This is a genomic window from Acidithiobacillus sp. HP-2, from assembly GCF_015100155.1.
Classification (GTDB): Bacteria; Pseudomonadota; Gammaproteobacteria; order Acidithiobacillales; family Acidithiobacillaceae; genus Acidithiobacillus.
In genome coordinates, this window is the sequence record NZ_JACKZA010000003.1 from 56,919 (window position 1) to 166,911 (window position 109,993).

The 109,993-nt window shown below is 53.9% G+C and carries 129 protein-coding genes and 4 tRNA genes (2 of these 133 only partly in view); 94 read left to right on the plus strand and 39 right to left on the minus strand.

What is annotated here, in order from left to right; translation table 11 throughout:
* Positions 1–170, plus strand: partial view of a protein tyrosine phosphatase gene (locus H7F11_RS02875; RefSeq protein ID WP_193649773.1) — the end only. The gene continues 511 nt to the left of window position 1, outside the view; the window shows 170 of its 681 coding nt (coding positions 512–681); its start codon lies off the left edge, out of view; its stop codon occupies positions 168–170.
* On the plus strand, positions 167–1,423 hold the full coding sequence (gene waaA, locus H7F11_RS02880; protein WP_193649774.1) for a lipid IV(A) 3-deoxy-D-manno-octulosonic acid transferase: 1,257 nt from the start codon (positions 167–169) through the stop codon (positions 1,421–1,423). The genes H7F11_RS02875 and waaA overlap by 4 nt, the downstream gene beginning before the upstream one ends.
* On the opposite strand, the gene H7F11_RS02885 is transcribed toward waaA, so the two are convergent.
* The 5 genes from H7F11_RS02885 to H7F11_RS02905 all read right to left on the minus strand — a co-directional run bounded on the left by H7F11_RS02885 (position 1,420) and on the right by H7F11_RS02905 (position 7,121).
* Entirely contained in the window at positions 1,420–2,622 is a 1,203-nt protein-coding gene (locus H7F11_RS02885) for a MalY/PatB family protein (RefSeq protein WP_193649775.1), read from the minus strand. The two genes, waaA and H7F11_RS02885, sit on opposite strands and share 4 nt — an antisense overlap.
* Positions 2,619–4,727 (minus strand): 5-histidylcysteine sulfoxide synthase, encoded by a 2,109-nt coding sequence (ovoA, locus tag H7F11_RS02890; RefSeq protein WP_193649776.1) that lies wholly within the window; start codon positions 4,725–4,727, stop codon positions 2,619–2,621. The genes H7F11_RS02885 and ovoA overlap by 4 nt, the downstream gene beginning before the upstream one ends.
* Before the next feature lie 93 nt (positions 4,728–4,820).
* Positions 4,821–5,924, minus strand: coding sequence for an AbrB family transcriptional regulator (locus H7F11_RS02895; protein ID WP_193649777.1), 1,104 nt, complete (start codon positions 5,922–5,924; stop codon positions 4,821–4,823).
* The gene (gene trmL / locus H7F11_RS02900) at positions 5,921–6,397 is read right to left on the minus strand and encodes a tRNA (uridine(34)/cytosine(34)/5-carboxymethylaminomethyluridine(34)-2'-O)-methyltransferase TrmL (protein WP_193649778.1); all 477 of its coding nucleotides are present in this window, start codon (positions 6,395–6,397) and stop codon (positions 5,921–5,923) included. The genes H7F11_RS02895 and trmL overlap by 4 nt, the downstream gene beginning before the upstream one ends.
* The gene (locus tag H7F11_RS02905) at positions 6,390–7,121 is read right to left on the minus strand and encodes a ComF family protein (protein WP_319803334.1); all 732 of its coding nucleotides are present in this window, start codon (positions 7,119–7,121) and stop codon (positions 6,390–6,392) included. The genes trmL and H7F11_RS02905 overlap by 8 nt, the downstream gene beginning before the upstream one ends.
* Positions 7,122–7,223: 102 nt before the next feature.
* On the opposite strand from H7F11_RS02905, the gene bioF reads away from it, so the two are divergent.
* The 11 genes from bioF to H7F11_RS02960 all read left to right on the plus strand — a co-directional run bounded on the left by bioF (position 7,224) and on the right by H7F11_RS02960 (position 16,159).
* Positions 7,224–8,393 (plus strand): 8-amino-7-oxononanoate synthase, encoded by a 1,170-nt coding sequence (gene bioF / locus H7F11_RS02910; RefSeq protein ID WP_193649779.1) that lies wholly within the window; start codon positions 7,224–7,226, stop codon positions 8,391–8,393.
* Positions 8,390–9,151, plus strand: a complete 762-nt coding sequence (locus tag H7F11_RS02915) for an alpha/beta fold hydrolase (RefSeq protein ID WP_075322105.1) — start codon at positions 8,390–8,392, stop codon at positions 9,149–9,151. The genes bioF and H7F11_RS02915 overlap by 4 nt, the downstream gene beginning before the upstream one ends.
* Positions 9,148–10,032, plus strand: coding sequence for a malonyl-ACP O-methyltransferase BioC (gene bioC / locus H7F11_RS02920; RefSeq protein WP_193649780.1), 885 nt, complete (start codon positions 9,148–9,150; stop codon positions 10,030–10,032). Before H7F11_RS02915 ends, bioC begins: the two co-directional genes overlap by 4 nt.
* Positions 10,029–10,733 carry a dethiobiotin synthase gene (bioD, locus tag H7F11_RS02925; RefSeq protein ID WP_193649781.1) on the plus strand — a complete coding sequence of 235 codons (705 nt, stop codon included), beginning with the start codon at positions 10,029–10,031 and terminating at the stop codon, positions 10,731–10,733. Before bioC ends, bioD begins: the two co-directional genes overlap by 4 nt.
* Positions 10,734–10,849: 116 nt before the next feature.
* A complete protein-coding gene (gene htpX / locus H7F11_RS02930; protein ID WP_193649782.1) occupies positions 10,850–11,746 on the plus strand; it encodes a protease HtpX in 897 nt (298 codons plus the stop codon).
* Positions 11,747–11,799: 53 nt separating this feature from the next.
* On the plus strand, positions 11,800–12,525 hold the full coding sequence (aat, locus tag H7F11_RS02935) for a leucyl/phenylalanyl-tRNA--protein transferase (protein ID WP_193649783.1): 726 nt from the start codon (positions 11,800–11,802) through the stop codon (positions 12,523–12,525).
* Between the two features lie 8 nt (positions 12,526–12,533).
* Entirely contained in the window at positions 12,534–13,223 is a 690-nt protein-coding gene (locus H7F11_RS02940; RefSeq protein WP_264674702.1) for an arginyltransferase, read from the plus strand.
* A 21-nt stretch (positions 13,224–13,244) separates the two neighbouring features.
* Positions 13,245–14,024 (plus strand): ABC transporter permease, encoded by a 780-nt coding sequence (locus tag H7F11_RS02945; RefSeq protein ID WP_193649785.1) that lies wholly within the window; start codon positions 13,245–13,247, stop codon positions 14,022–14,024.
* 5 nt (positions 14,025–14,029) lie between these two features.
* Positions 14,030–14,635 carry a ribonuclease T gene (gene rnt / locus H7F11_RS02950; protein WP_193649786.1) on the plus strand — a complete coding sequence of 202 codons (606 nt, stop codon included), beginning with the start codon at positions 14,030–14,032 and terminating at the stop codon, positions 14,633–14,635.
* A gap of 75 nt (positions 14,636–14,710) precedes the next feature.
* Positions 14,711–15,727 carry a CDP-6-deoxy-delta-3,4-glucoseen reductase gene (locus tag H7F11_RS02955; RefSeq protein ID WP_193649787.1) on the plus strand — a complete coding sequence of 339 codons (1,017 nt, stop codon included), beginning with the start codon at positions 14,711–14,713 and terminating at the stop codon, positions 15,725–15,727.
* Positions 15,728–15,790: 63 nt separating this feature from the next.
* Positions 15,791–16,159, plus strand: a complete 369-nt coding sequence (locus H7F11_RS02960) for a hypothetical protein (RefSeq protein ID WP_193649788.1) — start codon at positions 15,791–15,793, stop codon at positions 16,157–16,159.
* 56 nt (positions 16,160–16,215) lie between these two features.
* Here H7F11_RS02960 and H7F11_RS02965 read toward each other — a convergent pair whose 3' ends face one another.
* Positions 16,216–16,512 (minus strand): zinc ribbon domain-containing protein, encoded by a 297-nt coding sequence (locus H7F11_RS02965; RefSeq protein ID WP_227485208.1) that lies wholly within the window; start codon positions 16,510–16,512, stop codon positions 16,216–16,218.
* Positions 16,513–16,519: 7 nt separating this feature from the next.
* Positions 16,520–17,458: a hypothetical protein gene (locus H7F11_RS02970; RefSeq protein WP_193649790.1), complete on the minus strand. Its 939-nt coding sequence runs from the start codon at positions 17,456–17,458 to the stop codon at positions 16,520–16,522.
* A gap of 177 nt (positions 17,459–17,635) precedes the next feature.
* On the opposite strand from H7F11_RS02970, the gene H7F11_RS02975 reads away from it, so the two are divergent.
* Genes H7F11_RS02975 through H7F11_RS02985 form a run of 3 tightly spaced genes read left to right on the plus strand, consistent with a single transcriptional unit; the run spans position 17,636 to position 19,867 of the window.
* A complete protein-coding gene (locus H7F11_RS02975) occupies positions 17,636–18,262 on the plus strand; it encodes a TetR/AcrR family transcriptional regulator (protein WP_193649791.1) in 627 nt (208 codons plus the stop codon).
* A gap of 28 nt (positions 18,263–18,290) precedes the next feature.
* Positions 18,291–19,151 carry an acetylglutamate kinase gene (gene argB / locus H7F11_RS02980; RefSeq protein ID WP_227485209.1) on the plus strand — a complete coding sequence of 287 codons (861 nt, stop codon included), beginning with the start codon at positions 18,291–18,293 and terminating at the stop codon, positions 19,149–19,151.
* Entirely contained in the window at positions 19,148–19,867 is a 720-nt protein-coding gene (locus tag H7F11_RS02985) for a pyrimidine 5'-nucleotidase (protein ID WP_193649792.1), read from the plus strand. The genes argB and H7F11_RS02985 overlap by 4 nt, the downstream gene beginning before the upstream one ends.
* A 198-nt stretch (positions 19,868–20,065) precedes the next feature.
* On the opposite strand, the gene H7F11_RS02990 is transcribed toward H7F11_RS02985, so the two are convergent.
* Positions 20,066–21,079, minus strand: coding sequence for an HlyD family secretion protein (locus tag H7F11_RS02990; protein WP_193649793.1), 1,014 nt, complete (start codon positions 21,077–21,079; stop codon positions 20,066–20,068).
* Positions 21,080–21,322: 243 nt separating this feature from the next.
* Between H7F11_RS02990 and H7F11_RS02995 the strand changes: the two genes are divergently transcribed.
* Positions 21,323–21,886: an acyloxyacyl hydrolase gene (locus H7F11_RS02995; RefSeq protein ID WP_193649794.1), complete on the plus strand. Its 564-nt coding sequence runs from the start codon at positions 21,323–21,325 to the stop codon at positions 21,884–21,886.
* 59 nt (positions 21,887–21,945) lie between these two features.
* Here the strand turns inward: H7F11_RS02995 and bioB are convergent, their stop codons facing one another.
* From bioB to H7F11_RS03015, 4 genes are read right to left on the minus strand one after another with little or no spacing between them, the layout of a single operon-like run.
* Positions 21,946–22,890 carry a biotin synthase BioB gene (bioB, locus tag H7F11_RS03000; protein WP_193649795.1) on the minus strand — a complete coding sequence of 315 codons (945 nt, stop codon included), beginning with the start codon at positions 22,888–22,890 and terminating at the stop codon, positions 21,946–21,948.
* 37 nt (positions 22,891–22,927) lie between these two features.
* Entirely contained in the window at positions 22,928–23,209 is a 282-nt protein-coding gene (locus tag H7F11_RS03005; RefSeq protein ID WP_193649796.1) for a YggT family protein, read from the minus strand.
* A complete protein-coding gene (proC, locus tag H7F11_RS03010) occupies positions 23,206–24,033 on the minus strand; it encodes a pyrroline-5-carboxylate reductase (protein WP_193649797.1) in 828 nt (275 codons plus the stop codon). The genes H7F11_RS03005 and proC overlap by 4 nt, the downstream gene beginning before the upstream one ends.
* Positions 24,030–24,701: a YggS family pyridoxal phosphate-dependent enzyme gene (locus H7F11_RS03015; protein ID WP_193649798.1), complete on the minus strand. Its 672-nt coding sequence runs from the start codon at positions 24,699–24,701 to the stop codon at positions 24,030–24,032. The genes proC and H7F11_RS03015 overlap by 4 nt, the downstream gene beginning before the upstream one ends.
* Before the next feature lie 106 nt (positions 24,702–24,807).
* On the opposite strand from H7F11_RS03015, the gene H7F11_RS03020 reads away from it, so the two are divergent.
* From H7F11_RS03020 to H7F11_RS03030, 3 genes are read left to right on the plus strand one after another with little or no spacing between them, the layout of a single operon-like run.
* Positions 24,808–25,857, plus strand: a complete 1,050-nt coding sequence (locus H7F11_RS03020; protein ID WP_193649799.1) for a type IV pilus twitching motility protein PilT — start codon at positions 24,808–24,810, stop codon at positions 25,855–25,857.
* Positions 25,858–25,867: 10 nt separating this feature from the next.
* Entirely contained in the window at positions 25,868–26,992 is a 1,125-nt protein-coding gene (locus tag H7F11_RS03025) for a PilT/PilU family type 4a pilus ATPase (RefSeq protein WP_193649800.1), read from the plus strand.
* An 11-nt stretch (positions 26,993–27,003) separates the two neighbouring features.
* Positions 27,004–28,194: a glycosyltransferase gene (locus tag H7F11_RS03030; RefSeq protein WP_227485210.1), complete on the plus strand. Its 1,191-nt coding sequence runs from the start codon at positions 27,004–27,006 to the stop codon at positions 28,192–28,194.
* A 25-nt stretch (positions 28,195–28,219) separates the two neighbouring features.
* Here H7F11_RS03030 and H7F11_RS03035 read toward each other — a convergent pair whose 3' ends face one another.
* The gene (locus H7F11_RS03035) at positions 28,220–29,347 is read right to left on the minus strand and encodes an NAD(P)/FAD-dependent oxidoreductase (protein WP_193649802.1); all 1,128 of its coding nucleotides are present in this window, start codon (positions 29,345–29,347) and stop codon (positions 28,220–28,222) included.
* Positions 29,348–29,677: 330 nt separating this feature from the next.
* On the minus strand, positions 29,678–30,370 hold the full coding sequence (gene trmB, locus H7F11_RS03040; protein WP_193649803.1) for a tRNA (guanosine(46)-N7)-methyltransferase TrmB: 693 nt from the start codon (positions 30,368–30,370) through the stop codon (positions 29,678–29,680).
* Positions 30,371–30,411: 41 nt separating this feature from the next.
* Between trmB and purE the strand changes: the two genes are divergently transcribed.
* Positions 30,412–30,909 (plus strand): 5-(carboxyamino)imidazole ribonucleotide mutase, encoded by a 498-nt coding sequence (purE, locus tag H7F11_RS03045; protein WP_193649804.1) that lies wholly within the window; start codon positions 30,412–30,414, stop codon positions 30,907–30,909.
* Positions 30,906–32,039, plus strand: coding sequence for a 5-(carboxyamino)imidazole ribonucleotide synthase (locus tag H7F11_RS03050; protein WP_193649805.1), 1,134 nt, complete (start codon positions 30,906–30,908; stop codon positions 32,037–32,039). Before purE ends, H7F11_RS03050 begins: the two co-directional genes overlap by 4 nt.
* Before the next feature lie 22 nt (positions 32,040–32,061).
* On the opposite strand, the gene H7F11_RS03055 is transcribed toward H7F11_RS03050, so the two are convergent.
* The 3 genes from H7F11_RS03055 to smpB form a co-directional block, all read right to left on the minus strand.
* On the minus strand, positions 32,062–32,571 hold the full coding sequence (locus H7F11_RS03055; RefSeq protein WP_193649806.1) for a disulfide bond formation protein B: 510 nt from the start codon (positions 32,569–32,571) through the stop codon (positions 32,062–32,064).
* Positions 32,568–33,188: a thioredoxin fold domain-containing protein gene (locus tag H7F11_RS03060; RefSeq protein WP_193649807.1), complete on the minus strand. Its 621-nt coding sequence runs from the start codon at positions 33,186–33,188 to the stop codon at positions 32,568–32,570. Before H7F11_RS03060 ends, H7F11_RS03055 begins: the two co-directional genes overlap by 4 nt.
* Positions 33,189–33,251: 63 nt before the next feature.
* Positions 33,252–33,713, minus strand: coding sequence for an SsrA-binding protein SmpB (gene smpB, locus H7F11_RS03065; protein WP_193649808.1), 462 nt, complete (start codon positions 33,711–33,713; stop codon positions 33,252–33,254).
* A gap of 117 nt (positions 33,714–33,830) precedes the next feature.
* Here smpB and H7F11_RS03070 point away from each other — a divergent pair, with 117 nt between their 5' ends.
* Positions 33,831–35,012, plus strand: coding sequence for a phospholipase D-like domain-containing protein (locus H7F11_RS03070; protein WP_193649809.1), 1,182 nt, complete (start codon positions 33,831–33,833; stop codon positions 35,010–35,012).
* An 8-nt stretch (positions 35,013–35,020) separates the two neighbouring features.
* Positions 35,021–35,491, plus strand: a complete 471-nt coding sequence (locus H7F11_RS03075; protein WP_193649810.1) for a type II toxin-antitoxin system RatA family toxin — start codon at positions 35,021–35,023, stop codon at positions 35,489–35,491.
* Positions 35,492–35,503: 12 nt separating this feature from the next.
* Here the strand turns inward: H7F11_RS03075 and H7F11_RS03080 are convergent, their stop codons facing one another.
* Complete coding sequence (locus H7F11_RS03080; protein WP_193649811.1) at positions 35,504–35,851, minus strand: outer membrane protein assembly factor BamE; 348 nt, start codon at positions 35,849–35,851, stop codon at positions 35,504–35,506.
* A gap of 66 nt (positions 35,852–35,917) precedes the next feature.
* Here H7F11_RS03080 and fur point away from each other — a divergent pair, with 66 nt between their 5' ends.
* Positions 35,918–36,379: a ferric iron uptake transcriptional regulator gene (gene fur / locus H7F11_RS03085; protein ID WP_227485211.1), complete on the plus strand. Its 462-nt coding sequence runs from the start codon at positions 35,918–35,920 to the stop codon at positions 36,377–36,379.
* A 20-nt stretch (positions 36,380–36,399) separates the two neighbouring features.
* Here the strand turns inward: fur and proB are convergent, their stop codons facing one another.
* The 6 genes from proB to H7F11_RS03115 all read right to left on the minus strand — a co-directional run bounded on the left by proB (position 36,400) and on the right by H7F11_RS03115 (position 41,317).
* Positions 36,400–37,521, minus strand: coding sequence for a glutamate 5-kinase (gene proB, locus H7F11_RS03090; RefSeq protein WP_193649812.1), 1,122 nt, complete (start codon positions 37,519–37,521; stop codon positions 36,400–36,402).
* Positions 37,518–38,633: an Obg family GTPase CgtA gene (gene cgtA / locus H7F11_RS03095; RefSeq protein WP_193649813.1), complete on the minus strand. Its 1,116-nt coding sequence runs from the start codon at positions 38,631–38,633 to the stop codon at positions 37,518–37,520. Before cgtA ends, proB begins: the two co-directional genes overlap by 4 nt.
* Positions 38,634–38,687: 54 nt before the next feature.
* On the minus strand, positions 38,688–38,948 hold the full coding sequence (gene rpmA / locus H7F11_RS03100; protein ID WP_193649814.1) for a 50S ribosomal protein L27: 261 nt from the start codon (positions 38,946–38,948) through the stop codon (positions 38,688–38,690).
* An 11-nt stretch (positions 38,949–38,959) separates the two neighbouring features.
* A complete protein-coding gene (gene rplU / locus H7F11_RS03105; protein ID WP_010641361.1) occupies positions 38,960–39,271 on the minus strand; it encodes a 50S ribosomal protein L21 in 312 nt (103 codons plus the stop codon).
* Between the two features lie 142 nt (positions 39,272–39,413).
* A complete protein-coding gene (locus tag H7F11_RS03110; RefSeq protein WP_193649815.1) occupies positions 39,414–39,857 on the minus strand; it encodes a YaiI/YqxD family protein in 444 nt (147 codons plus the stop codon).
* Positions 39,858–40,060: 203 nt separating this feature from the next.
* Positions 40,061–41,317, minus strand: a complete 1,257-nt coding sequence (locus H7F11_RS03115) for a DDE-type integrase/transposase/recombinase (RefSeq protein WP_193649816.1) — start codon at positions 41,315–41,317, stop codon at positions 40,061–40,063.
* A gap of 260 nt (positions 41,318–41,577) precedes the next feature.
* On the opposite strand from H7F11_RS03115, the gene H7F11_RS03120 reads away from it, so the two are divergent.
* Positions 41,578–44,709, plus strand: coding sequence for an L-glutamate gamma-semialdehyde dehydrogenase (locus H7F11_RS03120; RefSeq protein ID WP_227485212.1), 3,132 nt, complete (start codon positions 41,578–41,580; stop codon positions 44,707–44,709).
* A 3-nt stretch (positions 44,710–44,712) separates the two neighbouring features.
* Here the strand turns inward: H7F11_RS03120 and H7F11_RS03125 are convergent, their stop codons facing one another.
* The 6 genes from H7F11_RS03125 to metX all read right to left on the minus strand — a co-directional run bounded on the left by H7F11_RS03125 (position 44,713) and on the right by metX (position 52,147).
* A complete protein-coding gene (locus H7F11_RS03125) occupies positions 44,713–46,263 on the minus strand; it encodes a SulP family inorganic anion transporter (RefSeq protein WP_193649817.1) in 1,551 nt (516 codons plus the stop codon).
* Positions 46,264–46,437: 174 nt separating this feature from the next.
* A complete protein-coding gene (metE, locus tag H7F11_RS03130; RefSeq protein WP_193649818.1) occupies positions 46,438–48,792 on the minus strand; it encodes a 5-methyltetrahydropteroyltriglutamate--homocysteine S-methyltransferase in 2,355 nt (784 codons plus the stop codon).
* A gap of 95 nt (positions 48,793–48,887) precedes the next feature.
* On the minus strand, positions 48,888–49,673 hold the full coding sequence (gene ubiE, locus H7F11_RS03135; protein WP_193649819.1) for a bifunctional demethylmenaquinone methyltransferase/2-methoxy-6-polyprenyl-1,4-benzoquinol methylase UbiE: 786 nt from the start codon (positions 49,671–49,673) through the stop codon (positions 48,888–48,890).
* Between the two features lie 42 nt (positions 49,674–49,715).
* A complete protein-coding gene (locus H7F11_RS03140) occupies positions 49,716–50,372 on the minus strand; it encodes a glutathione S-transferase family protein (protein ID WP_193649820.1) in 657 nt (218 codons plus the stop codon).
* Between the two features lie 21 nt (positions 50,373–50,393).
* A complete protein-coding gene (gene metW / locus H7F11_RS03145) occupies positions 50,394–50,999 on the minus strand; it encodes a methionine biosynthesis protein MetW (protein ID WP_193649821.1) in 606 nt (201 codons plus the stop codon).
* Positions 50,996–52,147, minus strand: coding sequence for a homoserine O-succinyltransferase MetX (gene metX, locus H7F11_RS03150; protein WP_193649822.1), 1,152 nt, complete (start codon positions 52,145–52,147; stop codon positions 50,996–50,998). The genes metW and metX overlap by 4 nt, the downstream gene beginning before the upstream one ends.
* Before the next feature lie 373 nt (positions 52,148–52,520).
* Between metX and H7F11_RS03155 the strand changes: the two genes are divergently transcribed.
* The 9 genes from H7F11_RS03155 to H7F11_RS03195 all read left to right on the plus strand — a co-directional run bounded on the left by H7F11_RS03155 (position 52,521) and on the right by H7F11_RS03195 (position 59,654).
* Complete coding sequence (locus H7F11_RS03155) at positions 52,521–53,312, plus strand: hypothetical protein (protein WP_413773185.1); 792 nt, start codon at positions 52,521–52,523, stop codon at positions 53,310–53,312.
* 105 nt (positions 53,313–53,417) lie between these two features.
* The gene (gene glyA / locus H7F11_RS03160) at positions 53,418–54,662 is read left to right on the plus strand and encodes a serine hydroxymethyltransferase (protein WP_193649824.1); all 1,245 of its coding nucleotides are present in this window, start codon (positions 53,418–53,420) and stop codon (positions 54,660–54,662) included.
* 5 nt (positions 54,663–54,667) lie between these two features.
* The gene (gene nrdR / locus H7F11_RS03165) at positions 54,668–55,171 is read left to right on the plus strand and encodes a transcriptional regulator NrdR (protein WP_193649886.1); all 504 of its coding nucleotides are present in this window, start codon (positions 54,668–54,670) and stop codon (positions 55,169–55,171) included.
* Positions 55,161–56,261, plus strand: coding sequence for a bifunctional diaminohydroxyphosphoribosylaminopyrimidine deaminase/5-amino-6-(5-phosphoribosylamino)uracil reductase RibD (gene ribD, locus H7F11_RS03170; RefSeq protein ID WP_193649825.1), 1,101 nt, complete (start codon positions 55,161–55,163; stop codon positions 56,259–56,261). The genes nrdR and ribD overlap by 11 nt, the downstream gene beginning before the upstream one ends.
* 3 nt (positions 56,262–56,264) lie before the next feature.
* Entirely contained in the window at positions 56,265–56,921 is a 657-nt protein-coding gene (locus tag H7F11_RS03175) for a riboflavin synthase (protein ID WP_193649826.1), read from the plus strand.
* The gene (gene ribB, locus H7F11_RS03180; RefSeq protein ID WP_193649827.1) at positions 56,918–58,039 is read left to right on the plus strand and encodes a 3,4-dihydroxy-2-butanone-4-phosphate synthase; all 1,122 of its coding nucleotides are present in this window, start codon (positions 56,918–56,920) and stop codon (positions 58,037–58,039) included. Before H7F11_RS03175 ends, ribB begins: the two co-directional genes overlap by 4 nt.
* Positions 58,040–58,045: 6 nt before the next feature.
* On the plus strand, positions 58,046–58,513 hold the full coding sequence (gene ribE / locus H7F11_RS03185) for a 6,7-dimethyl-8-ribityllumazine synthase (RefSeq protein WP_215885306.1): 468 nt from the start codon (positions 58,046–58,048) through the stop codon (positions 58,511–58,513).
* A gap of 6 nt (positions 58,514–58,519) precedes the next feature.
* The gene (gene nusB, locus H7F11_RS03190) at positions 58,520–58,966 is read left to right on the plus strand and encodes a transcription antitermination factor NusB (RefSeq protein ID WP_193649829.1); all 447 of its coding nucleotides are present in this window, start codon (positions 58,520–58,522) and stop codon (positions 58,964–58,966) included.
* Between the two features lie 112 nt (positions 58,967–59,078).
* Complete coding sequence (locus H7F11_RS03195) at positions 59,079–59,654, plus strand: tetratricopeptide repeat protein (RefSeq protein WP_193649830.1); 576 nt, start codon at positions 59,079–59,081, stop codon at positions 59,652–59,654.
* 22 nt (positions 59,655–59,676) lie between these two features.
* Here H7F11_RS03195 and H7F11_RS03200 read toward each other — a convergent pair whose 3' ends face one another.
* From H7F11_RS03200 to H7F11_RS03210, 3 genes are all read right to left on the minus strand, one after another.
* Complete coding sequence (locus H7F11_RS03200) at positions 59,677–60,021, minus strand: lipopolysaccharide assembly LapA domain-containing protein (RefSeq protein WP_193649831.1); 345 nt, start codon at positions 60,019–60,021, stop codon at positions 59,677–59,679.
* A gap of 36 nt (positions 60,022–60,057) precedes the next feature.
* Entirely contained in the window at positions 60,058–61,740 is a 1,683-nt protein-coding gene (ubiB, locus tag H7F11_RS03205) for a ubiquinone biosynthesis regulatory protein kinase UbiB (protein WP_193649832.1), read from the minus strand.
* 101 nt (positions 61,741–61,841) lie between these two features.
* Positions 61,842–62,486, minus strand: a complete 645-nt coding sequence (locus H7F11_RS03210) for an OmpA family protein (RefSeq protein WP_193649833.1) — start codon at positions 62,484–62,486, stop codon at positions 61,842–61,844.
* 254 nt (positions 62,487–62,740) lie between these two features.
* Here H7F11_RS03210 and H7F11_RS03215 point away from each other — a divergent pair.
* The 48 genes from H7F11_RS03215 (at position 62,741) to H7F11_RS03450 (ending at position 94,840) form a co-directional block, all read left to right on the plus strand.
* Positions 62,741–62,825, plus strand: a tRNA-Tyr gene (locus H7F11_RS03215).
* Positions 62,826–62,885: 60 nt separating this feature from the next.
* A tRNA-Gly gene (locus tag H7F11_RS03220) sits at positions 62,886–62,959 on the plus strand.
* 7 nt (positions 62,960–62,966) lie between these two features.
* Positions 62,967–63,042: transfer RNA gene (locus H7F11_RS03225), tRNA-Thr, on the plus strand.
* Positions 63,043–63,083: 41 nt separating this feature from the next.
* Complete coding sequence (gene tuf, locus H7F11_RS03230; RefSeq protein WP_193649834.1) at positions 63,084–64,274, plus strand: elongation factor Tu; 1,191 nt, start codon at positions 63,084–63,086, stop codon at positions 64,272–64,274.
* A 51-nt stretch (positions 64,275–64,325) separates the two neighbouring features.
* A tRNA-Trp gene (locus H7F11_RS03235) sits at positions 64,326–64,401 on the plus strand.
* Between the two features lie 20 nt (positions 64,402–64,421).
* Positions 64,422–64,772 (plus strand): preprotein translocase subunit SecE, encoded by a 351-nt coding sequence (secE, locus tag H7F11_RS03240; RefSeq protein ID WP_010641408.1) that lies wholly within the window; start codon positions 64,422–64,424, stop codon positions 64,770–64,772.
* Positions 64,773–65,306, plus strand: coding sequence for a transcription termination/antitermination protein NusG (nusG, locus tag H7F11_RS03245; RefSeq protein ID WP_142089395.1), 534 nt, complete (start codon positions 64,773–64,775; stop codon positions 65,304–65,306).
* Between the two features lie 53 nt (positions 65,307–65,359).
* On the plus strand, positions 65,360–65,788 hold the full coding sequence (gene rplK, locus H7F11_RS03250; RefSeq protein WP_010641411.1) for a 50S ribosomal protein L11: 429 nt from the start codon (positions 65,360–65,362) through the stop codon (positions 65,786–65,788).
* A 3-nt stretch (positions 65,789–65,791) separates the two neighbouring features.
* Positions 65,792–66,484 (plus strand): 50S ribosomal protein L1, encoded by a 693-nt coding sequence (gene rplA / locus H7F11_RS03255; RefSeq protein WP_193649835.1) that lies wholly within the window; start codon positions 65,792–65,794, stop codon positions 66,482–66,484.
* 142 nt (positions 66,485–66,626) lie between these two features.
* Entirely contained in the window at positions 66,627–67,148 is a 522-nt protein-coding gene (gene rplJ / locus H7F11_RS03260) for a 50S ribosomal protein L10 (protein ID WP_193649836.1), read from the plus strand.
* Between the two features lie 29 nt (positions 67,149–67,177).
* The gene (rplL, locus tag H7F11_RS03265) at positions 67,178–67,564 is read left to right on the plus strand and encodes a 50S ribosomal protein L7/L12 (RefSeq protein ID WP_024895005.1); all 387 of its coding nucleotides are present in this window, start codon (positions 67,178–67,180) and stop codon (positions 67,562–67,564) included.
* A 126-nt stretch (positions 67,565–67,690) separates the two neighbouring features.
* A complete protein-coding gene (rpoB, locus tag H7F11_RS03270; RefSeq protein WP_193649837.1) occupies positions 67,691–71,779 on the plus strand; it encodes a DNA-directed RNA polymerase subunit beta in 4,089 nt (1,362 codons plus the stop codon).
* A gap of 33 nt (positions 71,780–71,812) precedes the next feature.
* Positions 71,813–75,970, plus strand: coding sequence for a DNA-directed RNA polymerase subunit beta' (gene rpoC, locus H7F11_RS03275; RefSeq protein WP_193649887.1), 4,158 nt, complete (start codon positions 71,813–71,815; stop codon positions 75,968–75,970).
* 109 nt (positions 75,971–76,079) lie between these two features.
* Positions 76,080–76,451, plus strand: coding sequence for a 30S ribosomal protein S12 (rpsL, locus tag H7F11_RS03280; RefSeq protein WP_010641426.1), 372 nt, complete (start codon positions 76,080–76,082; stop codon positions 76,449–76,451).
* 26 nt (positions 76,452–76,477) lie between these two features.
* The gene (gene rpsG, locus H7F11_RS03285) at positions 76,478–76,948 is read left to right on the plus strand and encodes a 30S ribosomal protein S7 (protein ID WP_010641428.1); all 471 of its coding nucleotides are present in this window, start codon (positions 76,478–76,480) and stop codon (positions 76,946–76,948) included.
* 32 nt (positions 76,949–76,980) lie between these two features.
* Positions 76,981–79,080 carry an elongation factor G gene (fusA, locus tag H7F11_RS03290; RefSeq protein WP_193649838.1) on the plus strand — a complete coding sequence of 700 codons (2,100 nt, stop codon included), beginning with the start codon at positions 76,981–76,983 and terminating at the stop codon, positions 79,078–79,080.
* 20 nt (positions 79,081–79,100) lie between these two features.
* Complete coding sequence (gene tuf, locus H7F11_RS03295; protein WP_193649834.1) at positions 79,101–80,291, plus strand: elongation factor Tu; 1,191 nt, start codon at positions 79,101–79,103, stop codon at positions 80,289–80,291.
* Entirely contained in the window at positions 80,291–80,599 is a 309-nt protein-coding gene (gene rpsJ / locus H7F11_RS03300) for a 30S ribosomal protein S10 (protein ID WP_012536086.1), read from the plus strand. The genes tuf (H7F11_RS03295) and rpsJ overlap by 1 nt, the downstream gene beginning before the upstream one ends.
* 19 nt (positions 80,600–80,618) lie before the next feature.
* Entirely contained in the window at positions 80,619–81,251 is a 633-nt protein-coding gene (gene rplC / locus H7F11_RS03305; RefSeq protein WP_193649839.1) for a 50S ribosomal protein L3, read from the plus strand.
* An 11-nt stretch (positions 81,252–81,262) separates the two neighbouring features.
* On the plus strand, positions 81,263–81,880 hold the full coding sequence (gene rplD / locus H7F11_RS03310; RefSeq protein WP_193649840.1) for a 50S ribosomal protein L4: 618 nt from the start codon (positions 81,263–81,265) through the stop codon (positions 81,878–81,880).
* Positions 81,877–82,170 (plus strand): 50S ribosomal protein L23, encoded by a 294-nt coding sequence (gene rplW, locus H7F11_RS03315; RefSeq protein ID WP_031573667.1) that lies wholly within the window; start codon positions 81,877–81,879, stop codon positions 82,168–82,170. The genes rplD and rplW overlap by 4 nt, the downstream gene beginning before the upstream one ends.
* Positions 82,171–82,185: 15 nt before the next feature.
* A complete protein-coding gene (rplB, locus tag H7F11_RS03320; RefSeq protein WP_193649841.1) occupies positions 82,186–83,010 on the plus strand; it encodes a 50S ribosomal protein L2 in 825 nt (274 codons plus the stop codon).
* Between the two features lie 18 nt (positions 83,011–83,028).
* The gene (gene rpsS / locus H7F11_RS03325; RefSeq protein ID WP_010639699.1) at positions 83,029–83,304 is read left to right on the plus strand and encodes a 30S ribosomal protein S19; all 276 of its coding nucleotides are present in this window, start codon (positions 83,029–83,031) and stop codon (positions 83,302–83,304) included.
* 11 nt (positions 83,305–83,315) lie between these two features.
* Entirely contained in the window at positions 83,316–83,648 is a 333-nt protein-coding gene (gene rplV, locus H7F11_RS03330; protein ID WP_010639697.1) for a 50S ribosomal protein L22, read from the plus strand.
* Between the two features lie 11 nt (positions 83,649–83,659).
* Positions 83,660–84,322 carry a 30S ribosomal protein S3 gene (gene rpsC / locus H7F11_RS03335; protein ID WP_193649842.1) on the plus strand — a complete coding sequence of 221 codons (663 nt, stop codon included), beginning with the start codon at positions 83,660–83,662 and terminating at the stop codon, positions 84,320–84,322.
* 12 nt (positions 84,323–84,334) lie between these two features.
* Entirely contained in the window at positions 84,335–84,751 is a 417-nt protein-coding gene (rplP, locus tag H7F11_RS03340; RefSeq protein WP_010639694.1) for a 50S ribosomal protein L16, read from the plus strand.
* Positions 84,748–84,942 (plus strand): 50S ribosomal protein L29, encoded by a 195-nt coding sequence (rpmC, locus tag H7F11_RS03345; RefSeq protein WP_031573675.1) that lies wholly within the window; start codon positions 84,748–84,750, stop codon positions 84,940–84,942. Before rplP ends, rpmC begins: the two co-directional genes overlap by 4 nt.
* On the plus strand, positions 84,942–85,217 hold the full coding sequence (gene rpsQ, locus H7F11_RS03350; protein ID WP_193649843.1) for a 30S ribosomal protein S17: 276 nt from the start codon (positions 84,942–84,944) through the stop codon (positions 85,215–85,217). Before rpmC ends, rpsQ begins: the two co-directional genes overlap by 1 nt.
* Positions 85,214–85,582, plus strand: a complete 369-nt coding sequence (gene rplN / locus H7F11_RS03355; protein ID WP_010639690.1) for a 50S ribosomal protein L14 — start codon at positions 85,214–85,216, stop codon at positions 85,580–85,582. Before rpsQ ends, rplN begins: the two co-directional genes overlap by 4 nt.
* Before the next feature lie 9 nt (positions 85,583–85,591).
* A complete protein-coding gene (gene rplX, locus H7F11_RS03360; protein ID WP_193649844.1) occupies positions 85,592–85,912 on the plus strand; it encodes a 50S ribosomal protein L24 in 321 nt (106 codons plus the stop codon).
* A gap of 14 nt (positions 85,913–85,926) precedes the next feature.
* A complete protein-coding gene (rplE, locus tag H7F11_RS03365) occupies positions 85,927–86,469 on the plus strand; it encodes a 50S ribosomal protein L5 (RefSeq protein WP_010639686.1) in 543 nt (180 codons plus the stop codon).
* Between the two features lie 14 nt (positions 86,470–86,483).
* Positions 86,484–86,669 carry a type Z 30S ribosomal protein S14 gene (locus H7F11_RS03370; RefSeq protein ID WP_010639684.1) on the plus strand — a complete coding sequence of 62 codons (186 nt, stop codon included), beginning with the start codon at positions 86,484–86,486 and terminating at the stop codon, positions 86,667–86,669.
* A gap of 9 nt (positions 86,670–86,678) precedes the next feature.
* Entirely contained in the window at positions 86,679–87,074 is a 396-nt protein-coding gene (gene rpsH, locus H7F11_RS03375) for a 30S ribosomal protein S8 (RefSeq protein ID WP_010639682.1), read from the plus strand.
* Between the two features lie 12 nt (positions 87,075–87,086).
* Positions 87,087–87,611, plus strand: coding sequence for a 50S ribosomal protein L6 (gene rplF, locus H7F11_RS03380; RefSeq protein WP_193649845.1), 525 nt, complete (start codon positions 87,087–87,089; stop codon positions 87,609–87,611).
* Positions 87,612–87,629: 18 nt separating this feature from the next.
* Positions 87,630–87,983, plus strand: a complete 354-nt coding sequence (rplR, locus tag H7F11_RS03385) for a 50S ribosomal protein L18 (RefSeq protein WP_193649846.1) — start codon at positions 87,630–87,632, stop codon at positions 87,981–87,983.
* Between the two features lie 14 nt (positions 87,984–87,997).
* Positions 87,998–88,528, plus strand: a complete 531-nt coding sequence (rpsE, locus tag H7F11_RS03390; protein WP_193649847.1) for a 30S ribosomal protein S5 — start codon at positions 87,998–88,000, stop codon at positions 88,526–88,528.
* Positions 88,521–88,706: a 50S ribosomal protein L30 gene (gene rpmD / locus H7F11_RS03395; protein ID WP_193649888.1), complete on the plus strand. Its 186-nt coding sequence runs from the start codon at positions 88,521–88,523 to the stop codon at positions 88,704–88,706. The genes rpsE and rpmD overlap by 8 nt, the downstream gene beginning before the upstream one ends.
* Positions 88,703–89,140: a 50S ribosomal protein L15 gene (rplO, locus tag H7F11_RS03400; RefSeq protein ID WP_193649848.1), complete on the plus strand. Its 438-nt coding sequence runs from the start codon at positions 88,703–88,705 to the stop codon at positions 89,138–89,140. Before rpmD ends, rplO begins: the two co-directional genes overlap by 4 nt.
* On the plus strand, positions 89,140–90,471 hold the full coding sequence (gene secY, locus H7F11_RS03405) for a preprotein translocase subunit SecY (protein ID WP_193649849.1): 1,332 nt from the start codon (positions 89,140–89,142) through the stop codon (positions 90,469–90,471). Before rplO ends, secY begins: the two co-directional genes overlap by 1 nt.
* Positions 90,468–91,130, plus strand: a complete 663-nt coding sequence (locus tag H7F11_RS03410; RefSeq protein WP_193657999.1) for an adenylate kinase — start codon at positions 90,468–90,470, stop codon at positions 91,128–91,130. Before secY ends, H7F11_RS03410 begins: the two co-directional genes overlap by 4 nt.
* A complete protein-coding gene (gene infA, locus H7F11_RS03415) occupies positions 91,131–91,349 on the plus strand; it encodes a translation initiation factor IF-1 (protein WP_010639668.1) in 219 nt (72 codons plus the stop codon).
* Between the two features lie 9 nt (positions 91,350–91,358).
* Complete coding sequence (gene rpmJ, locus H7F11_RS03420; protein ID WP_009568281.1) at positions 91,359–91,472, plus strand: 50S ribosomal protein L36; 114 nt, start codon at positions 91,359–91,361, stop codon at positions 91,470–91,472.
* A gap of 59 nt (positions 91,473–91,531) precedes the next feature.
* Positions 91,532–91,888 (plus strand): 30S ribosomal protein S13, encoded by a 357-nt coding sequence (gene rpsM / locus H7F11_RS03425; RefSeq protein ID WP_010639657.1) that lies wholly within the window; start codon positions 91,532–91,534, stop codon positions 91,886–91,888.
* Positions 91,889–91,905: 17 nt separating this feature from the next.
* A complete protein-coding gene (gene rpsK / locus H7F11_RS03430; protein WP_010639656.1) occupies positions 91,906–92,301 on the plus strand; it encodes a 30S ribosomal protein S11 in 396 nt (131 codons plus the stop codon).
* Between the two features lie 20 nt (positions 92,302–92,321).
* Positions 92,322–92,948 (plus strand): 30S ribosomal protein S4, encoded by a 627-nt coding sequence (gene rpsD, locus H7F11_RS03435; protein WP_193649851.1) that lies wholly within the window; start codon positions 92,322–92,324, stop codon positions 92,946–92,948.
* 22 nt (positions 92,949–92,970) lie between these two features.
* Positions 92,971–93,987 (plus strand): DNA-directed RNA polymerase subunit alpha, encoded by a 1,017-nt coding sequence (locus H7F11_RS03440; RefSeq protein ID WP_193649852.1) that lies wholly within the window; start codon positions 92,971–92,973, stop codon positions 93,985–93,987.
* 29 nt (positions 93,988–94,016) lie between these two features.
* Positions 94,017–94,388 (plus strand): 50S ribosomal protein L17, encoded by a 372-nt coding sequence (gene rplQ / locus H7F11_RS03445; protein ID WP_193649853.1) that lies wholly within the window; start codon positions 94,017–94,019, stop codon positions 94,386–94,388.
* A 170-nt stretch (positions 94,389–94,558) separates the two neighbouring features.
* Positions 94,559–94,840 (plus strand): high-potential iron-sulfur protein, encoded by a 282-nt coding sequence (locus H7F11_RS03450; protein ID WP_193649854.1) that lies wholly within the window; start codon positions 94,559–94,561, stop codon positions 94,838–94,840.
* A gap of 9 nt (positions 94,841–94,849) precedes the next feature.
* On the opposite strand, the gene dut is transcribed toward H7F11_RS03450, so the two are convergent.
* Positions 94,850–95,302 carry a dUTP diphosphatase gene (gene dut / locus H7F11_RS03455; protein ID WP_193649855.1) on the minus strand — a complete coding sequence of 151 codons (453 nt, stop codon included), beginning with the start codon at positions 95,300–95,302 and terminating at the stop codon, positions 94,850–94,852.
* A complete protein-coding gene (coaBC, locus tag H7F11_RS03460; RefSeq protein WP_193649856.1) occupies positions 95,295–96,545 on the minus strand; it encodes a bifunctional phosphopantothenoylcysteine decarboxylase/phosphopantothenate--cysteine ligase CoaBC in 1,251 nt (416 codons plus the stop codon). The genes dut and coaBC overlap by 8 nt, the downstream gene beginning before the upstream one ends.
* Before the next feature lie 32 nt (positions 96,546–96,577).
* Between coaBC and radC the strand changes: the two genes are divergently transcribed.
* The 7 genes from radC to H7F11_RS03495 all read left to right on the plus strand — a co-directional run bounded on the left by radC (position 96,578) and on the right by H7F11_RS03495 (position 100,339).
* A complete protein-coding gene (radC, locus tag H7F11_RS03465) occupies positions 96,578–97,252 on the plus strand; it encodes a RadC family protein (protein ID WP_193649857.1) in 675 nt (224 codons plus the stop codon).
* Positions 97,249–97,617: a diacylglycerol kinase gene (locus tag H7F11_RS03470; RefSeq protein ID WP_193649858.1), complete on the plus strand. Its 369-nt coding sequence runs from the start codon at positions 97,249–97,251 to the stop codon at positions 97,615–97,617. Before radC ends, H7F11_RS03470 begins: the two co-directional genes overlap by 4 nt.
* A gap of 122 nt (positions 97,618–97,739) precedes the next feature.
* Complete coding sequence (locus H7F11_RS03475) at positions 97,740–98,093, plus strand: hypothetical protein (RefSeq protein ID WP_010641456.1); 354 nt, start codon at positions 97,740–97,742, stop codon at positions 98,091–98,093.
* A 26-nt stretch (positions 98,094–98,119) separates the two neighbouring features.
* A complete protein-coding gene (locus H7F11_RS03480) occupies positions 98,120–98,482 on the plus strand; it encodes a YtxH domain-containing protein (RefSeq protein ID WP_024894021.1) in 363 nt (120 codons plus the stop codon).
* 107 nt (positions 98,483–98,589) lie between these two features.
* The gene (locus tag H7F11_RS03485) at positions 98,590–98,967 is read left to right on the plus strand and encodes a DsrE/DsrF/DrsH-like family protein (RefSeq protein WP_010641460.1); all 378 of its coding nucleotides are present in this window, start codon (positions 98,590–98,592) and stop codon (positions 98,965–98,967) included.
* Between the two features lie 7 nt (positions 98,968–98,974).
* A complete protein-coding gene (locus H7F11_RS03490; RefSeq protein WP_193649859.1) occupies positions 98,975–99,523 on the plus strand; it encodes a hypoxanthine-guanine phosphoribosyltransferase in 549 nt (182 codons plus the stop codon).
* Positions 99,524–100,339: an S-methyl-5'-thioinosine phosphorylase gene (locus H7F11_RS03495; RefSeq protein WP_075322151.1), complete on the plus strand. Its 816-nt coding sequence runs from the start codon at positions 99,524–99,526 to the stop codon at positions 100,337–100,339.
* Positions 100,340–100,389: 50 nt separating this feature from the next.
* Here the strand turns inward: H7F11_RS03495 and gorA are convergent, their stop codons facing one another.
* The 4 genes from gorA to mfd all read right to left on the minus strand — a co-directional run bounded on the left by gorA (position 100,390) and on the right by mfd (position 107,439).
* A complete protein-coding gene (gene gorA / locus H7F11_RS03500) occupies positions 100,390–101,739 on the minus strand; it encodes a glutathione-disulfide reductase (RefSeq protein WP_193649860.1) in 1,350 nt (449 codons plus the stop codon).
* A 61-nt stretch (positions 101,740–101,800) separates the two neighbouring features.
* Entirely contained in the window at positions 101,801–102,541 is a 741-nt protein-coding gene (locus H7F11_RS03505) for a glutathione peroxidase (RefSeq protein WP_193649861.1), read from the minus strand.
* Between the two features lie 333 nt (positions 102,542–102,874).
* Entirely contained in the window at positions 102,875–103,993 is a 1,119-nt protein-coding gene (serB, locus tag H7F11_RS03510; protein ID WP_193649862.1) for a phosphoserine phosphatase SerB, read from the minus strand.
* Positions 103,990–107,439, minus strand: a complete 3,450-nt coding sequence (gene mfd, locus H7F11_RS03515; RefSeq protein ID WP_193649863.1) for a transcription-repair coupling factor — start codon at positions 107,437–107,439, stop codon at positions 103,990–103,992. The genes serB and mfd overlap by 4 nt, the downstream gene beginning before the upstream one ends.
* A 139-nt stretch (positions 107,440–107,578) precedes the next feature.
* Here mfd and ispD point away from each other — a divergent pair, with 139 nt between their 5' ends.
* The 4 genes from ispD to H7F11_RS03535 all read left to right on the plus strand — a co-directional run.
* The gene (ispD, locus tag H7F11_RS03520; RefSeq protein WP_193649864.1) at positions 107,579–108,292 is read left to right on the plus strand and encodes a 2-C-methyl-D-erythritol 4-phosphate cytidylyltransferase; all 714 of its coding nucleotides are present in this window, start codon (positions 107,579–107,581) and stop codon (positions 108,290–108,292) included.
* Positions 108,292–108,771: a 2-C-methyl-D-erythritol 2,4-cyclodiphosphate synthase gene (gene ispF, locus H7F11_RS03525; protein WP_010641482.1), complete on the plus strand. Its 480-nt coding sequence runs from the start codon at positions 108,292–108,294 to the stop codon at positions 108,769–108,771. The genes ispD and ispF overlap by 1 nt, the downstream gene beginning before the upstream one ends.
* Positions 108,764–109,852: a tRNA pseudouridine(13) synthase TruD gene (gene truD, locus H7F11_RS03530; protein WP_193649865.1), complete on the plus strand. Its 1,089-nt coding sequence runs from the start codon at positions 108,764–108,766 to the stop codon at positions 109,850–109,852. The genes ispF and truD overlap by 8 nt, the downstream gene beginning before the upstream one ends.
* Positions 109,853–109,921: 69 nt before the next feature.
* A protein-coding gene (locus H7F11_RS03535) for a heavy metal-responsive transcriptional regulator (RefSeq protein ID WP_193649866.1) crosses the window boundary here: on the plus strand, positions 109,922–109,993 show its start. 408 nt of this gene lie beyond the right edge of the window; 72 of the gene's 480 nt are visible here — the first part of the coding sequence; the start codon lies at positions 109,922–109,924; its stop codon lies off the right edge, out of view.

Genomic DNA, 109,993 nt, shown 5'->3' on the forward strand with positions numbered 1-109,993 from the left:
GGATTCTTGACTGGTTTTTCGCGAGTTATCGACAGGCTCTTGGCAATGAACCGGGACTGACCCTGCGCCATTGGGTAGAGCGCGATTATGACCGTGATGCGCTATTGAAGAGTTTCCGCCCCTGGTATCGTCTAGATTGGCTGACCGATCGTCTGTTGCGTCGCGAATGATGAATCGCCGTATTTACGCGGGATTACTCGGTCTTTTCAGTCCGTTCCTGTTGATTTTCACCTTGTGGCGCGGCTGGCGTCGCCCGCCTTACCGGGAAAGATGGCGGGAACGCTTTGGCTGGGGAGAAATGCATCAGGATCGTCCCCTATGGATTCATGCAGTCAGTGTCGGAGAAGCGATTGCCGCCATCCCGCTGGTGCATGCCCTGCAAAAGCGCTATCCCGACATTCCCATTCTGCTGACCAGCACAACCCCAACGGGTGCTGCCATCATCGCTCAGCGTCTGGGTTCGGCAGTGCGCCAACACTATATGCCCTATGACACTTCGGTAGCTGTAAGACGGTTTTTGAAGCGTCAGCAGCCGCGCCTTTGTCTGATTATGGAAACGGAAATCTGGCCGAATTTATGCTATTGGACGGCCCGGTTTTCCATCCCGCTATTATTGATCAATGCGCGCTTGTCGCCGCGTTCGCTGCGGGGATATGGACGTTTTTCGGGTTTGTTTCGCCCGGCGCTGGCCGCCATGACGGCGGTGGCGGCACAAAGTCCCGAGGATGCCGAGGCTTTCAAGAGTCTGGGCGCTTCCCGGGTCCTGGTCATCGAAAATATTAAGTACGATCTTCCTGAACCTGTGGATGCCCTGGAAAAGGGACGCATCTGGCGGCAACATCTGGCCACCCGGCAGGTTTGGGTGTTTGCCTCCACCCATGCCGGTGAGGAAAAAATAGCAATAGCGGTACTCGAACATTTACGCGTGCATTGGCCCCACCTTTTGCTGGTGCTGATTCCCCGGCATCCCAGCCGATGCGATGCCATAGAGGCGGAGCTGCAAGCGGCCGGGATAGGGTTTGCGCTGCGCTCCCGGGATGTTGAAGTTGAAAGTAAAAACGTCTTGCTGGTCGATACCTTGGGAGAAGTGATGGATTTTTATGCAGCAGCGGATCTGGTGACGGTCGGCGGCAGCTTTGTCCCTGTGGGTGGACATAATCCGTTAGAGGCGGCGGTATTGTCCTGCCCCATTATTTTTGGTCCACACATGGAAAATTTTCGGAGTATTGCGCGGGATATGCTGACTGCTGAAGCTGCCGTTCAGGCTGATGATGCTGAAGCCCTGGAGGCCCGGTTGGAGCACTGGCTGCGCCAACCCGAGGATGCCCAGGAACAGGGAAAAAGAGCTTTGGCCCTTGTACAAAAGCAGCGCGGTTCTCTGGAAAAGGTCATGCAGCTTCTGGAAGAACTGGATTTGTCCTAGAGCTGGCAGCGGACCGGAAGGCTTTGCGGCGACTTTGGCCCGCGCCACAGAGCGCTCCGCAAACGCAATAATCCTTCCTCCAGGACACTGCGGGGTGCTGCAAAATTCAGACGTACAAAACCCTCTCCGCCCGGCCCGAAACTGGGTCCAAGATTGAGCCCGAGTCCGGCCTTGAGCAGGCTTTTCTGAATGTGATCGTCGTCGCCATAAGCCCCCACATCGAGCCAGGCCAGATAACCGAATTCCGGAATGCGGTAACCGACTTCCGCTAGTTCCCGGCGCAGGAATTCCTGAATGAATTGTGCATTGGCCAACAGGTATTCCCGCAACGCCGTCTGCCATTCTGCACCCTGCTGCCAGGCACTGGTCATGGCCGTCAGGGCGCAGGCATTGGTCTGATGAATCTGGCTGCGATACAGCTCATCCCGAAAAGTCTGGCGTAATTCGCTGTCCGGAATAATGGCAATTCCGCCGCCAATGCCGGCAATGTTGAAACTCTTGCCCGCCGAACTCAGTAATACAGATCGGGCTGCAAGCTTTGCAAAAGGAGTGTGTTGCGCATAACTGAGGTCGGCGTGAATTTCATCGCTGACTACCACGCAGTCGGCCGCCTTACAAAGCCGGGCCAGACGCTGAAGTTCTTCTTCCGTCCAGACTCGTCCCACCGGGTTGTGCGGCGAACAGAACAACAGCAGGCGGGATCGGCTTAAGGCCTTTTCCAGGGCCTGCCAGTCGATACGGTAAGTAAGATCCGTTTCCCTTTGTAAGGGCACGAGGAGCAGCTCCCGATTATTTTTCCGCACGGCGTTCATAAAGGGAGGATAGATGGGCGGCATAACCATGACGGTGTCGCCTGGTTGAGTAAATGCCCGCACGGCTGCAAATAAGGCCGGTACCACTCCGCTGATGCTTCCTGTCGCGCCGGGTTCCGGGCGCCAGCCATGACGCGCAGCCATCCATTCGTCAGCCGCACGTAACATGGCCGGCCCGTCACTGGGGTACCCAAAAATCGGGTGCTCCAGACGTTTTCGCAAGTCCTGGATGATAGGGTCGGGAACTGCAAAATCCATATCGGCAACCCACATGGGCAAAACATCGCCGCCGAAGCGATGCGCTGCTTCATCCCATTTTATGGAACCGGTGCCCATGCGCGGAATAACGGCATCAAATGGCGAGACTGAATTTCCATGATTTTTCATAGGCGTTCCCAGAGGGTGGCTTGCGCGATACTGTGCTGATATTTGCGCGCGGTTTCGCGGATGACAAAGGGAATATCCAGCGGGCTTTCTTCCCGAAGCCGGAAATAGGGCGACAGGATTTCCTTGAGTGCTTCCAGGGTGCTGAGATTTTCACCATCTTTTTTGTAGCCACCGAGCCACTCGCTGCGTGCGGTATATTCTTCCAGCCAGGTGTAAGGTGAGGTGATGAGCAGGATGCCGCCCGGTACAATGCGCTCACGCATATCCTCCAGAAATTTGCGGGGATGATGCAGGCGATCAATGAGATTGGCCGCGACCACCAGATCATAGTCCCGATACAATGGTTTGAGATTGCAGGCGTCGGCCTGAAAAAAATGGACATGATCAGCACTTTCCCGCAAACCCAGGGTTGCCAGGTCGATGCTTTGATAACTCCGCAAATCGCCTTCTTCGACCCGTGTGTAGGAAAAATGTCCGCGCTCACGAAGTTGTACACCGACACTGATAAAGCGCGCCGAGAAATCCAGTCCGGTCACATCCGGGCAGTGTTTTGCCAGTTCAAAGCTGCTCCGCCCCACCGCGCAGCCAATATCCAAGGCCCGGCGCAAAGGTTTACCCGCCATGGCTCGAAGCGCCAGTTCAGCGACCGCAGCCGCAAAGTTAGGGACTTCATAATAGCTGCGTCCATAGTGAAATTCCGCATACTGGGAGACCAGTGCGTCGCTTTCATAAATGGGTACTTCAGGAACGGTGTTGGTTGAGGTGACATAACGGAATCCGGCATGCTGAAAAAAATGCCGACGAAAGGCATAGCGTGCTTCCTGCTGCATTTCGTTACCAAGGCTGATAAATGATCCCCCTTTCATCAGATTATGCTGCTGATCAAAAGTCGGCACCGTAAAATCGTCGTACACCGGATGGACTTCAAAGCCCGGAAAAGGATAAATCGGTGTACTGGTCCACTCCCAGACGTTGCCTATCAAATCGTAAAAATCACCCTGAGGAAATGCGTCCACCGGACAGGGGGAGCAGCCGACACTCAAGCCAATATTGGCGGGGACTGCATCTTCCCAGCCATCGCTGTCACTCAATGCACTGAGATTGCGCAGATGGCGCCATTCGTCCTCACTGGGAAGACGCAGGTTTTCACCGGGTTGGGTCGATTTCCAGCGACAAAAAGCGGCTGCCTCCAGGGCATTCACCTCAACTGGCCAGTTCCAGGGCATGGCTCGCTCTTCGGCAATCAGACGCAAGCGCCATCCTTCAGCATCGGGCACCCAAAATGGCGGATGTTCAGCGCGACTGAAGCGCCGCCAGCCATCACCCTCTTCATCCCACCAGTCGGGATTGTGGTAACCACCGTCTTCGACAAAGGCAAGAAACTCCTGGTTACTGACCAGAAATCTGGCGGCGGCAAAAGGGTGCAGTTCATGTTGATGGTTCCCATACTCGTTGTCCCAGCCATATTGGCAGTCATCTTTTGCCTTGCCCAGCGCAACGAGACCCCCGGGCACGGGCAGCAGAGCATTTTCCGGGGCCTTGCCAGCCTGATCCCAGGGTGCAAAGGCGGCTACCGGGCGGACCCGGGAAAGTGGCAACTGGCGCATCAGGACCGAGCTGGTTTCCAGATGGATGTTTTCGTGTTCGATGCCCATCAGGATGACCCACCAGGGTGAATCCCAGGTAATGGGGAGGGTCAGGGGTAACTCCGAAATGAGCCTGTCCACCATATTCCGTACCTCCTGGCGATAAAGGCGGACGGTTTCAGGGGTAGGCCAGTCATAATGGGTTTCGTCCAGATCATCCCAGGACATTTCATCAACGCCGACGGCAAATACGGATTCCAGATGCGGGTCGAGACGGGCTTCAATCAGTCCCGCAAATTGCAATTTGTTCACATAAAAAGTAGCGGTATGCCCGAAGTAAAATATCAGGGGATGCCGCAGAGGAATGGCTTTTTCCACCCAGGCAGCAGAGTCCTGCAAGTGATCAAACAAGGATTCATACAAGGAGAAGGTTTCATGGAAAACCCTGCGAATTTCTTCCCGTTTTTGTTCAGCATTCTCACCGTCCAGACGAAGTGGAGTAATGCGTGTACGCGCCATGATTGCTCCTTTGTAAGTCATTTCTGTTTGTCATCCCTAGTCTAACACAAGATACCGTCCGGTCGGATGCTTGGGAAGGGCCTGCAAGCAGGCTCAGGTGTCGCGCGCAGGGTCGAGCAATTTGCGCGCCAGCGGCGGCATGATCAGCAGCATCATCAACAAGCGAATGAGGTGAGCACCGAGGACAAAAAGGACATTACCGTGAGCTGCCATGCTGACGGCAACCGCTGCATACAGGGCACCGGGTGCGGTCGCCAGATAACCATCCAGATCACTGACGCCGACCAGATGCGCCAGGAGAACACCGAGCAGGGCGCAGCACAGGTTCAGAACGAGAATAATGAGCAAAGCACGGGGAATCAGGCGTAAGTGCAGACGAAGGCGGCTTATGGACAATTGCAGCCCGGCCTGCCAGCCAATCAGCAAATAGGCAGCTTCCAGAAGCGGACCAGGAAGCGCCCGGGTTGGATGGACGTGAAACAAGGTCAGCAGGAGGGTGATCAGTAAAGGCCCCAACAAATAGGGCGCGGTGATGTGGATTTTTCGCGCCAACCAGATTCCAAAAGGGGCCCCCGGCAGCAGCAACAGGAGGCTTCCTGCCCAGGATGCGGGTAAATGCGCGTCCGCCAAAGTCGCCGTATTTGCGTTGTGATTGTGAAATACAAAGAGAACCACCAGAGGCAGACTGATCATGACCAGAATGACGCGCAGGTATTGCATGATCGCCACCAGCCCTACATCGGCCTCGAATTCCTGGGCAATGGCGGTAATCCCGGCTGCCCCTCCTGCAGTCATGGACAGCAGACCGGTACTGGCTTTGATCTGCGTCCAGCGGCTGAAGAGCAAACCAGAAGCCAGGCTCAAAATCAGGGTGCCAGCCGTTACCAGCAATATGGGTAGCAGATGGGCGGAAATGGCCTCCAGCGCAGCAGTCGTAAACATCAAACCAATAGCCATGCCCAGTATGGCTTGTCCGGCTCGGGAAAAATGACGGGGATAAGCCAGGTTCCCGAGACTGTTGACGGCGATTCCAGTAACAACACCGGCAAACAGGGCTGCGGCGGGAATCTGCCAGAAGCGGAATAAAACGCTCAGCAGGACACTGCCCACAAGCAGTAATATCCAACGTCCCGTTATGCCGGAAACAGCGCCCGTAAGTTGTGCCAGAAACGTGTGCTCCCCGGGTTTGGTTTTCAAACGCCGCCCTTGAATCCCAATTGCCGCCATGCTTCAAATACCCCAACAGCACAGGCATTGGAAAGATTCAGGCTACGCTGTCCCGGACGCATGGGTAAACGCAATACTTGACTGGTGGGAAGACTCTCCAGAATTGGTGTGGGCAGACCACGCGTTTCCGGTCCGAACAGCAGGGCATCGCCTTCCTGAAAAGCTACTTGCTGATACAGGTTTTTTCCTTTGGTACTGAATGCAAAAATACGTGCTCCATGCAGCGCGTTCAGGCAATGTTGCCAATCCGGATGCCGCAGCACCTCTGCAAATTCATGATAATCCAGTCCCGCACGGCGCAGGCGACGATCATCCCAGGCAAAGCCCAAGGGCTCTACCAGATGCAGGCGCGCGCCGGTGTTGGCGCAGAGCCGGATAACATTGCCGGTATTGGGCGGGATTTCCGGCTCATAAAGGATGACGTGCAAAAAAACGTCAGGCATGGGCAGGGACCGTTTCGCGCAGGGCGCGGGCCAGAACCCAGACATCAATACGCTGCACACCCACACTTTTCAATAACTCGGCAATTTGCCCCGCTGTTGTTCCCGTCGTCATCACATCATCGATAATGGCCACATGGTCGGGCAATTTGCCCCGCAGGGTGAAGGCAGAATCCAGATTATCGCGTCGGGCGGCCGCACTCAGTCCGGTCTGGTGACGGGTATTCCGACAGCGTCGTAACACGCCAACCTTTACCGGAATACGCCAGCGTTTTCCCCAATAGCGGGCCAGCAGCAGCGCCTGATTGTAGCCGCGCTCGCGCAGTCGTTTGGGGTGCAGGGGCACGGGTAGCAAGCATGCGGGATGAGAAGGTGGCTGCGCTCCCCAACTGTCTGCCCAGGTCGTCGCCAAGGCCCGAGTCCAGTCCAGACGCTGGTGGAATTTCCAGGCGAGAATGGCAGCATTCAGTGGTTCGGCATACACAAAAGGCGTGTAGACATGATCGTACTGGGGCGCTTCTACAGAACATACTGGGCAGTCACCGTTGGCCTGGAGCGGCAATGCACAATAACTGCAACGGTTTTCTGGCAGGCGAGGCCAATCCTGGGCACAGGCCTCGCAGAGGGCGGCACCGACCACGCCACAGGCGCGACAATGTTCCGGGAAAAGCCACTGAGTGAGTTTTCGTCTGCTTTGGTAAAGCTGTTGCAGCGAGAAGCGAGGCAAGGGAATCCGTACACCTTTTGCGAAAGTGGGAGGCTGTAGTTTATGGATTCTGGCGCTTCGGGCTGACATTGACAAGGTAGATACCCGTCCTTATAAGAAGCTATGTCTGATACAGCAGAAAATACCTGGAGTACGCAGCTTGCGGATATTCGTCGGCAGGGACTATGGCGAGAGTTGCAGTCTCTGCAACCGGACCCGGACGCCGATCGTCCGCAATTTGTGGATGCGGAAGGTCGCTTACTCCTTTCTTTTGCCAGTAACGACTATCTGGGTCTGAGCAGGGAGCCCGCGTTACGACAGGCAGCCATTGCCGAAATGGAACGCAGTGGGGTGGGCGCCGGCGCAGCCCCCCTGCTGGGCGGTGAGCGTCCGGCCCATCAGGCTCTGGCGGCAGATTTGGCAGGCTGGTTGGGTGTGGAAGCCGTGCTGCTTTTCGGGAGTGGTTATCTGGCCAATCTGGGAATTATTTCCGCCCTGGTCGGCCGTCAGGACCGGGTTTACGCCGATCGTCTCAATCATGCCTCTCTGGTGGATGGTGTGCGTCTGTCCGGGGCGCGTCTGCAGCGTTACCGGCACGGCGATATGGCGCATTTGCAGCAGCTGCTGGAGCGCGGTACTTCGGGGCAGGCGTGGATCATCACCGATGGTGTATTCAGTATGGACGGTGATCTCGCCCCCCTGCCTGAAATCGTAACCCTTGCCCGCCGCTATCGGGCCAGAATCATTCTCGATGAAGCCCACGCCTTGGGCGTGTTGGGCGCAGAGGGGCGAGGAACCCTCGCGCACTATCAACTGGATACGCACTCTGTGGATGTCATCATGGGGACGCTCGGCAAGGCCTTTGGCGTCTATGGAGCCTTTGTGGCAGGCAGTCAGGATCTGATCGACCTGCTGCGTAACCGGGCACGGAGTTTTATTTATCATACGGCCATGCCTGCGGCACTGGCGGCGGCAGCGCGGGTCTCTTTGCAGTTGTTGCGCGGCGGGGAGTCCCGTCGTGCCTGCCTGGTAGAGCATCAGGACTGGCTGCATGCCCAGCTTCCCGATGCGCCCTGGCTGCCCAGCGCAACGCCCATTCAGGGGCTGGTACTGGGAGAGGCAACGGCGGCTGTGCAGGCGGCTGCCAGATTGCGCGAGGCCGGACTGTACTGCCCGGCAGTGCGCCCCCCGACCGTGCCTAAGGGCAGCGCCCGTTTGCGGATTACCCTCAGTGCTGCGCATCATCGCGAAGACCTCACGCAGTTGGTGACCGCCCTTCGGGAGATTTTATGAGTTGGTATCGGGAACAGACGGGTCAAGGGCCAGCCTTGCTGTTGCTCCACGGCTGGGGCATGGAAAGCCGGGTTTTTGCGGGTTGGCGCCCTTTTCTGGAAAAGCATTTTACCTGCATTTCCTACGATTTGCCCGGTCATGGCCGCAGCCCCTGTACGGCGGATGGCATGCAATGGGCTTATGTTCTGGAACAGTTGACGGACATGCTGGATCGTGAAGTAGAGGCGCCGATTTTGTTGGGTTGGTCTCTGGGTGGGCTGCTCGCCCTCGGACTGGGTCTGACGCAGCCCGCCTCGTTGAAAGGGTTGGTACTGATGGCGAGTTCGCCGAGTTTCCGCCAGCGTCCAGACTGGACGGCAGGGATTCCTGCCGCAACCCTGGAAGATTTTGGCCAGCGCCTGCACAGTGATCCCCAGGGAACCCGCAAAAGGTTTTTAGCCCTGCAGGTTTTAGGTGATCCACAAGGACGACGCGCGCTGGAGGGCATGAGCAACTGGCCGTCGCCTGATCCTGTCTGTCTGGCTGATGGGTTGACTCTTCTCCACGAAGTAGATTTACGCGATCGGTTGGATAGCTTGTCCATGCCGGTTCAGCTGATTCATGGTGCGCAGGACCGCATTGTGCCTCCGGAAGCCAGTTTTTACCTGCAGCAACATCTTCCCGGCAGCCATCTGCATGTGCTTGAAAAGGCAGGGCATGCGCCCTTTTTATCGCAGCCGCAAGCCTGCCGGGATGCTCTTTTGGAGGTCTGGGCATGAATCCATCGACGCCAGCAGATTATCAGCTGGAAAAGCGCGCGATCCGCCGCGCTTTTGACCAGGCTGCCAGCTCCTATGAGGCCAGTGCTGTTCTTCAGGACCAGGTAGGCCAGCAACTCATCGAACGACTGGACCTGGTCAAGCTGGAACCACAATGGATTCTGGATCTGGGCAGTGGCACCGGCCTGCAAAGTCGGCGCCTGAATCGTCGTTATCCCAAGGCACGGTTGCTGGCGGTGGATTTGGCCGTCGGCATGCTCCAGCAGGCGCGACTGCGCAAGAGCTGGCGGCAACGCCAGTACTTTTGTCAGGGGGATGCCGAACATCTGCCGCTGGCGACAGGATCCATGGACCTGCTTTTCGCCAACATGTCCATCCAATGGTGTAATGATCTGGATCGGGTGCTGCGCGAATTTGCCCGGGTCCTGCGTCCCGGGGGGCTGTTGATGTTCAGTACCCTGGGTCCGGATACCCTCACCGAGTTGCGCCAGTCTTTTGCCAGGCTGGATGATCAACCCCATGTCATACCATTTATGGATATGCACGATATTGGCGATGCCCTGGTTCGCCAGGGCTATGAAATGCCGGTGCTGGATGTCGAACATTTTCAGTTGACTTACGCAGCGCTGGAGGATCTTTTGCGTGATCTGCGCAACATTGGTGCGACCAATGCCTCGGTCAATCGCCCACGCGGTTTGTTGACGCCCGGTCGTTTGCAAATCCTGCGCGATGCTTATGAACAGTTTCGTAAAGATGGGCGTTTGCCAGCCACCTATGAGGTGGTTTACGGGCATGCCTGGAGTAGTGGACCGCGTCCTGAGATTCGAGAGGATGGCGCAGTTACCCTGCCCTATCCGCAAATGCGGAGGCATATTAAATGAATCTGGCAGAAAGATTGGAAAATCCGCCAGCGCAGCCGCTCCGGAGTCTTTTTGTCACCGGGACGGATACAGGTGTGGGCAAGACGGCGGTGACAGCTGCTCTGGCGCAACGCTGTGCACGTGAAATGGGCCGGGTCGCAGCCTTGAAGCCGGTGGTTTCCGGTGTGGAAGCCAATGGGCAGTGGAGTGACGTGGAAATTCTGCGCACCGCGTCAACGCCCTCACGCTCTTTTGAACAAACCTGCCTTTATGCTTTGGATCCGCCCATCGCTCCGCATTGGGCGGCAGCACAAGCCGGCCTGACCCTGGACCGGCACAGGATTCAGCGCTTTATTGAACAGCAGTCAGCAGATATGGATGCCGTACTGGTAGAGGGAGCGGGCGGTTTTCTGGTCCCGCTGGGTGATAATTGGAGTTTTGCTGACCTGGCCCTTGGTTTGCAATTTCCGGTGCTCCTGGTCGTAGGTCTGCGCCTCGGTGCCATCAACCATGCCCTGCTTAGCGCCGAGGCTATTCTTGCCCGTGCGTTGCCGCTGGCGGGCTGGGTGGCTAATCATCTTCAACCCGATCTCGCTCCGGGAACCCTGGAAACTTTGCAGCGACTGATGCCCAGCCCCTGTCTGGGAGAAATCCCCTTTCAGGCAGAGGCAACCAGTGTCTGCAGGAGTCAGTATCTGTCTCTTCCGACGTGTTGGGAATGATGTTAGGATTCAAACGGCTGCCATAAAAAATAGAGGGCAGCTGATCACGGCGCGGCGGGTATTACAGCGGGAGCCGTGGCAGTAAACCGTAGATATTCTGATGGAGCGTGAATGTCATGAAATCATTCAAGAGCATAGCCTTGTTGGTGGGTGCTAATTTACTTATTTTTATCACCCTTTCCATTACTTTTTCGGTCCTGGTGAATCTGGTTTTACCCGCTTTTGGCGTAGATCTGCGCGGGGTGGTCAGTATGACCGATTTACTCTGGGCGCTGGTCATTGGTTTTGGGGGAGCTTTTATTTCCCTGCTGATGTCCAAGCATCTGGCGCGGGCAGGTATGCAGATGCAACGCATCGAGCAACCTCAGTCCGCCAAGGAGCGGCTGATTTACGATGCCGTGGCACAGTTGTCTACGCGTTTGGGCATCCAGATGCCAGAAGTCTGGGTTTACTGGAGTGATGATCCCAATGCCTTTGCTACGGGGCCGGGGCGTAACCACAGCATGGTGGCGGTCAGCAGCGGGCTCGTGAATCTGCTCAATGATAATGAAGTTCGAGCGGTGCTGGCCCATGAAATGGGTCATGTTTACAATGGCGATATGGTCAGCACGACGTTGCTTCAGGGGCTGATGAATACTTTTGTATTCTGGTTGTCGATGTTGGCGGCCCGGCAATTTGATGATCGCCCGATGATTGCTTTTGCGGTTTCCATGTTCCTGCAGGTTGCCTTGTCGTTTTTGGCGCTGATTCCCATCACCTGGTTTTCACGTCGCCGGGAATTTGCAGCAGATCGTTTTGCCGCAGAGCAGATTGGGGCTGGCGCGATGATTTCTGCTTTGCAGAAGCTGCATCAGCGGGCTACAGCCATGCACGTCGAGCATGATGCGGTCCGTGATCCCATGGCGACTGCCTATATTTCGGGTAGCTGGAAGGGGCTTTTTGCGACCCACCCCAGCCTGGAAGCGCGGGTTGCGGCTTTGCAGGCTCTGCAAAAAGGGTATAGTTATTCGTAGTGTTCTGGCTGGGGAGTGATTGTAGATGCACCTGAATATGGGAGTGGACAGCATTGCGCCCTGAACGGGTAAAACCGGTTCTCCTCAGCAGTCAAAATGCCTCCGTCATTTTTCCGGATCCGGAACAAGCCGACAGTAACCTGATTGCAGTAGGGGGTGATTTATCCCGAAAGCGTATTCTTCAGGCTTATGCTCAGGGTGTATTCCCCTGGTTTGGTGAGGAAGATCCCATCTTGTGGTGGTCCCCTGATCCTCGTGGGGTGCTGGAACCCCGTGCCATTCATATCAGTCGCAGTTTAATGAAAAATGCTGAAGTCGCGTCCTGGCAGGTGGTTCTCGATCAGGACTTCGCTGGTGTTATGGATGAGTGTGCGGCTCCGCGTTCAGGTCAGGGCGGGACCTGGATAACTGTCGAGATGCGTAATGCCTATCTGGATCTCTTTGCTGCGGGTGCTGCCCACTGTGTGGAAATTCTTCAACATGGCCAGCGGGTTGGTGGATTATATGGCGTTGAGCTGGGCGCAATTTTTTTCGGAGAATCGATGTTCAGCCGGGTTCCCGACGCCTCAAAAATTGCTTTGGTCTGGTTGGCCCGACATTTGGCGCATTGGGGTTTTGGTCTGATTGATACCCAGTTTTTGACCCCACACCTGCAAAGCATGGGCGCTTCTGAAATTCCACGTGCTGAATTTTTGCAGCTTTTGACCAGATTGAAAGCCCAGGCAACTCAAGGGGCGTGGCAGGAGCTTTTGCCCTGGGAGCACATTTTTTGGCGATGAGTTTTTATATGTCGACCTTGCAAACCTGTCCCTATCTGCCGGAACAGGAAGAATTGCTGGTATTGAGTGATCCGCGCGCAGTGCTGGAAAGCGTGGAATACGATCAACTGTTACGAAAGGGTTTTCGACGCAATGGTCCCGTCGCGTATCGGCCTATGTGTCCGCAATGTGATGCGTGTGTTTCCGTTCGTATCCCGGTGGATCATTTCCAGCCGGACAGGGGGCAAAAACGCACCTGGGCACGTAACCAGGATCTGAGCATGCGTGTGGTAAGGCCTTATCCGGATGCGCAACATGCCCGCCTGTTTGCCGACTACCAGCGTTTGCGACATCCGGATGGCGGTATGGACCAGGATGCTGATCGTCTGTATGCAGAATTGATGACGGATACCAGTGCTGTGGATTCGCGGTTGCTGGTGTTTGAAAAAGACCAGGAGCCCTTGGCTGTCGCTCTGGTTGATCAGCTGGCGCATGGATTATCGGCGGTTTATACGTTTTATCGGACGGACCTGGCGAAGCGTGGACTGGGCACTTTTGCAATTTTAAAGCAAATTGAATGGGCCCGTAAGCAGGGATTTTCACATCTGTATCTCGGTTATTGGGTCGCAGAAAGTTCAAAAATGGATTATAAAAGGCGTTTTTCGCCCCTGGAAGGTTTTATCGCCGGTGAATGGCGACTGCTTTCCACCCATCGTTAATCCAGATAGAAAATCACATCCATGCTTAATGCCGCACCGGATATATTCCGTACCTTTTCACCCTGGGCCCTGACCGGCGTATTGGGGCTGCTGGGAAGTGCCTGGGCCCTGTCGGCATGGCAAAAGTTGGGGGTCGGCAAGGACCTGCTCTGGTCGGCTGCGCGCGCGACGTTACAACTGGGAATTATGGGTTTTGTGCTGGGCTGGTTGTTCCGTCAGCATCAACCCTGGTTACTGCTGGTGTTTCTGGTGCTGATGATTCTCATGGCCGGCCGATTCAACCGCAAACGGGGCGCTGGGATTCCGCATGCCTACTGGATTGGTGTCGGTAGTATTGGTATTGCGGCAACGGTCACGCTGGCCTGGATGCTGTTTTCCGGTTTGGTATTCTGGCGCGGCGAATCTCTGGTGCCTATTGGCGGGATGATTATTGGCAATGCCATGAATGCCGTATCTCTGGCGTTGAATCGTTTGCGCAGTGAAATTGATCAGCGCGAGGATATGTTGCTGGCGATGCTGGCGCTGGGTGCCGGACATCGTCAGGCCATGCGCAGTCTCTACGGCATTGTGGTGCGCAGTTCGCTGATTCCTACCATTGATAGCCTGAAAAGTGTCGGCATGATTCATATTCCAGGTATTACAGCGGGAATGATTCTGGCGGGCATGGCGCCGCTTGCAGCTGTTTCCATGCAGTTGGTGGTGATGCTGATGCTGACCGCCTCAGTCACCTTGAGTGTTTCTACGGCGGTCTTGTTGGCGGCACCTTACGCCCTGACATTTTCTCAGCGTACAGAAGGATAATTGATATGGCCGCACTCGCTGGACGTTTTCGTGGTTTTTTGCCCGTAGTGGTGGATGTGGAGACGGCGGGTTTTGACCCAGAGCGTAATGCTTTGCTGGAGGTGGCAGCGGTCATTATCGGTGGAGAAGTGGGACAGCTGAAACCGGTAGCCAGCCATCACTTTCACGTCATGCCCTTTACGGGCGCGGTGCTTGATCCGGCGGCACTGGCTTTTACCGGAATTGATCCTTTTCAGCCATTGCGCGGAGCGGTTTCCGAAGAAGAAGCACTGCGCAACATTTTTCGCGCCATTCGTACGGCGGTTAAGGCTGCACAGTGCCGACGGGCGATTCTGGTAGGTCACAATGCCGCCTTTGATTTGTCTTTTATCAAGGCGGCAGAAAAACGTTCTGGAGTGAAAAACAATCCATTTCATCTGTTCAGTACTTTTGACACCGTCAGTCTGGCGGGCCTCGCTTATGGTGAAACGGTACTGGCCAAAGCGGCACTGGCGGCAGGTTTACCCTGGGATCATGAACAGGCACATTCAGCGTTATATGATGCGCGCCAGACGGCTGAACTATTTTGCAAGATAGTGAACGGCTTTGACCTGAATCGGGAATATTCCTGAAGTTGTTGCAGCAGCAGTCAACACCCGGTGCTTCTGTTAGAATATTGGCATCTACCATTTTAAGAGGGGCAAAACATGCCTTATCGTCTGACAATTGAACCCAGCGGTCACGAGATGGATTGTGATAGTGATGAAACCATCCTCGAAGCGGCACTGCGTCATGGCTTTAATATTCCCTACAGCTGTCGCAATGGTACTTGTGCAACCTGTAAGGGGCGTATTTTAAGCGGCACGGTAGATTATGGAGATATTGAAGAAAAAGTGCTCAGTGAAGCTGAAAAAGTGGACGGTTTGGCCCTGTTTTGCCAGGCTATGCCCCTATCTGATCTGAAAATTGAAGTACGCGAAATTGGAGCAGCCAAGGATATTCAGATTAAAACCCTGCCGGCACGGGTGGCTAGAATTGAGGACGTAGCACCGGACGTGCGCGCCCTGTTCCTCAAAATACCCAGTACAGAGCGCCTGCAGTTCCTCCCCGGCCAGTATATAGACATTCTTCTGAAGGATGGCGGGCGCCGGGGTTTCTCGCTGGCGAATACCCCCAATGATGACGCTTTGCTGGAATTGCATATCAAGAAAGTAGAGGGAGGTGCGTTCACCGGGCACGTTTTTTCAGCAATGAAAGAAAAGGATATTGTGCGATTTGAAGGACCTTTGGGCACTTTTTTTGTTCGCCAGGAATCAACCCGGCCGTTATTGATGGTGGCTACAGGAACAGGCTTTGCGCCGATCAAGGGAATGCTGGAATCACTTTTTGTTCAGGGATCGGTACGGCCAATTCACTTTTATTGGGGGGTGCGTCATTCTGAAGATTTTTATTATGAAAATCTGTTACAGGAATGGCAGTCGCTCCACAGCCATTTTAATCTGACCAAAATTGTCTCGCAGCCGGATAGCCACTGGTCGGGTCCTACGGGATATGTAACAGAGCAGGTGATTAAAGATTTTCCTGATGCCAGTGCTTTTGATGCTTATATTTGCGGCCATCCGGATATGGTTTTTTCTTTATCTGCGGCTTTAGCTCAGGCAGGATTGGATTCAGAACATATATTCGCAGACGCATTTGTATTTGCCAAAGCAAAAACAAGCTGACATAATAATTTTATTGGCGACTTTAGCCAAAATTTCAACTTATTTTTTCAGGAGTGAGCGGGTATGGAATCTCAAACAAAAAAACGTCATCGTCGCAGTGCCGAAGAGCGCCTTGCTGATTTGGAAGAGAAGCAACGTCAAACGGAATTGCGCCTGCGCGAGCAATTGGCCAAAATTGAGCAGCAGAAAAAGTCCTTGCAGGAAAATCCGCGTGCCAAACGCGAACGTGAAGCACAGCGGCGGTCTTTGATGGAGCGCATTTCCCGCCTGGTACCTGATTGGGAACCTACCCAGATTCTGGCAGCTATTGCCGAAGTACGGGATCGGGTAGGCGATAACCATCATGCCCTGCAGGAACTGGACTCCCATGGAAATGCATTGATGCAGGAACTCAAGCCACGTCGTGGACGGCGTCCGCGCAGCGCGCTCTGAATCTCCTGTAGTTAAAAGCCCCCGAATTACTGAATTCGGGGGCTTTTTTACGTCGGTCATGAGCGTTTGCAACTGCGCCAACGCTTTAACATGGGTACCCGATGGGCCATATAGGCACGAATATACCAAGGTGCCTGTCTTTTGCGCATCAATTGTCTTACCCGCTGTTGCATGGATTCCAGAGTTAATTGGGGGTCCTTGAATGCGCCATCTGCATAGCAGTAACTGCAGTAATCCCGACTGTGGCTGCCATCGCTTTCCGTACCACCGCCTTGCGGATCAAACTGTAAGGGCATACCACAACTTTGGCAGCGGTTTTTTTCGATTTCCAGTTGGCGTAACCATTTTTTCATAAGCAAGTTAGACATCCTCAGGGGCAACCAGTTCAAGAGCCTCAATATAAATATGGGCCATGCCCAGCAAAAATACGACGTTGGGTATAATGAAAACCAATGCGGTGGCAACTCCCATCCCCATGCTGAGCCCGACATTATACAGGGCAGTATTCGCAGTGATGCTGGAATGCGCTGCATGGTCCAGCATAAAAGGGTTACCTGTAATCGCATCCATCATCTGCCAAAACATATCGGCGCTACGGCTCAGTTCGCTGGCCAGAGCTGGGGCCGCAGCGGACAGTGCCATACTGTATCCGGTGTAAAGAATGATGGCGATAATGACTGCCAGACCAGCAGATAAAACTCCGAGTAACAACATCATCAGCAAAATGGAGCCGGGTTTGTTACGGGCAATACCAATAGTGTGGCGCAGGGAGTTGCTGACCGATTCGCCATGCCAAAGCGCTGGACCGGACAGATTGAAAACAATGATGGCCAGAACGAAAACCACGGCATTTATCAACATGGCCACCGGGAAAAGCGGTACAAACAAAATCGCTCCTATTCCTGGTATTTTGCAGGCCAGAAATCCCAGTAGCTCAACCACAAAAATGCCAAAGAGTAAAAGACTTTCGATGATCAGCAAGCCAATCAGCCGGGGTAGCGATTTTAAGCCAAAGCGGAGACTGTGCAAAATCCCAGGTAAGGAGTCACCCCGGGCTTCATGTAATAGTACCCCGCCGGCACCCAGATACCCCACACCAAAACTGACGAACAAAATCAGCATTCCGATGCTGGCACCCAGCATCCCACCTGGCCACTGTACAAAAAATTCGAGGCCCGCCATACCGATAAAAACGGCGAGAACATACACCAAAATGGGTTGCCAGAGGGTGATTCCCCGTAATGCGCGCAGCAATAGCGAAAAAGACAGGTCTCCCTGACTGGGAGAATGACTAAACATGGGAGCTTCCTTTTTCAGTGACCAATCTTGAGGATGAATGCCAAGGATAACGGTTAGATTTTTACTGTAAAGCGACAATCGCCTTTGTTGATGCTACACTGATCTGATATTGACCGATTGGTCGGATGTTTTTCAACTGGCTGATAATATGTGGAAACAGATCGCTGAGGGAATTTTATGGATAATACGCTGGCGATGGTAGAAGGAGAGGGGCGGCAGCGTATCCTCGCTGCCGCCGAAAAACTCTTCTCGGATAAAGCCTTTGATGCGGTTTCCATGAATGCCATAGCCTGCGAGGCCGGTATCAGTAAAGCCAACATTTATCACTATTTCCCGAATAAAGACACGCTGTATCTCGCGGTTTTGCGCGTGGCCAGCCATAATCTGCGCGCGGTGCTGAACGAAGCCGTCAGCGCCCACGGCTCGGTTCTGGATGTATTGCGGCATTTTGCCCGCAATCATCTGCAGGCACTGCTGAACAGGCCGCAACTGGTGCGTTTGGTCTGGCGGGAAATCCTGGAAAGGGGCGCGCCACGGGCACAGGAATTTGCCGAGCAGGGTTTCGCGGATATGTTTTCTGCGCTGGTAGATGTTCTGAAGCTGGGACAAAGCCGGGGCGAATTTCGCCAGGACTTTGATCCAGCCCTGGTCGCTACGCTCCTCTTGGGTGCCAACGTGTTTTTTTTCCAGTCGCGAGACATATTGCGACACTACCCCCCCATTACTTTTGCAGACGACCCTGCCGGATATGTTGCGGGTATTGTCGAAATTCTTTTGCGTGGGCTGGTTCCAGCCCCATCCTGAATATTGATTCATAACACAAGAGATTCTTATGGATAAAAATCCTCAACTGCAAGCCCATGTTCTCGTGGAAGCCCTGCCCTATATGCAGCGCTTTCATGGACAGACCATTGTGATCAAATATGGTGGTAATGCGATGACAGAGGCGCATCTGCAAGAGCAGTTTGCCTATGATGTGACCTTGATGAAGCAAGTAGGGATGAATCCTGTGGTGGTTCATGGCGGGGGGCCGCAAATTGGCGCCATGCTTGAACGTCTGGGCGTGGAAACCCGCTTTGTGGATGGCATGCGCGTAACCGATGCGGCGACCATGGAAGTGGTGGAAATGGTGCTCGGAGGTCGCGTCAACAAGGAAATTGTTCAGGGAATCAATCGTGCCGGGGGGCGGGCAGTGGGGCTGACCGGCAAAGATGGGGCTTTGCTCCGCGCCCGACCGCTGCGCAATGCGGTGGCTGATCTGGGGATGGTCGGTGAAGTTGCTGCCGTCAATCCGGAAGTCATTCGCTGGTTGGACCAGGGCGATTTTATCCCGGTAGTGGCTCCCATTGGCGTCGGCGCTCGGGGTGAGTCTTACAATATCAATGCCGATCTGGTCGCCGGAGCGCTGGCCGCCACCCTGAAAGCCGAAAAGCTGATTTTAATGACCAATGTGGCTGGGGTACTGGATAAAGAGGGTACCCTGCAAACCCGCCTGGAGGCCAGCGCAGTGGCACAAATGATTGCCGATGGTCAGATATATGGTGGCATGCTGCCAAAAATTCAGTGTTGCCTGGATGCTGTGGCTGCGGGTGTAAAGGCCGCGCATATTATTGATGGCAGAGTCCCTCATGCCTTGTTGCTGGAGATTTTTACCGACGCCGGGGTGGGGACGCTGATTGCCGGCAGCTATTGAAAAAACTGTCCGTTCCTGATCCGCAGCGTAACAGACACGCTTTTTCTGTGGCAGCCCGCAAGCGGCGTCTGCTAGGCTGGCGGCGAAGTACACTGCCGGTTTTCCTCTTTGATCTCGACAATACCCTGTATGACGCTGACCGTTACTGCTTTCCCTGGATGCATGAGCACATCAATGCGTTCCTGATGGAGGAGCTTGGCCTGAAGATGGAAGCCGCCGATCAGTTGCGGCGCCATTACTGGCGGACTTATGGGACCACCCTCGCGGGTTTGATGCGGCACCATACTGTTGACCCACGGGTTTTCCTGAAAGCCATTCATCCCCCGGTTCTGTCTGCCCAGGTCCCCGAAAATCCGGAATTACGTCGTTGGCTCGTGCAACTTCCCGGCCCCGTATTTGTTTTTACGAACAGCGTGGCCAGTCATGCCTGGCGGGTGCTGGAGCGTTTGGGTGTGGCGGATATTGTGGAGGATGTCTTTGACATGGAGACTGCAGGTTTCCAGGGAAAGCCTCACCATCATGCTTATCACCAGGTGCTTAACAGATTGAAAGTTCCCGCCTGGCGTTGTGTTTTTTTTGATGACACCCTGGCCAATTTGCGGACTGCGCGCTGGATGGGTATGCACACGGTACACATTGAAAAAAGTCGCAGGCGTTCGCGTAGCGCCCATCGCCGGGTTCCATCAATCATGGGCTGGCATTACGGTTTGTCCTGAAACGGTAGTGGGGGCTTTTAAGCTTTTTGCTCCAACGTCCCTTGCCTGTTGTTCTAAGGCTCGTCCTGCTGTCAGGAGAGAACTCGCCCTGCGGGCTCAAACAGCTCTCCTGACGGGCGCAGGATTTCGCCAAGAACAACAACGGCTCAAAACAAAAGTCGCTGCAAAGCTTACAAGCCCCACTGCCGTTTCAGGAGACTACAGAAGCGGTTTCAGAAACTTGACCCAACCCGGTGCACCACCGGTATTGATGGTGACCGAAGCGCTGGTACCAATACGTAAGGGCAGCTTTGGATCAGGATTGGTAATCATTACCCGTACAGGCACCCGTTGCGTGACCTTTACCCAGTTACCTGTCGCATTTTCCGGTGGTAACAGGGAAAAAGCATTGCCGGCACCGCCGCTGAGGCTGACCACCGTCCCCTTGAATTTGTGGTTGGGATACATGTCTACCTGAATACGGGCAGTCTGCCCGGTATGAACCCGATTCAGATCGGTTTCCTTGTAATTGGCCTCCACCCAATATTGGGCATTACCGATCAACGGGAAAAGATCCTGGTTGATGCTGACGACATCACCCACATGAATTTTGTCGACTTTGCTGACTACTCCGGTGATGGGCGCATATAACGTCGTTTCCGCAAGATACATTTTGGCGGTCCCCAGTGCGGCCTTGGCTGCGGCGATTCGGGCTGCATTCAGGCTCTGCTGGGCGCGGGTGGCAGACAAATTGGCTTTTTCGGCTTGCCATTGCGCCATGGCTCCTTTTGCGGCCGTCATCCGGTTGTCTGCTTCCTGGGCAGAAAGGTATTTTTGAGCTGCCAGTGCCGCAGCACGTTGGGCATTGCGCTGGGCGTTCTGGTAAGTGATCTGGTCTGCGCTGACGCGCGCCTCGGCTGCTGCAATGTTGGCCTGAATAGCATCCGTCTGGCGTTCTGCCTGAGCCAGTTCTGCCTCGGCTTTCTCTACATCGTACTGGTAGGCCTCGGGGTCTATTTTGACCAGAGGCTGCCCGGCGTGTACCACTTGGTTGTCGCGCACATAAATGTGAACAATATGTCCGGTCACTCGTGGCGCAATGTTGACCACATGGGCATGGATGTAGGCGTCATCGGTGTTGGGGTAATAATTGGCAATCTGAAAATAGGCATAGGCACCGAAAGCGACAATAATGAGAATGATCAGGACCAAAAAGCGTTTGAGCCAGCGCATAGCTTTCCTTGTGTTGCAATTACAGCAGCCAATTCCAGAACTGCCCTATCAACGAACCATAATATTCCGTATATACTGGGTTCCAGGGCACTCCGGTAAGACAGCAGCGTAACTTCAGTCCTGTTGTGAAATTTTGACAGGTTCGGAAGTAAATCGCATACTGACCGTTCGGTTGATACCTTAACCTAAACACTTCAAGTCGGCAAGATGATGTATGAATAATCTGGATACTAAGGAGTAATCATGAAAAATAAGCAGTGGGCCCGGGCGGGTATTTTAGGCTGTGCCGTTCTCGGATTGTTGGCGGCAACTCCAGCACTGGCGGACGGTGAAGGTTTGCACGTGATTCAGGGCGGCCCTTCGTACTTTAATATTGGTCTTGGTGCTTTTAATGCGGCGGGCGTGAGTCCGGGGCCGGGATATTCCAATGCGACGCTTCCAGAACTCAACCTGGAATACCAAACCGGTGCCAAGTTATTCGGGGTGGGTGCTGTCTATGGGCTGATGGCCAATACGAATGGCGGCTTTATGGGCTATACGGGCTTTTATACAGATGTTGCCTGGGATCACTGGGTGCTGACTCCCGTTTTGGCCATGGGTGGTTATCATCAAGGGCGGGGTAAATATCTGGATGGCACTTTTCAGTTTCGTCTGGAGCTCAGCCTTGATTATCAGTTTGCCAATCAGTCGCGTTTCGGTCTGAAAATCGCCCATATTTCCAATGCCTTTATCAAAAAGAGCGATCCGGGCGAAGATGAAATCATGCTCAATTACTCCATGCCCCTGTCCTTTGGGGAGCATTCCTGATTGGAGTTTTCAGATCTGGATACGCCCTCTGAATTCCTTATGGGTCAGAGGGCTTTCTGCTATCCGGCGTGAAGCCCCAGCTTTTCAAATAAAATCTGGTCATGTCCGCTGCTGGCATTGCTGGTGGTCAGCAAGCGATCTCCCAGAAAAATACTGTTGGCGCCAGCCAGAAAAGCCAGGGCCTGCAACTCGTCGCTCATGGTTTCCCGTCCTGCAGAAAGGCGGACATAGGCTTGTGGAAAGATGATCCGGGCAGCGGCTATGGTGCGGACAAACTCCAGGCCGTCAATGGGCGTGGCCGCTTCCAGAGGCGTGCCGGGAATGGGTACCAGTGCATTGATGGGAATGCTTTCCGGTGCCTGAGGCAGTTGCGACAGCACCTGCAGCATTCGGGCCCGATCCCGGCGCGATTCACCCATGCCCAGAATACCGCCACTACATATTTTGATGCCCGCATCGCGGACGGCTTCCAGGGTATCCAGACGATCCTGAAAGCTGCGGGTATGAATGACCTCACCGTAAAATTCCGGGGAGGTATCCAGATTGTGATTGTAGTAATCCAGTCCGGCAGACTGCAAACGTTCTGCCTGCCCGCTTTTCAGCATGCCCAGGGTGACGCAGCTTTCCAGCCCATGCTCTTTGACCACCTGAATCATGGCGGCGACTTTTTCAATATCCTTGTCATGTGGAGACCGCCAGGCTGCCCCCATGCACAGGCGTTGCGCACCGTTGGCTTTGGCGGCGGCGGCGGCACTGCGCACGGCTTCAATATCCATGAGAGCTTCCGGTTTCAGGCTGTTTTCATGATGGACGCTTTGCGAGCAATAACCACAGTCTTCCGGGCAACCACCGGTTTTGATGGACAGTAAGGTGGAACACTGGATGGTATTGGCATCAAAATGCTGACGATGAATTTGCTGCGCCTCAAAAATCAGATCGTTGAAAGGACGTGCATAGATTTCAAGGATGCTGTCCAGGTTGTAAGCGTGCTTAGAAGGTGTCATGTGCGTTTCCGGTTCGTGTCGAGAGCTGCCTGGCGTATTAAACGCCGCCGAGGTTCAGAATGGCATTGACCAGCAGACCTTTCAATAACTCAATGAGTAAAAGGGCCACCAGCGGGCTGAGGTCCATTCCACCAATGGGAGGAATAATCCGCTGCAGGGGATAAAGGATGGGTCCGGTAACCCGGTCCAGAAAATGGACAATGGGGTTACGGGGATCTGGCTGGACCCAGGATAAAATGGCGCGAATCAGGATGGCCCAGAACAGCAGGGTGAGTACCAGATCCGTCAGGCGAGCGGCTTCAATGCTGATTTCATTCATGCTTTGGTCTTCAGTGACTGACCCAGAGCACGACTGCGCGCGGCGGCGGCAGCCAGGGCACGCTGGGCCAGAGGCCGCAACTGCTCTTCCCAGACCGCCAAACCGGCAGCGGTCGTCCCACCGGGACTGGTGACCTGGTGGCGCAGTTCACTGGGGCTCGCAGGACTGGCTGCAGCCATCTGGGCGGTACCCCACACCGTCTGTAAAGCCAGGGCCCGGGCGGTGACCCGATCCAGACCCTGGAGTACGGCGGCGTCTTCCAGCGCCTCCAGAAATAACAACACATAGGCAGGACCGCTGCCCGCCAGGGCGGTAGCTGCGTCCATCAGGGATTCGTCATGCAACCAGAACACCTTACCCACCCCAGAGAAAATCTGCTGCACGATGTCGCACTGCGATGCCTTGACCGTTGCCTGGGCGAAAAGGGTCGTCGCTCCCGCTCCCACCTGCGCAGGTGTATTGGGCATGGCGCGGACTACGGCCACATTCTCTCCCAGGATGCGGCTCATTTGCTGGCTGGAAATGCCTGCTGCAACGGATACAAAAAGGACCTGGGCATCTACGAATGATTCCCGCCAATCGCTGAGAATCCCATCTACCTGTTTGGGTTTGGCGGCATAAATCACCAGACTGTTCTGTGGCAGCTTTTCGGCCTTGGCAGGACGGCTACGCAGTCCGAATTCTTCGGCAAGGGCTTCACGTCGCTGGGTACTGGGGGCATGTACCTGAATCTGGCTACCTGGTATGCCAAGCTGGCGCATTCCGGAAATGAGAGCGCGAGCCATATTGCCTGCGCCAATAAATACGATGTTTTGTTCAATCATGGTGCCTCCTGGTGACGGCTGCCAAACAAGCGCGTACCCAAGCGGATTTCTGTGGCTCCATGCTCCAGCGCCTGCACAAAATCAGACGAAGTTCCCATGGACAAGGTATCCAGGTCAGGATAATTCCCGCTTTGTAGCAGCGTATTGAATAAGCAGTGCATTTTCTGAAAATTGGCATTTGCCTGATCAGGGTCGGGATGGACCAATGCCATCAGGCCACGCAAACGGAGAAAGGGGAGTTGCTGGAGGCCTTCTGCAAGTGTCGCAAGCTGAGCAGGTGGACATCCTCCCTTGCTGTCTTCCGAGCTGACGGCCACTTCAATCAGCACATTCAAGGGAGTCGAAGCTTCCTGTCTGGCGTTGTTCAGACGTTGGGCAATCAGCAGGCGGTCGACGCTTTCGACCCAGGTAAAGTGCCGGGCAATTTCATGGGTTTTGTTACGCTGAATCCGTCCGATAAAATGCCAGCAAATATCCCCCAGATCGCGTAGTTCATCCTGTTTTTCCAGCGCTTCCTGAAGGTAGTTTTCACCGAAATGACGCATTCCCAAGGCATGGGCTTCGCGGATGACAGACGCCGGAACCCTTTTGCTCACCGCCAGTAATATGGGGCGGTTGGGCTGCCGTAGAGAGCGTTTTATATTTGCCAGATTTTCAGCGAGGGACATGCTGCTCCATGAAACGTGGGCGAAATGGCCAAGGTCGACTATAGTAACGCGCATGAGTCCCAATGCCCAAATGCCGGGTATTACCATGTCATGTGGAGATTTATAGATGGATATTGCTGAACTACTCAGCTTCGCGGTGAAAAATAATGCATCAGATACGCATTTATCTGCGGGTCTTGCACCCATGTTGCGCATTAACGGCGATATACGTCCCATCAATGTTGAAGTACTGGACGGAAAGGCGGTCCACGCGATGATTTATGACATCATGTCGGATTCCCAGCGAAAATGGTATGAAGAAAATCTGGAAATCGATTTTGCCTATGAACTGCCCGGTATTGCACGTTTTCGGGTGAATGCTTTTAATCAGGATCGGGGACCTGCTGCGGCATTTCGTACCATTCCGGCCAAGGTGCTGAGTCTGGAAGATCTCAATGCGCCAAAATCCTTTACGGAGATTATCAATATTCCGCGTGGACTGATACTGGTTACCGGACCAACCGGATCTGGTAAATCCACGACCCTGGCGGCCATGGTGGATCATATCAACGCTAATCGGCCGGATCATATTATTACCATCGAAGATCCCATAGAGTTCATCCATACGGCTAAAAAGTGCCTGATCAATCAGCGTGAAGTGGGGCCGAATACCCATTCCTTCGAAAACGCCCTGCGTTCGGCGCTGCGTGAAGATCCGGATATTATTCTGGTCGGTGAATTGCGTGATCTGGAAACCATGCGTCTGGCCTTGACGGCAGCAGAAACCGGACACATTGTTTTTGCGACGCTACATACCAGTTCAGCACCTAAAACCATTGATCGAATTGTCGATTCTTTCCCGGGTGGGGAAAAGGACATGGTCCGCTCCATGTTATCTGAATCCTTACGGGCGGTCATTTCGCAAACCCTGCTGAAAACTGCCGATGGAAAAGGCCGGGTTCCGGCTCATGAAATCATGATTGCCACTCCGGCCATTCGTAATCTCATTCGCGAAAACAAAGTGGCACAAATGTATTCAGTCATTCAGACCGGACAAAACCAAGGCATGCAAACGCTGGATCAATGCCTGGCAGATTTGGTGCGTGCGCATAAAATCACCCGCGAAGAGGCGATGCGCCGGGTGCAGAACAAAGACAGTTTCATGAATGTTGCCTGAGGTATATCAAATGTCTGTACTGGATGATCTGCTGGCGTTGATGGTCGAAAAAAACGGTTCTGATTTATATCTTACCGTGGGTTCTCCACCGGTCATGAAAATTGATGGGCGCGCCGTAAATCTGGGTTCAGACATCTTGAAACCCGGGCAGGTGCTCAGTCTCGCCAAGGAAATACTGGGGGTGGAACGTCTGCAGGAATTTCAGCATGAAAAAGAAATCAATATGGCCATTTCAGCTCCCGGCATCGGGCGTTTTCGGGTCAATGGATTTTATCAGCGTGGTGAACTGAGTTTTGTGTTGCGTGCCATTAAAACCCAAATCCCGACCCTGGAACAGCTCAGGTTACCATCCATTCTGAAGGATCTCGCCATGACTGCGCGGGGCCTGGTGCTGTTTGTGGGCGCAACGGGTTCGGGTAAAAGCACCTCTTTGGCTTCCATGATTCAGTATCGTAATCAGAATGCTGCCGGCCATATCCTGACTATCGAAGATCCTATTGAATTCATCCATAAAAACCAGAAATCTATTGTTAATCAGCGGGAAGTCGGTATAGATACGCTTACTTATGAAAGAGCACTGGAAAATGCCCTGCGTGAGGCGCCTGATGTGATTTTGATTGGTGAGGTGCGTAATAGGGATACGATGGATCATGCCATGGCCTATGCAGAAACCGGGCACTTATGCATGTCTACCTTGCATGCCAATAATGCCAATCAGGCTATTGAACGCATCATCAACTTTTTTCCGGAAGATCGGAAAAAGCAGCTGCTGATGGATTTATCCCTGAATCTGAAAGCCGTTGTTTCCCAGCGGCTTTTGCCTATCAAGGGTCAGGCTGGACGGATTGCCGCCATGGAAGTGCTGATTAATACTCCGGCGATTGCTGACCTGATATACAAAGGTGAAGTCGGAATGCTCAAGGAAGCCATGGGGCGTACCAACGACGTAGGCATGCAAACCTTTGATCGGAGCCTGCTGGATTTGTACGCCCAGGGTTTGGTGGAATATGAAGATGCGCTGCGCGCGGCCGATTCGCAAAATGATCTGCGTCTGGCGATTAAGCAGGACTGTTTGCGCCGGGGTATTGGAGACCCGGGTGCCATGCATTCTTCCGAGGACAAATGGCAGGTATAGCAGGAGGCCTTTTGTCTTGCTTGTTCGATGCGCTGGCTGGTTTGGTTCTCCTGGCTTGGCTGGTGCTGTTTTTTGCCCGGGGATATTTCTGGCGCACTGATCAGCGCTTACCGGTCCTGGGCGCCGTATCTACAAATAAGGCTGACGCCTGTGCCACCCGATTCCCGGCCGTAACCGCCATTGTCCCGGCACGAAACGAGGCTGAAGGCATTGGACCCTGTGTAAGTGCCTTGCTGCGCCAGAATTATCCGGGAGATTTACGGGTCATTGTGGTGGATGATCAAAGTCAGGACGAAACCGCGCTGCTGGCGAAAGAGGCTGCGGAAAAACTGGATGCTTCTGACCGTCTGCAGGTTCTCAGCGGAAAAGCTCTTCCCGAAGCATGGACAGGCAAGGTCTGGGCCATGCATCAGGGAACGCTGGCTGCTGATGCTGTGTCGCTACTCTGGTTTACCGATGCGGACATTGTCCATGGCCCCGATGTGCTCACCCGGTTGGTGGACCAGCAGCAGCGTGGAAACCGCGCATTGGTGTCGCTGATGGTGATGTTGTCCTGTCGCAGTTTCTGGGAGCGCCTGCTGATCCCTCCCTTCATTTTCTTTTTTCAGATGCTTTATCCTTTTCCCTGGGTGAATGATGCGCGTCGCAAGCTGGCTGGAGCAGCAGGCGGGTGCATGTTGTTGCGGCGGGATTTGCTGATGCAGGCAGGTGGCCTTGCTGCCATGCGGGGCGCCTTGATTGATGACTGCACTCTGGCTGCCCTGTTGAAAATTCAGGGCCCTATCTGGTTAGGGTTGGGTACCGAAAGTTACAGTCTGCGCGACTATCGTTTTTTCGGCGAAATATGGCGGATGGTGGCACGTTCAGCCTATGTGCAGCTGGAGTTCAGTCCATGGCGTCTGTTGGCGGCGACATTGGGCATGCTATTTCTTTACGCTGTACCGGTGATTTTGTTGATTGCCGGGTGCTGGGAGCAGCAATGGATAGGGCTGGCCCTGTCGGTGTTGACCCTGGCTCTGATGTTCAGGGCTTATTTACCCAGCGTCCGCCTCTATGCACAGAACAGCCTATGGGTTTTGACCTTGCCCCTGGCGGCAATGTTTTACACGCTCATGACGCTGGATTCTGCGCGCCGTCACTATCTGGGAAAAGGGGGCGCCTGGAAAGGGCGCCACTATGACCAGTCTGGAGAAAAAAGCTGATGAATGCCGCAGGAAAGATGCGTTCTTATCGATAATGCAGTAGATAACGCCATTCAAAAGCCATTTTGGCGGCATGCCAGAGTGGATTGGGGAGAACGCTGGCGTGGTCCTTATTGCGAAATACCATGATGCCGCTGTCCAGCGCATCCACAATGCACACCAGTTCAGCCCGGAAAGGCTTGTCAGAAGCCTTGTTCCGGAGATGTAAAACCGCATTGTGCACTGCGGCTTCGGCCTGCAGGTCGGCGGTATGGCCCTGCTTGGGCAGCCAGTCTGGACTGTTGGCGTAGGAGCCTGCATCGCCCACCACAAAAACCCCTGGATGCCCGGGAACCTGACAGTATTCATCTGCCTGGACAAATCCGCCGGGCGAAAGCGGTAAACCGGATTGTTGCGCCCAATCAGGCCCCGTCATGCCGGGCATGAAAAGGATCAGGTCCGCCGCAATTTCGCCACCTTCCGTCATGACCTTGTCTGCGGAAAATCCAGTGATTTTATGACCGAGATGCGTCCTGATCTGGCGTTTTTCCATTTCGGCCAGTAATCCGGCAACCGCTTTGGCGCCCAGGCGGTTACCGGGTTCGGTCATGGGATTAAAAAATACCAGATCGATATGTTCACGCCGGCCGGTTTTGCGCAGATAGCTGTCAATGCCAAACAGCAGCTCAAAAACCGGCCCGCCGCGCACGGCAGTGGGCTCCTGAGGGTTGCCGGCAAAGCCAAAGGCGATAGTGCCCTTGTCCAGGGCCGCCAGCCGGTCGCGAATCTGTTCGGCGGCTTCAATACCGTCACAGATGGCCAGGCTATGTTCGATGCCCGGCAATTTGCGCAGGCCCCGACCACCACTGGCAATCATCAAAACATCGTTGGCTATTTCACCCTGATCGGTAACGACCGTCCGGCCTGCGTCGCGCAATTCCGTCACCCGTCCGGCATGGAAATGCACATTTTTGCGCTGAAAAAACCGGTCCAGAGGAATGCGGAGCTGCTCACCCTGACGGAGACCGGTGGGAATCCAGATCAAACTGGGGTAATAAATGAACTCTGCCTTGGGGGCGATGAGGGTGATTTCGGCATCGGGCAACTGCCGGCGGATTTGCCGCACGGCGGTCAATCCCCCAAACCCTGCTCCTATGATGCTGATTTTGTGCATGTTAGCGATCCTCTCTCATGGGTTTACCTTCAAAAGCATCTTCTCCGATTTGTGAGTATATCGCAAAACCTTTTCCGGGATATTGCACCATAACGGAAGGCAGCATACCGAAAAGTTTTATCCTAAAAACGGCAGATGCCGTGGGTGCTTTTTGCCGCGACTTTTGTTCTGAGCCGTTGTTGTTCCTAGCGAAATCCAGCGCCCGTCAGGAGAGCTGTTTGAGCCCGCAGGGCGAGTTCTCTCCTGACAGCAGGATGAGCCCTGGAACAACAGGCGAGGAACAACGGAGCAAAAAGCACCCACGGCATCTGCCGTTTTTAGGTTTAAGGATCAACTTGTGCGTCGATACACCAGATCATAAACACTGTGTCCGAGTTTTTCGCCGCGACGTTCAAAACGGGTCGGAATACGATTGGCGGGTCGCTCCGAAAAGCTATTTCCAGAATCCGTATTTATCAGGCCCTGGGTCTGATTGAGGACGGTCAGCATTTGTTCTGCGTAATCAGCCCAGTCCGTTGCCAGTTGTAATTCTCCACCCGTTTTGAGCAGACGCTGCAAGGTGTCCGCGAACTCAGCCTGAATCAGGCGGCGTTTTTGTTGCCGGGTTTTTGGCCAGGGATCGGGAAACTGAATGATGATGCGCGCAAATAAAGCATCTGGCAGGGTTTTCATCCAGGCCGCGACATCATCATGAACAATACGGATATTATCAATGCCCGCATTTTCCATCTGCAACAGGAGAGAACCGACCCCTGGAGTATGTACTTCTGCACCAATAAAACCCTGTTCGGAATGTGCGGCGGCGAGGGCGGCGAGATGCTCCCCGTTGCCAAAGCCAATTTCCAGGGTGATGGCCCGTTGCCCATTCCATGGATCCTGCCAGGGTTCCCGGGTTGGGATTTGCAGGGCAGGGAGGGTGTCCTGAATCACCCGACGTTGTGCGGCGGTAATACGTCCCTGACGTAATACAAAACTGCGAATCGGGCGTTGCCCGGTATTGAGCGCTTCTTCCATGACAGGCATTATAACCCGTTTAATGTGCAGGCCTAGAGAGGAGAGCAGGCATGGAACATCCCCTGGTTGGGGTGGTAATGGGCAGCAACAGTGACTGGGAGGTCATGGTTGCTGCGACAGAACAACTGCAGGCATTGAATATTCCCCACGAAAAGCGGGTGGTTTCGGCGCATCGAACCCCAGACCTGCTTTTTGATTATGCCGCGACGGCCGCATCCCGGGGGCTGCGCTGCATTATTGCCGGAGCGGGCGGCGCTGCCCATCTGCCGGGTATGCTCGCCGCCAAAACCATCTTGCCGGTATTGGGTGTGCCGGTTCCTTCCCGGCACCTGAACGGCATGGATTCGCTCCTGTCCATTGTGCAGATGCCCAAGGGTATTCCGGTAGCTACTTTTGCCATCGGCGCTGCCGGTGCCGCCAATGCCGGTCTTTTCGCCGCAGCCTTGTTGGCGGCAAGTGATCCGATGCTAGCCCGGCGCCTGCAGGATTTTCGTCACCAACAGGAAGCAGCCGTATTAGCCATGACTTTGCCGGAGTCTGAGCCATGATTTTACCCGGTGCCACCCTCGGAATTCTGGGAGGTGGGCAGTTGGGGCAAATGTTTACGCTGGCGGCCAGGCGCATGGGTTATGGTGTATGGGTTCTTGATCCTGATCCGGATTGTCCGGCGGCGGCCGTGGCAGACCATCATCTTTGTGCGCCCTATGATGATTTTTCTGCCTTGGCGCTTTTGGCGGATCACTGTGCAGCGGTGACCACCGAATTTGAAAATGTCCCTGCCTCAGCCATGATTTATTTGGAAGCGCGAATACCCGTGCGTCCCGGTTCTACGGCGCTGACCATTGCCCAGGACCGGGCGCGGGAAAAAACTTTTTTTCAGGATATTGGTCTGGAAGTCGCGCCCTTTGCACTGCTCAGACAAGAGGATGATGTGGAGCTTGCGGCACGCCAGCTGAGTTTTCCTGCCATCCTGAAAACTACCCGCTTTGGGTATGATGGCAAGGGACAACAGAATGTTGGTACGGCCAGCGAGCTTCCAGCAGCATGGGCCAGCCTGAATACCCCGGAAGCCATTCTGGAGTCACGGATTAAACTGGTTCAGGAATTTTCCGTAGTTCTGGCGCGTTCAGTGGACGGGATGATGGTGTTTTATCCCCTGGCAGAAAATCGTCATCACCATGCTGTGCTTGATCTCAGTATTGTGCCCGCCCGAATTCCAGAGGCACTACAAAATCAGGCTCGACAAAGCGCGGCGCGCATTGCTGAGGCACTAAACTATGTCGGCGTGCTTGCCGTTGAATTTTTTGTGGCGGAAGAGGGCCGTCTGTTGGTCAATGAAATGGCCCCGCGTCCCCACAATAGTGGTCATTATACTATTGATGCCTGTGCCAGCAGTCAGTTTGATCAGCAGGTACGTGCCCTTTGTGGGTTATCCCTGGCAGATACCCGTCTGCTCAGCCCCGTAGTCATGATGAATCTGCTGGGCGATTTGTGGGAAGAAGACGGACCGGATTGGCAGAAGCTGCTTCAGCATCCGCAAGTCAAGGTCCATTTGTATGGCAAGAAGGAAGCCCGCGCAGGTCGCAAAATGGGCCATGTAAATGCCTTAAGTTCTGATGTAGAGCGGGCTTTGGCGGTGTTGGAGACGCTGCGTCAGGACTGGAACTGGCCACGTTAACTGGCATCCGCCGTTTTTGGGATTAATTCCGAACGCGGCCGCTCAACCACTGGGCGATCAGGAGCAGCACGGCGCAACCCAGAAAAAACACCATACTCCAGTGGGTGATGGGCCATCCTGCCAGGCTTTTGCTGCCAGCCAGCGCACAGGAACCATGGCCGGATAAGGTCGAGGCTAAATCATTTCCCAAGCCGCCCAGGGCGGGACTACTCTGAAAAACCTGGACCGAAGAGCAGGCTTCAATCTGATCTGCCGCCATCTGCGTCAGGTGCCACTGCCACCCTGCCAGGGCCGCGCCCAGCAGGGCATATAACGCTGCCAATATCCATAAACCCCGGCGTACCGTGCCTTTCCAGAAAAAGCCCATGGTGACAATGACGATGACGGCCAGATCAGCCAGACGTTGGTAAATACAAATACTGCAAGGCTGCTCGCCGTGTACGAACTGCAGCCAAAGCACCAGCGTAAAGGCAAGAATGCCAGCCAGAATGACCAGAGACGCCAGCCAGGGAGCAAATTTGGACGCGGTCATTGTGCGTGAATAATTTCTGACCATTGTTTGTTATCGGGTAAACCAGGGACATAACGAATTCTGCCATCCTGGCGATAGACCAGAAAAGGCACGCTGGCTCCGGGAATACCGAGCACTTCGGCTTCTTTGTTGACCAAAAGCGAAGCATTGAAATTCAGCACAACACTCATTTTATTTAGTACGGCAACGGGCGCAGGGTCTATGCCCCCTTCTGGACCCCCTTTGGTACTGAATTTGTTTTCATTCAGTTTCAGGGCAGCCAGCGGGTCCTTGGCCGAGAGAATGGCGGCGGCTTTACCAGCGCTACTGGGTGTCAGAAATCCCACGGTAATGAATCTGACCTGTATTTGCTTGTTATGGATAGGGTTTTGCAGCCAGGTATAGATTTCATGGCAATAAGGACAATTAGGGTCGTAAAAATCATAAATAATCGGCCCCTTGCTGCCTTCCTGAATGTAATGGGTGTGGGTCAGGGCCTGCCAATAATCCTGATCCCCGTCACTGCCTGTTGCTGGTCCAGCGATGGCAACAGTCGCGATTCCCTGAATAATCAGGAAGCCAAGCAGCACCCAGCGGGTCAAGTCAATCCGGGGCAGTTTTTTCGGTGTGAGAACCATGGGGAAATTTCCTTGTATGCTTCGTTGCAAGGCAAAAGAGATCTTATTGGGGTGTGTAGCCTATCAAACATCCCGCGCCCCGCCTTTCATGATTCGGGCCTTATCTCTTTGCCATTCCCGATCTTTGATGGTTGCACGCTTGTCGTGTTCCTGTTTGCCCTTGACCAACGCTATTTCTGCCTTGGCCCGACCCTGCTTCCAGTACATGGCCAGGGGGACAATGGTAAAGCCCTTGCGTTCCACGCTCCCGATCATCCGGTTGATTTGCTCGCGGTGCATCAACAACTTGCGGGTTCGGGTAGGGTCGGGATTAATGTGCGTGCTGGCGGTCAGCAGGGGGCTGATATGCGCACCCAGCAGCCAGAGCTCAGCGCCTTTGACAATGACATAACTGTCCTTGAGGTTCAGGCGCCCGGCGCGCATGGATTTGACTTCCCAGCCTTCCAGGACGATTCCCGCCTCAAAACGTTCTTCTATGAAATAATCGTGTTTCGCCTCACGATTCAGGGCGATGGTGCTGCTCATTGCACAACTCCCGTGCCAGTCAGCCAATGATTGTACGTGAAAAAAGGGGTATGCAGAAAGTAGCATTGACTTTACCAGCCCTCCTGTGAAATTTTTGCACAGTGCGAAGGGAGGAACATGGTGGATTCCAGATTGTTGACGGGGCACTTGCTACGACGTCGTACCCGGCAACAGGAGGCTATTCCTGACTGGGTGCTGCTGAATGACATGCAGTCCATTGCCGCATGGCTGGAAACCCGCTTGAGCGCCGCGTCCAGGGAAATTTTACTGGAAAACTATATTTTCGCGGCGGGCCTCTGGCCCCGGCAAATTTTGCGGATATTATGCGACAAAGCCCTGACCGGAGTGGCGGTATATATTACGCTCGATGCCCTGGGCAGTCGCAGCTTTCCTGAAAATTGGATCAGCGAGCTGCGCCAGTCTGGAGCGCACCTGCATTTTTATCACCGTTTGCAACTGAAGGGGCTGGAAAAACGCTTGCGGCGTACCCACCGTCGTATTGTCGCGATTGATGGCCAATGGCTGGCCGTTGGTGGCTTTGCCCTGGATGATGAGTGGCTGGATGCCAAACCAGGAAGTCCGCCTTATCGGGACATGCTGTTTGCCTGTCGTGGTGCTCTGGTGGATCGTGGTCGGGAAATATTTTTCCGGCACCGGCCGGAACATCTGCCAGCCCTGCCTGCCGGAGTGAGTGAAGAAAAGGTGTTCTCTCCGGAGTCCTGGGGGGAAGGCCGGTTTCTCGAAGGTATCCCGCCCGCCAGTTATGCAGTGCGCCGACGCTTGTTGGCAGCCATTCGGGGGGCGCGCCAAAGCATCTGGATTGCGACGCCCTACTTCAATCCTGATCCAGTGATATTGCGCAGTATTTATCGGGCGGTGCAGCGTGGGGTAGATGTGCGGCTGCTGCTGGCTGGACGCATTACCGATCATCCACTTTTGCGATTCGGGATTCAGGCGTATTATCAAAAACTGATGCGTAGAGGCGTGCATATTTATGAATATCAGGGCGCTTTCCTCCACGCCAAGTACGTATTGGTAGACCGATCCTGGGCGACACTGGGTTCGGCAAATTTTGATCTCCTGAGTTTGTGGTTTAATCACGAGCTCAATCTGGAACTGCGTTTGGCCCGGGTATCCTTGCTGTTGCACGGATTATTTGTGCGTGAATTTGCCATATCCCGAAAAATCGATCCGGAACCCTGGCGTAAGCGCCCCTACTGGCGACGTTTGCCGGAGTGGTGTCTGGCTCAGCTTGATCGCTGGGTGCAGGCCCATGCCATGGGTCAACGCCGTTATTGAGAGGATGCATGCATCATATTTGTAAAACATCTGTGTTGCCGTACAGCGCGGGGCAGGTTATGGCCCTGATTGAAGATATTCGTTCCTACCCGCAATTTCTGCCCTGGTGTGGCAGAACCCGAATCATTCAGGATCGGGGCGAAGAAGTGATTGCCGAAATCACCATTTCTCATGGTGCGTTTGGCAAATCATTTACCACCAAAAACCGTTATCAGCGCCCCAAGCTGGCTGAAGTGCGTCTGGTGAATGGTCCTTTTCGTTTCCTGGAAGGATTGTGGCAGCTTGAACCTGACCCCAAGGGCACCAAGGTGACGCTGGATATGCGCTTCGAATTTGCCTCACGGCTGGTGGGCGCGTTTCTGGAGCCCATTTTCAAACAGGCAGCAGAAACCATGGTGCAGCGTTTTGCGCAAAGAGCGCGCGCCATATACGGTCCCCCTGCAGCCATTCCGGCAACAGGGGACAGTCCATCTTCTTAGGCTTTCGTCCGCCTAGGCTTCGGGCTTTTTCGGGCTTTTGACCGTGCCTTTCACATCCCCCTGCACGCCGATGAGCTTGTCGTCCTTGTCAAAAAGAACAATCACCTTGCGGACCTGGGTACTGCTATAGGCTGGCTTATAGCTATAAGAGTAAATCCATTGATGGGGGTGCCAGGGGTCCTTCAGCAGTGGTGAACCCAGAATGGTACGCACTTGCAGCGCATCCATACCCGGATGCAATTCTGCCAGTTGCTGGCTGGTGACGACATTACCCTGCTGTACGGCAACCCGATAAATACTGCAGGCTCCGAGGGAGAGGGCACAAAAGGTAATCAGGGTAATCAGGCGGAGGCTTCTCATAGTCCTTGTCTTAAGCGTCAGGTACCACTATCCTAAACTATTACGCATGGGAATTGCTACGAGCACATGAGCTACGAAAAATTGAATAGTGACGAATTGAAGCGGGCCGGTCTGAAAGCCACGCTGCCACGTCTGAAAATTCTCCGCATTTTTGAAGACAGTGATACCCGGCATTTAACGGCGGAAGAAGTGTATCGTCAGTTGCTGGATGCCGGCGAAGAAGTGGGTCTGGCCACGGTCTATCGGGTCCTGACCCAGTTCGAGATGGCTGGTTTGGTCCGCCGTCATCATTTTGAAGGGGACAAGGCCGTTTTTGAAATGAACGAAACCGGTCACCATGATCATATGGTCTGTACGGCTTGTGGCAAGGTTCTGGAGTTTTTTGATGAGGCGCTGGAAGCCCGTCAAAATGAAATCGCCGGAGCTCAAGGGTTTTTCATCAGCGATCATAGCCTGTATTTGTACGGGACCTGTCTGGGGATGCAGGAATCCGGGGTCTGTTCTTTGCAGACTCCAGCCAGCAAATAATTTTCTGAACTTATGTAAAGTTAGTTGCTGAGTACCAGATTATCACGGTGAATAATTTCTACTTCGTCGATATCCCCGAATAATTCCAAAAGAGTCTTGCTGCTTTTTCCCATTCTCAGCAGGACATCTTCATAAGCAAAATTCACCAGGCCACGGGCTATTTCCTGTCCTTCCGGGTCGACGCAGCATAACAGATCGCCGCGCTGAAAATCGCCCTCGGCAGCAGTAATCCCTACAGGTAGCAGGCTGCTACCTTTTTCGCGCAAGACCCTGGCCGCACCGGCATCCAGATGCAACAACCCGTTGGGGCGGAGCTGACCGGCCAGCCAGCGCTTGCGTGCCGCCAGCTTGGCGACGCCGGGCCGAAAATAGGTGCCCAAAGGTTCTCCCGCCCAGATGCGCAGCAAGACATCCTCAGCGCCACCCGGCGCGATGATGGTAGCCGCACCAGATTGTGCCGCACGGCTGGCTGCGTGGACCTTGGTACTCATTCCGCCGGTACCGATGGCGCTGCCGCTGCCCCCGGCCATGCTCAGCAGGGCAGGATCCCCAGCCTCCACCTCGGTCAATAAACGGGCATCAGGGACTTTACGGGGATCCTGGTCGTACAAACCTGCCTGGTCCGTCAAAATCACCAGTAAATCGGCTTCCAACAGGTTGGCAACCATGGCGGCCAGGGTATCATTATCGCCAAATCGGATTTCGGTGCTGGCAATGGCATCGTTTTCATTGATGATGGGAATGACCCCGAGTTCCAGCACCGTACGCAGGGTTGCCCGCGCATTCAGATAGCGATGGCGTTCCTGAAGATCTTCGTGGGTCAGCAGTACCTGGCTGCCGTGTACCCCGCCCCGGCGGAGGAATTCGTTATATACCTGAATCAGTGCTGCCTGGCCGACGCTGGCTGCCGCCTGCAGCTGGTGCAGGGCGCTGGGACGGCTCGACCAGCCCAGGCGCTCCATGCCCGCTGCCACGGCGCCGGAAGAAACCAGTACAATGTCCAGGCCATGCCGGCGTAGTACCAGCAGTTGCTTGACCCATGCCTCAATAGCAGGGAGGTCCAGGCCTTGGCCATTATTGGTGAGCAGGCTGCTACCGATTTTAATGACCCAGCGCTGGGCATTTTTAAGGTCGCGGCTCATTCATCGTCATCCCAGTCGGCGCTCAAATCGTCACCTTCCCACTCTTCCAGATATTCTTCCCCTTCATCGCCCCATTCTTCCGACTGGACTGGATCAGGTGCGGGTGGCAGATCCGGCAGTGCCTGCCAGATGGCGTGGGTGAGGGCATTGCAGCCCGCACCGCTGGCGGCGGAAATCAAAAATGCCGGGCCATCCCAGGAAAGCTCGGCACGAATCGCCTGAAAACGCGCCTCGCCTTCTTCAGCGCTGAACAAGTCGGCCTTATTGACCACCAGCCAGCGTGGGCGCTGGGCGAGGGCGGGGCTGTAAGCGAGCAGCTCTTCTTCCAGGGCGCGAATGTTCCCGGCAGGGTTGCTTTCATCCACAGGAGCCATGTCGACCATGTGCAGGAGCAGGCGGGTACGACTGAGATGCTTCAGAAAACGGGTGCCTAGCCCGGCGCCTTCGGAAGCTCCGGGGATCAGGCCGGGAATATCCGCGAGAACAAAAGATTCGTGGGTCGCCACCCGGACTACACCGAGATTGGGGTAGAGGGTGGTGAACGGGTAGTCTGCCACTTTCGGGCGGGCCGCACTGACTGCCCTGATCAGAGTGCTTTTGCCCGCATTGGGCAGGCCCAGCAGGCCAACATCGGCCAGAACCCGCAGTTCCAGGCGAAGATTGCGTTCTTCTCCCTGCGTGCCTTTTTCATATTGACGGGGTGCGCGATTGATGCTGGATTTGAAATGCAAATTGCCGTGTCCGCCGCGTCCGCCTTGAGCGACCAGCAAACGTTCCCCGTCTTCGCGCAAATCTCCCAATAATTCGCGGGTGTCGTCATCGTAGACCAGGGTACCCACCGGAACGTGGATTTCTTTATCCAGACCCGCGCGCCCGGTCATTTGTCTCCCCGCACCACCATGCCCGGTTTCGGCCCGGTAACGGCGCTGGTAGCGAAAATCTATCAGGGTATTGAGGCTGGCCTGCGCGACAAGGAAAACACTGCCACCGCGACCACCATCGCCGCCATCGGGACCGCCAAAGGGGATAAATTTTTCCCGACGAAAGCTCAGGGAACCATGTCCACCGGTACCCGAAGCAACATGGATGCGTACTTCATCAATAAACTTCATAAAAAACCCCGCTCCCGCAAAAACGGGGCGGGGTCCCTCTGCGCAGAGGCCGGTTCAGGCCAAGGATACGACGCTGACGGTACGTACCTGGCGCGGTCCCTTGCGCTCGAATTTTACAACCCCTTCTGCGGTAGCAAAGAGGGTGTGATCCTTGCCAATACCGACGTTGCTACCCGGATAAAACTGGGTGCCACGTTGACGAATGATAATGTTGCCGGGGATGACCAGCTGTCCGGCGTAACGCTTCACGCCCAGCCGCTTGGATTCTGAATCGCGTCCGTTGCGCGAAGAGCCACCCGCTTTCTTATGTGCCATGACTGTGCTCCTTAGGCTTCAATGCCGGTAATGCGGACTTCAGTAAAATACTGACGATGTCCCTGCTGTTTACGGTAATGCTTGCGCCGACGCATCTTGAAGATATGCACCTTGGCAGCCCGTCCCTGGCTGAGCACGGTGGCCTTGACGGCGGCACCAGCTACCAGCGGTTGACCGACCACTACATCACTGCCAACGCCGACCATCAGTACCCGGTCCAGCGCGAGTTCCGCACCTGGCTCTGCTTCCATCTTTTCGAGCCGGAGCTTGTCGCCCACTGTCACCCGATACTGCTTGCCACCATTTTCAATGACCGCGTACATCACAAACCTCCAACAAGGGTTTTACCCGGTACTGTCCGGAAAAGTTCGCAAGGATAGCGTTATCAGTCTATTAACGCAAGAGGATGAGGACTTGTTTTGTTGACTGATCTGCATCGGCGCATAAATTGTCTGAGCGAACCACTCAAGTGCGGGGCAATAAGCGGTCCAGAGCATTCGCAAAGGCCTGCCGGTCGGCTTGGCTCAGGGTGGCGGGGCCGCCAGTACGCACGCCGGAATCTCGCAGCTGCTCCATCATATCCCTGATGCGTAGACGCTCACGGATGGTTTCTGGGGAGTACCGCTCGCCGCGTGGGCTGAGCGCATGGCCGTTTTTCTCCAGTACGGCAGCGGCCAGGGGAATATCGGCGGTAATGACCAGATCGCCCGCTTCAACGCAGCGCACAATTTCATCATCGGCCACATCAAAGCCGCCAGGTACTACCACGCTGCGAATGTGAGCCGATTGGGGCACACGCAGGGGCTGATTGGCGACCAGGGTCAAGGGCAGTTTCAGACGCGTACTGGCGCGAAACAGAATTTCCTTGATGACATTGGGGCAGGCGTCGGCATCGACCCAGATATGCATGGAAAGACTCGTATTTATAGAGGAATGGACCTTGGCATAGATGGAACTTGCTGGCAATGCCAACATCCCGTTATGTGGTAGCTAACAACCCACCTGAATGAGTTGAAATGTAGATGGCGGGTAAGCATCTGGGGTGCTTTGTCCAATCACAGTATTTTCCAATCCATAAATGAGTCTGGGAAGTGGTTGTAGAGAATGCCCTGTCAACCGGTTTTCGGGGGCCGTCCATGGATCGTTTTGAATAGTCTTTGACGGGCCTTCTGGAGCTGGTCCGCCGCCTGGTTGTCGCTGATCTGGTAAGCGAGCTGGTCGAGTATTTCAAAGGTTACGCCGGGTTTCAAATAGCTTTCTGCCTGGGGCAATGATTTGAGCTTGTCATAAGGCGTCATCATGTTCTCATAGGGGTAGAGTTTACGTTGTTTGCCTTTGGCATCAGTGTGGGTTTCCGGGAAGAAGCAGGGACGGTGGAAGTTGATATAGGGATTGAGGTGCTGTTGGTTGAAGGCGTTGATCAGTGCCGCCCAGCGTTGAGGAATATGGCTGTACCCGAACAGCTTTCTCACCACAGTGCCGTTTTTGCTTTCGGCCAGGGCGTTGTCATTGGAATGACGTGAGCGGGACTTAGTGAACTCGATGCGCAGTTTCTCCAGCAGCCCGGCGACCCGTTTGTTGATGTATTCCGAGCCGTTGTCGGAGTGGAAGCCGAGCACGGTAAAGGGGAAACTGTCCAACAGCTGCTCCAGAGCTGGAATAAGGTGGTGCTCGCTAATTTTCTCGACGCTCACGACGATCTCGAACTGGGTGTGTTCATCCACCGCGTTGATGTGATACACGCCTTTCTGTTTGTCCAGGTCGCCTTGATGGACCGTGTCGATGCGGATATAGCCGGGCTGGCCGTTGGGCTGGGGTTTGCGCCGCTCGCCGATGGTTGATGCTTTGGGTCGGGTCTTTGCAAAGTGGCAGCGCTGGCGGGTATAGGTGGTGGATTTTCTCAGGTTATACAGGTGGCTCACGGAGATCGCGGCCAGCCGCTCGTACTCGGCCTGACCGAAGACCGTGCAGGCCCGTTCACACAGCTTCTTGATGGCCTGACCGCAGGGCGTGTCGTGGCGCTCATCCATCGCCGCCAGCAGGCGGATATCCTCGGCGGTGTACTGGTGCTGGAAACCAGCCACCGTGCGCTGGCGGCGCTGTAACCGACCGTGTTGGCGATACTGGGCAATCAGCCGGGTGATCTGCTGACGGGAGTAACCACTGACCTTCATCAGATAGCGGATCACCACCCCTCTGGCGGGGCGGGGCAACGTCACATACCGGAACTTGACCAGTTCCCCCTGAATCCAGCGGTAGCAAGTGTCCTTGTCGCCCATGACCGAAAAGGCCACCGCCTGGGTACCGGACAGAAAGGTCTCGAGTTGTTCAATCGTTTTTAACTCTTCAAGTTTCATGATGGCTTTCATTCCTCCATCATGAACGGAACCCGATTCCGTTGCAGCTTACTCCAGACGCATTTCATGCTAGAAACACGTTCCACCCTTCAGACTCATTTCATATTGGACAAGGCTATCACTTGCATCAGGCACCCCAAGTATGACAACCTGATTACAAGAGGTTGTAGCGCTGCAGTAGCCAAAAGCGTATAAAAACCCGTAAATGAAAAAAGGAGGCAGGCACAGGCTGATCATGAACCCGATTACCTGCTGCAAGGAGCCTTGAGGGAATGTCTCAAACCCGTTTACATACTATTTTGCCCGGTGATTTCAATGATTCTCCGGATTTTCTTCGGGAACCTGTGACGCTGCCACCCCCGTACCGGGATGAAAGTCAGCAGGTTGAAGCACTGCTGTCGGCGCTCAGCGGCAAGCTGAACTGGCTGAACGTCATCGATCATGCGCGGCCCTGGGTGGAGGCGGTGCGCAAGCAGCCAGCCCCGTTCTGGGCTCTGGAGTCGCTGTTAAGGGAGTACCCCATCACCAGCGCCGAAGGCTTGGCCTTGATGCGTCTGGCCGAGGCCCTGCTGCGCGTGCCCGATACGGGTACGGCGGCCTTGCTGGCAGCGGATCAGCTGGGCAGGGCGCGCTTTGCCGGTGAGGAAAAACAGTCCTGGATTACCCAGATTTCGGGTCGGGTGCTGATTCTATCCCGCCGTCTGCTTGCCGAAAAAGAAACACGCAGTCTGGTGCAACGACTGGGCATGAATACCGTCGTGACAGCAGCAGTGCGGGCCATTGCGCTACTGGGGCGGCAGTTTGTACTGGGGCAGGATCTTGCTGAGGCGCGCCGGCGCTCTGCCGAAGCCCGAAAAAAACAGCCCGCACTCTGCTATTCCTACGATATGTTGGGAGAAGGTGCCCGCAACAGTGCCGATGCAACCCGCTATGCGGCTTCTTATGAATCTGCCTTGCGCGCTTTGGCCACCCAACCCGGCAGTGGGGGTTCCCGGGAGCGGGATGGCATCTCCATCAAATTGTCAGCACTGCATCCGCGTTTTGAAGAAGCCCAGCGCGCCCGTCTGTGGAAAGAGCTGTTCCCCAAGTTGCAGCAACTGGCCGAGCTGGCGGCTCAGGGGCGTTTGAATCTGACGCTGGATGCGGAAGAAAGCGATCGTCTTGAGTTGCAGCTCGATTTGCTGGATGCCTTGCAACAGCATATTGCCCGGCAGGCCACTTGTGCGGGCTGGGACGGGCTCGGCATAGCCGTGCAGGCGTATCAGAGCCGGGCAGATGCTGCCATTGACGAAGTTCTGGCCCGGACGCGCCGCAATCAGAGCCGTTTGATGCTGCGGCTGGTCAAGGGCGCTTACTGGGATATGGAAATCAAAAGAGCCCAGGAGATGGGCTTGTCTGGGTATCCGGTGTTTACCCATAAACATCATACTGATATCAGCTATCTGGCCGGTGCGGCGCGGCTCCTTGAAAACGCCAACGGTCCTCAGGCATTGGTCTACCCGCAATTCGCCACCCACAATGCAGCGACCATTGCTGCTGTTTTGCAATTGGCGGATCAACAACCCGATGCCCGTTTTGAGATGCAGCGTCTGCATGGCATGGGAGAAGGAATTTATCGGGAGGTTTTACGCCACGCCCGCATTCAGCACTTGCGGATATATGCCCCGGTGGGTCGTCATCGGGATCTGCTTGCCTATCTGGTCCGGCGACTTCTCGAAAACGCTGCCAACACGTCTTTTGTTCATCAGTTGGCTAATCAGCATGTGGCTGCCGCAGATCTGCTGGTCAGTCCGCTCTGGCGGGCGGAAGAGGCGGCCTTACCCAAACCCATAGAGATTTACGGCCATCTTCATGGTGAATTACGACTGAACAGCCAAGGAATGGATATGACTTACATTGCCGAACGTAGCCCCGCCCTGGAAGCCGCATTGGCCCTGCGGGTAAAAACCCCCGAAGAAATACCGGTGGAAGATATAGACCCGTTAATGCACGCACTGCACGCCGGGCAAATGCGCTGGGATGCGGTACCCGTCGAGCGTCGTGCCGAAATTTTGACCCGGGCGGCTGAGCTGCTGGAAACCCGGCAGGACAAATTGCTTTCCCTGATTATGCGCGAAGCACATAAAACTTTGGCAGATGCGGTTGCCGAACTGCGTGAGGCCGTAGATTTTTGCCGTTATTATGCCATTCAGGCCAAGGCGCTCATGCGCAAGGAAGCTCTGCCCGGTCCCACCGGTGAGGCTAACTCCCTGAGTCTGCGGGGGCGCGGTGTGTTCGTTTGTATCAGTCCCTGGAATTTTCCCCTGGCAATTTTTGCCGGGCAGGTCGTTGCGGCTCTGGTTACGGGCAATAGTGTGGCAGCCAAGCCCGCCGAGCAGACCATGGCCATTGCCCAGGCTTTTGTCGAACTTTTGTGGGAGGCCGGAGTTCCCCGCGATGTGCTGGCGCTGATGCCCGGTGCTGGCGAAACCGTAGGCGCGGCTCTGGTAGAGCATCCGCTGACTGGCGGCGTGGTGTTTACCGGTTCAACTGGTGTTGCTCGCCACATTCATCAGGGTCTGGCGGCCAAGGAAGGCCCCATTGTGCCCTTGATTGCCGAAACCGGCGGCATTAATGCCATGATTGTGGATTCTACGGCTCTGGCGGAACAGGTGGTGGATGCAGTGATTGCCTCGGCATTTCGTTCCGCCGGACAGCGATGTTCGGCACTGCGTCTGCTCTGTGTACAGGAAGAATGTGCAGAAGAAATTCTGACCATGCTCAAAGGGGCCATGCAGGAACTGGTGATTGGACCGACCATCCATTATGCCACCGATGTCGGACCCGTTATTGATGCCGAAGCGCAGACCAATATTCTGGCACAAATTGCCCGGGTGGAGCAGGGTGGGGGAAGATTACTGGCCCGTTGTGCCTGGCCCCCGTCTTTGCTGGAAAATGCCCGGGTTACGGATAATTCTGTAGTGTTGACCATGCAGGACGATCAGCAGCGTAATCTGCATTTTGTAGCCCCCTGTGCGTATGCCATTACCCATGTCAGTCAGGTTCGCGAGGAAATATTTGGTCCGGTGCTGCAGGTGGTCACCTGGAAAGCCGGACAGATTGATGCCCTGGTGGATGCCATCAACGCTTTGGGATTTGGGCTGACTTTAGGTGTCCAGACCCGGATTGATGGGCGGGCGGCACATATCGCTGCGCGGTCCCGCTGCGGCAATGTCTACGTAAACCGCAACATGATTGGCGCAGTGGTTGGTGTGCAACCGTTTGGTGGTGAAGGCTTGAGTGGAACCGGCCCGAAAGCCGGCGGTCCCCATTATTTATTGCGCATGGTGGCTGAACAGGCGCTGAGCATCAACACCACAGCAGCGGGAGGCAACGCGGAGCTGCTCTCCCAAGGCCGATTGTAAAGATTATACGGGGGCTTTGAGTATCGGTGTGTCGAAATTCTGCTCGCTTAACTGAATGTTTTTCAGTTCGGCGGCACGTTCGAAATCACGAATGACTTCAAGCACATCGTGATCAATGAAACGGACTTTTTTGCCATCCAGAATCACTTCGGCATCTTTGGGCAGTCTCTCCAGAATATGCGAGAGGCGCGCCTTGTTGACGAAGGTAACCTCCCTGTTCAGGGATATTTTGTAGGCGTTGCCCTCCCGTCCAATATCGATGGCGCTGTGATAGTTGGCTTTGAGGACGAAGAAAATACCCGTGAGCAGCCCGATCACCACGCCAGTAATCAGACTGGTGAACAAAATCGCAATAATGGTGATGAAGAAGGGCAAATACTGGGACTTATCCAGCCTGAACATTTTCCTGAAAAAATTCGGATGGGCCAGTTTGAAACCGACGAAAATCAGGATGGAGGCCAAGGCTGCCAAGGGGATATGATTCATCAACGTAGCCAGAAATACGACGGCCAGCAACAGAAAAATCCCGTGCAGAAAGGCGCTGGCTTTGGTCCGAGCCCCGGCCGCCACGTTGGCCGTGCTCCGCACTATGACGGCGGCAACCGGAAGTCCACCAATGAGGCCGCTGGCGATGTTGGCCACTCCCTGTCCCAGCAGTTCGCGGTCAAGAGGGGTGCGTCTTTTGAAAGGATCCAGTTTGTCGGAGGCTTCTGTGGAAAGCAGGCTTTCCAGGCTGGCAATAAAGGTGATGGCGATAGCGGTCATCCATACGGTTTTTGAACCGATCATGCCCCAGTCAGGCATTTGCAGCATGCCCCTTAAGTCCGCCAGAGAACGAATTTCAGGCAGGTTGACCAGATTGCTTTTGTCGATGGCAAGCCCGGGCAGGGCATGGACAAACAGCACATTCAGGAGGGTTCCGAACACCACCGCCATCAACGGGCCGGAGAGCCAGGTCTGTTTGCGCAGGACGGCTATCTTATCCCAGACAATCAGGATGACCAGGGCAAGTACGCTGACCAGCAGCGCTCCCCATTCCACATGGGCGAGTGCGGCAATAACGGCACTGAAGGTGTTTTCTCCATGGGCATCAAAAAAATCCTGATTACCAAATTCGCCAATATCAAAACCAATGGCATAGGGAAATTGTTTGAGGATGATGATAATCCCGATGGCCGACAAAATACCCTGGATGACGGCCGACGGGAAAAAATAAGCCACCACCCCTGCACGCAAGAGCGCCAGAATAATCTGAATGCCGCCAGCAATAACCACAGCGAGCAGTAACGCCGGAAAACTGTGCAGGGTTTCCATGGCCACCAGCAGCGTGGCCACAATGGCTGGGGTGGGGCCACTGACGGCCAGGGGCGAGCGGCTGAACAGGGGAACCAGAACCCCACCCATGATGCCAGCGATCAAACCCGCAATCAGTGGGGTGCCGGAAGCCAGGGCGACTCCAAGACAGAGGGGCATGGCGACCAGAGCGACGACCACGGCGGCAGGCACATCGGCCCGCAGATTTTTGAGTGGGGAAAGATTGATTGACTGATTCATAAAAAGTTCCAAATAGATGGCATGAAACTGGTGAGTCGCGGAGCGCGGTGCAAGCAATCACTTGGTGTCTTTTTAATTGCCAGTGAGTCTATAAGGAGGGCTGGTAATCAGCAAGTATTAAAATATTAAAAAAGGCCCCGGATGGGGCCTTGTCAGTTTGAGGCGTGTATTCAATCAGGCGTGTTTGGCACGGACCTGTTTGGCTGCCTCGACCATATTTTCCAGAGCCGGGGTGACTTCTGCCCATTTGCGGGTTTTCAGACCACAGTCGGGGTTGATCCACAGACGCTCTGCGGGAACCACTTTGACCGCTTTTTCCATCAGGCCGACCATTTCTTCGACGCTGGGAACGCGGGGGGAGTGAATGTCATAGACGCCAGGTCCGATTTCGTTGGGGTAGTTGAAAGTGGCAAAAGCATCCAGCAACTCCATTTGTGAACGGGAGGTTTCAATGGTAATGACATCTGCATCCATGGCCGCAATGGCGGGGAGGATGTCATTGAACTCCGAGTAGCACATGTGGGTGTGAATCTGCACGTCATCCGGTGCAATTTGCGCAGAAATGCGGAATGCACGCGATGCCCAGTTCAGATACTGATCCCAGTCCTTGCGCTTCAGGGGGAGCCCTTCACGGTAGGCGGGTTCGTCAATCTGGATGATGCCGATGCCGGCGTCGATCAGGTCTTTGACCTCGTCGCGGATGGCCAGCGCAATTTGCAGTGCCGTTTTCTCACGGGGCTGATCATCGCGTACAAAAGACCATTGCAGGATGGTCACTGGTCCGGTGAGCATGCCTTTCATGGGCCGCTGGGTCAGGGACTGGGCATATTTGCTCCAGGTCACGGTCATGGGGGTAGGACGGGAGACGTCACCGAAAATCAACGGCGGCTTGACGTAGCGTGAGCCGTAACTCTGCACCCAGCCATGACGGGTGAAGGCGAATCCAGCGAGTTGTTCACCGAAGTATTCCACCATGTCATTGCGTTCGGGTTCGCCATGGACCGGCACGTCAATACCCAGACGTTCCTGTTCTTTCACGACCAGCGCAATTTCTGCTTCCATGGCTTTCTGGTAGTCGGCATTGCTCAGTTCGCCCTTGCGATTTTGCAGGCGGGCTTTACGAATTTCGGGAGTCTGCGGGAAACTGCCGATACTGGTGGTGGGGAATGCCGGCAGTTTGAAGCGAGCACGCTGTGCGGCTTCACGGGCCTGGAAAGCACTTTTGCGCTGACCGTCGTCCTTACCCAGCCCTTCCAGACGCTGGGCAACAGCCGGGTTGTGGATACGTGGTGAAGTTTTACGTGCTTGTACGGCGGCACGTGCAGTTGACAGTTCCTGCGCTACGGCTGCCACGCCTTCATTCAGGGCACGACCAATAATGGCAACTTCATCGAGCTTTTGTACGGAGAAAGCCAGCCATGATTTCAATTCGGCGTCGAGTTCGTTTTCCTGATCCAGATCAACCGGGGTGTGCAACAGGCTGCAGGAAGGCGCTACCCAGAGACGGTCTCCCAGCTGTTTATGTGCAGGTTCCAGGATCTTGATGGCAGCATCCAGGTCGGCGCGCCAAACATTGCGGCCATCTACCACGCCCAGAGAAAGCACTTTGTCAGCCGGATAATTTTTCAGGAAGCTCTCCAGCTGTTGCGGAGCGCGCCGCAAATCCAGATGCAGGCCGGCGACGGGAAGGGCTTTGAGAGCCTCGGCATGATCAGCTACTGAATCAAAATAGGTGGCCAGTAATACTTTGGGGCTTTTGCCCTTGCTGAGGGTCTGGTAGGCAGAGGCCATAGCCTCGAGCCATTCGGCGGGCAGATCCAGTGCCAGAGCGGGTTCATCCATTTGTACCCACTCCACGCCCATGCTGGCAAGGCGCTCCAGAATTTCGGCATAAACAGGTAGAACCTTGGGCAGCAATGTCAGACGATCAAAGCAGGCATTACCCACCGGCGCACCGTGACCATGACAGGCACTGTCGTCATGATGATGTTGCGCTTCGTGATGGGCTTCGGCATTCAGGTCTTTTTCCTTGCCCAGCCACAGGTAGGTGATGGGGCCGACCAGCACGGGCTTGGTCTTGAGGCCGAGAGACTGGGCTTCTTTGATCTGGTCAAACAGGCGTTCGCTGCTCAGGCGGAACTCCATGTTTTCATGGAATTCCGGCACAATGAAGTGATAGTTGGCATCAAACCATTTGGTCATTTCCATGGCGGGCTGGGTGCTGGAACCGCGTGCCATGGCAAAAAAAGTGTCCAGACCCACCTGACCGCCGGAGAATCCGTAACGGGGAGGAATGGCACCGAGGGTGCAGCTCATGTCAAGCATGTGATCGTAGAGGCTGAAATCACCAACCGGGATGAAGTCCATCCCACAGGTCTGCTGGATTTTCCAGTGACGGTCACGCAACTGGGCAGCGCGGGACTGCAGTTCCTGCTCATCAATTTCTTTGGACCAGAAGCTTTCCAGTGCTTTTTTGAGTTCGCGTTTATGACCGATACGCGGAAAACCGAGACTGTGAACGGACGTCATGGGCATTACTCCTCTGCGAAAATTGTCGCCATCATGCCCTGCCCGGAGTCTCTGCTCAAGAGGGAATTTTTAGGCGTTCAGATGAAAAGCATTCATCAATCCATACGAAAGCCGCGATGCAGGGCGACAATACCACCCGACAGGTTGAACACCTCAACCCGTTCCAGACCGGCTTCTTCCATCATCATTTTGAAGGTTTCCTGATCGGGAAAGCGGCGGATGGATTCCACCAGATATTGATAGCTGTCCCGATCCCTGGCGACGAGTTCACCGATACGCGGCAGGAGCTTAAATGAATACATATCATAAATGGGCTGCAAGCCCGGCCAGCGCGGGTGTGAGAACTCCAGAATCAACGCCCGCCCGCCGGTTTTGAGGACGCGGTGAATTTCCTTCAAGGCCCGTTCGGGATGGGTCATGTTGCGGATGCCAAAGGCCAGGGTGACCAGATCAAATTCACGGTCTGGAAAGGGGAGTTCCTCCGCATTGGCTTCGACAAACTCAACCCCGGCGATGATGCCCTTATCCGCCAGTCGGTTTTCTCCAACCGCCAGCATTTCCGGATTGATATCAGAGACCACAATGGAACCATTGGGTTTGATGCGCGGATAAATGGCGGCAGCCAGATCACCCGTGCCTCCGGCGAGATCCAGCACCCGTTGGCCGGGACGGGGGCGGGCCAAATCTACTGTGAAGCGTTTCCACAGGCGATGCACACCCAATGACATCAGGTCGTTCATCAGGTCGTATTTACCCGCGACATTGCTGAAAACCCCTTTGACCAGGTGTTCTTTTTCCGTTTCCGGGACTTCCTGATAACCAAAGTGGGTGGTGGGCACGAGCGCCTGATCCTGCATGTCCTGTCCCTGTTGATCACTCATACGCATGACTCCTGTGCAAATCGTAAATGCGGCAGCTTGTATTCATACTGAGCGTAGCAAAAGACTGCCTTTTTCGCTGATATAATTCCGCAGCCGTTCGGGAAAGTCGGCAGTTACGGAGCCTGCTACCTCGGGTAATTCCATGAGTAAGGCGGTCCAGCGGCGCAGTTTGCCCAAGGATTCCCAACGCGGCAATGGCCGCAATGCGTGCAGAATTTCCATGCGCATGAATAAGGGAGCAAAGGCGGCATCCACCAGACTGAAATGTTGACCCGCAAAAAATGGTCCTTCGGCCATGTTTTTTTCCAGCCGCTCCAGCTTGTCAAAAAGCTGGCGACTGGCCGCCGTAAAGCGTTCTTCACCCTGGGCTACCATCATCTGGAACTGATCACCAATCATTTCGCTGCCAAAGGCAATCCAGGCGCGGTGCCGGGCACGTTCCAGCGGGTCAGCAGGATGCAGTGGCGGTGCAATGGTTTCATCCAGATATTCATTAATCACCTGAGACTCGAACAGTACGGCGTCAGTGCCGATTTTCAGGCAGGGGACTCTGCCCATGGGCGAAAGTTCGAGAAACCATTCGGGTTTATGGGCCAGGTCAATATGCGTCAGTTTGAAGACTATCTGCTTGTGCAGCAGGGTAATCACCGAACGCTGTACATAGGGGCAGAGGGGGAAGCTGATCAGTTCCAGGGTCATGGCGTTCTCCTCGCATGAGCTTCAGCGTGCGACCAGGGCGCAACGATATAAAGCAACTTCTCCAAATAGGTTGGGTAACAAACGGTTGCGCCAAGTGCTGCGCCGCCGCTCATTGAGCACGACCCGCTGATGGATGGCGATGCCGTTGTCGGCACAGAGTTGTTCAAAGTCGCGAATCGTACACAGGTGGATGTTGGGAGTATCGTACCACGTATGGGGCAAGGCGTCTGTGGTGGGCATTTTGCCCAGCACGCCCAGTTGCCAGCGCGCATGCCAGTGTCCCATATTGGGAAAGGTGACAATAACCTCCCGGCCGACGCGTAACATTTCCAGCAATAACTGACGGGGATAGGTAGAAGCCTGCAGGGTCAGGGAAAGGACTACCGTATCGACACTCTGGTCAGCAAAATTTTTGAGTCCCTGATCAAGATCCTGCTGAATGACCGGAATTCCGCGCCGGATAGCGGCGACGACCCGGTCTTCCTCAATTTCTACCCCATAACCTTGCACATCCTTTTCGGCGCGCAAATAGGCCAGCAGTTCTCCTTCCCCGCAGCCCAGATCGAGAATGCGGCTTTGCGGGGGAATCCATTCGGCGATGATGGCCAGATCCTGGCGTAGCTTCATAGTCCGATTTCCTCTGCAACACGTTGCAGATAAGTGCTGAGAACGGCTACATATTGGGGAATAGGCATTAAAAAGGAATCGTGGCCGTGGGTGGCTTCAATTTCCGCATAGCTGACGTCGCGATTACAGGTATACAGTGCCTGCACGATTTCGCGGGAGCGTTCCGGGGAAAACCGCCAGTCAGAACTGAAAGAGACCACTAAAAATGCCGCTTGTACCCGGGCAAAGGCTTCCGCCAGATTGCCGCCATACGCACTGGCCGGATCAAAATAATCCAATGCCTTGGTAATATATAAATAGCTGTTGGCATCAAAGCGTTCTACAAAACTTGAACCCTGATAGCGCAAATAACTTTCCACTTCAAAATCCACATCAAAACCAAAGGAAAAGGCCTTGCCGCCCCGTGTGTCCCGACCGAATTTGGTGCGCATGGCGTCATCAGACAGATAGGTGATGTGGCCGATCATCCGCGCCAGTGACAGTCCCCGGCGCGGTTTGGTGTCATGGGCATAATAGCGGCCATTGTGAAAATCCGGATCCGTCATGATGGCCTGACGACAAACTTCGTTGAAGGCGATGTTCTGCGCCGTCAGTTTGGGCGCAGCAGCAATGACCACGGCGTTACGCAGCCGGTCCGGATAATCCATGCTCCATTGCATAACCTGCATGCCACCCAGGCTACCGCCAATAACCGCTGCCCATTGTTCAATCTCCAGATGATCGGCCAGGTCGGCCTGGGTTTTTACCCAGTCGCGGACGGTGACCATAGGAAAATCCAGACCCCAGGGACTGCCGGTTTCAGGATTGATGCTGGCTGGACCCGTTGAGCCTTTGCAGGACCCGATAAAATTCGCGCAGACGAAAAAAAACTGTTCAGTATCCATGGCCTTGCCGGGTCCAAGCAGATGCTCCCACCAGCCCGGCTTGCGATCATCCATGTGGTGATATCCGGCAGCGTGATGATCACCGGAAAGCGCATGGCAGAGTAAAATCGCGTTACTGTGATCCTTGTTCAAGGCCCCATAACTTTCATAAACCAGGGTGTAACCCGGCAAGCTGCGCCCACACTCCAGTTGCAGGTCAGCTGGAAAAGTGACCGTCTGCGGGGTTACCAGTCCAACGGAATCAGCGGGTATCTGAGCAGGCATTGTGTGCTTTTCTAATCATCAAACAGAGCCGGAAGAGTCTAAACTTCAAGACCGTCGGCGACAAGCGGCGTAAGTCGGCAGTATTTTGTGTTTATGCTAACGGCAGTTGCCGTGGGTGCTTTTTGCTCCATTGTTCCTCGCCTGTTGTTCCAAGGCTCATCCTGCTGTCAGGAGAGAACTCGCCCTGCGGGCTCAAACAGCTCTCCTGACGGGCGCAGGATTTCGCCAAGAACAACAACGGATCAGAACAAAAGTCGCTGCAAAGCACCCACGGCAACTGATGTTTTTAGGTTTATGCGCCTTGATGGTTTAGAATCAAAAGAGATAGCATGAGCGACAAGTTGTGCTTGGCCGTGTGTCATGTTGCTGGGAGATGATTTTGGCCTGGAAATGGGTAAATCGTGTAGTGAGCTGGGTCGAGGGAGGTGCCGAGCTGGTAGTAGCCCGTCCTCGGCCATGGCTGCTGCTTTCCGCTGCAGCATTGGTGTTTGCGGCCATTCCCTTTCCCGAATGGTTGATGTACGCCATTGCGCCCTTTGGCCTGCTGTTTGGCCTGGAAATCGCTGCCAATACCGATGAAGAAACGGAATCTTACACGAACCGACAAATGCGGCATGCCCTCCATGTGGCGGTGGTGTGGGGAATGCTTTTTGCCGTTTTTGGCATAATTTTCGAATTTGGCCAGGACATAGTGGTCATGGGCAGCTTGCTGGCCGGGATCAATATTCCCTGGCATGACGACTCGGGCATGGGTCAGGGATTCTGGGGCTGGTGGTTCGCTTTTGGACAGCGCTTCTCAGATTTGTCGCTAATGCCTTACTTCTGGTTCTCTCCGGCTTTTTTCGGGATTGCCCTTGCCTTGCACAAAGGACATGGCTGGCTGGAGTCAGAAGTGGAAACTACACTCACCCTGCTGTTCAGGCCGGAATTGCGGGATCCTCTGATCGGTCTCTGGGCCGTCATTTTGCTGGCTAATCTGTTTATGCCGGCTTTTTCCCAGTTGTGGTTGGGCTTGATTGTCTGGGTGTTGGGTCCACCGGTCATCCATGTGGCCTATCAGGATATTTTTGCTGACAAGCGGCGTCCTCCCCGAAAAAAGAAAGAAAAGAAGGCCGCCCGTTTTGTACTCGGCCATCATCCTCAGCCGGTGCGTGTCAAACTCTGATGAGTTTCATTCATGACTTGCACGCATTTTTTACCCTTGCCGTTCGTTCTTGCATCCATTAGTGTCTAGCCACAAATTTTCCGGAAGTTTTTGAAGGAGTGCACCATGTTTTCCAAAACCCTCAGTATTGCTGATTTTGATCCTGCACTATGGGATGCCATGTGTAAGGAAACCCAGCGTCAGGAAGATCATGTGGAACTCATTGCTTCTGAAAACTACGCCAGCCCCATGGTAATGGTGGCGCAAGGCTCGGTGCTGACCAACAAGTATGCCGAGGGTTATCCGGGCAAACGCTATTATGGTGGTTGCGAGTATGTGGACGTTGCTGAACAGTTGGCCATTGATCGGGCTCTGGAACTGTTCGGCGCAGAACACGCCAATGTTCAGGCCCATTCCGGTTCTCAGGCTAACCAGGCTGTTTACCTTTCGGTATTGAAGCCGGGTGACAAAATTATGGGAATGAGTCTGGCGCATGGTGGACATCTGACCCACGGAGCCAAAGTCAATGTTTCGGGTAAGCTGTTTCAGGTGGCCGCTTATGGGGTGCGCGCTGAAGATGGCCGAATTGATTATGAGGCAATGGCAGCACAGGCTGAGCAGGAACGTCCCAAAATGATCGTCGCCGGGGCCAGTGCCTATTCGCGCATTATCGATTTCGAAAGGATCGGTGAAATTGCCCGGAGTATTGGCGCTTATTTGCTGGTGGACATGGCCCACATTGCCGGATTGGTGGCGGCCGGTTTACATCCCAGCCCTGTACCCCATGCGGATTTTGTCACCACCACGACCCACAAAACCTTGCGCGGACCGCGTGGTGGTCTCATCCTTTGTCGGGAAGAATATGCCAAGAAGGTCAACTCTTTGATCTTCCCTGGCTTGCAGGGTGGTCCTCTGATGCACGTGATTGCCGGTAAGGCGGTAGCTTTCCGTGAAGCTTTGCAGCCGGAGTTCAAAACCTATCAGCAGCAGGTCATTCGCAACGCCCAGTCGCTGAGTCAGGTACTTGCCGGGCGAGGTTATACAGCCGTGTCGGGCGGTACGGATAATCACCTTTTCCTCCTCAATCTGGGCGAAAAGGTGACCGGCAAGGATGCCGAGGAAGCGCTGGGTCAGGCGCACATCACGGTCAACAAAAACGCAGTGCCTTTCGATACCCGTCCGCCAGCGGTGACCAGTGGTATTCGCATCGGCACCCCGGCAGCAACCACCCGTGGCTTTGCAGAAGCGGAAATGCAGCGCTTGGGCAAGGGGATCGCCGATGTGCTGGATGCTCCCGCAGATGCCGCAGTGATTGCCCGGGTCAAGGCGGATATGACTGCCCTGTGCAAGCAGTTTCCGGTGTACGGCTAGGTTCCGTGCATTGTCCGTTCTGCGCCTTCGCTGACACCCGGGTGGTGGATTCCCGTCTTGCGGATGAGGGCGGGACGGTGCGGCGCCGTCGGGAATGTCCGCAATGTAATCAACGTTTTACGACTTTTGAGCGTGCCGAACTCGCTTTGCCCATGGTGGTTAAAACCGACGGGCGTCGTGAGTCTTTTAACGAAGACAAATTGCAGCGTGGTTTGACGCGGGCGCTGAGCAAGCGTCCGGTCGCCACCGAGCAGGTTGATGCAGCCCTGCGTTTGATTCAACGGCGTCTTCGCGAAAGAGGTGAACGCGAAGTGCCGGCGCGCCTCATTGGCGAACTGGTTATGGAAGCTTTGCGCGGCCTCGATCCGGTGGCTTATGTGCGTTTCGCTTCGGTGTACCGGCGTTTTGAAGATGTGGATGCATTCAGTGCGGAAATTGCCCGCCTGAAAGAGGGCCCCCATCCCGATCAGCAACAGGTACCCGGAAAAGGCCGTTCTGGTGCTGACTGAGCAGGACCATCATTTCATGGAAATGGCCCTGGACCTGGCGAACCGGGGTTTATATTCGACGCACCCTAATCCGCGAGTGGGTGCGGTGGTGGTGCAGGAAGGGATCGTTGTTGGCCGTGGCGCTCACCTTTTTGCTGGTGAAGCCCATGCCGAAGTGCTGGCCCTTGCCGAAGCCGGAGCGGCGTCGCGTGCGGCGACCGTTTACGTCACCCTCGAACCCTGCAGTCATCAGGGGCGGACCGGCCCCTGTGCGGACGCCCTGATGGCCGCAGGGGTGAAACGGGTGGTGGTGGCGGTTCAGGATCCCAATCCCCTGGTTTCCGGGCAGGGCATTGCCCGGCTCAGAGCCGCTGGCATCGAGGTTGAACTGGGCTGTTGCGAAGCCGAAAGTCGTGCGCTGAACCCCGGATTTTTCATGCGCATGGAAGGCGGGCGTCCCTGGGTTCGCTTAAAGCAGGCAGTCAGTCTGGATGCAGGGGTGGCGCTGGGCAATGGACAAAGTCAGTGGTTGACCGGCACCTTGGCGCGCGCCGATGTGCAAAAAGAGCGGGCCAGCGCCAGTGCCATCCTGGTGGGGATTGGCACGGTTCTGGCCGACAACCCGCGCCTAGCCCCGCGTCTGGATATTCCACTGCGCCGGTATCCGGTGAAGGTGGTTTTGGACACCCATTTGCGGACCCCGGCAGATGCGGCAATGTTTGCTTCACCTGGCGCAGTCTGGATTTGTCATGGGCTGGGCCTGCCGGACTCAGCCAAAAAAATGCTGCAAGCAGCAGGTGCAGAGTTGTTGGCGGTGCCTGTTGATGGCGAGCAACTGGATTGTCCGGCAGTCATGCGCATTTTGGCAGAGAGACAAATCAATGAAGTGTTGGCAGAGGCTGGTCCGGGCCTGGCCAGTACCCTGTTTGCGGCCGGGTTGGTCGATGAGTGGTTGCTCTATATGGCGCCCATGCTCCTCGGCCAGGGGGCATTGCCAGCCATGCAGGTTGGTCCTTTTCAACAACTGACCGAAGCGCCGCGCTGGCGGAGTCTTCGGGTCGAGTCGCTGGGTAATGATCTGAAATGGACCCTGGGTCCGCAGGAGCGTTGATTCATGTTCACCGGTATTATTGAGGCCTTGGGTCAGGTTCGCCAATTGCATCCTCAGGGCGGTGATTTTCGGATGACGCTCGCCTCTGGCGGGCTGGATCTGGGTGATGTCAAACTCGGTGACAGTATTGCTGTATCGGGTGTTTGTCTGACCGTAGTAGAACTGTACAAAGACGGGTTTGCCGTGGATATTTCCCGTGAGACCCTGGACAAGACCCTGCTGGGTAGCCTGAAATCAGGTAGTGCAGTGAATCTCGAAAAAGCGCTGCGTCTGGCTGACCGTCTGGGCGGTCATCTGGTAGCTGGTCATGTGGATGGGGTCGGACAAATCCATAGTGTGCATAATTCCGGACGTTCACAGGTTTTTGCGGTGACCGCACCGCGCGAGCTGCTGCGCTATATCGCCGCCAAAGGCAGTATTTGCGTGGATGGTATCAGCCTGACCGTCAATGCTCTGGAAGGTGAGCAATTTATGCTGAATCTGATTCCCCATACACTGACAAATACGACTGCATCAGCCTGGCGTGCGGGTCAGGCGGTCAATCTCGAAGTGGACCTGATTGCCCGCTATCTGGAACGTTGGGTAGCGACAGAGGCGGAGTCGGGGCTAAAATCGGAAATCACCCGCGAATCTTTAGCTGCCAGAGGATATCCCGTATGAGTGAAGGTAAAATCAGTCCCGCCGAAGAAATTATTGCCGAAATTGCAGCGGGTCGTATGGTGATCCTCATGGATGACGAGGGCCGTGAAAATGAGGGTGACCTGATCATGGCAGCGGAATTCGTGACTCCCGCTGCCATCAATTTTATGGTGACCCAGGCACGCGGACTGGTCTGTCTGCCTTTAACCCGGGAGCGCTGCCAACAGCTGCGTCTGCCGCAAATGGTCGGGCATAATACGGCCAGCCTTGGAACCGCCTTTACGGTATCCATTGAAGCGGCACGGGGGGTGACTACGGGCATTTCGGCAGCCGACCGGGCAGCCACTGTTCAGGCCGCCATTGCTGAAAATGCTGTTCCCGAAGATCTGGTCATGCCCGGACATATTTTCCCCCTTGCTGCCGAGCCGGGTGGGGTTCTGGTTCGTGCCGGGCATACCGAAGCGGCCGTGGATCTGGCACGACTGGCGGGTTGTCAGCCAGCAGGTGTGATTTGCGAAATTCTCAATGCCGATGGGGAAATGGCTCGTTTACCCGATCTGCTTCCCTATGCAGCGGAGCATGGACTTAAAATTGGCACCATTGCGGACTTGATCCGCTATCGCCTTGAAAGAGAGCGGATTGTCGAGCGTCAAGCCCAGGGACCCTGGCAGAGTCCCTATGGAGAATTCCAGCTAACAGTTTATCGGGACTGGGTAGCGAAAGAAACGCATTTTGCCCTGGTCATGGGTGAAGTGGCGGCTACAGAAAGTCCCGTGCTGGTGCGTGTTCAGGTAGGTAAAACCCTGAATGATCTGTTTGCGGGAGCGGCCAGTCCCAATACGCGCGCGTTAGAGCGGATTGCGGCAGAGGGTCGGGGCGTGCTGGTGTACTTGCACCATGAAGAAAGAGTGGAAGAGCTGGTCCAGGAAGTATCTGCCTTGCCGGAAATGCCCAAAGGACCCGGGCAGGCTGGAGATGCTGGTCGGGTTTTGCGTACTTTTGGTATTGGCGCACAAATCCTCACGGATCTGGGCGTGCATCGTGCCGAGGTGCTGAGTGACAGCCATTTCCAGTACCGGGGTATTGGCGGATTTGGTCTCGAAATTGTGGGCCAGCGTCCATTTCAGGAAAATAAATAAGGAAAAATCATGATTCAGCAAATAGAAGGTAGTCTCCAGGCTGGCAAGTTTCGTTTTGTCCTGCTGGTCAGCCGCTTTAACAGTTTCATTACTCAGCAACTGGAGCAAGGCGCTATAGATGGTTTGCGTCGCCATGGTGCCAGTGATGAACAAATTCATGTGGTGTATGTGCCGGGCGCTTATGAAATTCCATTAGTTGCGCAAAAACTGGCCCGAAGTGGAAATTATGATGCGGTTCTTTGTCTGGGTGCCGTTATTCGTGGTGGAACTCCCCATTTTGATTATGTGGCAGGAGAGGTTTCCAAGGGGGTGGCACAGGTGGCCATGGACACTGGTATTCCGGTTGTTTTCGGGATTTTAACTACCGACAGCATTGAACAGGCTATTGAGCGCGCCGGTACCAAGGCAGGAAATAAAGGTTTTGATGCGGCCATGACGGCTCTCGAAATGGTACAGCTTCTGGGTCAGATCTGAGCCTCCATGAAAAACAGTCGTCGTCGCCTGGCGCGTCAGGCTATTATCCAGGCCCTTTATCAGTGGCAACTGAATCCGGGACATTGTGCAGAAATTGCGCTTCAGTTTACTGCAGACCCTGAACGGCTTCAGGGCGCCGATCGCGTTTTTTTTGCGACAGTATGGGAGGGCGTTTGTCAGGCGATTCCGCAGTTGGATCCGGCCATTGCCGAAGAAATTCCGGATCGGCGTTGGACTGATGAAATCAGCGAAGTGGAGCGTGCCATTTTGCGCCTTGCCGCCTACGAGCTCCGTGATCTGCCGCAGACACCATACCGGGTAGTCATCAATGAAGCCATTGAATTGGGAAAGGCTTTCGGGGCTGAACAGGGGCATCGCTTTGTCAATGCGGTACTCGACAAGCTTGCCCAGCGCTGGCGCCAGAGTGAGATAGAGCAAAGCACAAAATCCTGAAAGAGGATTTTCCCTGGTTGGGAGGTTAGCATAAAAAGTTGTGGCAGTTTCTTAGCTTTATGGTGTAACCTTCACATCTGAAAGCTATTAATCCTCATTTATGGAGTGAATCATGTCTGCACATCGTTTATTGTCCAATCCTGCGGTGCTTGCTTGTTCGGCTGCCGCGTTTTTGTTCCTTGCCGTACCCTTGGCCGATGCCCAGACGACGGCCCATAAAGCAGAAATGGAAGACTCAGCCAGCTCGCAGCCGACCGATTTGACCACCGCCAAACTGGAAAACAGCATTGGTACCCGCTGCGCATTGGGCGATGGTGTGCCACAAAATTACACGTTGGCGGCACAGTGGTTTGAGAAATCAGCCATGCATGGTTACGGCAAGGCCGAGTACAACCTGGGCATGCAATATTATTTTGGTCAGGGTGTGCCCAAAGACCTGATCAAAGCGGCCTACTGGTGGAACAAGGCTGCAGAGTTGGGAGTTTCGGCTGCTCAGTATAATCTGGGTAACCTCTATTTCATGGGCCAGGGTGTTCCTCAGGATTACGCCAAAGCGGCATTGTGGTGGCACAAGGCGGCAGAAGCAGGTAACACGCAAGCTACCAAAAACCTTGAAGTACTTGCCCGTACCGTGCCGATTAATAAAACGGCTTCTGCGGTTCCCGTCGCTGACAAAAAAGCCGAATAAGCGGACCAGTACCGCCGGGTTCTCAGCTTTCGGTCTTGGATCCGGTAATACCGTTGTTTTTCTGGATGCGTAAGGCAGCGGCGTGTTCCTTTTCAATATACTCCCGCTTGCCCTTTTCTTCATTGAGTTGCCCTTCAAGATCAGACAGGCGGCGCTCATGACGACGTATTTTGAGCTTGTTACGGATATGGGTGGGCAGATAGATCAGCATGCTGGCGATAAAACCTGCCACAAATCCACCCAGTAAAATCACGCCCTGAGATTGGGCAAAAGTCCATGAAAAAAAATGCACGGATGTCATGGTATTATTCTGTACGGCGAATAGGACAGCCACAGCGGCTATCACCAGCGAAATAATGACCCACATAATAGCAACCCTCCCTTGCTGTTTATCGATTAAGCGTCAATCCCGGATTCTGAAAAAACTGCCAACCCAACGAACACCAATCCAGGTGACTCCGGGTAGTAAAATCAACCATGCCCAGAGAGGCAGATCGAGAATCGCGGAATCCAGCTTATGTGCGAGTGCCGCCATAATACCAATGCCGACGACAATGAAAGTACCACTGACACCAAATGAAAGGCGCAGCATGCCGCGACGGATTTCCTTACGAATTCCTTCCAGATCCTGATTGCGGATAACCAGGGGTAGCTCTCCCTGCTGGGCCTGACGAAGAATGCCATGCAGTAAAACGGGCATTTCCGGAAGGACCAGTCCCCATTCTGGAAAATGGCGCTTCATTTCCGTCCACCAGCCACGGGGACCGCGCTGGCGACTCAGCCATTCAGTCAGCAGTGGAGTGGCAACTTCCCACATGTTCAATGCAGGATTGAAATCGCGGGCGATACCTTCGACGTTCACCAAAGTTTTCTGGAGCAATAGTAGCTGGGGCTGGGTTTGCATGTGAAAGGCCCGGGTCGTCTGGAACAAGCGCAGCAACAGGTTAGCCACAGAAATTTCGTTTAAGGGTCTTTCAAATACAGGCTCGGCAATGGCCCTGATCGCCATTTCAAAATCCTGAACATTGGTGTCGGGCGGAACCCAGCCTGCCTCCACATGCGCCTCGGCGACTCTCCTGTAATCTCTTTGAAAAAAGGCGATCATGTTTTCCGCCAGATAATGCTGGCTGGCATCATCCAGACTACCCATGATGCCAAAATCCACAGCAATAAAACGCCCGCTTTGGGGATCTATGAAAATGTTGCCGGGATGCATATCAGCATGAAAGTAGGCGTCACGAAAAACCTGACGGAAGAAAATATCTGCGGCGCGTCTGGAGAGTTGATCAAAGTTGATGCCGGCAGCACGTAAGGCATCCAACTGACCAATCGGGATACCGTAAATACGTTCCATGACCAGAACCGAGGAACTGCAGTAATCCCAGTAAATTTCGGGGATATAAAGCAGATCAGGATCGGCGGCAAAATTGCGACGTAATTGACTGGCATTAGCGGCTTCGCGAAGTAAATCCAGTTCTCCGCGCAAGGTCTTGGCATATTCCGCCACAACAGCACGAATTCTCAGCCGGCGTCCTTCCTGGGAATAGCGTTCTGCCAAATCAGCCAACAGGCCTAAAATAGCCAGGTCCTGATCAATAATTCGTCTTAAGCCGGGACGGCGGACCTTAATAGCAACTTCAAGACCATCCTGCAGCACGCCGAAATGGACCTGAGCAATAGAAGCCGCCGCAGCCGGTTTGGAATGAAACTCTGAAAACAGCGTATTGATGGGTTTGCCCAACGCGCTTTCAATGATTTTGCAAGCTTCTTCAGAGGGGAAGGGCGGGACGGAATCCTGCAGCTTGGCCAGTTCCTGAGTGATGTAATCAGGCAGAAGATCGCGTCGGGTCGACAACATTTGACCGAGCTTAATAAAGGTCGGTCCCAGAGTTTCCAGCGCCTGGCGTAGCCGTTCTGCAAAATCCCCCTGGGGTTTAGGACCCAGCCAGGACATGGGGCTAAGGCGTAAAATAGCCTGATACGGCTTCAATATAGGCAGAAAATAAATCACTTCATCCAGGCGGTACCGCACCAGGACGCGAGTGATGTGCAGAGTACGTACGAAACGAAGCAGGGATTGTCGCATGGTCGCTAGTCTAGCATGGAATTTGACTGCTGCATGATGGGCAAAAAACACAAAAAAGGCGGATCAATGACGACCCGCCTTATTAAGCCGTTAAGAGCTAGTTACTGAACTGTTTTTTGAACCTTGATGTTGGAATTGATTTCCACACGCTGGTTCAGGAAACGCCCTTGTGAAGTGGCGTTGCTGGCGACTGGATCATTGTAGGAATGTCCTTTCAAGACCATGCGATCATTGGAAACACCATGATTGGCAAGGTATTGAGCAACGCTTTGAGCGCGCAACTTGGACAGCTTCAGGTTGTAGGCGTAACTACCCACCTTGCTGCAGTATCCATTCACGTCCAGAACAGCCGCCGGATGATTTTTTGCAAAATCGGCAACTTCGTCCAGAACCCTGATGTCATGATTCAGGAGTTTGTAGGAATCAAATTTAAAGTTGATGCCAGTAATGGTAATGGGCTTGCTGACCAGAACGGTACGTTCGACTGGGGCAATAGGTGCCGGAACGGGGGCCGGAACGGGTGCTGGCTTTACCGCAACCGGAGCAGGCTGAGGTGCGCAATAAGTAGGAATGGGACCATCCGTGACTGGACGTCCTCCACGTACACAAGCACCAGTGGATGTGACTACCGGCTTTCCACCAGCCTGAATGGCATAACCGGTGTAAGCATTATCGGCAAACGCCGTTCCAACAATAAAACCACCGCTGATGGCAACCATCAGCGTAATACGTTTAATATGTTGCATTTATAAACCCTCCTCTCAAGCCCGGGCAGAAATCCACCTGGCAAAATCTAGTACAGCCACGCAGAGAATGTTGTAAATCGGCAACGATGTCAAGAATTGGGCACAATATGCGAGGAGGATCTTTTAAAATCAATATAAAAAAACAACCTGGGGCACTCGATTGGCGTGGTGAGGGATAAAAAAGTGCGACAGAGATTGTCATAATTTCTATTGACAGGTACCAGCAGTAAGCGGCACAATGCGCCGCTAATCGTGGAGGGGTTCCCGAGCGGTCAAAGGGATCAGACTGTAAATCTGACGGCTCTGCCTTCGGAGGTTCGAATCCTCCTCCCTCCACCATATTTTGATCATAAGTGTATAGGTAAATAAGCAGTAAGCGGCGCGGGCGCCACGGTTTATGCGGGTGTAGTTCAATGGTAGAACCTCAGCCTTCCAAGCTGATGGTGTGGGTTCGATTCCCATCACCCGCTCCAGAAGTAGGCCCACATAGCTCAGGCGGTAGAGCACTTCCTTGGTAAGGAAGAGGTCACCGGTTCGAATCCGGTTGTGGGCTCCATATTGTTTTTTTCTTGGGTCTGTTTTCTTGGGGAGTTTCTGATGTCCAAAGGGAAATTTGAGCGGACGAAGCCGCATGTAAACGTGGGAACGATTGGTCACGTGGACCATGGGAAGACCACATTGACGGCGGCGCTGACGAAGGTGCTGTCGACGAAGTTTGGTGGAGAAGTACGGGCCTATGATCAGATTGATAACGCGCCTGAAGAACGGGCACGTGGCATCACGATCGCGACCTCACACGTGGAGTATGAGACGGAAGCGCGTCACTATGCCCACGTGGACTGCCCCGGACACGCCGACTACGTCAAGAACATGATCACCGGCGCGGCGCAGATGGATGGCGCCATTCTGGTCTGTTCGGCAGCGGACGGCCCCATGCCGCAGACGCGTGAACACATTCTGCTGGCCCGTCAGGTGGGCGTTCCCTACATTGTCGTGTTCCTGAACAAGGCCGACATGGTGGATGACGCCGAACTGCTTGAGCTGGTCGAAATGGAAGTCCGCGAACTGCTGTCCAAGTATGATTTCCCGGGAGACGATATCCCAGTGATCATTGGATCAGCCCTGAAGGCCCTGGAAGGCGATCAGAGCGACATCGGCGAACCCGCCATTTTCAAACTCGCAGACGCCCTCGACAGCTACATCCCCCTGCCTGAGCGTCCGGTCGACAAGCCCTTCCTGATGCCGATCGAAGACGTCTTCTCGATTTCCGGACGTGGCACCGTGGTCACCGGCCGTATTGAGCGTGGTATTGTCAAGGTCGGTGATGAAATTGAAATCATCGGCATCCGCGACACCGCCAAGAGCATTGTCACCGGTGTAGAAATGTTCCGGAAGATTCTGGATCAGGGGCAGGCGGGAGACAACGTCGGCGTGTTGCTGCGTGGCACCAAGAAAGACGACGTGGAGCGTGGACAGGTACTGGCCAAGCCCGGCAGCATCAAACCGCACACCCGTTTTGAAGCGGAAGTGTATGTCCTGTCGAAAGAAGAAGGCGGACGCCACACCCCGTTTTTCAACGGCTACCGTCCACAGTTTTACTTCCGGACCACGGACGTAACCGGTGCTGTGGAATTGCCGGAAGGGGTAGAGATGGTGATGCCTGGTGACAACGTGTTGTTCAAGGTTGCGCTGATTGCCCCGATTGCGATGGAAGAAGGTTTGCGCTTTGCGGTACGTGAAGGTGGCCGTACGGTAGGTGCTGGCGTCGTGTCCAAGGTAGTCGAGTAAGTCAGTTAGTTGTAAAGTTGAACGGCGGCCTGTCCGCCGTTTGCCGTCTGCAGGGCAGTAGCTCAATTGGTAGAGCAGCGGTCTCCAAAACCGCAGGTTGGGGGTTCGATCCCCTCCTGCCCTGCCATTATTAAAGGTGCGGTGGTCATGTCGGAAAAAGTGAAGCTCTATTTTGCGGCAGGTTTCGCTGCCCTCGGGGTGTTCGCGTATTTTCTGATCCCCACGCGTATCGGGACGTATTACCCGAGTGTTGGGTTGGCAGTCGGCCTGCTGATTGCCGCAGGCTTGTTTGCCTATAGTGAAAGCGGAAAGAAGCTTTTGGTATTTTTTCGGGAAGCGTATCTTGAATTGCTGAAAGTCGTCTGGCCAACCCGCCCTGAAGTATTGCGGAGCACTGCCATTATCATAGGGTTGATTGCCGTTATTGCGGCCTTTCTGTGGTTGGTCGATCTGGCACTCCTTGGTGTGGTACGGCTACTACTCGGAGGAGTTGGCTAAATGGCTATGCGTTGGTATGTAGTACATGCATTCTCGGGTTTTGAGAAGAAAGTTCAGGCAGAAATTCGCGAGCGGGCGCAACGCGAGGGTCTTGGCGATTGTTTTGGCGAGATACTGGTTCCTGTGGAAGAAGTCGTGGAAATGCGAAATGGTCAAAAAACCAATTCACAGCGCATGTTTTATCCAGGCTACGTTCTCGTGCAAATGGAAATGGATGATACAACCTGGCATCTTGTGAAAAGCACACCCAGGGTCACCGGTTTTGTGGGAGGTTCGGTCGGGCGTCCGCATCCGCTCAGTGATGCAGAGACTGATGCCATCATGGATCGCATCAAGGAAGGCGTTGAAAAGCCGCGTCCGAAATTCAGTTTCGATGCGGGCGAGCAGGTGCGGGTCATCGACGGTCCTTTCAAGGACTTTAATGGTGTGGTTGAAGAAGTCAATTTTGAGAAAAGTAAACTGCGGGTGTCGGTCACCATTTTTGGTCGCTCCACCCCCGTAGAGCTGGATTTCGGTCAGGTAGAAAAAGTCTGACGGTTACATGACGAGGGAGCCTGACGGCGTTTGCACCTCACAGGAGCTGAGTAATGGCAAAGAAAATAACTGGTTATATCAAATTGCAGGTTAAGGCTACCCAAGCCAATCCGAGTCCGCCCATTGGTCCGGCCTTGGGTCAGCGCGGCCTCAATATCATGGAATTTTGCAAGGCTTTTAATGCCCAAACTCAGGGTGTAGAACCCGGTTTGCCATTGCCCGTGGTGATTACGGTATTTGCAGACAAAAGTTTTACTTTTGAAGTTAAAACCCCACCCGCTGCCGTGTTGTTGATGAAAGCTGCAGGCTTACCAAAAGGTAGCGGCCGTCCAAATACCATGAAGGTCGGTAAGGTGACAGAGGCGCAGGTCGAGGAAATCGCCAAGACCAAGATGCCCGATCTCAATACCGAAAATCTGGAATCGGCCAAACGGAGTGTGCGTGGTACTGCCCGGAGTATGGGCCTGACGGTGGAGGGCTAAGACATGGCTAATAAATCCAAACGGAGTACCGCTGCTCGTGATTTGGTCAATCGCAACCAACGCTACGCCATTGAAGAAGCATTGGACCTGGTCAAGAAAATAGCCACGGCCAAGTTCGATGAATCAGTGGATGTCGCAGTCGGTTTGGGGATTGATCCCCGCAAATCCGATCAGGTGGTTCGCGGCGCGGTAGTGTTACCCAATGGCACCGGTAAACAAATGCGGGTCGCCGTGTTTGCAACAGCTGACAAGGCTAATGAAGCCCGTGAAGCTGGAGCCGATATCGTTGGCATGGAAGATCTGGCCGAACAGGTCAAGGCCGGACAGATGGATTTTGACGTGGTCATTGCCACTCCAGATGCGATGCGTATTGTCGGCACTTTGGGCCCGGTTCTGGGGCCGCGAGGTTTGATGCCAAACCCCAAAGTGGGTACCGTTACGGCAGATGTGCGTACCGCAGTAGTCAATGCCAAGGGTGGTCAGGTGCGTTACCGTGCCGACAAGGGCGGTATTGTGCATAGCAGTATTGGCAAGTCTTCCTTTGAAGCTAAAGCCCTGCAGGAAAACCTGATGGCGCTGATTGACAGCTTGCGTAAAGCCAAACCGGCTACCAGCAAGGGCATTTATATTCGTAAAGTCAGTTTGTCTCCGACCATGGGTCCCGGGGTCGGCGTAGATCTTTCTGGCTTGGCGTAACAGTTTCTGTCTTCGGGCGGAAAGGTCGGCGTGAGCCGGCGTACAAAGACCGCAGGGGGCGCAAGCCTTAATGTTTTTCCCTGCGTAGGCGACGGCGCGCCAACCTTTTGGCCGCCTCGGTTAGATAGGAGGTGACATTCACGTGAGTCTCAAACTCGCAGAAAAGGAACAGGTCGTCATCGCCCTTCAAGCCAAAATCACAGAGGCGCAAGCCACTGTGGTAGCAGAGTATCGTGGTTTGACTGTGGCACAAATGACGGCGTTTCGGGCAGAAGCTCTGAAACAGTCCGTACATGTTCAGGTGGTAAAAAACACGCTGTTGAAGCGGGCCCTGGCGGGCACGCCATTCGCAGTCATGGACTCTTTGTTGAAGGGACCCCTGGTATTTGGAGCGGCGGAAGATCCGGTGGCATTAGCCAAAATTTTTACGGATTTCGCCAAGCGTTTTGACAAGCTGGTGGTTACCGGTGGCGTATTGAGTGGCAAGCAGATTGATGCTGCGGCTATTGCCCAATTGAGCAAAATGCCGTCTCGTGAAGAATTGCTGGCCAAGTTGCTCGGCACCATGCAGGCGCCTGTATCCGGTTTCGTACGCACCCTCAACGAGGTTCCGAGTCGTTTTGTTCGGGTCCTTGCAGCAGTTCGCGATCAACGCGCTGCCTAACTCAAAATTAATGATGAAGGAGTTGTAAAATGGCATTGTCCAAAGCTGAAATTTTAGACGCTATTGCAGGCATGACGGTTCTTGAACTTTCCGAACTGATCAAGGAAATGGAAGAAAAATTTGGTGTTTCTGCAGCCGCAGTAGCCGTTGCCGCCCCTGCCGGTGGTGCTGCTGGTGGTGATGGAGCTGCTGCAGCAGAAGAACAAACTGAATTTGATGTCATTCTGACCAGTGCTGGTGCCAACAAGGTGAACACCATCAAGGTAGTGCGTGCCATTACCGGTCTTGGCCTGAAAGAAGCCAAGGATCTGGTCGACGGCGCGCCCAAGGCTGTGAAAGAAGGCGTCGCCAAGGCTGAGGCCGAAAGCGTCAAGGCCCAACTCGTCGAGGCTGGTGCCGAGGCGGAGATCAAGTAATCTGTTGTACACGTATTAAGCAGTTTATCTGGCTGGCAACAAATACGGTTGCCAGCCCCTTCATCGTTTGTGGAAAGCAGCTTTAGGTGTTTTCCCTGAACCTTGCGGTCGTCGCGCGGAGCATCCATGGCCTACTCTTTTACTGAAAAGAAACGGATTCGTAAAGACTTTGGCAAAAGCCAGAGCATTCTCGCAGTGCCATATCTGCTGGCTACGCAGATGGATTCTTATCGGGAGTTCCTCCAGGAGTCAACGGCTCCGGCGGCGCGCAAGGAAACAGGGCTAGAGGCGGTTTTCCGCTCGATTTTTCCGATGGAGAGCTACTCCGGCAATGCCATGCTGGATTATGTTTCCTATCGTCTGGAAAAACCGGCTTTTGATGTGGTGGAATGTCGTCAGCGCGGTCTGACCTTTAATGCCGGCCTGCGCGTACGGTTGCGCCTGGCGGTCATGGAAAAGGATGACAGCACCGGCGCCAAGCGGGTCAAAGATGTGAAGGAACAGGACGTGTACATGGGGGAAATACCGCTCATGACCGAACACGGTTCGTTTGTCATTAATGGTACCGAGCGCATTATTGTTTCGCAGCTGCACCGTTCACCGGGTGTGTTTTTTGACCATGATCGGGGTAAAACCCACTCCTCGGGCAAACTGTTATTTAATGCCCGTATCATTCCCTATCGCGGTTCCTGGCTGGATTTTGAGTTTGATCCCAAGGACCATGTTTACGCGCGCATTGATCGGCGTCGCAAATTGCCGGCAACTACTTTGTTACGGGCGCTGGGTTATGGTACGGAAGATATTCTCGAAATGTTTTTTGAGACAGATAGCTTCCATATTCTGGATGGAGAGCTGAATTATGATTTGATTCCCCAGCGTCTTCAGGGGGAAATTGCCAGCTTTGATATAGTCAACCCGGCAACGGGTGAAGTGCTTGTTGCTACTGGCAAACGCATTACTGCGCGTCATATCAAAGCGCTGACCGAAGTTCCGGGATTACAGCAGCTGCCCGTACCGGATGTGTTTGTCCTTGGGAAGGTGGTTGCCAAGGACGTCGTCAATCCGGAAACCGGTGAAGTACTGCTGGCAGTCAATGAACCCATTACCGGAGAAGTGCTCGATGTGCTGCGCAAGGGACCTTCTTTGTCTCTGCACACCCTGTACATCAATGAAATTGATCGGGGTCCCTATATTTCCGAGACGCTTCGAATTGATACATCCCGTGATGCGCATGAAGCGCAGATGGAAATTTATCGCTTAATGCGCCCGGGTGAGCCGCCGACCAAGGATGCTGCCCAGAATCTTTTCCAGGGCCTGTTTTTCAGCCCGGATCGTTATGACCTGTCGGGTGTGGGTCGGATGAAGTTCAATCGTCGCGTCGGGCGTGAAGAAATCACGGGTCCCGGAGTGCTGAGCAGCGAGGATATCCTGGCCGTACTCAAGGTGCTGGTATCCCTGCGCAACGGCATCGGCGAAATTGACGATATTGATCATCTCGGTAACCGGCGGGTGCGTTCTGTGGGCGAGTTGATGGAGAACCAGTTCCGTCTGGGACTGGTGCGTGTTGAACGGGCGGTCAAAGATCGTCTGGCCCTCGCCGAGAGTGAAGGGTTGACTCCTCAGGATCTGATCAATGCCAAGCCGATTGCTGCGGTGGTCAATGAGTTCTTTGGCTCCAGTCAGCTTTCCCAGTTTATGGATCAGACCAATCCACTTTCCGAGGTCACTCATAAGCGTCGTGTTTCCGCTCTGGGACCGGGTGGCTTGACCCGTGAACGAGCCGGTTTTGAAGTCCGTGACGTGCATCCGACCCACTATGGCCGGATCTGTCCGATTGAAACGCCGGAAGGCCCAAATATCGGTTTGATCAACAGTTTGGCCTGCTATGCCCGGACCAACGACTACGGATTTCTGGAAACACCTTACCGGCGTGTAGTAGATCGTCGTGCAACGGATGAAATCGAATACCTCTCGGCCATTGAAGAAGGTAATTATGTTATCGCCCAGGCGAACTCGGTCCTGGATGATGATGGCCTGCTGGTGGAAGAACTCATCTCCTGCCGCCACAAAAACGAGACGACACTGGCTAATCGGGATCAGGTGCAGTTCATGGATATTTCTCCCCGCCAGATTGTTTCGGTCGCGGCGAGCATGATCCCCTTCCTGGAGCATGATGACGCCAACCGCGCGTTGATGGGCTCCAACATGCAACGCCAGGCGGTTCCGACCATTCGTTCCGATGCGCCCATGGTTGGCACGGGCATGGAACGGGTGGTGGCTATTGATTCCGGTGCAGCAGTAGTCGCGCGGCGCGGTGGGGTGGTCGATATTGTCGATGGTGCCCGCATTGTTATCCGGGTGAATGATGAAGAGACATTGGCCGAAGAGCCTGGCGTAGATATCTACAATTTGGTCAAGTACGCCCGTTCCAACCAGAATACGACCTTGAATCAGCGTCCGGTAGTCAAAGTCGGTGATGTAGTCAGCCGTGGGGATGTATTGGCGGATGGACCCAGCACAGAAATGGGTGAACTGGCTCTGGGTCAGAACATGCTGGTGGCTTTCATGCCCTGGAATGGATACAACTTTGAAGACTCCATTCTGATTTCGGAACGTGTGGTGGCAGAAGATCGTTATACCACCATCCATATCGAAGAATTCTCAGTATTTGCCCGTGATACCAAACTCGGGCCGGAAGAAATCACGCGGGATATTCCGAATGTGGCCGAAGGTGCCCTGCGTCACCTGGATGAATCAGGTATTGTCGTCATTGGTGCAGAACTGGCCCCCGGTGACATTCTGGTAGGTAAGGTGACTCCCAAGGGTGAAACCCAGCTGACCCCGGAAGAAAAACTGTTACGCGCCATTTTCGGAGAGAAGGCTTCGGATGTGAAAGATAACTCCATGCGCATGCCCGCAGGTATGTATGGAACGGTCATCGATGTCCAGGTGTTTACCCGCGATGGTATTGACAAGGACGCACGTGCCAAGTCTATTGAAGAACATGAGCTGAACCGTATTCGTAAGGATCTGAACGATCAGTACCGCATTGTTGAAGAAGACAGTTATCAGCGTATTGAACGTCAGTTGACGGGTAAGGTGGCTGAAGGGGGTCCCAATGGACTTGCTGCCGGCAACAAGGTGACCAAGGCATATCTGAAAGATCTGCCCCGCGCGAAATGGTTTGAAATCCGTTTGCGTTCGGATGAAGGTAATGACGCACTGGAACAAATCCGTGCCCAGTTGGAGGAACAGCGCCAACGTTTGGACGCGGAGCTGGAAGAAAAACGTCGCAAGCTTACCCAGGGCGATGATCTGAGTCCTGGTGTGCTGAAAATGGTCAAGGTGCATGTGGCCATCAAGCGTCATCTACAACCGGGTGACAAAATGGCCGGGCGTCACGGTAACAAGGGCGTGGTATCCAAAATCGTTCCCGTAGAAGATATGCCGCATCTGGCTGATGGGACTTCGGTGGATATTGTCCTTAATCCTCTGGGTGTGCCGTCGCGTATGAACGTGGGTCAGATTCTGGAAACCCATCTGGGCTGGGCTGCCAAAGGGCTGGGTAAAAAAATTGCCGGAATGCTCGAAAGCGATCTGGCGATGAAGGAAATGCGTGCCTTCCTGGCGGAAATCTACAACCGTTCAGGCAAGAAAGAAGATCTTGATAGCCTTACGGATGAGGAAATCCGGGAACTGGCGCGGAACTTGCGCGGTGGCGTACCGATGGCAACACCCGTATTTGACGGCGCTGCTGAAGAAGAAATCCGCGATATGCTTGAGCTGGCGGGATTGCCGCGTAGTGGTCAGGTCACCCTGTACGATGGTCGTAGCGGCGAAGCCTTTGATCGTCCTGTGACGGTGGGTTACCTCTATATGCTCAAGCTGCACCATCTGGTCGATGACAAAATGCATGCCCGATCCACCGGACCGTACAGTCTGGTTACTCAGCAACCGCTGGGAGGCAAGGCTCAGTTTGGTGGCCAGCGCTTCGGTGAAATGGAAGTCTGGGCCCTGGAGGCGTATGGAGCAGCTTATACATTGCAGGAAATGCTGACCGTTAAGTCTGATGACGTCAGTGGCCGCAGTAAAATGTATGAGTCCATTGTCAAAGGCGATTTCCGTATGGATGCTGGAATGCCGGAATCTTTCAACGTGCTGTTGAAAGAGCTGCGTTCGCTGGGTATCGACATTGAATTGGAACAGTCCAAGTAATATTTCCGCCCCGGGCGGGCAAGGATGGATGCGTTGAAAGACTTACTGAAGCTCTTTAAACAAAACGATCAGCAAGAAGAATTTGATGCCATACGGATAGGCATTGCCTCTCCGGACAAGGTGCGTTCCTGGTCATTTGGTGAAGTAAAAAAGCCCGAGACCATTAACTATCGTACTTTCAAGCCCGAGCGCGAAGGTTTGTTCTGTGCCAAGATTTTCGGCCCGATCAAGGACTACGAATGTCTTTGTGGCAAGTACAAGCGGCTCAAGCATCGTGGCGTGGTCTGTGAGAAATGTGGTGTGGAAGTCACCCAGGCGCGCGTGCGTCGTGAGCGTATGGGCCACATTGAGCTCGCCAGCCCGGTAGCGCATATCTGGTTCCTCAAGTCCTTGCCGAGTCGTATGGGTATGATACTTGATATGCCATTACGGGATATTGAGCGGGTTCTGTATTTTGAGGCCTATGTAGTGGTGGATCCCGGTGTGACCGCGCTGGAACGTGGTCTGATCATGAGTGAAGACCAATACCTGGATGCCCTCGAAGAACATGGTGACGAATTTGTCGCAAAAATGGGTGCAGAAGGTATTCGCGATCTGTTGCGAGGCATTCCGCTGGTTCAGGAAATTGAACGCATCCGTAATGAACTGCGCGAAAGTAACTCGGATACCAAAACCAAAAAGCTGAGCAAGCGTCTGAAAATACTCGAAGGTTTCGAATCTTCGGGGAATCGTCCGGAATGGATGATCCTGGAAGTTTTGCCGGTGCTGCCACCCGATCTGCGTCCTCTGGTGCCTTTGGATGGTGGTCGTTTTGCGACTTCGGATCTCAACGATTTGTATCGTCGCGTCATTAACCGCAACAACCGTCTGAAGCGCCTGTTGGAACTGAAAGCGCCGGATATTATCGTACGCAACGAAAAACGCATGTTGCAGGAAGCGGTTGATGCTCTTCTGGATAATGGTCGTCGTGGTCGCGCCATTTCCGGCCCCAACAAGCGTCCGCTCAAGTCGTTGGCAGATATGATCAAGGGTAAGCAGGGGCGTTTCCGTCAGAACCTGCTGGGTAAGCGGGTTGATTACTCTGGCCGTTCGGTCATTGTGGTTGGTCCCGAGTTGCGTCTGCATCAGTGTGGCCTTCCCAAGAAAATGGCGCTGGAGTTGTTCAAACCCTTTATTTTTAACAAACTCGAAGAGCGTGGTTTGGCGACGACCATCAAGGCGGCCAAACGCCTGGTAGAGCAGGAAAAACCCGAGGTTTGGGATATTCTCGAAGAAGTCATTCGCGAACATCCCGTCATGCTGAACCGCGCCCCGACCCTGCACCGTCTTGGCATCCAGGCGTTTGAGCCGGTATTGATCGAGGGCAAAGCCATTCAGCTGCATCCGCTGGTTTGTGCGGCCTACAACGCCGACTTTGACGGTGACCAGATGGCGGTCCACGTACCGCTGTCGTTGGAAGCCCAGCTCGAAGCCCGGACATTAATGATGTCGACCAATAACATACTCAGTCCTGCCAATGGTGATCCGGTCATCGTGCCGTCACAGGATATTGTGCTGGGACTTTACTATGTCAGTCAGGAGCGTGCTGATGCCAAGGGTACCGGCGGCATGTTCTCCGATATTCTCGAAGTACGTAGGGCTTATGAAACCGGTCAGGTGGGACTCCATGCCCGCATCACGGTCCGCTTCCGTGGCGAGCGCATTGAAACTACCGCCGGACGCGCCCTGCTCGGTGATATTTTGCCCGAAGGTTTGCCCTTCAGTGTCATCAACCGGGTGCTGAAGAAAAAAGTCATCGGCGAACTGATCAACACGTGTTACCGCACCCTGGGAATCAAGGATACGGTTATTTTTGCGGATCAGCTGATGTATACCGGCTTCCGTATGGCGACCCGTGCGGGTATTTCATTTGGTGCCGGCGATATGGTGACCCCGCAGGAGAAGGAAGGCATTCTCAGCCGCTCCGAAGACGAGGTTAAAGCTATACAGGCCCAATATACGTCTGGCCTGGTCACCGAGGGTGAACGTTACAATAAAGTCGTCGATATCTGGTCAAGAGCCACCGATGAAGTGGCCAAAGCCATGATGGATCGGGTCAGCAAGGAAACCGTTGAACTTCCAGACGGCAGCAAGGTGCAACAGGATTCCTTTAATTCCATCTTCATGATGGCGGATTCAGGAGCGCGTGGTTCTGCGGCCCAGATTCGTCAGTTGGCCGGTATGCGCGGTCTGATGGCCAAGCCGGATGGCTCCATCATTGAAACGCCTATTACCGCGAATTTCCGAGAGGGGCTTAACGTTCTGCAGTACTTCATCTCGACCCACGGCGCCCGTAAGGGACTGGCGGATACGGCACTGAAGACCGCAAACTCCGGTTACCTGACTCGCAGACTGGTTGACGTAACTCAAGATCTGGTAGTGGTTGAACACGATTGTGGATCGGAAGAAGGCCTGCCCATGACTTCTCTGGTGGAAGGGGGGGAAGTCATCGAACCCTTGCGCGACCGGGTGCTTGGCCGCGTTCTGTCCGAAGATCTTCTGCATCCGAATACCGGAGAGATTGTCATCCCCCGCAATACCATGTTGGCGGAGCAGCATTTGGGCCAGCTCGACGCACTGGGTGTGGATGCATTGAAGGTACGTTCACCGCTCACCTGTCATTCGCGGCACGGGGTTTGTGCCCTGTGTTATGGACGTGATCTGGCTCGTGGCCATCTGGTCAATGCCGGTGAAGCGGTCGGTGTCATCGCTGCGCAGTCCATTGGCGAACCGGGTACCCAGTTGACCATGCGGACTTTCCATATTGGTGGTGCCGCCAGTCGTTCTGCTGCGCAAAGCAGTCTGGATGTGAAGCAGGGTGGCATATTCCATTATCAGTCGAATTTGCGCGTAGTGACTCACTCCAGTGGTCGTCACGTCGTTGTCGGTCGTAATGGTGAAGTGACCGTGACAGACGAACAGGGTCGTGAAAAAGAACGTTACAAGATGCCTTACGGCGCGACATTGCTCGTCAATGATAATGCTCCGGTGACGGCAGGTATGCGGGTTGCAGAATGGGATCCGCATACGCGCCCGATTGTCAGCGAGGTAGGCGGTAGAATATCACTGAAAGATGCCGTAGAAGGCGCCAGTGTCGCTATCCAGACCGATGAAATAACTGGTCTGTCGACCTTGATGGTCATTGACACGAAACAGCGTCCGCCGCAGGGCCGGGATTTGCGGCCGGTCATTGGTATCCTTGATGAAAAGGGCCAGGATCTCAAGTTGCCGGGGACCGACTTGCCGGCACGTTATTTCCTGCCCGCAAGGGCGATTATTGCGGTACAGGAAGGGATGCAGATATTCCCGGGCGACATTTTGGCCCGTCTGCCCGCCGGTACCACGAAAACCCGCGATATTACGGGTGGTTTGCCACGTGTGGCCGAGTTGTTTGAAGCCCGTCGTCCCAAGGACTTTGCAATTATTGCGGAGCACGAAGGCATTGTCGGCTTTGGCAAGGATACCAAGGGTAAGCAGCGCCTCATCATTACCGACGAAAATGCAGAACAGCATGAGTATCTCATTCCCAAGGGCCGTCACGTTACGGTGTACGAAGGGGAGCGTGTTGTTCCCGGTGAGCAACTGGTAGAAGGCCAACCTGTACCCCATGACATCTTGCGGGTGTTGGGTGTCCAGGCGCTTGCGAATTACATTGTCGACGAAGTGCAGGACGTCTATCGCTTACAGGGCGTGCGCATTAACGACAAACACATTGAAGTGATTCTGCGCCAGATGCTGCGGCGGGTAGAGGTGACCTCCAGTGGCGATGGAACGTTTATTACTGGCGACCAGGTGGATCGGGCCCGGGTTGAAGATGAAAATGCCCAGTTGGAACGGGATGGCAAGGAACCGGCGCGCTTTACGCCGATGCTGCTGGGTATCACCAAGGCCAGCTTGTCTACCGAGTCATTTATTTCAGCGGCGAGTTTCCAGGAAACCACGCGTGTACTGACCGAAGCAGCGGTATCAGGAAAGCTGGATGACCTGCGTGGCCTAAAGGAAAACGTCATCGTCGGTCGTCTGGTTCCCGCTGGAACAGGCCTTGCCTACCATGAACATCGCCGGCGACTGAATCGTGGTGAGGTGTTGGCGACTGGTGGAGAATCATCATCTGTTGCTGCAGAAGTCTTGTTGAACAGCGAAAATCCTTAATTTTGTAAGGTATGTCCGAGGTTTGCCTTGACAGTCAGGGCGAGCCTCACTAGAATGCGCCCTCTCATCGGTGAGGCTGGGTGCCATCATCGTACTCTGGAGATTGTAAATGCCCACATTAAATCAACTCGTGCGCAAGCCACGCAAGCGGCCTGTCGCCAAAAGTAAGGTGCCAGCCCTGGATGCAAATCCACAAAAACGTGGAGTTTGTACCCGTGTTTACACCACGACGCCTAAAAAGCCGAACTCGGCATTGCGTAAGGTCGCCCGTGTGCGTCTCACGAATGGTTTTGAGGTAAGTAGCTATATTCCTGGTGAAGGTCATAACCTGCAGGAGCACTCGGTGGTACTCATCCGGGGTGGTCGTGTCAAGGATTTACCCGGCGTTCGTTATCATATTGTGCGTGGTACCCTGGATACCGCTGGCGTGAAAAATCGCAAGCAGTCCCGCTCCAAGTACGGCGCCAAGCGTCCCAAGTAAGCAAAGATTGAAGGAGTTGTTGCGCCATGCCCAGACGTCGTGAAGTCCCCAAGCGGATTGTTCTCCCGGATCCCAAGTATAAAGAAGAAGTCATCGCCAAATTTGCGAATGTCATGATGCGTGACGGCAAAAAAAGCACGGCGGAAAAAATTGTCTACGGTGCCCTTGAAATGGTTGCGGAGCGCAGTAAAAGTGATGCTCTCGAAGTATTTCGCAAGGCCATTGACAATGTCCGTCCGGTCGTCGAGGTCAAAAGTCGTCGCGTCGGCGGTGCTACTTATCAGGTGCCGGTAGAAATTCGTTCCGACCGGAGAATGGCCTTGGCCATGCGCTGGCTGCGTGATTCAGCGCGCAAGCGGAATGAAAAATCCATGGGCAACCGTCTCGCCGCCGAGATTCTTGAGGCAGCAGAAAATCGTGGAAATGCCGTTCGCAAGCGTGAAGAAACCCATCGTATGGCAGAAGCCAATAAAGCCTTTGCGCATTTCCGTTGGTAATTGACCGGACTCTCACCCAAAAGGACTAAACTGTGGCTCGCACGACCCCCATTGAACGTTATCGCAATATCGGCATTATGGCGCATATTGATGCCGGCAAAACGACTACCACGGAACGTATCTTATTTTACACGGGTGTGTCTCATAAGATTGGTGAAGTGCATGAGGGTACTGCCGTCATGGACTGGATGGCTCAGGAACAGGAGCGCGGCATAACCATTACCTCTGCCGCGACGACCTGTTTCTGGAAAGGTATGGATGGTCAACGTGCCGAACATCGCATCAACATCATTGATACCCCCGGACACGTAGACTTCACCATTGAAGTGGAGCGTTCTCTGCGCGTGCTGGACGGCGCCATGGCGGTGTTTTGTGCAGTGGGCGGTGTGCAGCCCCAGTCCGAGACGGTGTGGCGACAAGCCAACAAATACAAGGTTCCGCGTATTGCTTTTGTAAACAAGATGGATCGTCAGGGCGCCAACTTCAAGCGGGTAGTCGAGCAAATTGCGAGCAAGTTGAAAGGGAACCCGGTTCCGGTCCAGTTACCCATTGGTGAAGAAGACCGTTTCAGTGGTGTTATCGACTTGATGAAAATGAAGTCCATCAACTGGGATGATGCTCTTCAAGGGACGCGTTTTACCGAAGAAGAAATTCCTGCAGACCTGCGTGAAGAAGCCGAAGCCGCCCGTCACTTTATGGTTGAAGCCATTGCCGACGCGGATGAAGAGGTCATGATGAAATATCTGGAAGGGGAAGAAATCTCCATCCCCGAGCTTCAGGCCGCTTTGCGCAAGGCGACCATTGCTGGCGTAACCGTTCCAGTTCTTTGCGGTAGTGCTTTCAAAAACAAAGGGGTTCAGGCTGCATTAGATGCGGTTTTAGATTACTTGCCTTCACCTGTAGATATTGAGGCAGTAGTTGGCACGGATCCGGACTCCGGCGCACAAGTCGTGCGTTCTGCTGATGATGAAGAGCCGTTTTCTGCACTGGCCTTCAAAATTGCTACTGATCCATTTGTTGGGCAATTGACCTTTTTCAGGGTGTACTCAGGCGTGCTGACGGCTGGCTCCACCGTGTTGAACCCAGGTAGGAATCAAAAAGAACGCATTGGTCGTGTGCTCCAGATGCATGCCAATGAGCGCCATGAAATCAAAGAAGTTTTGGCAGGGGATATTGCTGCTGCAGTGGGTTTGAAAACGGCCTACACCGGTGACACCCTCTGTGATCTCAATAAGTCCATTTCTCTTGAGCAGATGGAATTTCCTGAGCCGGTCATTCATGTTGCTGTCGAGCCCAAAACCAAGGCCGATCAGGAAAAAATGGGCATTGCACTGGGTAAGCTGGCTCAGGAAGATCCCTCATTCCGGGTGCGTACGGATCAGGAATCAGGACAGACGATTATTTCCGGTATGGGCGAGCTTCATCTTGAAATCATTGTAGATCGTATGAAGCGCGAGTTTAACGTCGAAGCAACGGTGGGTGCACCTCAGGTCGCTTATCGTGAGACAATCCGCAAGACCGTAGAGGCAGAAGGTAAGTTTGTCCGCCAGTCTGGTGGTCGCGGTCAGTACGGTCATGTCTGGTTGCGTCTGGAACCTTTGGAACCAGGAACCGGATTCAGTTTTGAAAATGGTGTGGTTGGCGGTACGGTCCCCAAAGAATTTATAGGACCTACGCAAAAAGGTGTTGAAGAAGCCCTCGAAAATGGTATCATCGCCGGCTTCCCGGTAGTGGATGTCAAGGTGACCATTTTTGACGGTTCTTATCATGACGTCGACTCATCGGAAGCTGCATTTAAAATTGCAGGGTCCATGGGTTTCAAAGCCGGTGCAGCAAAAGCGAATCCAGTGCTGTTGGAGCCTATTTTTGCGGTGGAAGTGGTGACCCCGGAAGAATATATGGGTGATATCATCGGTGACATTAACAGTCGTCGCGGCATGATGCAGGGTATGGAAGACGAAGCCGGTGCCAAGGTCATTCGTTGTGAAGTGCCGCTGTCGGAAATGTTTGGTTATGCAACGACTGTCCGTTCATTGTCACAGGGACGTGCTACATACACCATGCAGTTTGAGAAGTATATGGAAGTCCCCGGCCATGTGGCCGAGGCCATTGTCAAGAAAAGTCAGCGCTAGTCGTAACGGGAGAGTTCAAGATGTCCAAAGGGAAATTTGAGCGGACTAAGCCGCATGTAAACGTGGGAACGATTGGTCACGTGGACCATGGGAAGACCACATTGACGGCGGCGCTGACGAAGGTGCTGTCGACGAAGTTTGGTGGAGAAGTACGGGCCTATGATCAGATTGATAACGCGCCTGAAGAACGGGCACGTGGCATCACGATCGCGACCTCACACGTGGAGTATGAGACGGAAGCGCGTCACTATGCCCACGTGGACTGCCCCGGACACGCCGACTATGTCAAGAACATGATCACCGGCGCGGCGCAGATGGATGGCGCCATTCTGGTCTGTTCGGCAGCGGACGGCCCCATGCCGCAGACGCGTGAACACATTCTGCTGGCCCGTCAGGTGGGCGTTCCCTACATTGTCGTGTTCCTGAACAAGGCCGATATGGTGGATGACGCCGAACTGCTTGAGCTGGTCGAAATGGAAGTCCGCGAACTGCTGTCCAAGTATGATTTCCCGGGAGACGATATCCCAGTGATCATTGGATCAGCCCTGAAGGCCCTGGAAGGCGATCAGAGCGACATCGGCGAACCCGCCATTTTCAAACTCGCAGACGCCCTCGACAGCTACATCCCCCTGCCTGAGCGTCCGGTCGACAAGCCCTTCCTGATGCCGATCGAAGACGTCTTCTCGATTTCCGGACGTGGCACCGTGGTCACCGGCCGTATTGAGCGTGGTATTGTCAAGGTCGGTGATGAAATTGAAATCATCGGCATCCGTGACACCGCCAAGAGCATTGTCACCGGTGTAGAAATGTTCCGGAAGATTCTGGATCAGGGACAGGCGGGCGACAACGTCGGCGTGTTGCTGCGTGGCACCAAGAAAGACGACGTGGAGCGTGGACAGGTACTGGCCAAGCCCGGCAGCATCAAACCGCACACCCGTTTTGAAGCGGAAGTGTATGTCCTGTCGAAAGAAGAAGGCGGACGCCACACCCCGTTTTTCAACGGCTACCGTCCACAGTTTTACTTCCGGACCACGGACGTAACCGGTGCTGTGGAATTGCCGGAAGGGGTAGAGATGGTGATGCCTGGTGACAACGTGTTGTTCAAGGTTGCGCTGATTGCCCCGATTGCGATGGAAGAAGGTTTGCGCTTTGCGGTACGTGAAGGTGGCCGTACGGTAGGTGCTGGCGTCGTTTCCAAGGTGGTCGAATAATGGACAGTTCAAAAATTCGTATTCGCTTGAAATCATACGATTACCGCATGCTGGATATTTCTGCAGCAGAAATCGTTGAAACAGCCCGGCGGACTGGGGCTCGGGTATGCGGTCCTATACCTCTGCCCACCAAGATCGAGCGCTTCACGGTGTTGCGTTCACCGCATGTGGACAAGAATGCCCGCGATCAGTTTGAACAGCGGACTCATAAGCGTTTGCTGGATATTCTCGATCCCAATGATAAAACCGTAGATGCGCTGATCAAGCTGGATCTTGCAGCGGGTGTCGACGTCGAGATCAAGCTGTAATTTTAGAAAGGACAAGAAAATGGTAATGGGTCTGATCGGACGGAAAGTAGGTATGACGCGCATCATCTCTGATGATGGACGGGTTTTGCCGGTAACCGTCATTCATGTGGCACCGAACAAGGTGACCCAGATTAAAGATATCGCCACTGATGGTTACTGTGCCGTACAGGTGGCCTGCGGTGAACGTCGTCCCCAAAGGGTAACGTCTGCACTGGCAGGACACTTCCGAAAGAGTGGTGTAATTCCAGGCCGCTTGTTGCGTGAGTTCCGCGTTGATGATACCGGGGCATACAGCAGTGGCAGTGAGATTGGTCTTGATGTATTTACTGCTGGTCAAAAAGTCGATGTAACTGGTACCAGTAAAGGTAAAGGTTTCGCTGGTGCCATCAAGCGCCATAATTTCCGTAGTAACCGCGCCAGTCACGGTAACTCACGGGCGCACAATGCACCGGGCTCCATTGGTTGTCGGCAGACTCCTGGGCGGGTATTCAAGGGCAAGAAGATGGCCGGTCATTTAGGTGATGAACAGGTTACCACGCTGAACCTTGAATTGGTGCGCATCGATGAGGCTCGGCAATTGCTGATGATCAAAGGTGCTGTACCTGGTGCACGCGATGGTGATGTCATCGTGCGTCCTGCAGTTCGCGGTTAGGAGAGATAAATATGCAAGTCCAAAGTCTGGAAATTGCCAGCGGCAAAAACAGTCCGGTTGAAATTGCTGACGGTGTTTTTGACGTTCCCTACAACGAAGCGCTGTTGCACCAGGTGGTTGTGGCGCAAATGGCTGGCATGCGGACTGCCACTGCGCACCAGAAGAATCGTTCAGCCGTCCGCGGTGGTGGCCGTAAACCCTGGAAGCAAAAGGGTACCGGTCGTGCGCGTGCTGGTACAACACGCAGCCCAATCTGGCGCGGTGGTGGTCGGGTGTTCCCTGCTGGTGGTGAAAACTACCATCAAAAAGTTAATAAAAAGATGTGGGCCGGGGCCATGCGTACAGTTCTGGCCGAATTGTTGCGTCAGGGTCGGTTGCAGATTATTCAACAGGAAGATTTTTCCGAAGCACGCAGTAAAATCGCGCGTGCATGGATTGATCAGGCAGGTGGTACGGATTTTCTGCTGGTCATGGGTGAAGTCCCAGTCAATTTATTCTTGAGCTTGCGGAATTTTCCGAAAGTTGGTATTGCCGGCTGGCAGGATATCGGTCCTGCAGATCTTCTCCAATATGGCCGCGTGCTGATGGATCAGGACGCAGTCATGAAATTAGGTGAGGTGTACGGATGAACGCAGAACGTAAATATCTGGTCCTTTTGGCCCCGGTCATCAGCGAAAAAAGCACCATGGTGCAGCAGAAGTCGAACCAGTTTGTATTCAAAGTGGCGCGCGACTCTACCAAACTTGAAATTAAGTCAGCTGTTGAAAAACTATTTGAAGTTCAGGTGTTGTCTGTTCAAACCTGCAATTACTTAGGCAAGGAAAAGCGTATGGGACGACACGTTGGCCGCCGCTCTTCCTGGAAAAAGGCTTATGTACGTCTGGCCGAAGGCAACAGCATTGACTACGGCGTGGCCTGAGGAAAGGATCTAAAAATGGCATTGATTAAAACTAAACCCACCTCCGCAGGTCGACGTTTTGTCGTTAAGAGCGTAGATACGCGTCTGCACAAAGGGGACCCGTATCCGAAGTTGGTGGAATCGCAATCACATAGTGGCGGCCGCAATAATCATGGGCGAATCACCCGACGTCACCAAGGTGGTGGGCACAAGTCACACTATCGACTTATTGATTTTAAGCGCAATAAATTTGACGTTCCCGGTAAAGTGGAACGTATGGAGTACGATCCCAATCGTTCGGCGCATATAGCACTTGTTTGCTATGTTGATGGAGAACGTCGTTACATTCTGGCCACCAAAGGAATGAATGTCGGTGACGCCATTCTTTCGGCTGAGCAAACGCCGATCAAGCCCGGCAACTGTATGCCTCTGCGCGGTATCCCGGTAGGTTCGGTAGTGCACAATATTGAAATGCGTCCGGGCAAGGGTGGGCAGATTGCTCGTTCGGCAGGTGCATCAGCACAGCTCATGGCGCGTGATGGGGAATATGCCCAGTTACGTTTGCGCTCTGGCGAAGTCCGTCGAATTCATGTATCCTGCCGCGCTACCATTGGTGAGGTTGGTAACGAAGAACACGGATCTCAGCAATTGGGTAAGGCCGGTGCCACGCGTTGGCGTGGTGTTCGACCAACCGTACGTGGTGTGGTAATGAACCCGGTAGATCATCCCCATGGTGGTGGTGAAGGTCGTACTTCCGGTGGTCGGCACCCGGTTTCACCTTGGGGGCAACCGACCAAGGGTTATCGTACCCGTAAAAACAAGCGTACAAGCAATATGATTGTACGACGTCGTTCGCGTTAGTGGTTAAGGGGATTTGACGTGCCACGTTCCATTAAAAAAGGTCCGTTCATTGATGAACATCTGGACCGTAAAGTACAAAGTGCACAGGCGAGTAGTAGCCGGCGTCCGATCAAAACATGGTCGCGTCGTTCCACTATTACCCCTGATTTCATCGGTCTGACCATCAGTGTACACAATGGTCGTCAGCACATTCCTGTTGTGGTTAACGAGAACATGGTTGGCCATAAGCTCGGTGAATTTGCACTGACACGGACCTTCAAAGGTCACGTGGCTGACAAAAAAGCCAAGCGATAAAGGGGAATCAGATGAAATCATCAGCTGTACTTAAAGGACTTCAGATGTCTCCCCAAAAAGCGCGACTGGTTGCTGACCTGGTGCGAGGCAAACCGGTAGACAAGGCTTTGGAGATTTTGCAGTTTACCAACAAGAAAGCGGCATTGCCCATTCGTAAATGTCTCGAATCAGCAATTGCTAATGCAGAAAACAATGAAGGTGCCGATGTGGACGCTCTTTTCGTCGAACAGATTCTGATTGACGGCGGTGCGGTACTGAAGCGCTTTGCGGCCCGGGCAAAAGGTCGGGGCTCACGGATACTGAAACGGACCAGCCATATCACGATTGTGGTCGCAGAGAGTTAACTGAGGAAGCTATGGGACAAAAAACCAATCCAGTCGGACTGCGTCTGGGAATCATTAAGAATTGGAACTCCCGTTGGTACGGGAAGGGTGATTTCCAAGAAAAATTGCTGGAAGATATTAAAATCCGCCAGTTCATTCGCGAGCGACTTTTCGGTGGAGCTGTTTCCGATATTATTATCGAACGTCCTGCACGGAGTGCGCGTATCACAGTACATACTGCGCGCCCTGGTATCGTTATCGGTAAAAAGGGCGAAGATATCGAAAAGTTACGTCATGATGTGCAAAAGCGCATGGGCGTTCCGGTTCATATTAATGTGGAAGAAATTCGTAAGCCCGAGTTGGATGCGCAACTGGTTGCTGAAAGCGTCGCCCAACAGTTGGAACGCCGAATCATGTTTCGCCGGGCGATGAAAAGAGCTGTTACGAATGCCATGCGTTTTGGAGCGCTGGGTATGCGCATTAATTGTGCCGGCCGATTGGGTGGAGCAGAAATTGCTCGTACTGAATGGTATCGGGAAGGGCGGGTGCCTTTGCACACCCTGCGTGCCGATATTGATTACGGTTTTGCTGAGGCGAAAACCACCTACGGTATTATTGGCGTCAAGGTATGGATTTTTAAGGGCGAGATTCTGGAATGGAGCACGGTACAAAATACCGGTGCTCACCAGAAGTAACGGGAGCTTCAGATGCTGCAGCCTAAACGTACGAAATTTCGTAAACAACACAAGGGACGCAATCGCGGCATAGCGACGCGTGGGAGTAAGGTAAGCTTTGGTGAATTTGGTCTTAAAGCTATTGGCCGGGGAAGAATTACTGCGCGTCAGTTAGAAGCTGCACGGCGTGCCATTAGTCGTCATGTAAAACGTGGCGGTCGGATCTGGATCCGTATTTTTCCTGACAAGCCCATCAGTAAAAAGCCGGCAGAAGTGCGGATGGGTAAAGGCAAAGGTAACCCTGAATATTGGGTGGCGCTGATCCAGCCTGGTAAAGTCCTATATGAAATGGAAGGTGTCAGTGAGGAAGTGGCTCGTGAAGCTTTTGCTTTAGGTGCGGCTAAACTTCCAGTGCAGACCGTATTTGTAAGTCGGCGGGTGATGGGATGAAAGCGCAAGAAATACAAAAACTGGATCTGGCTGGCTGCCAGACTGAACTCATGCAATTGCTGGAAGAGCAGTTCAAATTACGCATGCAGCATGCTACTGGTCAACTCGCCAAGACCACCCGTTTGCGTACAGTGCGCAGAGATATTGCCCGTGTCCGTACAGCGATTAGTGCCAAGAAGGGAGTGCAGTGATGAGCGAAGTAAAAAATCCCCGTAGTCTCGTTGGCACTGTTGTTAGCGACCGTATGGATAAAACTATCGTGGTTCTGGTCGAAAGACGCATCCAGCATCCGCTCTACAAAAAATATATTCGTCGTTCCAAAAAGTTTCATGCGCACGACGCTGACAATGCCTGCCACATTGGTGACACGGTTAAAATTGAAGAATGTCGGCCTTTGTCTAAAACCAAAAGCTGGCGTCTGGTGAATGTGCTCAGCCAGAGTGTTGTCGAAGGAGATAACGCATGATTCAGATGCAGACTAGATTAAGCGTGGCGGACAACAGTGGTGCGCGGGAAGTGATGTGCATCAAGGTACTCGGCGGCTCACACAGGCGTTATGCGGACATTGGCGATGTCATCAAGGTCAGCATCAAGGATGCGGTGCCTCGTGGTAAGGTCAAAAAGGGAGATGTTTACAATGCCCTGGTCGTCCGTACTCGCAAAGGCGTTCGTCGTGAGGATGGGTCCTTGATCCGCTTTGATACCAATGCGGCGGTGCTGCTTAACAATCAGTTGCAGCCTATTGGTACGCGTATATTTGGACCGGTAACCCGTGAATTGCGCGGGGCTAATTTCATGAAAATAATTTCGTTAGCGCCAGAAGTGCTGTAGGGGATGACCATGTTGAAGTTGCGTAAGGATGATGAAGTCGTGATTCTGGCCGGTAAGGACAAAGGCAAGCGCGGTAAGGTGCTGAAAGTTCTTAGTAGCGAATCACGGGTGCTGGTGGAGAAGGTGAACATGATCAAGCGTCACGTTCGTCCCGATCGTATGGGCAAGCCTGGCGGCATTGTCGAAAAAGAGGCGCCTCTTCATATTTCCAATGTGGCTATTTTCAACGCCACTGCGGGAACTGCAGACAGAGTTGGTTATAAGACGCTGGAAGGCGAACGTAAGGTTCGGGTTTTCAAGAGCAGCGGCGAAGTTATCAGCGGCCGTTAAGGGTAAAATATAAAATGGAAGCACGTTTACATACTTTGTACAAAAGCGCCATCGCCCCAAAGCTGATGCAGGATTTCGGTTATCAAAGCGTGATGGAAGTACCCAAGATTCTTAAAATCACCTTGAATATGGGTGTGGGTGAAGCGGTAGGTGACAAGAAGATTCTTGAAGCTGCCGTTGGTGACATGACTAAAATTGCGGGTCAGAAGCCCGTGGTAACCCGTGCCCGTAAATCGGTTGCTGCTTTTAAAATTCGCGATGGTTATCCAATTGGTTGCATGGTGACTTTACGCGGTCTGGTCATGTATGAGTTCCTCGATCGCCTGGTAACGGTAGCTATTCCTCGTATTCGCGATTTCCGTGGGCTGTCACCAAAATCTTTTGATGGTCGTGGTAACTACACCTTGGGTGTGAAAGAACAAATCATATTCCCTGAAATTGAATATGATAAAATTGATCGTTTGCGCGGGTTGGACGTGGTGTTCACTACCACCGCCAAGAATGATGAAGAGGGCCTTGGGCTGTTAAAAGCCTTCAAGATGCCCTTCCGGCCTTGAAGGGAGTTTGACGCGTGGCAAAAAAATCATTGATTGCAAAGTCCGAAAGGACCCCAAAGTTTAAGGTGCGTGCGTACCACCGTTGCAAATTGTGCGGACGTTCACGTGGTTACTATCGGAAATTTGGTCTGTGTCGTTTGTGCCTGCGTAAGCATGCCTCGGCGGGTTCAATTCCCGGTATTGTCAAAGCGAGCTGGTGAGGAAACACGATGAGCGTAACGGATCCTATTGCTGATATGCTTACGCGCATTAGAAATGCGCAACAAGTAAATAAAGCGAAAGTCTTAATGCCTGCTTCGAAACTGAAACGCGCCATTGCTCGTGTTCTGGTTGAAGAAGGTTATATTACCGATTTCCGGGAAGAAACTCAGGATGGTCATCCGGTTCTGAACCTGACTCTTAAGTATTATGCTGGAGCTGGGGTTATTGCCGAAATCCGTCGTGTAAGTCGACCGGGTGTGCGTATTTATCGGGGTGCTGATGATCTTCCCAAGGTTCGGGATGGTTTTGGCATTGCCATCATTTCCACTTCGCAGGGTATCATGACTGATCGTGCGGCACGTACTGCCGGGATTGGTGGTGAAGTACTCTGCGTCGTCTCTTAAGGGAGATTCAGTATGTCTCGAGTAGGGAAACAGCCTGTTACTCTTCCTAAAGGTGTGGAAGTTCATGTGGCTGATAAGTATTTGCACGTGAAAGGCCCCAAAGGTCAGATGTCCACGCCATTTCACTCCAGTGTGACGCTGCAAGTGGACGATGGAGTAGCTACCTTGGCCTGGGCTGAAGGGCAAAATGCTTTTGCCGGAACAATGCGCGCCTTGTTAAATAATATGGTGCATGGTGTCTCGGTAGGTTTTGAGCAGAAACTCGAAATTATCGGTGTGGGTTATCGTGCGCAAGCGAAAGGCAAAACCCTGAGCTTGAGTCTGGGATTTTCACATCCTGTAGATTATCCGGTGCCTGACGACATTACGATTGAAACGCCGACCCAGACAGAAATCGTGATCAAGGGTATTGATAAGCAGAAAATCGGGCAAATTGCCGCAGACATTCGTGCATATCGTCCTCCTGAGCCGTACAAGGGTAAAGGTGTGCGTTATGCAGGTGAAAATGTCCGTCGTAAAGAAGCCAAAAAGAAATAATGGTTGAGGCAGGTAATCATGAATAAAAATACATCCAGACTCCGTCGTGCACGTAAAACTCGTGCCCGGATTGCATCTCAAGCCAAACCAAGGCTTTGCGTCTTCCGTTCCGGAAAGCACATCTATGCACAGGTCATTGATGATTCCAAGGGCATTGTTATTGTTCAGGCCTCCAGTGTGGAAGGTGAGTTGCGTGCGACCATGCCGCGTGGTGCGGATGTGGCTGCCGCAGTGACCATCGGTCAGCGGGTTGCCGCCAAAGCATTGGCTGCTGGTGTGAAGGAAGTTGCCTTTGACCGAAGCGGTTATCGTTATCATGGTCGGGTGCGAGCCCTGGCCGACGCCGCCCGTGAGGGCGGGTTGTCGTTCTGACGGAGATCTGAAAAATGGCAAGGGAAAATCGTGATGCTCAGCCCAGCGATGGTATGCAGGAAAAGCTGATTCATATCAATCGTGTATCTAAGGTGGTCAAGGGCGGTCGGCAATTTGGTTTTGCGGCACTGATGGTCGTCGGAGATGGTGATGGCAAGGTCGGCTTTGGTCGAGGTAAAGCTAAGGAGGTTCCTGCGGGAATCCAGAAAGCCACTGATCAGGCTCGTCGTTGGATGACGCAAATCCCACTGATGCGTGGTGGCACAATTCCTTACCCGGTAGAAGGTCGTCATGGTGCTGCTCGCGTCATGTTGCGTCCTGCTCCAGAAGGTAGTGGCGTTATTGCTGGTGGTGCCATGCGCGCTGTCTGTGAAGCAGTAGGGTTGCGCAATGTGGTGGCTAAGTCGCTGGGTTCCAATAATCCTATCAATGTGGTACGTGCAACTTTTGATGCGTTCAACAAGCTTTCCAGCCCCCAGGCCATCGCCATGAAGCGTGGCAAAAGCCTGAAGGAAATTCGTGGTGAGGGAGGTCATGATGAATAAACAGTTACGTATCACTCTGGTCAAAAGTTTAATTGGGGTGACCGAAAAACATCGCCGTGTTGTGGTCGGCCTTGGTTTGCGTCGCACCAACCATACTGTTGATCGTCCTGATACGCCAGAAATCCGTGGCATGGTCAATAAAGTACCTTACTTATTGCGCTGGGAAGAGTTGTCATGAAATTAAATACGATAGCGCCTGCAGAGGGTGCCAAGAAAGATCGTCGTCGTGTCGGACGCGGGATTGGAAGTGGACTCGGTAAAACCGCAGGTCGTGGTCACAAGGGCCAGCATGCCAGGTCAGGTGGTTACCACAAGGTTGGTTTTGAGGGCGGTCAGATGCCCTTGCAACGCCGTATTCCTAAAAGAGGATTCCGGAATACTTTTGGTGCCCGTACTTGCGAGGTGACCTTGTCCCAGCTGGAAAATGCGGCGATAGATGGTGTGGTGGACATGGAAGGGCTACTGTTGCGGCGCGTTGTTCGCGGCAGCCCGGATGTCGTTAAGGTGATTATGACGGGTGAATTGAGCCAAGCTCTTACCGTGCGTGGATTGCGGGTCAGTGCGGGGGCCAAGTCTGCGATTGAAAGTGCTGGCGGAAAGGTCGAAGAATAATGGCCGGGTTGCGTAACATTGCGGGTGCCGCGCAAGGCGCTGGTAAGATCAATGAATTACGTAACCGCATTTTGTTTTTGTTGGGTGCCTTGCTGGTTTTTCGTATTGGCGCGCATATTCCGGTGCCGGGTATTGACCCGGCCGCCATGGCTTCATTTTTCAATGAGCAGCGCGGAACAATTCTCGGCATGTTCAACATGTTCTCCGGCGGTGCTCTGTCGCGCTTGACGGTTTTTGCATTGGGGATCATGCCTTATATCAGTGCTTCCATTATTTTCCAACTGGCGGGTTCAGTTTTCCCCAAGCTGGAAGAACTAAAAAAAGAAGGCGAGTCAGGTCGAAGAAAGATCACTGAATACACGCGTTATGCCACGGTCGGTCTCGCTCTTATGCAAGGACTGGGTATTGCTGTTGCTATTGAAAAAATGCACGCTGGTCATGTTCCGGTGGTAATAGACCCTGGTCCCTTGTTTTTGTTTACTACGACAATTTCCCTCGCCTGTGGTACTGTTTTCCTCATGTGGATTGGTGAGCAAATCACCGAACGTGGCATTGGCAATGGCATATCGCTGATCATTTTCGCGGGGATTGTCGCGGGACTGCCTGATGCTATCGGGACCACCTTTGAATTGATGCAAACCGGGCAGTTCCAACCGCTATTTGTGGTGGCATTATTTGTTCTGGCCCTTCTGGTTACCGCGTTTGTAGTGTTTATGGAAAGCGCACAGAGACGTGTTCCTATTCAATACGCCAAGCGTCAGGTTGGTCGTAAAATTTATGGTGGACAAAGCACGCACATGCCCCTCAAGGTAAATATGAGTGGTGTTATTCCACCGATTTTTGCGACCAGCATTTTATTGTTGCCAGCTACGCTTTCGGGGTGGTTTGCCAATGTTCCTGGTATGGAATGGTTGGCGCGCTTCGGTCAGGCATTGAGTCCGGGTTCTGCGCTTTATGTCGTGGTATTTACTACGGCGATTGTATTTTTTGCCTTCTTCTATACGGCAATGGTCTTCAATCCGAGAGATACGGCTGACAACCTCAAAAAATCTGGTGCGTTTGTTCCAGGGATCAGACCAGGTGAACATACTGCCCGTTACATGGACAGGATTTTAACCCGTCTAACCCTTTGGGGAGCCATTTACCTGACACTGGTTTGCTTGTTGCCGGAATTTCTCATTGTCCAGTATAACGTGCCTTTCTATTTAGGTGGCACCAGTTTGCTGATTGTGGTTGTGGTGATGATGGATCTCATGGGTCAGATTCAAAGTCATCTGCTCACCCATCAATATGAAGGGTTGATTCGTAAGAATCCCCTGAGTGGACGATGAGTTTGGTCAGGCACCTCATATTTTTGGGTGCTCCCGGAGCCGGAAAGGGTACACAGGCTCAGCGTCTGGCTCAATATTTAGGCTTGCCTCATGTCTCTACTGGTGATATGCTCCGCGCCTCTGTTCAGTCTGGTAGTGATATTGGGCGTCGTGCTGCTACAGTGATGGATTCTGGAGCACTGGTGAGCGACGACATTATCATTGGTATTGTTGCAGAGCGATTGACGTTGGAAGATGCAGTAGCCGGGGTGATATTCGACGGTTTTCCGCGAACTGTACATCAAGCGAATGCGCTAGACCAACTATTGCAGGGTGCCGGTGAAGACATTTCTGCTGTACTGCATATTGCGCTGGATGATGAGGAAATAGTTGAGCGGCTTTCAGGACGGCGTGTCTGTTCTGGTTGTGGTGCCATTTATCATGAACGTTATCATCCTTCATTGGTCAGTGCGGTATGTGATCAATGTGGGGGCAGTCTGGTCCAGCGTGAAGATGACCAGCCGGATGTGATCAGAAAGCGCCTGGCAGTTTATCAGGCGGAAACAGCTCCTTTGATCGCTTATTATCACGATCGGCCAGCCTACCGTCAGATTGATGGTCATGGTGAGGCGGATGAAGTGTTTGCCAGAATCGTGGAAGCGGTGAGGGAAAAAGATTAGATGTCTAAAGAAGATACTCTGGAGATGCAGGGCGAAGTCATTGAAAACCTGCCGAGTGCCACTTTTAAAGTGCGTCTCGAAAATGGGTATGTAGTGAATGCACATATATCCGGCAAAATGCGTATGCATTATATCCGTATATTGCCAGGAGATAAGGTGACTGTAGAAATGACGCCCTATGATTTAACCAAGGGTCGCATTATATATCGTGCCAAATAGGGGGATGTAATGAAAGTTCGGGCGTCAGTAAAAAAGCTCTGTCGTAATTGCAAGATAGTCCGTCGTAACGGTGTGGTGCGGGTCATTTGTGTAGAACCCCGTCATAAACAACGTCAAGGTTAAGGCGACTAAATTTATCAGTCTGTGGGGTCGACCCACTTAGTCTTTTGGAGGAATTGCGGATGGCCCGCATCGCTGGTGTTAATATTCCAAACAACAAGCAAATCGAAATTGCTTTGACGTATATTTATGGTATCGGCAGAACTCGTTCGCAGAGTATTTTGTCTGCAGCTGATATTGCTTTTGATATGCGCGTCAAGGACATCAGCGAACCCGAGCTGGAACGTATTCGGGCTGAGGTCGCCAAGTTTCTGGTGGAAGGTGATCTCCGTCGTGAGGTAACCATGAACATCAAACGATTGATGGACCTTGGTTGCTATCGCGGTATTCGGCATCGTCGTGGACTTCCTGTTCACGGTCAGCGTACCAAGACGAACGCACGGACACGTAAGGGTCCTGCCAAATCGATCACTCGTTAACTAGGAAGATTCCAGTAATGGCGAAAACTCAGACAAACTCCCGTGTGCGGAAGAAAGTAAAGAAAAACGTACTTGATGGAGTAGCGCATATATATGCGTCATTCAATAACACCATCATCACGATCAGTGACCGTCAGGGGAATGTCCTGACTTGGGCGAGCTCAGGTGGCTCCGGTTTCCGTGGGTCGCGCAAAAGCACCCCCTTTGCCGCTCAGGTGGCAGCGGAAAACGCGGGGAAAAAAGCACAGGAATATGGTGTCAAAAATCTGGATGTTGAAGTTCGCGGTCCTGGGCCCGGTCGGGAAAGTACCGTTCGTGCGCTGCATTCCATCGGCTTCCGCATTGCGAGTATTCGCGACGTCACGCCGATTCCCCATAACGGCTGCCGTCCGCCTAAAAAGCGGCGTGTTTAATTTTTAGGTGGAGGTAGTTAGTGGCTAAATATACGGGTCCCAGTTGTCGTTTGTGCCGTCGTGAAGGCGGCAAGCTCTTTCTGAAAGGTGAGAAATGCTTTTCGGACAAATGTCCGGTGAGCATTCGTGCCTATGCACCAGGCCAGCATGGTCAGCGTCGCGGAAGAGTAAGCGAATACGGCGGTCAGCTGCGTGAAAAGCAGAAAATTCGGCGCATTTATGGTGTTCTTGAAGGTCAGTTTCGCCGTTATTTCGAACGGGCCAGTCAGACCCGGGGAGTAACCGGTGAGAGCCTGCTGCGCCTTCTGGAGCTGCGTCTGGATAATGTTGCGTACCGGCTTGGATTTGGATCTTCGCGTGCGGAAGCCCGCCAGGTTGTTCGCCATGGTCATATTCTGGTTAATGGTCGCCGCGTGGATATTCCATCCTATCAGGTCCGTGCCGGTGATGTGGTGAGTGTGGCTGAATCTGCCCGTCAACATGTACGGATTGTAGCTGCGGTTGAAGCTGCCGGTGGTCGCGGATTCCCTGAATGGGTGAGCATGGATGCCGCCACACTCAGTGCAACAATTAAGGCCGTACCGGCGCGTGAAGATATCGCACCGGATTTGAACGAACAGGTCGTCGTGGAGTTGTACTCTAAGTAAGACCGGGGGTTGAGGAACGCTTATGACTGATGTTGGTGATTTGTTACGTCCGCAGGGCGTAGAAGTTGAAGAAATTTCCGCACGTCGTGCGCGCCTGTCTTTGGGCCCTCTGGAGCGTGGCTTTGGTCACACCTTGGGCAGTGGTTTGAGGCGTATTCTGCTCTCTTCGCTGAAAGGAGCGGCAGTGACCGAGGTGGAGATTGAGGGTGTTCTGCACGAATATTCCAGCATTGAAGGGGTGCAGGAAGATGTCGTAGATATTCTCCTCAATCTCAAAATGCTTGCAGTTCGCTCGCAGGGTCACAGTGATGTGATGGTTACTTTGCGCAAGCGTGGCCCGGGTTTGATGACCGGTGCAGACATTGTTTCTGAGCATGGTATTGAAGTGGCCAATCCTGATCAGGTCATTGCTACTTTGACTCGGGATGTAGAACTGGTCATGCATCTGCGGATTGACGATGGTCGCGGCTATGATGCTGCAGCTACACGGCGTCAGAATCATGAGAAACGTATTGGCGTGATGGCTCTGGATGCCAGTTTCAGTCCGGTTTTGAAAGTCAGTTATCAGGTCGAAAGTGCGCGTGTAGAACAGCGTACCGATTTGGATCGCTTGGTCCTGGATGTGGAAACCAACGGTGTCGTTGATCCGGTTTGGGCAGTTCAGGAGGCCTCACGGATTCTGCGTAGTCAGTTGGGCGTTTTGGCTGGTGCTGAAAATCAGCAGGAGCCTGAAGCTTCTCAGGTTCAAAACGGTCAGGATTTGATGCCCTTGCTGATACGTCCCGTGGATGACCTGGAGCTGACCGTTCGTTCAGCCAATTGTCTCAAAGCAGAAGATATTTTTTACATTGGTGATCTGGTTCAAAAATCCGAACAGGAACTATTGAAAGCTCCTAATCTCGGCAAAAAATCACTCACTGAAATCAAGGAAGTCCTGGTGGCCCATGGCCTCAGTCTGGGTATGCGTGTTGAAAACTGGCCGCCGGAGAACCTGCCGCCCATTTCCGGGCGCGGCGCAGACGTTGATGTTAACGGCTAATGTTCAGAATTTGGTAGAGGGAATGGGTTATGCGTCATCGCAAAAGTGGTAAGCAACTAAATAGAAATAGCAGTCATCGGCAGGCCATGTTTGCCAACATGATGGTGTCCTTGTTTCACCATGAGCGTATTGTTACGACGCTTCCAAAGGCCAAAGAGCTGCGTCGCTTTGCCGAACCGATGATAACCTTGGCGAAGGATGCCACGGTTGCCAAGCGTCGTCTGGCTTTTTCGCGCTTGCGTGATCGGCAGGCGGTGGTCAAGCTTTTTGATGATCTTGGTCCACATTATGCTGCGCGTCCCGGTGGTTATTTGCGTATTGTGAAATATGGCTTTCGTGCTGGTGACAATGCCCCTTTGGCTATTGTCGAGTTGGTCGACCGTCAGGCTGCCACCGCCTGATATCGCTTTACAAGGGCTTTTGAACCACAAATCGGTCCATGATGAAAATCAGGGCCGTTTTTTTGTGCCTTTTTTTAGGTTTCTGGCTACACATTAAACCTGACTACGTACTATGGTAATTTGGTATCGTTGTGCTTATTTTTCGGTACCCAAGCTAATAGGAGAAGTTTATGAAGAAGTTGACCCGTCGTGAATGGTTCCGGTCGAGTGGTAAGGTGGTTTTGGCGGCCGCAGTGGCACCGGCAGTGCTGTCCAATATCGCAGAGGCAGCAACCAGTAAAGCCAGTCAGGCCTCAGTGCAATATGTTACCCACCCCAACGGCAAGGAAATGTGCAGTAATTGCAAATTTTTTGTCGCTGGAGCCAAGCCCAACGAAGATGGGACCTGCAAGGTAGTGTCCGGTAAAATTAGTCCCCATGGGTATTGCGCTGTTTATATGCCGAAAAAATAGATCGCTGAATTATTGCTGTCCGGTACTGCCAAATCCGGCACTACCCCTCTCTGTGGTAGCAAATTTACCAACCACCAGAATTTCAGGGCGAATAACGGGTACCAGAACCATCTGCGCTACCCGTTCTCCCGGTTCAATGACGATTTCTTCTTGACTGCGGTTCCATAGAGACATTTTTATGGGTCCCTGGTAATCCGCATCAATGAGGCCGGTCAGGTTGCCCAAGACCAGGCCCTTATGTCCAAGACCTGAGCGGGGTAACAGGAGTGCGGTGATTCCAGGATCAGCGATGTGCATGGCAAAGCCTGCTGATACTAACCCCACAGTGTTTGCCGACAGATGCAGGGGCTCATCCAGGCAGGCGCGTAAATCCATTCCGGCGGCGTCAGCGCTGGCATAATGGGGTAATGGCCATTGTGTACCAATGCGTGGGTCGAGGATGCGAATTTGCAAATTAGTCACGGGAATGATGAACCTCGCTGGCGAAGTGGATTTTGCTGATGTGGCCGATGAGTATCCTTGCCATATCAATTTTACGGCAAGCTGGAATATCTATTTGAGTTTTATCATGGAGTAGGGTGCAGGCATTGATTTCACTGCCCATTCCAGTCGTGCTGCTGCTGATATCATTGATAATAATGGTATCGGCCCCCTTGCGGGATGCCTTGGCGCGTGCTGAATCCAAGTGATCCCGGGTTTCTGCGGCAAAGGCAACAATGACGCGTGGGCGTTGGGGGTGACGATGGATGCTGGACACGATATCTGGATTCAGTGTCAACGCAATCTGCTCAGGCACTGCTGATTTGGGCGTTTTATGTGGGCTTTGCAAAGTGGGTCGATGGTCCGCAACCGCCGCATTGGCAATCAATAAATCCGTGGGTATTTCCAGACTATGCAGGCAGGCCTCGAGCATCTCCTGAGCTGAGTTGACATCTTCCCGCAGAACCCCGGGCGGTGTTGGTTCATGACTGGGACCGCTGATGAGTCGTACCTGCGCACCGGCTTCAGCACAAGCCTGAGCCAGTGCAAATCCCTGTTTGCCGCTTGCGCGGTTGGTCAGTCCCCGGGCTGGATCCAGGCTTTCCCAGGTGGGGCCTGCAGTAACCAGTATTTGCTTTCCAGAAAGTGTTTTGTTGGCCAGAGCCAGGCGCAGTTGGCCAACTATCTGCTCTGGTTCCAGCATGCGTCCCGTGCCTTCCTCGCCACAAGCTAAAACCCCGGCATCAGGGCCCAGAAATTGTGCGCCATATTCAAGCAGCTGCTGGATATGCCCCTGGGTGGCAGGATGTGACCACATGCTGGCGTTCATGGCCGGAGCAAGAAAAACGGGTGCGCGCGTGACCAGCAGCAGGGTACTGAGTAGATCATTGGCAAGACCCAGGGAAAAACGGGCAAGACTATTTGCCGTCACCGGCGCGACAATAATGGCATCCGGCCAGCGCGCCAGACGAATATGATCCATTGCGGCTTCATCCTCGGCCGCAAATAAATCCTGGCGTACCGGCTGACCACTCAGGGCCTGTAAAGTGATGGGCGTAACAAACTGCCTGGCGCTTTGGGTCATGACTACGCGTACTTCGGCACCGAGGCGCAGCAATTGGCGGACTATTTCCGGACTTTTATAGGCCGCAATGCTGCCACAAATTCCCATCAGAATTCGTTTGCCAGCCAGGGGCTCGGTCGTGTTGAATAGGGTTTCTATCATGATATTCCCAGTTTAAGGGATGGAGGGAGCAAATGGCTATTACTGATTGGCCGGTGGACGAACGGCCGCGAGAAAGATTATTACAGAAAGGGGCGCAAAGTTTGTCTGATGCCGAGCTTTTGGCGATTTTTCTGCGGGTTGGTGTGAAGGGTAAAAGTGCAGTGGATGTATCCCGGGAATTGCTGCAAATTTTTGGTGGGTTGCGGGCCTTGCTGACGGCTACCCGGGATCAGTTTTGTGCGCATCATGGTATGGGTGATGCGAAATATGCCTTACTGCAGGCGGTATTGGAGATGGGGCGACGGCATCTGGCAGAAGATTGGCAGCGGGGTAGTTGCCTGGACTCCCCACAGCGCGTTCGCCAGTATTTGTCGGCCAGTCTGCGCGATCGCGGCCGGGAAATATTCGCTGTCATTTTTCTGGATCATCGCCACCGGGTGTTGAAGCTCGAAGAAATGTTTTTGGGGACCATAGATGCTGCGACAGTCCATATTCGCGAAGTGGTGAAGCGCGCGCTGGAGTTGAATGCGTCCGCCTTGATTGTCGCGCACAATCATCCTTCCGGCGTGGCAGAGCCGAGCTCTGCTGATCTTGCGCTGACCCGGCGTCTGGAAAGTGCCATGCAGTTAATGGAGTTGCGTTTGCTGGATCATTTTATTGTCGGTGAAGGTGAACCCTTGTCTTTGCGCGAGCAGGGGGGTTGGTGAATAAAAATAAACCCATCTGGCAGCGCGCACTCTATGCTCTGCGCGGGCTGAGGATTGCCGCACGGGAAGAAGCCAGCTTTCGCGCAGAATTATGGGCTGTGCTGGCGGCCGTGGCTTTTTTGCTTTGGGCGCAGGTCGCTTTATGGTGGTGGGGCTTGGCCCTGCTGTGGATGGCCATGCTGTTGGCTACCGAGTTATTGAATAGTGCAGTAGAGTCGCTGGCGGATCTGGTCAGTCCCGAATTTGATCCCCTGGTTGCTCGCGCCAAGGATTGTGGGGCGGCAGCGGTTTTTGTTTTGAGTAGCGTCGGTGTTGCTCTGCTGTTACTGATTTTGTGGCAGTATTTCCATGCTGGGGGTGGATAAGATGGGTGTTATTTTACCCGGTGCGCTGTTGCTGCCTATAATGACCGTATATGCGGGTTGCGGCGGGGCTTATGGAAGCCACGGACTGGCTGCCGGAAAATTGCAAAACGTAGGGAGAAATAATGGGTATTAACGCGGGCATTACCGTTATTGCCGTTGTCTTGATCATTATTATGCTGATCATTGCGGTGACTGCGGGCGTATTTATTCGGACTTTTTTGCGTTTGGAAAGATTGCTGGCCCGTGCTGAACAGGATGTTGGCCCCCTGATTTTTGAGCTGAAGTCGGCCTTGGTAGATATCAAGAAAATGACCCAGGTGGGGCGGGCGCAGATGAATCGGGTGGATTCCACCATGAAGTACCTCAGTCGGGAAATTATGGAAACCACCGAAACCCTGGTCCAGCCTGTACAGGAACTCGGTATGTGGTATCGGGCTTTGCGCACAGGCTGGCGCTATTTTTCACGCAAACGTTAAAGCCGGAAACGGCGAGGAGAAAAACCATGAGAAACGCAGAAGGTTTTGTAGTGGGGATTCTGGTAGGTGCAGTAGGCGCCTTATTGCTGGCACCAGCCAGCGGTGCGGAAACCCGTCAGGAATTGCGTAAGGCGATGGACAAGGGTAGAGAGCGTTTTTACAACCTGGAATCTTTGGCGGAAGAACGCATTGCGGTGTTGATTGATGAAATCCAGGAAAAAACTGCTCGATTGATGGATGCCGGCGGAGATTTGATGGAATCCAAACGTGAAGATTTGCTGGAGGCTATCCAGGTAGCCAAGCGGGCTCTGGCCGACGAGCGGGACATTCTTACCAGAAGCACACGTGCCCGTCGGGAAGTGCTGTTGGAAGAAGAAGAGAACCTCTGATTTCAGTGTTCGACACGTGACTTTTTATGGTGTAATCAATCATTTCATGGTGCGGTTGCGGGTCGGGACGGCTATGATGTGCAGACCGAATTCTTAAGGAGATACAGATGGCTGATAAATTGTTGATGGTTATGGTAAACACCGATCCTTCCAACCCCCAGGAACTGGGCGCGCCGTTCTTTCAGGCTACCGTTGCTGCCGCAATGGATTTTGACGTGGAAGTGGTGTTGACCGCCCGTGCCGGTGAGTTGGCCAAAAAAGGCGTGGCGGAAAAAATGTTCGTGATGCCTGGCAGTCCCAAAAGTGTCTACGATTTCATCAAGGATGCCCATGAGGCTGGCGTAAAGTTTTTTGTCTGCACCCCGACGCTGGAATTGTGGGACTGCACCAAGGAAGATTTGATTCCTGAAGTATCCGACGTGGTCGGTGGCGCTTATGTGATTGAGCAGGCCATGGACGACGACGTGGTCACCTTTACGTATTGATGCCAAGATGACACCTACCCATTTGGGGCCCGCTGAACATCTGTTCAGCGCGGAAGAGGTGGAAGCGGCCATCCAGAGGATGGCCGTTGCCATTAATAAGGATCTTGAACATCTGACCCCACATCGCCCGGTGGTGCTGCTTTGTGTATTGACTGGCGCCATTGTCGTGGTGGGCCAGCTCATGCCGCATCTGCATTTTCCCATGACGCTGGATTGTGTGCAGGTCAGTCGCTACGGTTCAGAAACCAGTGGTGGCGAGTTGCAATGGCGTACGCGTCCCAAGGAGTCTCTCTCAGGGGCTGTTGTGCTCCTGGTGGATGATATTCTGGATGAAGGTATTACCCTCAAATCCATTCAGGACTATTGCATGGCAGAAGGTGCTGTGGCGGTGCATACGGCGGTGATGGTGCGCAAGATGCGGCCACGATCTGTTGACCTGCAGGTGGATTATGTCGGTCTGGAGGTTCCAGACCAGTTCGTGTTTGGCTATGGTCTGGATGCCCGGGGACTGGGACGTAATGCCCCGGGAATTTTTTTCCTCCCGGAGGATCGCTGAATGGGCGTGGTCGGCATTATTGGTGGAAGTGGTTTGACGCGACTCAATAACCTGCAGATCCGTAATCGTCGGGTGGTAAGAACACCGTTCGGTGAGGCTTCCGGCCCCCTGACTTTTGGTGATCTGGGCGGGCAGGAAGTGGTTTTTCTGGCTCGGCACGGTTACGGACATACCATTCCCCCGCACCGAGTGAATTATCGTGCCAATATCTGGGCCTTGCACCATGTGGGAGTGACCCATGTGATTGCCGTGGCGGCGGTGGGTGGTATCAGTGCAGCCATGCAATCCGGGGTGATATGTATTCCGGACCAGTTGATTGACTACACCAGCGGAAGGCCTGGCACTTTCTTTGAAGGTGGCGAAAGCATGGTGGTCCATATTGATTTTTCCGAACCCTACTGCGGACGTATTCGTGAACGTCTTTTAGAGGGGGCAAAGATTTCTGATGTGGGGGTGATAGATGGGGCTACCTATGCGGCTACCCAAGGTCCCCGTCTGGAAACCATTGCGGAAATTCGGCGCATCGAAAAAGATGGTGGAGATATTGTGGGCATGACTGGTGCACCGGAAGCGGTATTGGCCCGCGAGATCGGTCTTTGTTACGCACCCATATCGTTGGTAGTCAATCCGGCCGCTGGCAAATCCAGCGAGCCCATCACCATGGAGGCCATTGACGCCGTCATGCATGAGGGCATGGAAAGAGTCCGGGCGATTCTGGCCAGTACGGTGCCTCTGCTGGCTGATTGCCCGCAATGTGACTGCGGCGTTTCCGTAGGCCCGGAAGCACTTAAACATTTGCACAGTCGGCGCAAGTAACGAGCGGCTAAAAAAGGCAGATCGTCAGTCAGATCTGCCTTTTTAACTTTTCAGCGTAAAGTGACCAACTCTTCCGAGCTGGTGGGATGAATGGCGATCGTGTCGTCAAAATCCTTTTTGCTGGCGCCCATGCGTAAAGCCACTGCAAAACCCTGCAACATTTCGTCGACGCCATCGCCAATGGCATGCAAACCGACAATTTTTTCTTCCCGTCCTACGGTCACCAGTTTCATGGCGGTTTTTTCAGGGTCTTCGGAAAATGCCCGCAACATCGGGGTAAAACGGGTTTGATACACCTTGACGGCTTCATCCCCGTAAGTTTCCCGCGCGGCCGTTTCGCTGAGGCCTACCGTGGCGATGGGGGGATGGCTAAAGACTACCGTCGGCACCAGCGTGGTATCCAGGTGGCGTTCGGGCTGCTGGTTGAATAAGCGATCCGCCAGTCTTCTCCCGGCAGCAATAGCCACCGGGGTCAGGGCGGGAGCGCTGGTCACGTCGCCCAACGCATAAATGCCAGGAACAGTGGTGTTTTGGAAAGCATCCACGGGAATGAATCCGTTTGCGTCTGAGCTGATGCCGGCATTTTCCAGCCCCAGTTCTGCACTGTTTGGACGTCTGCCAATCGCCCAAATGACGGCATCCAGTCCGCCCAGGCAGTCTCCATCCTGAAAGTGCAGGCATAAACCATCAGGGCGTTTTTCCAGCTCATGCACCTGACGCTGGGCCAGCAAATTGATGCCTTGGTGGAGCATGGCCTCCATCAGATGTTCACGGAGCATCGGCTCGAAATCATTCAGAAAATGCTTGCGACGCATGAGCAGTGATACATCACTGCCCAAAGCATGCAAAACGCCAGCCAGTTCCACGGCAATATAACCGGCTCCGACAATGGCGACACAGCGTGGAGCGTGTTCCAATTCAAAAAAACCATCTGAACTGATGCCGAGCTCGGCACCGGGAATATCCGGCCAGGTGGGTTGGCCACCGGTAGCGATGAGGATGTGCGGGGCACGCAGAATCTTACCGTCTACTTCCACCTGGTTTTTGTCATGAAAACGCGCATGTCCACGAATCAAGGTAACGCCATTACCATCCAGTCCCTGTGCATAGCGGCCATTGAGACGATCAATATAAGCGTCTCTTTTGGCCTTGAGCCGTTCCCAATGAAAACTGGAGGCAACCGCATCAAAACCATAGTCTTCTGCCATCCGCATTTGTTCGGCCAGGTGAGCAGCATTCCAGAAGATTTTTTTAGGCACACAACCAACATTAACGCAGGTGCCTCCCAATGGTCCTTCTGCGATCAATGCGGTTTTGGCCCCATAGCTGGCCGCCCGGTTGGCCGTGGCAATGCCGCCACTGCCGCCGCCAATGACGATTAAATCATAATCCTGGTTCACGCTGGTTTCTCCTTGTTTTGCTGCGTTTATTCCGGCTTTCTGGATTCAGGTTAATACAAATTTATTTACCTAAAAACTTCTCCAGATCATCTGCACCACCAATATGGCGTCCGCCAATAAACACCTGGGGTACCGTCGAGCGGCCACTGACTGCACGAATACTGCGCGAGCTGATGCCCGTACCCATGCCGGTGTGGATTTCCTCGAAAACCATATTGCGTTCTTTTAACAGGGCTTTGGCCCGGGCGCAGTGCGGGCAACCTTCACGCGTAAATACGGTGATAAATTCCGGATCCCTGGCCTCGGGATTGAGGTAACGCAACATGGTATCTGCGTCGGAGACTTCAAAGGGATCACCGGGTTTGTCAGGCTCGATAAACATTTTGCTAATGACGCCATCCTTGACCAGCATGGAGTAGCGCCAGGAACGCTTACCGAATCCCAAATCGCTTTTGTCCACCAGCATACCCATACCCTGGGTAAAATCCCCATTTCCATCGGGAATCAGGCGGATATTTTCTACGCCCAGTTCCTTGGCCCAGGCACCCATCACAAAAGCGTCGTTCACTGAAAGACAGATAATTTCATCCACACCGTTTTCCCGAAAGGTCGGGGCCAATTCGTTGTAACGGGGCAGATGGCTGGAAGAACAGGTCGGGGTATAAGCACCGGGTAATGAAAATACAATGACAGTTCTGCCCTTGAAGAGGCTGTCACTGCTCATATCCCGCCACTGGTTGTCGACACGGGTGCGAAAAGTGGATTGTGGAACCGATTTACCTTCCATACTGGTGAGCTTCATAACGATCTCCTTGTGCGGATGTGGAAACAATGCATCACGATGTGCTCTGCACTATAAATAATAATAGAATAAGTCTAAACATAATGCAAGAACAATTTGCTGAACCTCTCCCGGCAGCAAAGCTATGGATTAATCTAAAAACGGCAGTTGCCGTGGGTGCTTTGCAGCGACTTTTGTTTCGAGCCGTTGTTGTTCCTGGCGAAATCCAGCGCCCGTCAGGAGAGCTGTTTGAGCCCGTAGGGCGAGTTCTCTCCTGACAGCAGGATGAGCCTTATAACAACAGGCAAGGAACAATGGAGCAAAAAGCATTCACGGCAACTGCCGTTTTTAGGATTAAGCACACGACCAGCCAAGAAAATGCGCTGCAGTATCCAGTCCGCCATAGCGAATCTGAAAATCGGCCTGAGCGCGGACGACCGCCTTGGCATGATAGGCAATACCCACACCTGCCTTGCGTAACATCGGCAGATCATTGGCGCCATCGCCAATGGCAATGCAGTGACTGGCATCGGTTCCGGCACTGATGGCCAGCAAATCGAGAAGGTCGGCCTTGGCGTTGGCATCGACAATATCACCCAAAACCTGCCCGGTGATTTTACCATCGACAATTTCCAGGGTATTGGCAAAGGCGTAATCCAGATCCAGCATTTCCTGGAGATGGCGGGTAAACTGGGTGAATCCACCGGAAACCACACCGGTTTCCAGGCCCTGAGACTTGGCTGCCTGGATGAGTTCCCGTGCGCCTGGACTCAGTTGCAGGCGTTCGCGAATGATGGCGTCGATGGTGCTGGCGGGTGTGCCCTGGAGCAAGCGCACCCGCTCGCGCAGGGAGGTCTGAAAGTCCAGTTCACCCGCCATGGAGCGTTCGGTAATGGCGGCAACCTGCCGCTTGAGACCCAGGTGATCCGCCATTTCATCAATACATTCAATGCTGATCAAGGTAGAGTCCATGTCGGTCAACAACAGCTTAAAGTGACCAGCTTCCCAAAGTGGTGTTATGGCCAGATCAAGCTGGATGCCTTCCAGAGCGTCGGCCAAGGCACGATTGGCGGCAGGAACCGGACCATGAGGACCGTGAATGGCAATGGCCAGGCTATCGCCCTGGGCATGGAGTATGCGGCCAGGCATGCTGTTCTGAAGATGCAGGGTCGTCAATGCGCGGCGCAGCGCCTCGGGCTGCGCCGCGCCGCGCAATACCATACGGGAGACGCTGTCTACACTGGACATGGGAGACCAGAAAACTTCTCTTTGCTGATGCAAGGCCTGCCGCGATAATTCATCCAGAAACGGCGCAATTTCGCTGACGGCAACCGGTAAATTCCAGCTTTGTAGCCAGCATCCCCAGAGTTCCTGATGGCTTTCCGTACTATGAACAAATTGTCCCATGCTGGACGGTAAAGTCATGGGGCCACGTCCGGCGGGACTCAATATGGCAAGGCGCGTGCTGCTCATGCATTACTCCTTAATGGTTCAATGAGTTGAATGATTTTTTGGCAGCGTGCCTCGCCGTCGGGTAAATCCTGGCGAATTCTGAGGCGTTGGCCGCCATCCAGCTGATAGACACTGTGCGGACGCTGAATAAGCGCAATGATTTTTTCCGGGGATACCTGATTTTCCTGGGCGAATTGCAGGCGTGCTCCGGAAGGTCCGGCATCAATCTGATCAATGCCGATTTGGCTGGCCAGGAGGCGGAGCTGGGTCTGGCACAGCAAGGTTCTGGTCGGGTCTGGCAACGGCCCGAATCGGTCGATCATTTCCACCATGATTTCACCAATGGCGGAATCACTGCGGACATCGCTGAGGCGCTTGTATAGTTGCAAACGCAAGTGCACGTCGGGCAGATAATCGTCGGGAATCAGTGCCGCCGTATTCAGATGAATTTCCGGTCCGCTGGCGCGTTGTTCGGCCGGGCTGCGGGGGTCCTTGCCCGCACGGATGGCGGCAACTGCGTCGTTGAGCCATTCCATAAAGAGCGTGAAACCCACTTCATCCATGTGCCCGCTTTGCTCTTCGCCCAGAAGTTCACCGGCTCCACGAATTTCCAGATCATGACTGGCCAGGGCAAAGCCGACCCCCAGATCTTCCAGAGATTGAATGGCATCCAGGCGGCGCCGGGCATCATCACTCATGGCGCGTACATCGGGGGTAAACAGATACGCATAGGCCCGTTGATGGGAACGTCCCACCCGGCCCCGGAGCTGGTGGAGTTGCGCGAGACCAAATTTATCGGCGCGATTGATGAGTATGGTATTGGCGTGGGGATTGTCGATACCGGATTCGATAATCGTGGTGCTGAGCAGAATATCGAAGCGTTGATGATAAAAATCCAGCATGACCGCCTCCAGCTCGCCTTCAGGCATTTGCCCGTGGGCGACCCGGAGCCGGGCTTCGGGAAGCAGACGCTTGAGGTTGCTGGCCATGCGTTCGATATCCCGTACTTCATTGTGCAGAAAATAAATTTGTCCGCCCCGATGTAATTCTCGCTGACAGGCTTCGACGACCACAGCGTCTTCCCAGATCTGCACAAAAGTACGCACTGGTTGCCGACGCTGGGGTGGGGTGGCGATGATGGATAAATCGCGCAATCCGGCCAGGGACAGATTCAGGGTGCGGGGAATAGGCGTGGCCGTCAGGGTGAGAATATCCACTTCGGCACGCAGGGCCTTGATCTGCTCCTTTTGCCGCACACCAAAGCGGTGCTCCTCGTCCAGAATCAATAGGCCAAGGTCTTTAAAAGCCACATCTTTCTGGAGCAGGCGATGGGTTCCGATCAGAATCCGGACGTCTCCGGCCTGGGTGGCGGCCAGGATTTCCTTGTGGGTTTTGCCCTTCTGAAAACGGGACAGGACCTCGATCCGCAGCGGTATTCCGGCAAAGCGGTTTTGAAAGTTTTCATAGTGCTGCTGAGCCAGCAAAGTGGTCGGTACCAGAACCACGACCTGTGCCCCGCCATGGGCGGCCAGGAAGGCTGCCCGCAACGCCACTTCGGTTTTGCCGAACCCTACATCACCACAAACCAGACGATCCATGGGATGCGGGCTGATCATGTCGGCAATGACGGCGTCAATGGCTTGTTGTTGATCGGGCGTTTCTTCAAAAGGAAAGCGGGAAACAAAGTCCCAATAAGACTCATCTGGAGCTGCAAAAGCACGGCCCTGGCGGGCCGCTCGTCTGGCGTATATGTCCAGCAGCTCACTGGCTGCATCAATGGCTTTTTCCCGGGCCCTGGCTTTGGCTTTATCCCAGTGTTGACTGCCGAGGCGGGATAGCACCGGTTCTGCTGCCCCATTGCCCACATAACGGGCAATGCGATCCAGATGATCTGCCGGGACATACACCAAATCTCCCTGGGCATATTCCAGCACCACATATTCGTTGACATCGCCTTGCGCCGCAAAAGGGGTACTCATCCCCTGAAAACGACCAATGCCATATTCCTCGTGGGTGACCGCATCGCCGGGCTGCAGTTCGCCCAGATCGCGAACCATGCCTTCCACATGACGTTGGCGGACCTGCGCACTTCGTCTTTGCGCAAATACCCGGTCACCGAAAATCTGCGCTTCCGAGATGAGTGCAAGCTGGACCAGATTTTTCTCTTTCAGCAGCAGACCGCGCTCCAAGGGGGCTACGGTAATAGCGATTTTTTCTGTGGACTGGAGAAAATCCGGCCAGTGTTTCAGGCGGGTGGCACTTAAACCCGCTTTGTTCAGGCGCTCAGACAGCGCTTCCTGACGGCCCGGAGATTCTGCAGCAATCAGGGCGCGGCCCTGCTGGGGGAGGTGACGCAGAAAAGTTTCCAGAGCTGACAGGGGCGTTTCGCTGTTTCCCTGCAAGGCTGGTAGAGGTCCGCAGGGTAGGCTTGCACCGGGGCCTTCTACCTCGCCATGCACCTGTGCACGACTCTGGAGTGCTGTTTCCCATTCGGCAGGCGTTAAAATAAGTGCGTCTGGTGGCAAAATCGGATAACTGGTGTCGTATGCCCGCTCTTCATGGCGTTCCTGCCAGTCGTGGCGAATCTGCTGGCTGGCGCTTTCTAGACCGGGGGGCATGAAAATGATCCCGTCCGGAGGAAAATGGGTAAGCAGATGGCTGCTTTCCGGGAAAAACAGAGGCAGGTAATGCTCTGCTCCCTGGGGAACCTGTCCGCGACTTGCCGCTCGATAGACTTCGGCACGTTGCGGGTCACCACTGAATTTTGCCCGAAACTGGCTGCGGAATTCATTCAGTGCTGCCGCATCTACAGGAATTTCGCGCGCAGGCAGCAGGGATACCCTGGATACTTTCTCCAGAGTCCGCTGGGTTTCCGGGTCAAATGCCCGGATGCTTTCTACCTGGGTGTCAAATAACTCAATCCGGTAGGGCAGCGGGCTACCACTGGGAAACAGGTCAATAATGCCGCCGCGCCAGGCGAGCTCTCCGGGTTCGGAAACTTCGCTGACATTGCGGTAGCCCGCATCAATCAGGCGTTGTCGAAAGCGCTCGGGCTGGAGGTTGTCTCCCACCGCCAGTACAAAGGCATGTTGATCAAGAAAACTCCTGGGCGGAAGACGTTGCAGAGCGGCCGCCAGAGGGACCAGACACAGCCCACGCCAATTGGGCAAGGCCGCCAATGTCGCGAGACGGGTGGCGGTCGCATCAGCCGGAGGTGCCAGACGATCATAGGGCAGAATTTCCCGATCCGGGAAAATCAGGGGCGCATCCAGATCCGGCGCAAAAAATGACCACTCGCGCTGCCATTCTTCCAGATCACGGGGATTGGGCAGGAGCACCAACAGAGGTTTTTTCCATTTGCGGAGCATTTCGGCTGCCAGCCAGCAATCGGCAGCTCCGAAAATATGGCTGAAACTGCGTGCATTACCTGCACGGGGGGCAGGGCCCAAAGCGAGAGGAAAGTCCAAAATATCCGGGATATCATATCAGCAAATTCAGGGAGCCTAGTGTAAGGTGCCCGTGCCCAAACTGCAAAAGCTGAAACGCTTGCGCCTGCTGTATAGACTGCGGATACTGCGTCTGAAATCCATAAGTTGAGGAAGATTGATGGAGCGGATCTGGGTCATTATTCCAGCCGGAGGGCGGGGCCAACGTTTTGGTGGAACCCAGGCTAAACAATATGTTTTGCTGCGCGGGCAGCCTGTTCTTGCGCATACCCTGAACATTTTTCTGCACGAAAAGCGGATATCCGGAGTGCAGTTGGTGTTGCCGGGTGAGGATCTGGAAAGCGGAGCCTGGCGGGACTTGTTGGGCGATGATTTGGTGTTGCCTTTGGCCCCTGTAAGAGGCGGGAAGCAACGTGCTGATTCCGTGCGTCGCGGTTTGGAGGCCTTGCGGAAAGCCAGTGCTGCCGATAAGGACTGGGTGCTGGTACATGATGCTGCACGACCCTGTTTGCGCGCCGAAGACCTGGGCAATTTGCTGGATAGTCTGAGAGAATCACCGCAGGGGGCATTGCTGGGAATTCCGGTTGCCGACACCCTCAAGCGCGAAAAAGACGGCCTTTCCCTGGGTACGGTGGATCGGGAAGGGTTATGGCGGGCTTTAACGCCTCAGGCTTTCCCCCTGGCAGCATTGCTTGCAGCTCTGCAATCTGCGCAGGGTGCCGCAATGCCCATTACCGATGAAGCTTCGGCGATGGAGCTTCAGGGTTGGCGTCCGCGTCTGATTCAGGGGCATGGGGATAATATCAAGATTACCCTGGGAGATGATCTGGCTTTGGCCGCAGCCATCCTGTCGGCCCGTGACGAGGAGAAATGATGCAGCTGCGTATTGGTCATGGTTTTGATGTGCATGCTCTGGTTCCCGAGCGCCTGTTGATACTCGGAGGGGTCAAGATTCCCTATGAGCGGGGTCTGGCCGGGCACTCCGATGCGGACGTCTTGCTGCACGCCATTTGTGACGCCTTGCTGGGTGCCGCAGCATTGGGAGATATTGGCCGCCATTTTCCCGACACGGATGCACGTTTTGCCGGCGCCGATTCCCGTCTTTTGCTCCGGCATTGTCATGCTTTGATTCAGGAAAAGGGCTTTTCGGTCGGGAATGTGGATGCCACTATTGTTTGTCAGCGACCCAAACTTGCGAGCCATATACCGCAAATGCGCGCGCACATTGCCGAAGATCTGCAGGTTTCTGAGGATGCGGTCAACATCAAGGCGACGACGACTGAGCAGCTGGGTTATGCTGGTCGGGGTGAAGGAATCGCTGCCCACGCCGTGACCCTGATTCAACATGTCTGAATTATTCCCACGCATTTATCCGCATGTGGATGTCCTGCTGGAAGCCGAACTCAAATCGACGGAAGAGGATTTTCAGGTTACGGAAATGCTGCCTTTTACGCCTTCCGGTACGGGGTCGCATTACTGGTTTTTCATTGAAAAGCGCGGACTGAATACCCAGGAAGTAGCCAAACGGCTGGCACAACTTGCCAGCATCCCCGTGCGTGATGTGGGTTATGCGGGAATGAAAGATCGGCACGCCATTACCCGACAGGGTTTTTCCGTGCCGGTACAAGCCGGGACAACGCCGGATTGGCTGAGCCTGGAAAGTGAAAATCTCCATTTTCTGGAGATGACCCGCCATGACCGCAAGCTCCGCAGGGGGGTGCTCAAGGGAAATCATTTTCGCCTGGTTTTGCGCCATTGTCAGGGCGAACCAGCTTTGTGGGAGACGCGTTTGCAGCATTTGCAAAAAACGGGCTTTCCCAATTATTTTGGAGCGCAACGCTTTGGCCACCGTAATTTGCAGGAGGTCAGTCGCCTGTTGTCCGGTACAGCGCGCAAAATGGATCGTCATCAACGTGGCCTGCTGCTGTCAGCGGCGCGCTCTGCACTTTTTAATCAGGTACTGGCCGAACGGGTACGCCAAAATAACTGGAATGTTCTCTTGGCGGGAGAAATTGTGCAATTAAATGGTTCGCACAGCATTTTTCTGGCCCAGGCTAATGAGCAGGAGAGCTTGCAGCAGCGTGCTGCAGAGTGGGATGTGCACCCCAGTGGACCCCTGCCGGGCCGGGGCGGGCTCTCTCCTGAAAATCAGGCTGCCCTCGTAGAAAAGCAGGCCCTGGATGCCTTGCCCGAGGAGTCAGAGACTTTGGGTAATATCCGTCATTGGCCACAACAATTAGCCGCGCAGGACGTGGACGCTGCCCGCCGCGCCCTGCGTGCGCGTCCGGATTCGCTGCAATACTACTGGCAGGATGCCAGCACCCTGATTCTGGAGTTTTCGCTACCTGCGGGCGTATTTGCAACCAGTTGTATTGAAGCATTACTGGGCCATGAGCAAGTTCGCGCCGATAGGCTTGACCTTTGTGTTGACTAGATGCTTTAGAATGAGGACACTATTACGTGTGGAGCGTGAAAATTCAGTCAATATAAGGAGGGAGACAAGATGGATACACCTGTAACAATAGGCCGCTTGGCCCGTGAAGCTGGGCTGGCTGCAGAAACATTGCGTTACTAC

Bases quoted from the DNA above. Each gene is read 5' to 3' on its own strand.
- waaA (WP_193649774.1), top strand. From the start codon at position 167: ATGATGAATCGCCGTATTTACGCGGGATTACTCGGTCTTTTCAGTCCG.
- H7F11_RS02885 (WP_193649775.1), bottom strand. From the start codon at position 2,622: ATGAAAAATCATGGAAATTCAGTCTCGCCATTTGATGCCGTTATTCCG.
- ovoA (WP_193649776.1), bottom strand. From the start codon at position 4,727: ATGGCGCGTACACGCATTACTCCACTTCGTCTGGACGGTGAGAATGCT.
- trmL (WP_193649778.1), bottom strand. From the start codon at position 6,397: ATGCCTGACGTTTTTTTGCACGTCATCCTTTATGAGCCGGAAATCCCG.
- bioF (WP_193649779.1), top strand. From the start codon at position 7,224: ATGTCTGATACAGCAGAAAATACCTGGAGTACGCAGCTTGCGGATATT.
- H7F11_RS02915 (WP_075322105.1), top strand. From the start codon at position 8,390: ATGAGTTGGTATCGGGAACAGACGGGTCAAGGGCCAGCCTTGCTGTTG.
- bioC (WP_193649780.1), top strand. From the start codon at position 9,148: ATGAATCCATCGACGCCAGCAGATTATCAGCTGGAAAAGCGCGCGATC.
- bioD (WP_193649781.1), top strand. From the start codon at position 10,029: ATGAATCTGGCAGAAAGATTGGAAAATCCGCCAGCGCAGCCGCTCCGG.
- htpX (WP_193649782.1), top strand. From the start codon at position 10,850: ATGAAATCATTCAAGAGCATAGCCTTGTTGGTGGGTGCTAATTTACTT.
- H7F11_RS02940 (WP_264674702.1), top strand. From the start codon at position 12,534: ATGTCGACCTTGCAAACCTGTCCCTATCTGCCGGAACAGGAAGAATTG.
- H7F11_RS02945 (WP_193649785.1), top strand. From the start codon at position 13,245: ATGCTTAATGCCGCACCGGATATATTCCGTACCTTTTCACCCTGGGCC.
- rnt (WP_193649786.1), top strand. From the start codon at position 14,030: ATGGCCGCACTCGCTGGACGTTTTCGTGGTTTTTTGCCCGTAGTGGTG.
- H7F11_RS02955 (WP_193649787.1), top strand. From the start codon at position 14,711: ATGCCTTATCGTCTGACAATTGAACCCAGCGGTCACGAGATGGATTGT.
- H7F11_RS02960 (WP_193649788.1), top strand. From the start codon at position 15,791: ATGGAATCTCAAACAAAAAAACGTCATCGTCGCAGTGCCGAAGAGCGC.
- H7F11_RS02965 (WP_227485208.1), bottom strand. From the start codon at position 16,512: ATGAAAAAATGGTTACGCCAACTGGAAATCGAAAAAAACCGCTGCCAA.
- H7F11_RS02970 (WP_193649790.1), bottom strand. From the start codon at position 17,458: ATGTTTAGTCATTCTCCCAGTCAGGGAGACCTGTCTTTTTCGCTATTG.
- H7F11_RS02975 (WP_193649791.1), top strand. From the start codon at position 17,636: ATGGATAATACGCTGGCGATGGTAGAAGGAGAGGGGCGGCAGCGTATC.
- argB (WP_227485209.1), top strand. From the start codon at position 18,291: ATGGATAAAAATCCTCAACTGCAAGCCCATGTTCTCGTGGAAGCCCTG.
- H7F11_RS02990 (WP_193649793.1), bottom strand. From the start codon at position 21,079: ATGCGCTGGCTCAAACGCTTTTTGGTCCTGATCATTCTCATTATTGTC.
- H7F11_RS02995 (WP_193649794.1), top strand. From the start codon at position 21,323: ATGAAAAATAAGCAGTGGGCCCGGGCGGGTATTTTAGGCTGTGCCGTT.
- bioB (WP_193649795.1), bottom strand. From the start codon at position 22,890: ATGACACCTTCTAAGCACGCTTACAACCTGGACAGCATCCTTGAAATC.
- H7F11_RS03005 (WP_193649796.1), bottom strand. From the start codon at position 23,209: ATGAATGAAATCAGCATTGAAGCCGCTCGCCTGACGGATCTGGTACTC.
- proC (WP_193649797.1), bottom strand. From the start codon at position 24,033: ATGATTGAACAAAACATCGTATTTATTGGCGCAGGCAATATGGCTCGC.
- H7F11_RS03015 (WP_193649798.1), bottom strand. From the start codon at position 24,701: ATGTCCCTCGCTGAAAATCTGGCAAATATAAAACGCTCTCTACGGCAG.
- H7F11_RS03020 (WP_193649799.1), top strand. From the start codon at position 24,808: ATGGATATTGCTGAACTACTCAGCTTCGCGGTGAAAAATAATGCATCA.
- H7F11_RS03025 (WP_193649800.1), top strand. From the start codon at position 25,868: ATGTCTGTACTGGATGATCTGCTGGCGTTGATGGTCGAAAAAAACGGT.
- H7F11_RS03035 (WP_193649802.1), bottom strand. From the start codon at position 29,347: ATGCACAAAATCAGCATCATAGGAGCAGGGTTTGGGGGATTGACCGCC.
- trmB (WP_193649803.1), bottom strand. From the start codon at position 30,370: ATGCCTGTCATGGAAGAAGCGCTCAATACCGGGCAACGCCCGATTCGC.
- purE (WP_193649804.1), top strand. From the start codon at position 30,412: ATGGAACATCCCCTGGTTGGGGTGGTAATGGGCAGCAACAGTGACTGG.
- H7F11_RS03050 (WP_193649805.1), top strand. From the start codon at position 30,906: ATGATTTTACCCGGTGCCACCCTCGGAATTCTGGGAGGTGGGCAGTTG.
- H7F11_RS03055 (WP_193649806.1), bottom strand. From the start codon at position 32,571: ATGACCGCGTCCAAATTTGCTCCCTGGCTGGCGTCTCTGGTCATTCTG.
- H7F11_RS03060 (WP_193649807.1), bottom strand. From the start codon at position 33,188: ATGGTTCTCACACCGAAAAAACTGCCCCGGATTGACTTGACCCGCTGG.
- smpB (WP_193649808.1), bottom strand. From the start codon at position 33,713: ATGAGCAGCACCATCGCCCTGAATCGTGAGGCGAAACACGATTATTTC.
- H7F11_RS03070 (WP_193649809.1), top strand. From the start codon at position 33,831: ATGGTGGATTCCAGATTGTTGACGGGGCACTTGCTACGACGTCGTACC.
- H7F11_RS03075 (WP_193649810.1), top strand. From the start codon at position 35,021: ATGCATCATATTTGTAAAACATCTGTGTTGCCGTACAGCGCGGGGCAG.
- H7F11_RS03080 (WP_193649811.1), bottom strand. From the start codon at position 35,851: ATGAGAAGCCTCCGCCTGATTACCCTGATTACCTTTTGTGCCCTCTCC.
- fur (WP_227485211.1), top strand. From the start codon at position 35,918: ATGAGCTACGAAAAATTGAATAGTGACGAATTGAAGCGGGCCGGTCTG.
- proB (WP_193649812.1), bottom strand. From the start codon at position 37,521: ATGAGCCGCGACCTTAAAAATGCCCAGCGCTGGGTCATTAAAATCGGT.
- cgtA (WP_193649813.1), bottom strand. From the start codon at position 38,633: ATGAAGTTTATTGATGAAGTACGCATCCATGTTGCTTCGGGTACCGGT.
- rpmA (WP_193649814.1), bottom strand. From the start codon at position 38,948: ATGGCACATAAGAAAGCGGGTGGCTCTTCGCGCAACGGACGCGATTCA.
- rplU (WP_010641361.1), bottom strand. From the start codon at position 39,271: ATGTACGCGGTCATTGAAAATGGTGGCAAGCAGTATCGGGTGACAGTG.
- H7F11_RS03110 (WP_193649815.1), bottom strand. From the start codon at position 39,857: ATGCATATCTGGGTCGATGCCGACGCCTGCCCCAATGTCATCAAGGAA.
- H7F11_RS03115 (WP_193649816.1), bottom strand. From the start codon at position 41,317: ATGAAAGCCATCATGAAACTTGAAGAGTTAAAAACGATTGAACAACTC.
- H7F11_RS03120 (WP_227485212.1), top strand. From the start codon at position 41,578: ATGTCTCAAACCCGTTTACATACTATTTTGCCCGGTGATTTCAATGAT.
- H7F11_RS03125 (WP_193649817.1), bottom strand. From the start codon at position 46,263: ATGAATCAGTCAATCAATCTTTCCCCACTCAAAAATCTGCGGGCCGAT.
- metE (WP_193649818.1), bottom strand. From the start codon at position 48,792: ATGACGTCCGTTCACAGTCTCGGTTTTCCGCGTATCGGTCATAAACGC.
- ubiE (WP_193649819.1), bottom strand. From the start codon at position 49,673: ATGAGTGATCAACAGGGACAGGACATGCAGGATCAGGCGCTCGTGCCC.
- H7F11_RS03140 (WP_193649820.1), bottom strand. From the start codon at position 50,372: ATGACCCTGGAACTGATCAGCTTCCCCCTCTGCCCCTATGTACAGCGT.
- metW (WP_193649821.1), bottom strand. From the start codon at position 50,999: ATGAAGCTACGCCAGGATCTGGCCATCATCGCCGAATGGATTCCCCCG.
- metX (WP_193649822.1), bottom strand. From the start codon at position 52,147: ATGCCTGCTCAGATACCCGCTGATTCCGTTGGACTGGTAACCCCGCAG.
- H7F11_RS03155 (WP_413773185.1), top strand. From the start codon at position 52,521: ATGATTTTGGCCTGGAAATGGGTAAATCGTGTAGTGAGCTGGGTCGAG.
- glyA (WP_193649824.1), top strand. From the start codon at position 53,418: ATGTTTTCCAAAACCCTCAGTATTGCTGATTTTGATCCTGCACTATGG.
- H7F11_RS03175 (WP_193649826.1), top strand. From the start codon at position 56,265: ATGTTCACCGGTATTATTGAGGCCTTGGGTCAGGTTCGCCAATTGCAT.
- ribB (WP_193649827.1), top strand. From the start codon at position 56,918: ATGAGTGAAGGTAAAATCAGTCCCGCCGAAGAAATTATTGCCGAAATT.
- nusB (WP_193649829.1), top strand. From the start codon at position 58,520: ATGAAAAACAGTCGTCGTCGCCTGGCGCGTCAGGCTATTATCCAGGCC.
- H7F11_RS03195 (WP_193649830.1), top strand. From the start codon at position 59,079: ATGTCTGCACATCGTTTATTGTCCAATCCTGCGGTGCTTGCTTGTTCG.
- H7F11_RS03200 (WP_193649831.1), bottom strand. From the start codon at position 60,021: ATGTGGGTCATTATTTCGCTGGTGATAGCCGCTGTGGCTGTCCTATTC.
- ubiB (WP_193649832.1), bottom strand. From the start codon at position 61,740: ATGCGACAATCCCTGCTTCGTTTCGTACGTACTCTGCACATCACTCGC.
- H7F11_RS03210 (WP_193649833.1), bottom strand. From the start codon at position 62,486: ATGCAACATATTAAACGTATTACGCTGATGGTTGCCATCAGCGGTGGT.
- tuf (WP_193649834.1), top strand. From the start codon at position 63,084: ATGTCCAAAGGGAAATTTGAGCGGACGAAGCCGCATGTAAACGTGGGA.
- secE (WP_010641408.1), top strand. From the start codon at position 64,422: ATGTCGGAAAAAGTGAAGCTCTATTTTGCGGCAGGTTTCGCTGCCCTC.
- nusG (WP_142089395.1), top strand. From the start codon at position 64,773: ATGGCTATGCGTTGGTATGTAGTACATGCATTCTCGGGTTTTGAGAAG.
- rplK (WP_010641411.1), top strand. From the start codon at position 65,360: ATGGCAAAGAAAATAACTGGTTATATCAAATTGCAGGTTAAGGCTACC.
- rplA (WP_193649835.1), top strand. From the start codon at position 65,792: ATGGCTAATAAATCCAAACGGAGTACCGCTGCTCGTGATTTGGTCAAT.
- rplL (WP_024895005.1), top strand. From the start codon at position 67,178: ATGGCATTGTCCAAAGCTGAAATTTTAGACGCTATTGCAGGCATGACG.
- rpoB (WP_193649837.1), top strand. From the start codon at position 67,691: ATGGCCTACTCTTTTACTGAAAAGAAACGGATTCGTAAAGACTTTGGC.
- rpsL (WP_010641426.1), top strand. From the start codon at position 76,080: ATGCCCACATTAAATCAACTCGTGCGCAAGCCACGCAAGCGGCCTGTC.
- rpsG (WP_010641428.1), top strand. From the start codon at position 76,478: ATGCCCAGACGTCGTGAAGTCCCCAAGCGGATTGTTCTCCCGGATCCC.
- tuf (WP_193649834.1), top strand. From the start codon at position 79,101: ATGTCCAAAGGGAAATTTGAGCGGACTAAGCCGCATGTAAACGTGGGA.
- rpsJ (WP_012536086.1), top strand. From the start codon at position 80,291: ATGGACAGTTCAAAAATTCGTATTCGCTTGAAATCATACGATTACCGC.
- rplC (WP_193649839.1), top strand. From the start codon at position 80,619: ATGGTAATGGGTCTGATCGGACGGAAAGTAGGTATGACGCGCATCATC.
- rplD (WP_193649840.1), top strand. From the start codon at position 81,263: ATGCAAGTCCAAAGTCTGGAAATTGCCAGCGGCAAAAACAGTCCGGTT.
- rplW (WP_031573667.1), top strand. From the start codon at position 81,877: ATGAACGCAGAACGTAAATATCTGGTCCTTTTGGCCCCGGTCATCAGC.
- rplB (WP_193649841.1), top strand. From the start codon at position 82,186: ATGGCATTGATTAAAACTAAACCCACCTCCGCAGGTCGACGTTTTGTC.
- rplV (WP_010639697.1), top strand. From the start codon at position 83,316: ATGAAATCATCAGCTGTACTTAAAGGACTTCAGATGTCTCCCCAAAAA.
- rpsC (WP_193649842.1), top strand. From the start codon at position 83,660: ATGGGACAAAAAACCAATCCAGTCGGACTGCGTCTGGGAATCATTAAG.
- rplP (WP_010639694.1), top strand. From the start codon at position 84,335: ATGCTGCAGCCTAAACGTACGAAATTTCGTAAACAACACAAGGGACGC.
- rpmC (WP_031573675.1), top strand. From the start codon at position 84,748: ATGAAAGCGCAAGAAATACAAAAACTGGATCTGGCTGGCTGCCAGACT.
- rpsQ (WP_193649843.1), top strand. From the start codon at position 84,942: ATGAGCGAAGTAAAAAATCCCCGTAGTCTCGTTGGCACTGTTGTTAGC.
- rplN (WP_010639690.1), top strand. From the start codon at position 85,214: ATGATTCAGATGCAGACTAGATTAAGCGTGGCGGACAACAGTGGTGCG.
- rplX (WP_193649844.1), top strand. From the start codon at position 85,592: ATGTTGAAGTTGCGTAAGGATGATGAAGTCGTGATTCTGGCCGGTAAG.
- rplE (WP_010639686.1), top strand. From the start codon at position 85,927: ATGGAAGCACGTTTACATACTTTGTACAAAAGCGCCATCGCCCCAAAG.
- rpsH (WP_010639682.1), top strand. From the start codon at position 86,679: ATGAGCGTAACGGATCCTATTGCTGATATGCTTACGCGCATTAGAAAT.
- rplF (WP_193649845.1), top strand. From the start codon at position 87,087: ATGTCTCGAGTAGGGAAACAGCCTGTTACTCTTCCTAAAGGTGTGGAA.
- rplR (WP_193649846.1), top strand. From the start codon at position 87,630: ATGAATAAAAATACATCCAGACTCCGTCGTGCACGTAAAACTCGTGCC.
- rpsE (WP_193649847.1), top strand. From the start codon at position 87,998: ATGGCAAGGGAAAATCGTGATGCTCAGCCCAGCGATGGTATGCAGGAA.
- rpmD (WP_193649888.1), top strand. From the start codon at position 88,521: ATGAATAAACAGTTACGTATCACTCTGGTCAAAAGTTTAATTGGGGTG.
- rplO (WP_193649848.1), top strand. From the start codon at position 88,703: ATGAAATTAAATACGATAGCGCCTGCAGAGGGTGCCAAGAAAGATCGT.
- secY (WP_193649849.1), top strand. From the start codon at position 89,140: ATGGCCGGGTTGCGTAACATTGCGGGTGCCGCGCAAGGCGCTGGTAAG.
- H7F11_RS03410 (WP_193657999.1), top strand. From the start codon at position 90,468: ATGAGTTTGGTCAGGCACCTCATATTTTTGGGTGCTCCCGGAGCCGGA.
- infA (WP_010639668.1), top strand. From the start codon at position 91,131: ATGTCTAAAGAAGATACTCTGGAGATGCAGGGCGAAGTCATTGAAAAC.
- rpmJ (WP_009568281.1), top strand. From the start codon at position 91,359: ATGAAAGTTCGGGCGTCAGTAAAAAAGCTCTGTCGTAATTGCAAGATA.
- rpsM (WP_010639657.1), top strand. From the start codon at position 91,532: ATGGCCCGCATCGCTGGTGTTAATATTCCAAACAACAAGCAAATCGAA.
- rpsK (WP_010639656.1), top strand. From the start codon at position 91,906: ATGGCGAAAACTCAGACAAACTCCCGTGTGCGGAAGAAAGTAAAGAAA.
- H7F11_RS03440 (WP_193649852.1), top strand. From the start codon at position 92,971: ATGACTGATGTTGGTGATTTGTTACGTCCGCAGGGCGTAGAAGTTGAA.
- rplQ (WP_193649853.1), top strand. From the start codon at position 94,017: ATGCGTCATCGCAAAAGTGGTAAGCAACTAAATAGAAATAGCAGTCAT.
- H7F11_RS03450 (WP_193649854.1), top strand. From the start codon at position 94,559: ATGAAGAAGTTGACCCGTCGTGAATGGTTCCGGTCGAGTGGTAAGGTG.
- coaBC (WP_193649856.1), bottom strand. From the start codon at position 96,545: ATGATAGAAACCCTATTCAACACGACCGAGCCCCTGGCTGGCAAACGA.
- radC (WP_193649857.1), top strand. From the start codon at position 96,578: ATGGCTATTACTGATTGGCCGGTGGACGAACGGCCGCGAGAAAGATTA.
- H7F11_RS03475 (WP_010641456.1), top strand. From the start codon at position 97,740: ATGGGTATTAACGCGGGCATTACCGTTATTGCCGTTGTCTTGATCATT.
- H7F11_RS03480 (WP_024894021.1), top strand. From the start codon at position 98,120: ATGAGAAACGCAGAAGGTTTTGTAGTGGGGATTCTGGTAGGTGCAGTA.
- H7F11_RS03485 (WP_010641460.1), top strand. From the start codon at position 98,590: ATGGCTGATAAATTGTTGATGGTTATGGTAAACACCGATCCTTCCAAC.
- H7F11_RS03490 (WP_193649859.1), top strand. From the start codon at position 98,975: ATGACACCTACCCATTTGGGGCCCGCTGAACATCTGTTCAGCGCGGAA.
- H7F11_RS03495 (WP_075322151.1), top strand. From the start codon at position 99,524: ATGGGCGTGGTCGGCATTATTGGTGGAAGTGGTTTGACGCGACTCAAT.
- H7F11_RS03505 (WP_193649861.1), bottom strand. From the start codon at position 102,541: ATGAAGCTCACCAGTATGGAAGGTAAATCGGTTCCACAATCCACTTTT.
- serB (WP_193649862.1), bottom strand. From the start codon at position 103,993: ATGAGCAGCACGCGCCTTGCCATATTGAGTCCCGCCGGACGTGGCCCC.
- ispD (WP_193649864.1), top strand. From the start codon at position 107,579: ATGGAGCGGATCTGGGTCATTATTCCAGCCGGAGGGCGGGGCCAACGT.
- ispF (WP_010641482.1), top strand. From the start codon at position 108,292: ATGCAGCTGCGTATTGGTCATGGTTTTGATGTGCATGCTCTGGTTCCC.
- truD (WP_193649865.1), top strand. From the start codon at position 108,764: ATGTCTGAATTATTCCCACGCATTTATCCGCATGTGGATGTCCTGCTG.